Annotated in this window: 108 protein-coding genes and 1 tRNA gene (2 of these 109 running past the window's edge); 67 read left to right on the forward strand and 42 right to left on the reverse strand. The window is 71.6% G+C overall.

From position 1 onward, the window contains the following. A protein-coding gene (locus WMR31_RS05265) for a DEAD/DEAH box helicase (protein ID WP_340537729.1) crosses the window boundary here: on the forward strand, window positions 1-132 show its end. 2949 nt of this gene lie to the left of the window's left edge; 132 of the gene's 3081 nt are visible here — the last part of the coding sequence; its start codon lies beyond the left edge, outside the window; its stop codon occupies window positions 130-132. A gap of 35 nt (window positions 133-167) precedes the next feature. Here WMR31_RS05265 and WMR31_RS05270 read toward each other — a convergent pair whose 3' ends face one another. Genes WMR31_RS05270 through WMR31_RS05285 form a run of 4 tightly spaced genes read right to left on the reverse strand, consistent with a single transcriptional unit; the run spans window position 168 to window position 3193 of the window. Beyond that, on the reverse strand, window positions 168-470 hold the full coding sequence (locus WMR31_RS05270; protein ID WP_340537730.1) for a DUF202 domain-containing protein: 303 nt from the start codon (window positions 468-470) through the stop codon (window positions 168-170). A 10-nt stretch (window positions 471-480) separates the two neighbouring features. Next, window positions 481-834 (reverse strand): YidH family protein, encoded by a 354-nt coding sequence (locus WMR31_RS05275; RefSeq protein ID WP_340537731.1) that lies wholly within the window; start codon window positions 832-834, stop codon window positions 481-483. A 53-nt stretch (window positions 835-887) separates the two neighbouring features. Then, window positions 888-1808, reverse strand: coding sequence for a formylglycine-generating enzyme family protein (locus tag WMR31_RS05280; RefSeq protein WP_340537732.1), 921 nt, complete (start codon window positions 1806-1808; stop codon window positions 888-890). Next, window positions 1805-3193, reverse strand: a complete 1389-nt coding sequence (locus WMR31_RS05285) for an aminotransferase family protein (protein WP_340537733.1) — start codon at window positions 3191-3193, stop codon at window positions 1805-1807. Before WMR31_RS05285 ends, WMR31_RS05280 begins: the two co-directional genes overlap by 4 nt. 178 nt (window positions 3194-3371) lie before the next feature. Between WMR31_RS05285 and WMR31_RS05290 the strand changes: the two genes are divergently transcribed. The 10 genes from WMR31_RS05290 (at window position 3372) to WMR31_RS05335 (ending at window position 15862) form a co-directional block, all read left to right on the forward strand. Beyond that, a complete protein-coding gene (locus tag WMR31_RS05290) occupies window positions 3372-4790 on the forward strand; it encodes a sulfatase family protein (protein ID WP_340537734.1) in 1419 nt (472 codons plus the stop codon). A 68-nt stretch (window positions 4791-4858) separates the two neighbouring features. Next, window positions 4859-6295 (forward strand): aldehyde dehydrogenase family protein, encoded by a 1437-nt coding sequence (locus WMR31_RS05295; RefSeq protein ID WP_340537735.1) that lies wholly within the window; start codon window positions 4859-4861, stop codon window positions 6293-6295. Between the two features lie 171 nt (window positions 6296-6466). Continuing rightward, complete coding sequence (locus tag WMR31_RS05300) at window positions 6467-7258, forward strand: IclR family transcriptional regulator (protein WP_340537736.1); 792 nt, start codon at window positions 6467-6469, stop codon at window positions 7256-7258. Window positions 7259-7298: 40 nt separating this feature from the next. Further along, complete coding sequence (locus WMR31_RS05305) at window positions 7299-7979, forward strand: IclR family transcriptional regulator (protein WP_340537737.1); 681 nt, start codon at window positions 7299-7301, stop codon at window positions 7977-7979. A 106-nt stretch (window positions 7980-8085) separates the two neighbouring features. After that, entirely contained in the window at window positions 8086-10383 is a 2298-nt protein-coding gene (locus WMR31_RS05310; RefSeq protein ID WP_340537738.1) for a cytochrome P450/oxidoreductase, read from the forward strand. Between the two features lie 342 nt (window positions 10384-10725). Continuing rightward, complete coding sequence (locus tag WMR31_RS05315) at window positions 10726-11718, forward strand: ABC transporter substrate-binding protein (protein ID WP_340537739.1); 993 nt, start codon at window positions 10726-10728, stop codon at window positions 11716-11718. Then, window positions 11715-12542 carry an ABC transporter permease gene (locus WMR31_RS05320; RefSeq protein WP_340537740.1) on the forward strand — a complete coding sequence of 276 codons (828 nt, stop codon included), beginning with the start codon at window positions 11715-11717 and terminating at the stop codon, window positions 12540-12542. The genes WMR31_RS05315 and WMR31_RS05320 overlap by 4 nt, the downstream gene beginning before the upstream one ends. A 14-nt stretch (window positions 12543-12556) precedes the next feature. Beyond that, window positions 12557-13342, forward strand: coding sequence for an ABC transporter permease (locus WMR31_RS05325; protein ID WP_340537741.1), 786 nt, complete (start codon window positions 12557-12559; stop codon window positions 13340-13342). Beyond that, complete coding sequence (locus tag WMR31_RS05330; protein WP_340537742.1) at window positions 13339-14157, forward strand: ABC transporter ATP-binding protein; 819 nt, start codon at window positions 13339-13341, stop codon at window positions 14155-14157. The genes WMR31_RS05325 and WMR31_RS05330 overlap by 4 nt, the downstream gene beginning before the upstream one ends. Before the next feature lie 37 nt (window positions 14158-14194). After that, on the forward strand, window positions 14195-15862 hold the full coding sequence (locus WMR31_RS05335; RefSeq protein WP_340537743.1) for an amidohydrolase: 1668 nt from the start codon (window positions 14195-14197) through the stop codon (window positions 15860-15862). Window positions 15863-16029: 167 nt separating this feature from the next. Here the strand turns inward: WMR31_RS05335 and WMR31_RS05340 are convergent, their stop codons facing one another. From WMR31_RS05340 to WMR31_RS05360, 5 genes are all read right to left on the reverse strand, one after another. Continuing rightward, window positions 16030-16680, reverse strand: coding sequence for a hypothetical protein (locus WMR31_RS05340; protein ID WP_340537744.1), 651 nt, complete (start codon window positions 16678-16680; stop codon window positions 16030-16032). After that, window positions 16680-17201 carry a SigE family RNA polymerase sigma factor gene (locus WMR31_RS05345; RefSeq protein ID WP_340537745.1) on the reverse strand — a complete coding sequence of 174 codons (522 nt, stop codon included), beginning with the start codon at window positions 17199-17201 and terminating at the stop codon, window positions 16680-16682. Before WMR31_RS05345 ends, WMR31_RS05340 begins: the two co-directional genes overlap by 1 nt. A gap of 70 nt (window positions 17202-17271) precedes the next feature. Then, complete coding sequence (locus tag WMR31_RS05350) at window positions 17272-17709, reverse strand: SRPBCC domain-containing protein (RefSeq protein WP_340537746.1); 438 nt, start codon at window positions 17707-17709, stop codon at window positions 17272-17274. Window positions 17710-17721: 12 nt separating this feature from the next. Then, window positions 17722-18027: an ArsR/SmtB family transcription factor gene (locus tag WMR31_RS05355; protein WP_340537747.1), complete on the reverse strand. Its 306-nt coding sequence runs from the start codon at window positions 18025-18027 to the stop codon at window positions 17722-17724. 112 nt (window positions 18028-18139) lie between these two features. Beyond that, window positions 18140-18964, reverse strand: a complete 825-nt coding sequence (locus WMR31_RS05360) for an MBL fold metallo-hydrolase (protein WP_340537748.1) — start codon at window positions 18962-18964, stop codon at window positions 18140-18142. A 40-nt stretch (window positions 18965-19004) separates the two neighbouring features. On the opposite strand from WMR31_RS05360, the gene WMR31_RS05365 reads away from it, so the two are divergent. The 4 genes from WMR31_RS05365 to WMR31_RS05380 are packed head-to-tail and all read left to right on the forward strand — an operon-like array spanning window position 19005 to window position 21992. Further along, window positions 19005-19745, forward strand: a complete 741-nt coding sequence (locus WMR31_RS05365) for an SURF1 family protein (protein WP_340537749.1) — start codon at window positions 19005-19007, stop codon at window positions 19743-19745. Continuing rightward, window positions 19742-20107, forward strand: a complete 366-nt coding sequence (locus WMR31_RS05370; RefSeq protein ID WP_340537750.1) for a DUF3817 domain-containing protein — start codon at window positions 19742-19744, stop codon at window positions 20105-20107. The genes WMR31_RS05365 and WMR31_RS05370 overlap by 4 nt, the downstream gene beginning before the upstream one ends. 15 nt (window positions 20108-20122) lie before the next feature. Further along, window positions 20123-20959: a patatin-like phospholipase family protein gene (locus tag WMR31_RS05375; protein WP_340537751.1), complete on the forward strand. Its 837-nt coding sequence runs from the start codon at window positions 20123-20125 to the stop codon at window positions 20957-20959. Window positions 20960-20966: 7 nt separating this feature from the next. Then, the gene (locus tag WMR31_RS05380) at window positions 20967-21992 is read left to right on the forward strand and encodes a 1-acyl-sn-glycerol-3-phosphate acyltransferase (RefSeq protein WP_340537752.1); all 1026 of its coding nucleotides are present in this window, start codon (window positions 20967-20969) and stop codon (window positions 21990-21992) included. A 33-nt stretch (window positions 21993-22025) separates the two neighbouring features. On the opposite strand, the gene WMR31_RS05385 is transcribed toward WMR31_RS05380, so the two are convergent. Then, a complete protein-coding gene (locus WMR31_RS05385; RefSeq protein WP_340537753.1) occupies window positions 22026-22874 on the reverse strand; it encodes a DLW-39 family protein in 849 nt (282 codons plus the stop codon). Window positions 22875-23045: 171 nt separating this feature from the next. On the opposite strand from WMR31_RS05385, the gene WMR31_RS05390 reads away from it, so the two are divergent. Beyond that, on the forward strand, window positions 23046-23558 hold the full coding sequence (locus WMR31_RS05390; RefSeq protein WP_340537754.1) for a peptidylprolyl isomerase: 513 nt from the start codon (window positions 23046-23048) through the stop codon (window positions 23556-23558). A 7-nt stretch (window positions 23559-23565) separates the two neighbouring features. Next, window positions 23566-24546, forward strand: a complete 981-nt coding sequence (locus tag WMR31_RS05395; protein WP_340537755.1) for a rhomboid family intramembrane serine protease — start codon at window positions 23566-23568, stop codon at window positions 24544-24546. Between the two features lie 529 nt (window positions 24547-25075). Here the strand turns inward: WMR31_RS05395 and WMR31_RS05400 are convergent. Then, window positions 25076-25552 (reverse strand): cell division protein CrgA, encoded by a 477-nt coding sequence (locus WMR31_RS05400; RefSeq protein WP_340537756.1) that lies wholly within the window; start codon window positions 25550-25552, stop codon window positions 25076-25078. A 122-nt stretch (window positions 25553-25674) separates the two neighbouring features. Between WMR31_RS05400 and WMR31_RS05405 the strand changes: the two genes are divergently transcribed. Then, on the forward strand, window positions 25675-26478 hold the full coding sequence (locus tag WMR31_RS05405) for a DUF881 domain-containing protein (protein ID WP_340537757.1): 804 nt from the start codon (window positions 25675-25677) through the stop codon (window positions 26476-26478). A 66-nt stretch (window positions 26479-26544) separates the two neighbouring features. Here the strand turns inward: WMR31_RS05405 and pknB are convergent, their stop codons facing one another. Genes pknB through WMR31_RS05440 form a run of 7 tightly spaced genes read right to left on the reverse strand, consistent with a single transcriptional unit; the run spans window position 26545 to window position 35674 of the window. Continuing rightward, window positions 26545-28398, reverse strand: a complete 1854-nt coding sequence (gene pknB, locus WMR31_RS05410) for a Stk1 family PASTA domain-containing Ser/Thr kinase (protein ID WP_445321608.1) — start codon at window positions 28396-28398, stop codon at window positions 26545-26547. 17 nt (window positions 28399-28415) lie between these two features. Then, a complete protein-coding gene (locus WMR31_RS05415) occupies window positions 28416-29978 on the reverse strand; it encodes a protein kinase domain-containing protein (protein WP_340537759.1) in 1563 nt (520 codons plus the stop codon). Between the two features lie 10 nt (window positions 29979-29988). Then, on the reverse strand, window positions 29989-31449 hold the full coding sequence (locus tag WMR31_RS05420) for a peptidoglycan D,D-transpeptidase FtsI family protein (RefSeq protein ID WP_340537760.1): 1461 nt from the start codon (window positions 31447-31449) through the stop codon (window positions 29989-29991). Next, window positions 31446-32861 (reverse strand): FtsW/RodA/SpoVE family cell cycle protein, encoded by a 1416-nt coding sequence (locus WMR31_RS05425; protein WP_340537761.1) that lies wholly within the window; start codon window positions 32859-32861, stop codon window positions 31446-31448. The genes WMR31_RS05420 and WMR31_RS05425 overlap by 4 nt, the downstream gene beginning before the upstream one ends. 2 nt (window positions 32862-32863) lie before the next feature. Then, entirely contained in the window at window positions 32864-34441 is a 1578-nt protein-coding gene (locus WMR31_RS05430; protein ID WP_340537762.1) for a PP2C family protein-serine/threonine phosphatase, read from the reverse strand. Next, entirely contained in the window at window positions 34438-34908 is a 471-nt protein-coding gene (locus tag WMR31_RS05435) for an FHA domain-containing protein FhaB/FipA (protein WP_340537763.1), read from the reverse strand. Before WMR31_RS05435 ends, WMR31_RS05430 begins: the two co-directional genes overlap by 4 nt. After that, window positions 34901-35674 carry an FHA domain-containing protein gene (locus WMR31_RS05440; protein WP_340537764.1) on the reverse strand — a complete coding sequence of 258 codons (774 nt, stop codon included), beginning with the start codon at window positions 35672-35674 and terminating at the stop codon, window positions 34901-34903. Before WMR31_RS05440 ends, WMR31_RS05435 begins: the two co-directional genes overlap by 8 nt. 204 nt (window positions 35675-35878) lie before the next feature. On the opposite strand from WMR31_RS05440, the gene WMR31_RS05445 reads away from it, so the two are divergent. After that, a tRNA-Leu gene (locus WMR31_RS05445) sits at window positions 35879-35964 on the forward strand. A gap of 213 nt (window positions 35965-36177) precedes the next feature. Here the strand turns inward: WMR31_RS05445 and WMR31_RS05450 are convergent. Both WMR31_RS05450 and WMR31_RS05455 read right to left on the reverse strand, forming a co-directional pair. After that, window positions 36178-36393 (reverse strand): hypothetical protein, encoded by a 216-nt coding sequence (locus WMR31_RS05450; protein ID WP_340537765.1) that lies wholly within the window; start codon window positions 36391-36393, stop codon window positions 36178-36180. A gap of 573 nt (window positions 36394-36966) precedes the next feature. After that, window positions 36967-37773: a helix-turn-helix domain-containing protein gene (locus WMR31_RS05455; protein ID WP_340537766.1), complete on the reverse strand. Its 807-nt coding sequence runs from the start codon at window positions 37771-37773 to the stop codon at window positions 36967-36969. A 115-nt stretch (window positions 37774-37888) separates the two neighbouring features. On the opposite strand from WMR31_RS05455, the gene WMR31_RS05460 reads away from it, so the two are divergent. Next, a complete protein-coding gene (locus WMR31_RS05460) occupies window positions 37889-38242 on the forward strand; it encodes a nuclear transport factor 2 family protein (protein ID WP_340537767.1) in 354 nt (117 codons plus the stop codon). A 41-nt stretch (window positions 38243-38283) separates the two neighbouring features. On the opposite strand, the gene WMR31_RS05465 is transcribed toward WMR31_RS05460, so the two are convergent. Continuing rightward, a complete protein-coding gene (locus WMR31_RS05465) occupies window positions 38284-40221 on the reverse strand; it encodes an OPT family oligopeptide transporter (RefSeq protein WP_340537991.1) in 1938 nt (645 codons plus the stop codon). Between the two features lie 249 nt (window positions 40222-40470). Between WMR31_RS05465 and WMR31_RS05470 the strand changes: the two genes are divergently transcribed. The 3 genes from WMR31_RS05470 to WMR31_RS05480 are packed head-to-tail and all read left to right on the forward strand — an operon-like array spanning window position 40471 to window position 43941. Beyond that, the gene (locus WMR31_RS05470) at window positions 40471-42075 is read left to right on the forward strand and encodes a GMC family oxidoreductase (RefSeq protein ID WP_340537768.1); all 1605 of its coding nucleotides are present in this window, start codon (window positions 40471-40473) and stop codon (window positions 42073-42075) included. Then, window positions 42072-42536, forward strand: a complete 465-nt coding sequence (locus WMR31_RS05475) for a hypothetical protein (protein ID WP_340537769.1) — start codon at window positions 42072-42074, stop codon at window positions 42534-42536. The genes WMR31_RS05470 and WMR31_RS05475 overlap by 4 nt, the downstream gene beginning before the upstream one ends. Window positions 42537-42555: 19 nt before the next feature. Further along, window positions 42556-43941, forward strand: coding sequence for an NAD-dependent succinate-semialdehyde dehydrogenase (locus WMR31_RS05480; RefSeq protein WP_340537770.1), 1386 nt, complete (start codon window positions 42556-42558; stop codon window positions 43939-43941). A 21-nt stretch (window positions 43942-43962) separates the two neighbouring features. Here WMR31_RS05480 and WMR31_RS05485 read toward each other — a convergent pair whose 3' ends face one another. Then, the gene (locus WMR31_RS05485; protein ID WP_340537771.1) at window positions 43963-44985 is read right to left on the reverse strand and encodes a LacI family DNA-binding transcriptional regulator; all 1023 of its coding nucleotides are present in this window, start codon (window positions 44983-44985) and stop codon (window positions 43963-43965) included. Window positions 44986-45133: 148 nt separating this feature from the next. Here WMR31_RS05485 and WMR31_RS05490 point away from each other — a divergent pair, with 148 nt between their 5' ends. From WMR31_RS05490 to WMR31_RS05525, 8 genes are all read left to right on the forward strand, one after another. After that, window positions 45134-46291, forward strand: coding sequence for a Gfo/Idh/MocA family protein (locus WMR31_RS05490; RefSeq protein WP_340537772.1), 1158 nt, complete (start codon window positions 45134-45136; stop codon window positions 46289-46291). Continuing rightward, entirely contained in the window at window positions 46288-47463 is a 1176-nt protein-coding gene (locus WMR31_RS05495) for a dihydrodipicolinate synthase family protein (protein WP_340537773.1), read from the forward strand. The genes WMR31_RS05490 and WMR31_RS05495 overlap by 4 nt, the downstream gene beginning before the upstream one ends. Next, entirely contained in the window at window positions 47460-48332 is an 873-nt protein-coding gene (locus tag WMR31_RS05500; RefSeq protein WP_340537774.1) for a sugar phosphate isomerase/epimerase family protein, read from the forward strand. Before WMR31_RS05495 ends, WMR31_RS05500 begins: the two co-directional genes overlap by 4 nt. Continuing rightward, window positions 48329-49411 (forward strand): glycerate kinase family protein, encoded by a 1083-nt coding sequence (locus WMR31_RS05505; protein ID WP_340537775.1) that lies wholly within the window; start codon window positions 48329-48331, stop codon window positions 49409-49411. The genes WMR31_RS05500 and WMR31_RS05505 overlap by 4 nt, the downstream gene beginning before the upstream one ends. Before the next feature lie 77 nt (window positions 49412-49488). Then, window positions 49489-50985: a sugar ABC transporter ATP-binding protein gene (locus WMR31_RS05510; RefSeq protein ID WP_340537776.1), complete on the forward strand. Its 1497-nt coding sequence runs from the start codon at window positions 49489-49491 to the stop codon at window positions 50983-50985. After that, window positions 50982-52061 carry an ABC transporter permease gene (locus tag WMR31_RS05515; protein WP_340537777.1) on the forward strand — a complete coding sequence of 360 codons (1080 nt, stop codon included), beginning with the start codon at window positions 50982-50984 and terminating at the stop codon, window positions 52059-52061. The genes WMR31_RS05510 and WMR31_RS05515 overlap by 4 nt, the downstream gene beginning before the upstream one ends. Next, on the forward strand, window positions 52058-53161 hold the full coding sequence (locus WMR31_RS05520; RefSeq protein ID WP_340537778.1) for an ABC transporter permease: 1104 nt from the start codon (window positions 52058-52060) through the stop codon (window positions 53159-53161). The genes WMR31_RS05515 and WMR31_RS05520 overlap by 4 nt, the downstream gene beginning before the upstream one ends. Before the next feature lie 40 nt (window positions 53162-53201). Continuing rightward, window positions 53202-54410, forward strand: a complete 1209-nt coding sequence (locus WMR31_RS05525; protein ID WP_340537779.1) for a substrate-binding domain-containing protein — start codon at window positions 53202-53204, stop codon at window positions 54408-54410. 85 nt (window positions 54411-54495) lie between these two features. Here the strand turns inward: WMR31_RS05525 and WMR31_RS05530 are convergent, their stop codons facing one another. Next, complete coding sequence (locus tag WMR31_RS05530) at window positions 54496-55149, reverse strand: VTT domain-containing protein (RefSeq protein WP_340537780.1); 654 nt, start codon at window positions 55147-55149, stop codon at window positions 54496-54498. 94 nt (window positions 55150-55243) lie between these two features. Between WMR31_RS05530 and WMR31_RS05535 the strand changes: the two genes are divergently transcribed. Continuing rightward, on the forward strand, window positions 55244-56122 hold the full coding sequence (locus WMR31_RS05535) for a hypothetical protein (RefSeq protein ID WP_340537781.1): 879 nt from the start codon (window positions 55244-55246) through the stop codon (window positions 56120-56122). 54 nt (window positions 56123-56176) lie between these two features. Here the strand turns inward: WMR31_RS05535 and WMR31_RS05540 are convergent, their stop codons facing one another. Genes WMR31_RS05540 through WMR31_RS05560 form a run of 5 tightly spaced genes read right to left on the reverse strand, consistent with a single transcriptional unit; the run spans window position 56177 to window position 60216 of the window. After that, window positions 56177-56866: a RibD family protein gene (locus WMR31_RS05540; RefSeq protein WP_340537782.1), complete on the reverse strand. Its 690-nt coding sequence runs from the start codon at window positions 56864-56866 to the stop codon at window positions 56177-56179. Continuing rightward, complete coding sequence (locus tag WMR31_RS05545; protein ID WP_340537783.1) at window positions 56839-57783, reverse strand: lysylphosphatidylglycerol synthase transmembrane domain-containing protein; 945 nt, start codon at window positions 57781-57783, stop codon at window positions 56839-56841. Before WMR31_RS05545 ends, WMR31_RS05540 begins: the two co-directional genes overlap by 28 nt. Further along, a complete protein-coding gene (locus tag WMR31_RS05550) occupies window positions 57738-58811 on the reverse strand; it encodes a glycosyltransferase (RefSeq protein WP_340537784.1) in 1074 nt (357 codons plus the stop codon). The genes WMR31_RS05545 and WMR31_RS05550 overlap by 46 nt, the downstream gene beginning before the upstream one ends. Then, complete coding sequence (locus WMR31_RS05555; protein ID WP_340537785.1) at window positions 58808-59206, reverse strand: 6-pyruvoyl trahydropterin synthase family protein; 399 nt, start codon at window positions 59204-59206, stop codon at window positions 58808-58810. Before WMR31_RS05555 ends, WMR31_RS05550 begins: the two co-directional genes overlap by 4 nt. Continuing rightward, complete coding sequence (locus WMR31_RS05560; RefSeq protein WP_340537786.1) at window positions 59206-60216, reverse strand: zinc-dependent alcohol dehydrogenase; 1011 nt, start codon at window positions 60214-60216, stop codon at window positions 59206-59208. The genes WMR31_RS05555 and WMR31_RS05560 overlap by 1 nt, the downstream gene beginning before the upstream one ends. A gap of 135 nt (window positions 60217-60351) precedes the next feature. Here WMR31_RS05560 and WMR31_RS05565 point away from each other — a divergent pair, with 135 nt between their 5' ends. Together WMR31_RS05565 and WMR31_RS05570 are read left to right on the forward strand one after the other, a co-directional pair. After that, entirely contained in the window at window positions 60352-62532 is a 2181-nt protein-coding gene (locus WMR31_RS05565) for a CDP-alcohol phosphatidyltransferase family protein (protein WP_340537787.1), read from the forward strand. A gap of 96 nt (window positions 62533-62628) precedes the next feature. Next, on the forward strand, window positions 62629-63033 hold the full coding sequence (locus WMR31_RS05570; RefSeq protein WP_340537788.1) for a hypothetical protein: 405 nt from the start codon (window positions 62629-62631) through the stop codon (window positions 63031-63033). Here the strand turns inward: WMR31_RS05570 and WMR31_RS05575 are convergent. Genes WMR31_RS05575 through WMR31_RS05585 form a run of 3 tightly spaced genes read right to left on the reverse strand, consistent with a single transcriptional unit; the run spans window position 63006 to window position 64404 of the window. After that, a complete protein-coding gene (locus tag WMR31_RS05575; RefSeq protein ID WP_340537789.1) occupies window positions 63006-63671 on the reverse strand; it encodes an anti-sigma factor family protein in 666 nt (221 codons plus the stop codon). The genes WMR31_RS05570 and WMR31_RS05575 overlap by 28 nt on opposite strands. Beyond that, window positions 63668-64177 (reverse strand): sigma-70 family RNA polymerase sigma factor, encoded by a 510-nt coding sequence (locus WMR31_RS05580; RefSeq protein WP_445321604.1) that lies wholly within the window; start codon window positions 64175-64177, stop codon window positions 63668-63670. Before WMR31_RS05580 ends, WMR31_RS05575 begins: the two co-directional genes overlap by 4 nt. Continuing rightward, a complete protein-coding gene (locus WMR31_RS05585; RefSeq protein WP_340537790.1) occupies window positions 64174-64404 on the reverse strand; it encodes a hypothetical protein in 231 nt (76 codons plus the stop codon). The genes WMR31_RS05580 and WMR31_RS05585 overlap by 4 nt, the downstream gene beginning before the upstream one ends. A 176-nt stretch (window positions 64405-64580) precedes the next feature. Between WMR31_RS05585 and WMR31_RS05590 the strand changes: the two genes are divergently transcribed. Then, on the forward strand, window positions 64581-66308 hold the full coding sequence (locus WMR31_RS05590; protein WP_340537791.1) for a hypothetical protein: 1728 nt from the start codon (window positions 64581-64583) through the stop codon (window positions 66306-66308). A gap of 1 nt (window position 66309) precedes the next feature. Next, window positions 66310-67023 (forward strand): UPF0158 family protein, encoded by a 714-nt coding sequence (locus WMR31_RS05595; RefSeq protein WP_340537792.1) that lies wholly within the window; start codon window positions 66310-66312, stop codon window positions 67021-67023. On the opposite strand, the gene WMR31_RS05600 is transcribed toward WMR31_RS05595, so the two are convergent. Further along, on the reverse strand, window positions 67020-67958 hold the full coding sequence (locus WMR31_RS05600; RefSeq protein ID WP_340537793.1) for a hypothetical protein: 939 nt from the start codon (window positions 67956-67958) through the stop codon (window positions 67020-67022). The genes WMR31_RS05595 and WMR31_RS05600 overlap by 4 nt on opposite strands. A gap of 341 nt (window positions 67959-68299) precedes the next feature. After that, a complete protein-coding gene (locus WMR31_RS05605) occupies window positions 68300-68737 on the reverse strand; it encodes a universal stress protein (RefSeq protein ID WP_340537794.1) in 438 nt (145 codons plus the stop codon). A 259-nt stretch (window positions 68738-68996) separates the two neighbouring features. On the opposite strand from WMR31_RS05605, the gene WMR31_RS05610 reads away from it, so the two are divergent. The 5 genes from WMR31_RS05610 to WMR31_RS05630 all read left to right on the forward strand — a co-directional run bounded on the left by WMR31_RS05610 (window position 68997) and on the right by WMR31_RS05630 (window position 76419). Continuing rightward, window positions 68997-69518: an LppU/SCO3897 family protein gene (locus WMR31_RS05610; RefSeq protein WP_340537795.1), complete on the forward strand. Its 522-nt coding sequence runs from the start codon at window positions 68997-68999 to the stop codon at window positions 69516-69518. A gap of 122 nt (window positions 69519-69640) precedes the next feature. After that, on the forward strand, window positions 69641-70138 hold the full coding sequence (locus WMR31_RS05615; RefSeq protein WP_340537796.1) for an LppU/SCO3897 family protein: 498 nt from the start codon (window positions 69641-69643) through the stop codon (window positions 70136-70138). 93 nt (window positions 70139-70231) lie between these two features. After that, window positions 70232-75757 carry an ATP-binding protein gene (locus WMR31_RS05620; protein WP_340537797.1) on the forward strand — a complete coding sequence of 1842 codons (5526 nt, stop codon included), beginning with the start codon at window positions 70232-70234 and terminating at the stop codon, window positions 75755-75757. A gap of 3 nt (window positions 75758-75760) precedes the next feature. Next, window positions 75761-76105, forward strand: coding sequence for a DMT family transporter (locus tag WMR31_RS05625; protein ID WP_340537798.1), 345 nt, complete (start codon window positions 75761-75763; stop codon window positions 76103-76105). After that, window positions 76105-76419, forward strand: coding sequence for a DMT family transporter (locus tag WMR31_RS05630; protein WP_340537799.1), 315 nt, complete (start codon window positions 76105-76107; stop codon window positions 76417-76419). The genes WMR31_RS05625 and WMR31_RS05630 overlap by 1 nt, the downstream gene beginning before the upstream one ends. A 534-nt stretch (window positions 76420-76953) precedes the next feature. Here WMR31_RS05630 and WMR31_RS05635 read toward each other — a convergent pair. Beyond that, on the reverse strand, window positions 76954-77619 hold the full coding sequence (locus tag WMR31_RS05635; protein ID WP_340537800.1) for a GntR family transcriptional regulator: 666 nt from the start codon (window positions 77617-77619) through the stop codon (window positions 76954-76956). A gap of 165 nt (window positions 77620-77784) precedes the next feature. On the opposite strand from WMR31_RS05635, the gene WMR31_RS05640 reads away from it, so the two are divergent. From WMR31_RS05640 to WMR31_RS05705, 14 genes are all read left to right on the forward strand, one after another. Continuing rightward, complete coding sequence (locus WMR31_RS05640; protein WP_340537801.1) at window positions 77785-79044, forward strand: ABC transporter substrate-binding protein; 1260 nt, start codon at window positions 77785-77787, stop codon at window positions 79042-79044. 9 nt (window positions 79045-79053) lie between these two features. Then, the gene (locus WMR31_RS05645) at window positions 79054-79821 is read left to right on the forward strand and encodes an ABC transporter ATP-binding protein (protein WP_340537802.1); all 768 of its coding nucleotides are present in this window, start codon (window positions 79054-79056) and stop codon (window positions 79819-79821) included. After that, on the forward strand, window positions 79818-80603 hold the full coding sequence (locus tag WMR31_RS05650; protein WP_340537803.1) for an ABC transporter ATP-binding protein: 786 nt from the start codon (window positions 79818-79820) through the stop codon (window positions 80601-80603). Before WMR31_RS05645 ends, WMR31_RS05650 begins: the two co-directional genes overlap by 4 nt. Next, window positions 80600-81499 (forward strand): branched-chain amino acid ABC transporter permease, encoded by a 900-nt coding sequence (locus tag WMR31_RS05655; protein WP_340537804.1) that lies wholly within the window; start codon window positions 80600-80602, stop codon window positions 81497-81499. The genes WMR31_RS05650 and WMR31_RS05655 overlap by 4 nt, the downstream gene beginning before the upstream one ends. Further along, the gene (locus WMR31_RS05660) at window positions 81492-82661 is read left to right on the forward strand and encodes a branched-chain amino acid ABC transporter permease (RefSeq protein WP_340537805.1); all 1170 of its coding nucleotides are present in this window, start codon (window positions 81492-81494) and stop codon (window positions 82659-82661) included. The genes WMR31_RS05655 and WMR31_RS05660 overlap by 8 nt, the downstream gene beginning before the upstream one ends. After that, window positions 82658-84097, forward strand: a complete 1440-nt coding sequence (locus WMR31_RS05665) for a fumarylacetoacetate hydrolase family protein (protein WP_340537806.1) — start codon at window positions 82658-82660, stop codon at window positions 84095-84097. Before WMR31_RS05660 ends, WMR31_RS05665 begins: the two co-directional genes overlap by 4 nt. Further along, window positions 84094-85044, forward strand: a complete 951-nt coding sequence (dapA, locus tag WMR31_RS05670; RefSeq protein ID WP_340537807.1) for a 4-hydroxy-tetrahydrodipicolinate synthase — start codon at window positions 84094-84096, stop codon at window positions 85042-85044. The genes WMR31_RS05665 and dapA overlap by 4 nt, the downstream gene beginning before the upstream one ends. Beyond that, on the forward strand, window positions 85041-86588 hold the full coding sequence (gene hpaE, locus WMR31_RS05675; protein WP_340537808.1) for a 5-carboxymethyl-2-hydroxymuconate semialdehyde dehydrogenase: 1548 nt from the start codon (window positions 85041-85043) through the stop codon (window positions 86586-86588). Before dapA ends, hpaE begins: the two co-directional genes overlap by 4 nt. Next, window positions 86585-87649 (forward strand): 3,4-dihydroxyphenylacetate 2,3-dioxygenase, encoded by a 1065-nt coding sequence (gene hpaD, locus WMR31_RS05680; RefSeq protein ID WP_340537809.1) that lies wholly within the window; start codon window positions 86585-86587, stop codon window positions 87647-87649. The genes hpaE and hpaD overlap by 4 nt, the downstream gene beginning before the upstream one ends. Before the next feature lie 383 nt (window positions 87650-88032). Then, a complete protein-coding gene (locus tag WMR31_RS05685; protein WP_340537810.1) occupies window positions 88033-88482 on the forward strand; it encodes a hypothetical protein in 450 nt (149 codons plus the stop codon). Window positions 88483-88683: 201 nt separating this feature from the next. Next, window positions 88684-88815, forward strand: a complete 132-nt coding sequence (locus WMR31_RS05690; RefSeq protein ID WP_340537811.1) for a hypothetical protein — start codon at window positions 88684-88686, stop codon at window positions 88813-88815. Between the two features lie 34 nt (window positions 88816-88849). After that, window positions 88850-89422, forward strand: a complete 573-nt coding sequence (locus tag WMR31_RS05695) for a nitroreductase family protein (protein WP_340537812.1) — start codon at window positions 88850-88852, stop codon at window positions 89420-89422. A gap of 19 nt (window positions 89423-89441) precedes the next feature. Next, window positions 89442-89933 carry a glutathione peroxidase gene (locus tag WMR31_RS05700; RefSeq protein WP_340537813.1) on the forward strand — a complete coding sequence of 164 codons (492 nt, stop codon included), beginning with the start codon at window positions 89442-89444 and terminating at the stop codon, window positions 89931-89933. A gap of 691 nt (window positions 89934-90624) precedes the next feature. After that, the gene (locus tag WMR31_RS05705; RefSeq protein WP_340537814.1) at window positions 90625-92013 is read left to right on the forward strand and encodes an NAD-dependent malic enzyme; all 1389 of its coding nucleotides are present in this window, start codon (window positions 90625-90627) and stop codon (window positions 92011-92013) included. 9 nt (window positions 92014-92022) lie between these two features. On the opposite strand, the gene WMR31_RS05710 is transcribed toward WMR31_RS05705, so the two are convergent. Next, complete coding sequence (locus tag WMR31_RS05710) at window positions 92023-92640, reverse strand: hypothetical protein (RefSeq protein ID WP_340537815.1); 618 nt, start codon at window positions 92638-92640, stop codon at window positions 92023-92025. Between the two features lie 170 nt (window positions 92641-92810). On the opposite strand from WMR31_RS05710, the gene WMR31_RS05715 reads away from it, so the two are divergent. The 3 genes from WMR31_RS05715 to WMR31_RS05725 all read left to right on the forward strand — a co-directional run bounded on the left by WMR31_RS05715 (window position 92811) and on the right by WMR31_RS05725 (window position 97102). Further along, on the forward strand, window positions 92811-94388 hold the full coding sequence (locus tag WMR31_RS05715) for a vWA domain-containing protein (RefSeq protein WP_340537816.1): 1578 nt from the start codon (window positions 92811-92813) through the stop codon (window positions 94386-94388). 82 nt (window positions 94389-94470) lie between these two features. Continuing rightward, window positions 94471-95667 (forward strand): hypothetical protein, encoded by a 1197-nt coding sequence (locus tag WMR31_RS05720; protein WP_340537817.1) that lies wholly within the window; start codon window positions 94471-94473, stop codon window positions 95665-95667. Window positions 95668-95836: 169 nt separating this feature from the next. Then, window positions 95837-97102, forward strand: coding sequence for a M15 family metallopeptidase (locus WMR31_RS05725; RefSeq protein ID WP_340537818.1), 1266 nt, complete (start codon window positions 95837-95839; stop codon window positions 97100-97102). 8 nt (window positions 97103-97110) lie between these two features. Here the strand turns inward: WMR31_RS05725 and WMR31_RS05730 are convergent, their stop codons facing one another. Both WMR31_RS05730 and WMR31_RS05735 read right to left on the reverse strand, forming a co-directional pair. Further along, window positions 97111-97719 carry a TetR/AcrR family transcriptional regulator gene (locus tag WMR31_RS05730; protein ID WP_340537819.1) on the reverse strand — a complete coding sequence of 203 codons (609 nt, stop codon included), beginning with the start codon at window positions 97717-97719 and terminating at the stop codon, window positions 97111-97113. Between the two features lie 19 nt (window positions 97720-97738). Continuing rightward, complete coding sequence (locus WMR31_RS05735) at window positions 97739-99091, reverse strand: SGNH/GDSL hydrolase family protein (protein WP_340537820.1); 1353 nt, start codon at window positions 99089-99091, stop codon at window positions 97739-97741. Between the two features lie 363 nt (window positions 99092-99454). Between WMR31_RS05735 and WMR31_RS05740 the strand changes: the two genes are divergently transcribed. Genes WMR31_RS05740 through WMR31_RS05750 form a run of 3 tightly spaced genes read left to right on the forward strand, consistent with a single transcriptional unit; the run spans window position 99455 to window position 103171 of the window. Continuing rightward, window positions 99455-100420, forward strand: a complete 966-nt coding sequence (locus WMR31_RS05740; protein WP_340537821.1) for an NADPH:quinone oxidoreductase family protein — start codon at window positions 99455-99457, stop codon at window positions 100418-100420. Window position 100421: 1 nt separating this feature from the next. Next, window positions 100422-101198: a 2-phosphosulfolactate phosphatase gene (locus WMR31_RS05745; protein WP_340537822.1), complete on the forward strand. Its 777-nt coding sequence runs from the start codon at window positions 100422-100424 to the stop codon at window positions 101196-101198. 11 nt (window positions 101199-101209) lie between these two features. Next, a complete protein-coding gene (locus tag WMR31_RS05750; RefSeq protein WP_340537823.1) occupies window positions 101210-103171 on the forward strand; it encodes a M13 family metallopeptidase in 1962 nt (653 codons plus the stop codon). A 27-nt stretch (window positions 103172-103198) separates the two neighbouring features. Here the strand turns inward: WMR31_RS05750 and WMR31_RS05755 are convergent, their stop codons facing one another. Then, on the reverse strand, window positions 103199-103387 hold the full coding sequence (locus tag WMR31_RS05755; RefSeq protein WP_340537824.1) for a hypothetical protein: 189 nt from the start codon (window positions 103385-103387) through the stop codon (window positions 103199-103201). 80 nt (window positions 103388-103467) lie between these two features. Between WMR31_RS05755 and WMR31_RS05760 the strand changes: the two genes are divergently transcribed. The 3 genes from WMR31_RS05760 to WMR31_RS05770 all read left to right on the forward strand — a co-directional run bounded on the left by WMR31_RS05760 (window position 103468) and on the right by WMR31_RS05770 (window position 107740). Beyond that, on the forward strand, window positions 103468-105585 hold the full coding sequence (locus WMR31_RS05760; RefSeq protein WP_340537825.1) for a RecQ family ATP-dependent DNA helicase: 2118 nt from the start codon (window positions 103468-103470) through the stop codon (window positions 105583-105585). A 220-nt stretch (window positions 105586-105805) separates the two neighbouring features. Next, window positions 105806-106684 (forward strand): LLM class flavin-dependent oxidoreductase, encoded by an 879-nt coding sequence (locus tag WMR31_RS05765; protein ID WP_340537826.1) that lies wholly within the window; start codon window positions 105806-105808, stop codon window positions 106682-106684. A 27-nt stretch (window positions 106685-106711) separates the two neighbouring features. Further along, entirely contained in the window at window positions 106712-107740 is a 1029-nt protein-coding gene (locus WMR31_RS05770) for a hypothetical protein (RefSeq protein WP_340537827.1), read from the forward strand. A 179-nt stretch (window positions 107741-107919) separates the two neighbouring features. Here the strand turns inward: WMR31_RS05770 and dmpG are convergent, their stop codons facing one another. From dmpG to WMR31_RS05785, 3 genes are read right to left on the reverse strand one after another with little or no spacing between them, the layout of a single operon-like run. Then, complete coding sequence (gene dmpG / locus WMR31_RS05775) at window positions 107920-108969, reverse strand: 4-hydroxy-2-oxovalerate aldolase (protein WP_340537828.1); 1050 nt, start codon at window positions 108967-108969, stop codon at window positions 107920-107922. Next, window positions 108966-109997: an acetaldehyde dehydrogenase (acetylating) gene (locus WMR31_RS05780; protein ID WP_340537829.1), complete on the reverse strand. Its 1032-nt coding sequence runs from the start codon at window positions 109995-109997 to the stop codon at window positions 108966-108968. The genes dmpG and WMR31_RS05780 overlap by 4 nt, the downstream gene beginning before the upstream one ends. Continuing rightward, window positions 109994-110809: a 2-keto-4-pentenoate hydratase gene (locus WMR31_RS05785; RefSeq protein WP_340537830.1), complete on the reverse strand. Its 816-nt coding sequence runs from the start codon at window positions 110807-110809 to the stop codon at window positions 109994-109996. Before WMR31_RS05785 ends, WMR31_RS05780 begins: the two co-directional genes overlap by 4 nt. 69 nt (window positions 110810-110878) lie before the next feature. Between WMR31_RS05785 and WMR31_RS05790 the strand changes: the two genes are divergently transcribed. Beyond that, window positions 110879-111664 (forward strand): IclR family transcriptional regulator, encoded by a 786-nt coding sequence (locus WMR31_RS05790; RefSeq protein ID WP_340537831.1) that lies wholly within the window; start codon window positions 110879-110881, stop codon window positions 111662-111664. Window positions 111665-111677: 13 nt separating this feature from the next. Here the strand turns inward: WMR31_RS05790 and WMR31_RS05795 are convergent, their stop codons facing one another. Then, window positions 111678-112661: a LysR family transcriptional regulator gene (locus tag WMR31_RS05795; protein ID WP_340537832.1), complete on the reverse strand. Its 984-nt coding sequence runs from the start codon at window positions 112659-112661 to the stop codon at window positions 111678-111680. Between the two features lie 181 nt (window positions 112662-112842). Between WMR31_RS05795 and WMR31_RS05800 the strand changes: the two genes are divergently transcribed. Beyond that, window positions 112843-113622 (forward strand): cyclase family protein, encoded by a 780-nt coding sequence (locus WMR31_RS05800; RefSeq protein ID WP_340537833.1) that lies wholly within the window; start codon window positions 112843-112845, stop codon window positions 113620-113622. Beyond that, window positions 113622-114108, forward strand: partial view of a thiamine pyrophosphate-binding protein gene (locus WMR31_RS05805; protein ID WP_340537834.1) — the 5' portion only. Its footprint extends 1154 nt past the window's final position; the window shows 487 of its 1641 coding nt (coding positions 1-487); its start codon is at window positions 113622-113624; its stop codon lies beyond the right edge, outside the window. The genes WMR31_RS05800 and WMR31_RS05805 overlap by 1 nt, the downstream gene beginning before the upstream one ends.

Here is a 114108-nt window from a genome sequence, read left to right on the forward strand (position 1 = left end):
GCGCCCTACCTGTTCCTCGGCCCGGCGACCTACGTGAGTCATCAAGGAGAGCGACCCATCGCGATCACCTGGAAGCTGGAGTACCCGATGCCGATCGACTTCTACAACGCGGCCGCCGTGGCGGCGCAATAGCCGGCCTGGCCAACAAGCGGGGTCGGGCACTACGGCTACGACGCGGCGATGGCGATCAGTTCGACCGCCGCGATCAGGACCGTCGCCACGGCCAGGGCGAAGGGCGCGCGTCCACCCCGACGCACACCGGCCGCGGGGCGCCGGTAGCGGAACCGGCTCTCGGCGAACACCCAGAGCGCCAGCAGGCCGGCCACGCCGAGGGGGAGCAGGAGGAGCAGGCCGACGTCGTCGAAGGTCAGCCGGGCGACCACCGCGACTCCGGCAAGGAGCGAGAGCGCCGTGCGCTGCCAGGCGAGCGCGGTGCGCTCGTTGGAGAGACCGACGTCGGGCTCTCTCACGACGGGCCTTTCACCGTAGGCCGGCGAGGACGATCACGGCGGCGACGGCGACGACCAGCCCGATGAGGGTGGCGACGCCGAAGGAGGGGAGCGGGGCGCCGCGGCGCATCGCCCGCTCCGCGAGGGCCCAGCGCGCCCACGACACCAAGGCCGTGAGCAGGCCGCTGGCCACGAGGAGGACGGCGAGGGCGTGTTGCACCGAGTCCTGGAGGGTCAGGTCGATGACGTCGACCGCCACGCCGGCGGCGAGGAGCGCCAGGGCGGTGCGGATCCAAGCGAGGAACGTGCGCTCGTTGGCGAAGGAGAAGCGGTAGTCGGGCTCCTCGCCCTCGCGATACACGAAGGCCGGCCACCGCTTGTCCACGGATTGTTCTCCTCGATCGGATCCTCGCCGAAGGCCTCGGCGAAACAGGTCTATCAGAGCGCGTCGGCGGCGATCCGGAAGCCGTTGTTGCCGCCGCCGCTGCTCGGGTCGTTGCGGGTGCGGGCGGCGACCCGGTAGCGGTTGCAGTACGACGCGTGGCACAGGTAGGAGCCGCCGCGCATCACCCGGGTGCTCTCCGTGCGGTCCCACCGGTCCGAGCACCACTCCCAGACGTTGCCGACGATGTTGTAGAGGCCGAAGCCGTTCGGCTCGAAGGCATCGACTGGCGCGGTACCGAGGTACCCGTCCTCGCCGGTGTTGTAGTCGGGGAAGTCGCCCTGCCAGATGTTGCAGCGGTGCTCGCCGCCTGGGGTCAGCTCGTCGCCCCAGGGGTAGCGCGCCTGGTCGAGCCTTCCACGGGCGGCGCGCTCCCACTCCGCGTCGGTCGGGAGCCGGCCGCCGATCCAGGAGCAGTAGGCGATGGCGTCGTTCCACGAGATGTGGGTGACCGGATGGCTCCGGCGGGTGGCGACGTCGGTGCCCGGCCCCTCCGGTGCCCGCCAGCTCGCACCGGGCGTCATCCGCCACCACGGCGTGGCGATCGGCGCCGGGAGGATGTCGCGCAGCCGTGCCGGCAACAGGCCACCGAACACGAAGGACCAGCCGAAGCGCTCGGCCTCGGTCAGGTAGTGGGTCGCGTCGACGAAGCGTGCGAAGTCGTCGACCGAGACCGCGTGCGCGGCGATCCGGAAGGCCGGGATCGTCACCGTGCGGATGGGGCCCTCGCCGTCGCCGGGGTTGCAGTCGACGTCCTCCGAGCCCATCCGGAACGCGCCGGCGGGGATGTCGATCAGGCCGGCGTCGTCCAGCGGGCCGGGGTGGGCCGGTGGGGGAGTGCTGCGGTCCTCCGAGATGCCCGATTCGTCGTCGTGCGGGCGGTCGCCGTTGCGGGAGGGGCCGCAGCAGGTGGTCACCGACCTGCGCCCGCCTGGTGATCCGCGGCCAGCGCGGTGAGCGCTCGGGCGAGGCCGTCGGCGAGGCGGTCGGCCTCGTCGTGGCTCAGCACCAGGGGCGGGGAGAGGATGACGGTGTGGCCGGCGCCTCGGACCAGGATGCGCTCCTCGCGCGCCAGCCGGCGTTGGATCTCGACCGCCCCGTTGGTCAGCGGAGCCCGAGTGGCCGGGTCCCCGACGAGCTCGATCGCCAGCATCATGCCGACCGCGCGGATCTCGCCGACGATCGGGAGGTCCCCCAGGGGCGCCAGGCGCCGGGCGAGATGGCCGCCGACGTCGACGGCTCGGTCGAGGAGGCCCTCCTCCTCGACGATGGCGAGGTTGCGTAGCGCGACCGCGCAGGTAGTGGGGTGGCCGCAGTAGGTGTAGCCCACCGGGAATCCGGTGCCCGAGCGGAGAGTCTCGGCGATCGGGTCGCGCACCAGGACGGCGCCCAGCGGCAGGTAGCCGCTGGTGATGCCCTTGGCGGTGATGAGGATGTCGGGCACCACGCCGAACCTCTGGGCCGCGAACCAGTGCCCGGTCCGGCCGAACGCGGTGACGACCTCGTCGAAGATGAGCAGGATCCCGTGCCGGTCGAGGACCTCCTTGACCCGCGGCCAGTAGTCGTCGGGCGGGACGATCATCCCGGCGACGCCCATGATCGGCTCGCCGATGAACGCGGCGATGCGCTCCGCGCCGATCTCCTCGATGCGCTGCTCGAGCTCGGCGACGCAGAAGGCCACCGGGTCGACGTCGCCTGACGGGCCGCCGTAGAGCTCGTAGCGGAACGGGTAGGGCGGCGTCAGGTGGGCGACGTCGGGCAGCATCGGCCCGAGGTTCTCGCTGAACGCCGGGAAGCCGGTCGCGGAGCCGCCGCCGTAGGCCAGGCCGTGGTAGGCCATCCGGCGCGACAGGATCCAGGTACGGTCCGGCTCGCCCCTGCGGGCGTGGAACAGGCGCGCCATCTTCAACGCCGCGTCGTTCCCCTCCGAGCCACCGGAGGTGAAGAAGACCTGGTTCAGGTCGCCCGGCGCCAGGTCGGCCAGGCGCCGGCTCAGCTCGACGGCAGGTGGGTTGGTGTAGTGCCAGAACGACGCGTAGAACTCGAGGGTCGACATCTGGTCGAAGGCGGCGCGGGCCAGTTCCTCGCGGCCGTGCCCGACGTGCCCGACCCACAGACCGCCGGTGGCATCGAGGTAGTCGGTGCCCTCGGCGTCGGTCAGGGTGCAGCCGCTGCCGCGTACGAACACCAGGCGGTCGGTGACCGACTCGGGGAGGAGCGGGTGGATGACATGGCGCCGGTCCGTGGCGACGAGGACGTCGTTGTCGGCGCGCTCCAAGCTCTTGAAGGCCGTGGGGGGCATGACGACGAATTTCGCACAATGAATCCATCTTGTAAACCCCGCTCTCTGCGTTGAGGTCGCCATGCCGCTAGAAGCCCACGCGCACGGCGTCCGAGGCGGGATCACTTGCAGGTTCCCCGAACGGTGGTGTTTCATGTGATGAAATCACTGACGTCCCGAACCGAGAGTTGAGGTGGGCATGAGCGTGCGGCGGCCCAACATCTTGCTGGTGATGGCCGATGAACACGCCCCGATGTTCAGCGGCGCGTACGGCCACCACCTCGTCCAGACCCCGAACCTCGATCAGCTGGCCGAGGACGGCGTCACCTTCGACGCCGCCTACTGCAACTCTCCGATCTGTGCGCCCTCGCGGATGTCGTTGCTCACCGGGCGCCTCCCCCACGAGATCGGCGCGTTCGACCTCGCCTCCGAGCTGCCTGCCGACGAGGTCACCTACGCCCACGTCCTGCGCGCGGCCGGCTACGACGCCGTGCTGGCCGGCAAGCAGCACTTCGTGGGTGCCGACCAGCTGCACGGCTTCCGCGAGCAACTGTCCTTCGATGTGCACGAAGGCGAGCACCCCTTGCACGGCTGGCCCGACGACGTCGCCGAGGACGACTACGTCTGGCAGCACCCCCTGGACGCCGGTCCGGGGACGAGCAGGATCGTCGAGGCCGACGAGGCCACCGAGACGGCCGCCATCGAGTACCTGCACGAGCGTGCTGCCGAGGGCGGGCGACCGTGGATGCTGTGTGCCTCGTTCGTCGCGCCGCACTGGCCCTATCGGGCGCCCGAGCCCTGGTGGGGGATGTACGACCCGGACGACGTGGACGTGCCCGTCTTCACCGAGGAGGAGGCGCGCAAGCAGCACCCCGCCATCAGCCGCCTGCGCGAGCGTCTCGGCGTCGCGTCCTACGACGAGCGCGACGTGCGCCGGGCGCGCGCTGCGTACTTCGCGATGATCTCCCAGCTCGACGACCGGATCGGGAACCTGCGGCGCACCCTCGTCGAGACCGGTCAGGACCAGGACACGGTGGTGATCTACACCAGCGACCACGGCGGGATGCTCGGCGAACACGGCCTGTGGCGCAAGATGAACTTCTACGAGCACTCGGTCCGGGTCCCGCTGATCGTCGCGGGAGCCGGAGGTTCGCAGGCCGGCTCGCGGGTGGCCCGGAACGTGTCGCTGGTCGACGTCGCCGCCACGATCGCCGATCTCGCAGGCACCGCGTTCCCCTGCCCGATCGCCGGCACCTCCCTGCGCCCCCTGCTCCAGGCCGACGAGCCGGCGAGCGTGAAGTGGGACGACTGCGTCTTCTCCGAGTACCTCGCGCACGGCGTGGCCCGACCAGTGGCGATGCTCCGCGATGGGGACTACAAGCTCATCCACTACACCGGCGAGCCGAGCCAGCTCTTCGATGTTCGGGCCGACCCCGGCGAGCTGAACGATCTGGCCCGCTCGCCCGACCACCGCGACGTCCTGCGGCGGCTGCGACGTCGGCTGCTCCAGGCCTGGGACCCCGACGCCGTCGAGATGCGGGTGCTGCGCAGCCAGGTGCAGCGCCTGGTCATCCGCGAGGCCAACGGCTACCAATCGACCGGCGCTGAGCCGACCTAGCCGACCTAACCCCCAGCGAACCAGCCCCAGCAACCCCCGAAGCCCGCACGAGCCGTCGAAGGAACCCCATGTCCGAACACGTTGCACTGATCGAGCACCTGGTCGCGATGCACCGGCCCACGACCCGCTGCCTCGACGTCCTGGACTCTCGGGACGGCACTGTCTTCGCGAGGGTCGGAGACGTCGCCGTCGACGAGGTGGACCAGTACGTCCTGCGCGCCTCTCGGGCGATGTCGGAGTGGGGCGAGCTGACCGTCCACGCCCGCGCCAACGTCCTCCGCGCCGTCGGCGATTTCCTCGAGGAGCACGTCGAGGCCATCGCGCCCATCCTCACCCTGGAGAACGGCAAGGTGCTCGACCACGCGCGATGGGAGGTACTCAACGGCGCGGAGATCTTCCGCTGGATGGGCGAGCAGGCGCGGGCGGTCCGCGGGAGCGTGCGCCACGGCGCCGCCCCGGGGCAGCGGGTCGACGTCGATCGCCGCCCGGCGGGAGTCGTTCTCGCGGTGACGCCGTGGAACTTCTCGCTGAGCCTGGTGGCGCGCAAGGTGGCCACCGGGCTCGCCGCGGGGTGCGCCGTCGTGGTCAAGCCGTCCGAGATCACTCCGCTCGGGGCGCTGGTGATCGAGCATGCGCTGCTCGAGTGCGGTGCGCCGCGCGACCTGTGCGCTGTGGTGCCGACGTCGGAGCCCGCCGAGCTCGTCGAGCGGATGCTGGCGCACCCCGACGTGCCCATGCTCACCTTCACCGGCTCTACCGTCGTGGGCCGGCACCTGAGCGAGCTGGCCGCGCGCCACCTCAAGATCGCGCACCTGGAGCTCGGTGGGAATGCGCCTTTCATCGTCTTGGACGCCGATGCCGTCGACGCCGCGATCGACGGACTGATGTTCGCCAAGCTGCTCAACTCAGGTCAGACCTGCACCGCGCCGAACCGGGTGCTGGTGCACGAGTCGTGCGCCGATCTCTTCCTCGATCGGCTCGCCGGGCAGGTCACCCGGTTGCGGACCGGCGACGGGACCGACCCGCGAAGCGACCTGGGTCCCTTGATCAGCGGCGCCGCCGCCGAGCGCGCGCGGGCGCGCGTGCGGGAGGCCGAGGCCCAGGGCGCGCGTGTGGTCTGCCGCGGCGTCGCCGCTGACGGGGGCACCGACGCCTTCTTCGAGCCGGTGGTCCTCGACGGCGTCGAGCCGGGCATGGCGGTCTATGCCGAGGAGAACTTCGCGCCCATCTTCCCGGTCACGACCTTCAGCACCGTCGGCGAGTGCCTCGAGTTGGCCAACCGGACCCGTGCCGGTCTGGCGGCGTACGTGTACGGGAGCGTGCCGACGGAGTCCGCCGCCGTCGTGGACCGACTCGACTTCGGCCTGGTGGGTCACAACGACGTCCGCATCGTGCAGCCCTCCGTGCCGTTCAGCGGGTGGAAGGAGAGCGGTCACGGGATCGAACTCGGCGAGCTCGGCCTCGCCGAGTACACCGCGGTACGAAGCACAGTCCATCGCGTGTGACCCTCGCCGGAATCGGGCCCTCGGCCCTAGGGCACCACATCGATCAGCGATTCCCTAGACTGCCCCGATGGGGGCGCGATGCGGGGTGCGCGAGGTCGGCACGACGAGGGTCGTCGGCACCCTCCTGCGTGCTGCCGCGCCCGATCCGGGCGATCAGGTAGGTGAACTGGCATGACGCGAGCCGTACAACGGGCGATCGACCTGCTGGCGGTGCTCCGGACCGCGCCGGGGCCGATGAGTCTGAGCGAGCTGGCCATCGCCACCAGCCTGGACAACGCCACCGCGCTGCGACTCCTGCGCGACCTCGTCTCCAGAGACCTGGTCAGCTACAACCGTGAGCGGCGCAGCTACGTGCTGGGCCGCGGGGTCCTCGAGCTGGCCGGCGGGCTGCGCAACGAGCAGTCGCTGATCCGGGCGACCCTGCCGATCCTCGAGGGTCTGCACCGTCGTACCGGCGGGCGGGTGGCGCTGTCGTTCCGGGTCGGTCTGCACCACGTCGTCGGCGTCGAGCTGCAGCAGAAGTATCCGGTCAGCCTGTTCCACGGGGTGGGCGTGTCCGCACCCCTCAACGCCGGAGCGGTCGGCAAGGCGATCTTGGCCTTCTCGCTCCCCGAGGTGCTCGACGAGCTGTGCGCGCGGCCGCTGGCGCGGGTGGCGCCCAACACCATCGTCGATCCCGACGTGCTCCGCACCGAGGTCGCCGAGGTCGCCGAGCGGGGCTTCGCATTGAGCGAGCACGAGGTCTCCGACGCGGTTGCGGTGGCGGCCCCGTTGATGAGCGAGGACGGCTACGCCGACGGCGCCGTCCGGGTCGCCCTCGACGGCGGAGCGCTGTCCGACGTCGAGGGCGAGGCTCAGCTGCTGACCTCGGCGGCCCAACTGCTCAGTGAGCTGCGGACCACGCACGAGAACGTCCAGCCCGACGCGCTGATGGCGACGCTGGAGCGACGCAGCGAGCAGTGAGCGGCGCGACGGTGGCGAGAAGTGGTTCCATAATGGGCCGGTGCCGGCCCTCCAGACGCTCGACCGTGGCCTCCGGGCGCTCGAGTTCATCTCGACCCATCCGTCCGGAACGACGCTCAGTGCGGTGGCCGAGCACCTCGAGGTCCACCGGACGATCGCGCATCGGATCGTGCAGACCCTCGAGGCGCACGACCTGGTGGCCCGCGGCGACGGCGGACGGCTGCGCCTCGGCGCGGCGATCGGCCCGCTCTCGCGCCGTTTCGCCCCTCAGCTGATGGGTGCGGGGCGGCCGGTGCTGGCCGACCTCGCGAGCAGGGTGCAGGCCACGACCTATCTCTCGGTCGCCGAGGGCGAGGAGTGCGTGGTGGTGATGGCGCACGAGGCCGGCGACCAGGCGCTGCGCGTCACCTACCAGGAGGGCGGGCGTCACTCGCTCCACCGCGGCGCCGCGGGCCTGGCGATCCTCGCGGCGCGCCCGGCATCCCCGGACGACCCCGACGACGTCAGGGCCGCGCGGCGTCTCGGCTACAGCCTGACGCGGAACCAGCTGCAGCCCGGGGCGATCGGCGTCGGCGTCGGCCTGGGCGATCTGGCGGCCCTGCGGGACGCCGGCATCGAGGCCTCGATCGGTGTGGTGGCGCTCGGTGACCTCGACGTCGAGGCTGCCGCACTCGAGACCCTGGCGGCGGCCGAGCGTCTCCGGGGGGCGATCGGTCCGTGACCGCAGCAGCGAGAAATTTCACTCCTTGACATAGGAGGCCGCTAAATCGTAGAGTCTGTGCGAATACCGCACAGATGTGTGCGATTATAGCAACGGAGCAACCCTCGTGTCTCTCTTCGCGGACCCTCACGGTTGCCCGGTCTCGGGGCGGGCGCAGAGCTTCACCCCCTTCGGCAGCGAGTACCAGCTCGACCCTGGCGCGGCGCTCGCCTGGGCGCGTGAGGACGAGCCGGTCTTCTGGTCTCCCGAGCTGGGGTACTGGGTGATCACCCGCTACGAGGATGTGAAGGCGGTCTTCCGCGACAACCTGACCTTCTCGCCGGCGATCGCGTTGGAGAAGATCACCCCCTCCTCCGCCGAGGCGGAGGAGGTGCTGCGCAGCTACGACTACGACATCCGCCGCACCCTGGTGAACGAGGACGAGCCGGAGCACATGCCGCGCCGCCGCACGCTCCTGGAGCCGTTCACTCCACCCCATCTGGTCGAGCACGAGGAGATGATCCGACGGCTCACCCGCGAGGCCGTCGACGCCTTCGTCGCCGACGGTGAAGCCGACCTGGTCGGCCAGATGCTCTACTCCGTGCCGCTCACGGTGGCGATGAACTTCTTGGGCATTCCCGAGGAGGACCACGGACCGCTCAAGGAGTTCTCGGTCGCGCACACCGTCAACACCTGGGGCCGTCCGGCGCCCGAGGAGCAGCTCGCGGTCGCGCACGCCGTCGGGAGGTTCTGGCAGTACTCCGGCAAGGTGCTCGACCGGATCCGGCAGAGTCCCGACGGCCCCGGCTGGATGCCCTTCAGCGTGCGACAGCAGGCCGAGCACCCGGAGATCGTCACCGACTCCTACCTGCACTCGATGATGATGGCCGGCATCGTCGCGGCCCACGAGACCACCGCCCATGCCGGAGCGAACGCGTTCAAGCTGCTCCTCGAGCGGCCCGAACGGTGGGCGGAGCTGTGCGCCGAGCCGGATCTCATCCCGAACGCCGTGGAGGAGTGCCTGCGCTACTCCGGCTCGGTCGCGGCCTGGAGGCGTGTGGTCACCCGCGACACCGAGGTCGGCGGCGTCCGGCTCGAGGCGGGGGCCAAGCTCCTGATCGTGCAGGCGACCGCCAACCGGGACCCCCGCCACTTCGAGGACGCCGAGGAGTTCGACCCACGCCGGGAGAGCGCCGGCGATCACCTCACCTTCGGCTACGGCGCGCATCAGTGCATGGGCAAGAACCTGGCCCGGATGGAGCTGCAGATCTTCCTGCAGGAGCTGACCACCCGCCTGCCGCACCTGGCGCTCTCCGAGCAGGAGTTCGACTTCGTCCCGAACACGTCCTTCCGGGGGCCGACCAGGCTGCTCGTGCACTGGGACCCCGCGCGCAACCCCGAGCGATCCGACCCAGGCCTTCTGGACCGCCGGCTCCGGGTGAGCGTCGGCGAGCCGGCCAAGCATGCGATCTCGCGTCGGGTCCGGGTCGCCGAACGCGAGCTCGTCGCCGCCGACGTCGTACGGCTCCGGCTGGTACCCGCGGACCCTGGCGGGCACCTCCCGCGCTGGACCTCCGGTGCCCACATCGACGTGGACTGCATGATCGACGACCAGGCGGCGAGTCGGCAGTACTCGCTGTGCGGGGCCGTTCCGGGTGATGGCTACGAGATCGCGGTCAAGCTGGACCAGGACGGCAGAGGGGGGTCGTCCTGGGTCCACGAGCACGCCACCGAGGGCAGCTTGTTGCGGATGCGCGGACCGCGCAACCACTTCAAGCTGCCCGAGGAGGCGAGCGGCGTCGTGCTGCTGGCCGGCGGCATCGGCATCACGCCGATCCTGGCTCACGCCGACGAGGCCCGTCGCCGCGGGCTCCCCTACCGGGTGCACTACGCCGGTCGCGCTCGCGAGTCCATGGCCTACCTGGATCGACTGCTGGCCGACCACGGAGGTCACGTGGAGGTCCATGTCTCCTCCGAGGGGCGGCGCCTGGACCTCGAGCGCGTGTTCGCCGAACTGCGGCCGGGGGAGCTGGTCTACGCCTGCGGGCCGGACCGGCTCATCGAGGAGGTCGAGCGCCGCGGCGCCGATCTCCGGTCCGGTGCGGTGCGGGTCGAGCACTTCAGCTCGCAGCTCGCCGCGCTCGATCCCGAGCAGGAGCGGGCCTTCGACGTGGTGTGCCAGGACTCGGGCCTGACCCTGCGGGTGCCCGCCGACCGGACCGTGCTCCAAGTGCTGCGCGAGGCGAACATCGACGTGCAGTCGGACTGTGAGGAGGGCTTGTGCGGATCGTGTGAGGCGGTCGTGCTCGACGGCGAGATCGACCACCGCGACGTCGTACTCGGCCGCGCGGAACGCGCGGAGAACACCCGCATGATGACCTGTTGCTCCCGCGCGGAGGGCGAGCGCATCGTGCTCCGGCTCTGACTCCTTCTTGCTCACTGCCTGCGCGGCGCCCGGGTCGCCGCGCAGGCCGCTTCGGCGCGCCCGGACCCGCCGAGGTCGCGAAGAGCCGGACGGCTCGTTCCGATTTCATTGCTCGAAACCAATGACATGAGCCATGGTCGTGCGCAGGGGGATCGGCGATCCACATGGATAGCGGGAAAAACCTTTGCAAAGCGCGGCCCCCAGGCACTTGACAGGAGGCCTGGTCGCGTTGGTGAATAGGCCAAGTAATTTTGTTCTATGAAAGTCGGGCTCCTCGGCCCAGTCCAGTAGGACCCCTCTCGGGCTCCCGTTGCTGAGTGTGAAATGAAGGGATCGAACGAGATGAAGAACTCCACGAGGCGCGTGCGGCGCATCGTTGCCCTGACGGGCGCGGCGATCATCGCCGCGTCGGGGCTGGCCGCCTGCGCCGGGGACGGCGGCTCCGGCGGCGGTGGAGGATCCGCCGACGGCACGGTGACCGTCGTGACCCTCCCTGCGGCCTTCTCCGCGCCGGTGTGGCTCGGAGTCGAGCAGGGCTTCTTCGAGGACGAGGGGCTCACCGTGAAGACCACGATGGTGCCGAACGCGGCCGCCGGGGTGCCGCTGCTCTCCTCGGGGCAGGCCCAGTTCGGCTTCGGCAACATCATCCCGTTCGTCCTCGCGCGGACCAACGGTGTCCCGTTGAGCTTCGTCGCCGGGAGCACCGCGACCGTCGCGACCGACGGCGACGACACCGACTGCGCCGCCTCCAAGACCGGCGGCAGCATCAATACCGCGGCGGACCTCGAGGGCGGCTCGATCGCGGTGCCGGCGCTCAAGGCGGCGCCGGAGCTGGTGGTGCGGGCCTGGCTCAAGGCGGCCGGGGCGGACGGCGACAAGATCGACTTCGTCCAGCTGGCCCCCGACGCTGCACTGCAGGCGATCGACAAGGGTGACATCGACGCGAGCTACCTGTTCGAGCCCTGGTGCACGATGGCTGCCGCCCAGGGCTACCACATCTTCGACTACCCCGCCTCCAAGGCCGTGCCGGGTCTGCCCGACGGCACGGTCGCGGCCACCGAGGACTACCTCTCGAAGAATCCCGAGCAGGCCGCCGCCTTCCAGCGGGCCTTCAAGAAGTCGGTCGAGTACACCAAGGCGCATCCCGACGAGGCGCGAGCCATCGTCGGCGAGGAGCTCGACGTGCCGGCCGACGTCCTGGCCGACCTGCACCTGGGCGACTGGACCCCGGATGTGACCGCGGGCAACGTCGACCAGGCCGCGGCCCTGCTCATGGACTTCGGCTGGATCGATGAGGCCCCGAACGCCGACGACATGATCTTCAGCGGTTCATGACGCTCGAGGTCGCGCGGATCGACCCGGCGCAGGAGGGAGCCCCGTCGTGGGGCGCCCGGCTGAAGTGGCCGCTCATCCAGACCGGAGTCCTCCTCGGACTCCTGCTGGGATGGCAGGTGCTGTGGCAGTCAGGCGTGCTCGACCACCGGCACTTCCCCAGCGTCATGGAGACGATCCGCGCGACCTTCACCCTGCTCGGTGGCGCCCAGCTGTGGCACGACCTGGCATCGACCCTCGGGGCTTGGGGACTCGGACTCCTCCTGGCCGTCGCCATCGGAGTGCCGGTCGGGTTCGGGCTCGCCTCCAGCGATCTCGCCTACCGCTCGTGCCGGCTGATCATCGACTTCTGCCGGAGCATCCCGCCGGTCACGCTCCTCCCGGTCGCGCTGCTCCTCTACGGCACCACGCTCGACATGAAGGTGGTACTGATCCTCTTCGGCTGCGTGTGGGTGATCATCCTCCAGACGATGTACGGCGTACGCCACACCGATCCGGTGGCGCTGGAGACCGCGCGCGCCTATCGCGTACGCCGCCGCGACGTCGCGCTGCGGATCCTGCTCCCCTCGGCCGCGCCCTACATCTCCACCGGTCTGCGGATCTCGGCGGTCACCGCGCTGCTGATCGCGATCGGGGCCGAGATCATCACCTCCGCCGATGGCATCGGCCGCGAGATCCTGTTGGCCGGCAACGTCGGGGCGTTGAGCCGGATGTACGGACTCATCCTGATCGCCAGCGTGGTCGGTCTCCTCATCAATCTCGGCTTCACCGGCGTGGAGCGGGCCGCGATGCGCAGCCATCCCTCCCGAAGGCGGGGGCAGGCATGAGCTCGCTGAGACCGGTGACCATTCGAATCCGCACCCTGGCGCAGGAGCTCTGGCTCCCGGTCGCCCTGGTCACGGCGTGGTGGTTCGCCTCGAAGGACTCCACCTCGGTGTACTTCCCGCCGCTGTCACGGATCATGGAGTCCTTCCGGGATCTCTGGCTCTTCGAGCGGGTCGGCAGCGACGTGGTCCCCACCTTGCAGACGGTGTTCCTCGGACTCGGGCTCTCGGTGCTTATCGGGGTCGCGGTCGGCACGGTGCTGGCGTTCTGGCCCCCGGTGCACCGCGCGGTCGAGCCGATGCTGCAGTTCGGCTGGTCGATCCCCAAGCTGGCGATCCTGCCGGCGATCATGGCCATCTTCGGCATCGGGTCGGAGACCCGGCTGGTCTTCGTCGTCCTGGGCACGGTCTGGCCGATCCTGCTGAGCACGGTGGAGGGATTCCGGAGTCTCGACGCCGTCGTGGTGGAGACGGCTCGCTCCTACCGCGTCCGGACGGTCGACCGGTTCTTCCGCATCTACCTGCCCGGCGCCTCGCCGGCGATCATCGCCGGCATCCGCACCAGCCTGGAGATCGCGCTGGCCCTGACCGTGGTGAGCGAGATGGTCGCCTCGAGCAGCGGCGTCGGCTTCTTCGTGCTGCAGTCGCAACAGAGCTTCGCGATCCCCGACATGTGGGCCGGCGCCCTCCTGCTCGGGATCATCGGCTACGCGCTCAACCTCGGTTTCCGGCTGATCGAGCACCGGGTTCTCAGATGGCACACCGGCCGGATCGCGGCCGTATCAGGAGGCGAGCACTCATGACGTCCCTTTCCAAGACCGAGCCGGACCCGCCGGGGCGGGACGCGCGGGTGGTGTTGTCCGCTCGTGGCGTCCGCAAGGCATTCGGCTCGCGGGTGATCCTCGAAGACATCACCCTCGACGTCCCGCACGGGGAGTTCATCTGCATCGTCGGGCCCTCGGGGGCCGGGAAGACGACCCTGCTGCGCTGCATGGCCGGCCTCCTCAAGCCGACGGCAGGCACGGTCACCGTCGACGGCGCGCAGATCGACGGCCCGCCGGAGCCGATGGCCGTCGTCCTCCAGGACTACAGCCGATCGCTGCTGCCCTGGATGACGGTGCGCGCCAACGTCCTGCTGCCCTTGCGCCGGCGCCGTCTCAGCCGTAGCGAGAAGCACCAGCGCATCGACGAGGCGCTGGCCGCCGTCGGGCTGCCGGCCGCGGCGGACCAGTACCCCTGGCAGCTCTCGGGGGGCATGCAGCAGCGGGTCTCGATCGCGCGGGCGCTGGCCTACCGTCCCGAGATCCTGCTGATGGACGAGCCGTTCGCCTCCGTCGACGCCCAGACCCGCGCGGACCTCGAGGACCTGATGCTCGAGCTGCGCGCTCGCTACGACATGACGATCGCGCTGGTCACCCACGACATCGACGAGGCGGTCTACCTGGCCGACCGGGTCGTGGTGCTGTCCGGATCGCCGACCCGCGTCACCAAGTCGATCCCGGTGCCGCTGGGGGCCACCCGTGACCAGGTGGAGACCAAGGCGCGGACCGAGTTCGTGGAGCTGCGAGGGCACGTCATGACCCTGATCCGCAGCGCCAGTCGATCCACGAGGGTCTGAGGCGCCGATGTCCGAGAGGTGGATGTCGCAGGGTTCGATGTCTCAGGGGCCGATGGAGACCGTCCTGGTCGGGGGCCGGGTGACGACGATGGATCCCGACCGGCCGGCCGCGACCGCTGTCCGCGTCCTCGGGCGGCGCATCGTGGCGGTGGGCGGCGACGACGAGGTGTTGGCGGCCGCCGGACCTCACGCCGAGGTCGTCGACCTGGCCGGGCGGGGCGTGCTGCCCGGGCTGCACGACGCCCACCTGCACCTGGCGTTGTGGGCCGAGCTGGCGGCCGAGGATCGACTCGACCTGCTCTGGGACGAGCCGCGCGGGATCGCCGTCGTGGTGAAGGAGCTGCGGGCGAGGGCCCGGACGACGCCCCGCGAGGGCTGGATCGTCGGCTCCGGCTGGGAGCGCGGCGTGGTGCGCGAGCTGGCCGACCGGCATCCGGTCCGGTCCGACCTGGACGACGACGCCGTCCCGCAGGCCGTCGTCCTCCTGCACCGCTCCCAGCACGCGGCCTGGGTGAACACCGAGGCTCTGCGCCGCGCCGGGATCGACGCGAGCACCCCCGACCCGGACGGCGGCGTCGTCGTGCGCGACGAGCGCGGCGTCCCCACCGGCCTGCTGCTCGAGGCCGCGGCCGAGCTGGTGCTGCGGCACCTGCCGCAGGCGTCCGAGGCGCAGCGCCTGGAACGGCTACGGGTGCGGGCCGCCGAGCTGAGCCGCCTCGGCGTGACCAGCGTGACCGACCCCGCGGCGACTCCGCAGATGGTGCGCGACTACCACGCGCTCATCTCGGCCGGCGGCTTCCCGCTCCGCATGTCCTGCCTGCTGCACTGGGACTGGCCGTCGCTGGCCACCGACCTGGAGCGCACCGCCCGCGCGATGAGCGATCTCATCACGCCGTCCGGGTTCGGCGACGATCGGCTGCGGATCATCGGCGCCAAGCTGTTCGCCGACGGGGTGCCGTCCCTCGGCACCGCGCACCACGAGCCCGACGTCGTAGGCGGCGTCCCCGGCTGCCTGCTCACCGGCCACGGCGACCTCCCCACGCGGACCGAGGAGTTCGAAGCCATCGTGCGGCTCCTGCACGCGCACCGGCTCAGCGTGCAGATCCATGCCACCGGGCGAGCGGCCAACCGGCTCGCGGTCCGGACCCTCGCCCGGGTCCGGGGCGAGGACCCCTGGCCGGCCGCGCGGCACGCCGTCATCCACGGCACCTTCCTCGACGACGGCCTGGCCGCGCTCGCCGCGGAGGCGGACATCTCGGTGGTCACGAACGGGCTGGTCCTCTGGTACGCCGCCGACGCCTGGCGCGCCCGGATGTCGGCGGGCGACCTCGAGGCCTGCATGCCGGTCGGGTCGTTGGTCGCGGCCGGCGTCCGGGTCGCCGACGGCTCGGACGCGCCGGTCCAGTGGCCCGACTGGCGCCAGTCCGTGGCGACGCTGGTGACCCGCGAGGCCCGCGGCTCCGGCGCGGTGGTGGGCCCCGCCGAACGGGTGGACCTGACCGCCGCCCTGGCGGCCTGGACGATCCACCCCGCCTATCTGTCCGGGCAGGAGCACCAGCTCGGATCGATCCGCCCCGGGAACCTCGCCGACCTGGTGCTCCTGGAGGAGGACGTCGCGAGCATCGACCCGGGCCGGCTGCACACACTCACGCCTGTGGGCACGATGCTGGACGGGGGTTGGGTCTACGGGCCGGTGCCGAGATGAGCGCGCCGATAGATCTCGTCAGCAGATCGCCTACTCTTCGTTGAGGACGACCTGCTCGACTTGAATCCGGCGTTCGTAGCCCATCTCGATGCCGATGTCGTCGCAGGCGAGGTCATCCCCGACGAGAGCGAGGCCGCGCGGGTTTGGGTGCGTTCCGGCCTCCCCGGTCAGCGCTTCGCGGCCCCCTCGTGAACGCCCTTCTTGACTTCGACGTGGTGCAGGAAGTCCAGCACCTCACGTTCGGTCAGGCCCGCGTCGTCGGTGACCTGCAGCGTCACCCACCATCCGTCAGGGAGCTCGGTCGAGATTCCCCACATGTGATCCCTGATCGCGTCCGCGCCGACCTGACGGTAGAAGGTCCGCCCTTCGTACTCGACAGTGCCGCCGAACTTCTGTGGCTGGTTCGGAGTACTCATATAGAGCGTGGGCGAGTCGAGGAGGGAGCCGGCGGGCGCGCCGTTGCGGGTGAAGATGATCGACGCTCCTTCGTCGCGCGCCGCGGTGAATCCGTGGCCGAGGTCCGGGTAGTACATGAAGTCGCTCTCCAGGAGGCCGGCCGGGGGAGTCTGCTCCGGCGTCGCGGACGGCGTGGCGGGACCTTCGGTGGCGACCGGGGCGCCGTCGGGCCGCTGATCGGGCCGGTCACCGGGCCATGCGACGACCGCAGCAGTGGCCGCTGCACAGGCCGCGAGGGTGCCGCCGGCGAACCGGGCACGACGGCGGGTGAGGGCGCGGTGTCCGCGGCGGAGGTCGGCGGCGACGTCGGTGTCGCGGACCTCGCCTGCGTGATCGTGGAGGAGGTCGTGGAGCTCGGGCATCAGTTCTTCCCTTCGGTGATCATCGCGGCGCCCAGTGCGTCGCGCAGGTGGGCCAGTGCCCGGGAGTTCTGGGACTTCACGGTCCCTTCGGAGCAGCCGAGGAGCCGCGCGGTCGTGCCGACGTCGTACTGCAGGAAGTGACGTAGGACGACGACCGCACGCTGCCGTTCTCCGAGTCCGGCCAGTGCTCGATCGAGATCGACGCGCAGACCGCTGACCTCGGCCTCGGTGCCGCCGAGGCGGGCGAGGGCGTCGTGCGGGTCGGCCGTCACCTCCCGACGTCGATGGGCGCGTCGCGCCTCGTCGAGGAAGGTGTTGGTGAGCGAGCGGAACGCGTAGGCCACGGGATCATCCGCCGAGGCGACCCGGGGCCACTTGACGTAGAGCCGGGTCAGGACGCCCTGGACCAGGTCCTCTGCCGCGGCATGGTCACCGGTCAGGAGCCTCGCCGCGCGCACCATCGTGGCGCGCTGGGCGTGGACGAACTCGGTGAATGCGGCGTCGCGGGTGTCTCGATGCACGGTCCCTGCCTCTCGATCGGTGCTGCCGGGATAGAGACGGGAGTGGCCCTGCGAAGGGTTGCACGTGGATCTACGATCCGACGCCCGCCGCTTCGGCCCACCCGGGCATGGGGGAGTGGGTCAGGTCGGCCTCGAGGCGCACCAGGTGGGCGGTCCAGCCGCGGGCGTAGGCCTCGACCATCGACGTCGGGACGCCGGTCTCGGTGAGGACGACGAGCGTGCCGCCATCGTCGTCGGGGGTGAGGGTGGCGCGGACGACGGAGGTGTCATCGTCGACGGTCCACTCGGCCTCGAGCAGCTCGGCCGGCTCGCAGCGGGTGACGACGACGCGGACCTGCTCGCCGGTGCCGGTGATCGCGAGGTCGATCGGGGTGCCGGGGGAGAGATCGCCGTCGACGGTGCCCAGCCAGCGGGCCAGGCGCGCGGGGGTGGTGAGGGCGTCCCACACAGCGGCGGGGTCGGCGGCGTAGCGCCGCTCGACGGAGACGGTCTGGGTCGGGTCGGTCATGAGCGGGTCCTCTCAGGAGTTCCGGCGGAGCTCGGTGTCGAGCGCGTCGAGGCGTTGACGCCAGAAGCCGGCGCGGGCCGAGAGCCACTCGTCGGCCTCCCGCAGCGACTCGGGCACCAGGGTGTAGACGCGCTCCTGGGCATGGGCCTCGGCGGTGACGATGCCGGCCTCGCGCAGGACCCGCAGGTGCCGCGAGACCCCCGGCCGGGCGATCGGCAGTGCCGCCGCCAACGTCGTCACATTGCGCGGGCCGTCGCCGAGCAGCTCGATGATCGTGCGGCGGTGGGGGTCGGCGAGGGCGGCGAACACCGGGTCCATGGGCCGAATGTAGCCATTCGCGTACGTAACCACAAGGGTACATAGCGGCCCTGCCGCGCGGGACTGGGCGGCCCAAACCTGAACTTGTCGGGCGATATATCGGCCGCCAAGTTCATATTTCCCCGGTCGACCGGGGAAATCCCGCCCCGGTCCCCCCACCAGCCGGCCCACCGAACGCCTCGAACTCGGCACGGTCGTGGGCACAGAAGACGCGCAGGTCGGGGTGGTCGGCGGCGACGAGCTCGGCGAGGCGGTCGCGGTTGGCCAGGCGGACGGCGTCGTCCTGGGCGAGCAGCCGCTGGACGACGCGTACGGTGCGCGGGGCGGACGGCGGCGAGGTCAGGTCGCCTGGGTGGAAGTAGGCGTCGCCGGCGTGGGCGAGCCAGCCGTCGCCGTCGCGGACCGCGACCATCGAGTGGCCGCGGCTGTGGCCGGGCAGCGGCACGAGGAGGACGCCGTCGCCGATCTCGGTGACCGACTCGAACCCGAACCACGCGTCGCCACCGGCCGGCGGGGCGGCGTGCGGGACGAAGTCGGCCTCGGCCCACTGCTCGCGCACGTAGCGGCCGTGCTCGGCGCCGCGTGGGTGGCGGCCCGCCTCGAGCTCGGCGGCGTCGAGGTGCACCCGGGCGTGGGGGAAGTCGCCGACGCCGCCGGCGTGGTCGACGTCGAGGTGGGTGAGCACGATGTCGGTGACGTCGTCGGCGGTGTAGCCGAGCGCGGTCAGCTGCGCGATCGCGGTCTCCTCGGGCAGCATCTTGGGCCGCATCAGGGCGCGGACGGCGCGGCCGATCCGCTGGGGTGCGGCGACGTCGGCGGTGCCGAAGCCGGTGTCGACCAGCAGCAGTCCATCGGGCCGCTCGACCACCAGGACGTGCGCGACCATCGAGCCCACCAGCGGCGGGTGGAACGAGGCGCAGTTGAGGTGATGGATCACCCCCGCATCGTGGCAGACCGGCGCTCCGTACCCTGGATGCGTGCGTGCGCTGCTGACTCCGAGGATGCTCGGCGCGCATCTGATCGGGCTGGTGTGCGTCGTGGTGGCCGGCGGCCTGGGCCTGTGGCAGTACGACGCCTGGCAGCGGCACCGCGACAGCGAGCAGCGCGACCTCACCCAGGCCGAGCCGGTGCCCTTGGCCGCCGTCCTGGGCCCCGACGACCGGTTCCCCGCCGACAGCGTCGGCCAGCCGGTGCGGATCGAGGGCAGCTGGCTCCCCGAGGCCACCGTGTTCATCTCCGAGCGCCGTCACGAGGGCACCGACGGCTACTGGGTCGTGACGCCGATGACCACCGGCGACGGGGCCGATGAGGCCATCCCGGTCGTGCGCGGCTGGGTGCCGACACCGGCCGACGCCCCGGCGGCGCCGACCGGTCCCGGCGACGTCGTCGGCTGGCTCCAGCCGCCCGAGGGCACCGGCGCCGTCGACGACGACCTCACCGACGACATCTATCCCCAGCTGCGGGTCGCCGACCTCATCCAGCGCGTCGACGGCGACCTCTACGGCGCCTACGCGATCGCCGAGGACGGCGTCGGCGGACTTCCCGCCGGCGACCTGGAGGCACTGCCGAAGCCCAGCACGAGCACCGGCCTGCGCAATCTGCTCTACGCCATCGAGTGGTGGGTCTTCGGCGCGTTCGCCGGCTTCATCTGGTGGCGCTTCGTCCGCGACTCCCTCAAGGAGGAGCCCGCCGAGCACCCGGTACCGTCGTCGACGTGAGCCCGGAGATCAGCAAGCCCCTGTTCGCCTACAGGTTGATGGCGACGATCGTCGGGGTGCTGCTCGTCGTCCTGATCCTGATCGGCGTGCCGCTGAAGTACCTCCTCGAGGACGGCAGCGGCGGCCAGGAGCTCGGCGCCTGGATCACCACCAACCTGGGCATCCTGCACGGCTGGCTCTACATGATCTTCCTGTTCGCCGCCTTCCTGCTCTCGCGGCGAGCCGACTGGGACATCCCCTACACCGCCGTCACGCTGCTGTGCGGCACGATCCCGGTCGTGTCGTTCTGGGCCGAGCACCGCGCCACTCAACGAGTTCGCCGCGAGTTCGGCGTCGACCAGCCGGCCGACGCCGCCAGCTGAGCCGATGCTGAGCCGATGACCACCGCGTTCGTCCTCGGGGGCGGCGGCGTGCTCGGCGCCGTCGAGGTCGGCATGATCCGCGCGCTGTTCGAGCACGAGGTCTTCCCCGACCTGGTGCTCGGCACGAGCATCGGGGCGATGAACGGCGCCCTCGTGGCCCGCGAGCCCGGGCCCGCCGTCGTCGACCGGCTGCTCGAGCTGTGGAGCAGCGCCGCCTCGCCCGACAGCGACCTGCTCGGCGACGGGCCGCTGCGCACGGTGCGCCGCGCCGTCACCAGCCGGACCCACCTCTACAGCGCCGAGCCGCTGGCGGCCCGGCTGGCCGAGGAGCTCGGCGACGTCCGGTTCGAGGACCTGGCGGTCCGGCTCGAGGTGTGCGCGGCCAGCATCGAGCGGTCGGCGGAGCACTGGTTCACCAGCGGCCCGGTGGTGCCGGCGGTGATCGCCAGCGCCGCCGTGCCCGGACTGCTGCCACCTGCACTGGTCGACGGCGAGCACTACCTCGACGGCGGCATCGTGAACTCCGTGCCGCTGGGCCGGGCCGTCGCACTGGGCGCCACCGAGGTCTACGTGCTCCAGGTCGGACGGTTCGACCGGCCGCTCGAGGCGCCCCGCAAGCCGTGGGAGGTGGCGCGGGTCGCCTTCGAGATCGCCCGCCGGCACCGCTTCGTCCGCGAGCTCGAGGAACTCCCCGACGGCGTCACGTGTCACGTGCTGCCTGCCCGCGGCACCTCGGAGAAGGACGACTCGATGTTCGCCTACCGCGACTTCGGCAGCATCGAGCGACGCATCCAGCAGACCTACCTGGCCTGCATGGCCTACCTGGACGACCTTCGCAAGGGTGCGCGATGATGCCGCGATGAGACTGGCGCCGCTCCTGCTGCGTCGCTTGGTTCTCGCTCCGGCCGTGGTCGTCCTCGCGTTCCTGACCTGGGTCACCCTGCCCCTGTGGCTGGTCATCGCGGCCGCGCTCTCGCCGCTGGTGCCCGGCCGCTGGCGCGCGTTGCGGGTGCTGTGGCTCGCGGTGCTCTACCTCACCACCGAGGCGGTCGTGCTGGTGATCCTCTTCGGGTGGTGGCTGGCCTCCGGCTTCGGACGGTGGGTGCGCACGCCGTACTGGGAGGGCCTGCACTACGAGCTGGTCCAGGGCGTGATGTGGGTGTTCTTCAAGGAGGCCCGTCGGGTCCTCAAGCTCGAGATCACCACCGACGGCCCGACGCCGGACGCGCACCCCGGCGTGCCCATCCTGGTGGCCTGTCGGCACGCCGGACCCGGCGACTCCTTCATCCTCATCCACGCCCTGATGCACTGGTATGCCCGCGAGCCTCGCGTCGTGCTCAAGGAGACCCTCGCCTGGGACCCCGCCATCGACGTGCTGCTCCACCGCATCCCGGCGCGCTTCATCACCCCCAACCCGGGGCCGGACGCCGACCTGGAGTCACTGATCCGCGACCTGGCCACCGGCCTGGACGAGAACGACGCCTTCGTGATCTTCCCCGAGGGCGGCAACTTCACCGAGAAGCGCCGCGACAAGGCCATCACCCGACTGCGCCAGCTCGGCCTGGAGAAGATGGCGCAACGCGCCGAGCAGATGACCACCGTGCTCGCCCCGCGCCCCGGCGGCCTGCTGGCGGCGCTGGACGCCGCGCCGGACGCCGACGTCGTCCTGGTGGCGCACACCGGGCTGGACCACCTGCTCACCGTCGCCGACATCTGGCGCGAGCTGCCGATGGACAAGGAGATCGTGATGCGCTGGTGGCAGGTGCCCCGCGCGGAGATCCCCTCGGGCCGCGAGGAGCGCATCGAGTGGCTCTTCGACTGGTGGGAGCGCATCGACGCCTGGATCAAGGAGACCGAGGCAAAGCGAACCGCCCCGAGGACGTGAGTCCCCGGGGCGGTCGAAGTGGCTGCGACCCGACTACTTCTTCGGGTCGGTGTCGGTCTCGGTCTCCGTCGTGGTCTCGGTGAGGTCCACGACCTCGGCCGGGTGGTCCGGGGTGGTGGCCGGGGTCGGCTCCTCGACGGCGTCCGACAGCGCCTCGGCCGGGGTGGCGCCGGCGGCGTCGTCGGGGACCTCCTCGGCGGCGTGGCGAGCCTCGCGCACCTTGTCGGTGGCTGCGCCGGCCGACTTGTCGCCGAGGCCGCCGGCCGCGCCCGATGCCCCGGAGGTGGCCGAAGCAGCGGAGGTGGCGGAGGTGGCGGAGCCCGCCGAGGACGGCGTGCTCGAGGGCGAGGACGACGTGGTGGACGCCGGCTTCGGCGTCGAGGTGGGCTTCGGCGCCGGCGTCGGCTGGTAGGACGACTGCCAGTTGTCGCTGTCGTCGCGCCCCTGGAGCTTCTTGACCACGACGGCGACGACACCGGCGATCACCGCCAGCAGGGCGATCTTCTTCAGCTTGCCGCCCTTCTTCTTCGGCGGCTCGTCACCCTTGATCTTGGCGACCTGGATGTCGGCGAAGTCCTTGGCCTCGCTGGCCTTCTCGGAGGCGAGCGCGGCGCCGGATGCGACCAGGGGCGCGGCCTTCTCACGAGCCTCGTGCGCCTTCTCGACCGCGAGCGCGGCACCGCCGGCGATCACCGGGGCGGCCTTCTCCTTGGCGTCGGCGATGACCGGGGCGGCCTTCTCACGAGCCTCGTGGAGCGCCGGAAGCGCGGTGTCCTGGACGAAGTCCTTGGCCTGCTCGTAGGCGGCCTCGACATGCGGCCGGATCGAGTCGACGTAGTCGTTCGCCTGGTCGGCGAGTGACTTCTTCTTGCGGAGTCCCATTGCGAGCTCCCTTTCTGGGACGGGCGGCCTGACGAACCGTGACAACGACGTGGAACTCCACCCAACCATGCCCGCGCAAACAGCGACCACCCCAGGTCGGGTGAGCGCGACCGCGGCCCCCCGGGCGTGGCAGGATCGACACGAAATCACTCCACGACCAGAAGGGCAGTCATGGCTGACCAGCAGGCCATCCTCAAGACGAACAAGGGCGACATCACCATCGACCTGTTCCCGAACCACGCACCCGAGACGGTCGCCAACTTCGTCGGTCTCGCCACCGGCGAGAAGGACTACAAGACCCCCAACGGCCGCACCGGCAAGTTCTACGACGGTCTCGGCTTCCACCGCGTGATCTCCGGCTTCATGATCCAGGGCGGCTGCCCGCTCGGCACCGGCACCGGTGGCCCGGGCTACACGTTCAAGGACGAGATCCACCCCGAGCTGGTCTTCGACAAGCCCTACCTGCTGGCCATGGCCAACGCCGGTCCGGGCACCAACGGCTCGCAGTTCTTCATCACCGTGGGCGCCACCCCGTGGCTCAACACCAAGCACACGATCTTCGGCGAGGTGGCCGACCAGGCCTCGCGCGACGTCGTCGACGAGATCGCCGCCGTCGAGACCGCCGCCGGTGACCGCCCGGTCGACCCGGTGGTCATCGAGTCCGTCGAGATCGTCGGCGGCTGAGCCTGCCTTGAGCAGTTCCCCACCGGCCGGGTCCTCGGGGCCGCCGGCCGAACCCTCGGGGTCGTCCGGACCCGGCGTGCCGGTCTGCTACCGGCACGCCGGGCGGGAGACCCACATCACCTGCCAGCGCTGCAACCGCCCGATCTGCCCCGAGTGCATGCGCGATGCCGCGGTCGGCTTCCAGTGCCCCTCGTGCGTGAGCGAGGGCGCCCGCAGCACCCGCTCGGGCCAGGGGCCCTACGGCGGCGCCCGCTCGAACAATCCCGCGATCACCTCGCTGGTGCTCATCGGGATGAACGTCGCGGTGTGGATCGCGATCCTCGCGACCGGCTGGCACGAGAGCCGGCTGACCGCACGGCTCGCGCTCTCCCCGCGGGGCCTGTGTGAGTCGATCGCGGCTCCCGACAGTTACTACCCGGGCGTCGGGTCCGCGGCGGCCTGTGCCTTCCCCGACGGACGCTGGGTCCCGGGCGTCGCCGACGGCTCCTACTGGGAGCTGATCACCAGCATGTTCACCCATGTGGAGATCTGGCACATCGCGGCGAACATGCTCTCCCTCTACATCCTCGGCCCGCAGATCGAGGCGGTGCTCGGACGCACCCGGTTCCTGGCGCTCTACCTGCTCTCGGGCCTGGCCGGCTCGGCGACGGTGTACTGGCTGTCCAACCCCGACGGCTACACCCTCGGCGCGTCCGGCGCGATCTTCGGGCTCTTCGGCGCCTACGCGGTGCTGGTCCACAAGGTCGGCGGCGACCTGCGGGCGATCGGCGGTCTGTTGGTCGCCAACCTGGTGATCACCTTCCTGCCCGGGCTGAACATCTCCTGGCAGGGCCACCTCGGCGGCCTGGTGGGCGGCGTCGTGATCGCCGCGATCCTGGTCTACGCCCCCCGCGGCCCGCGCCGCTCGGTCGTCCAGTGGTGCCTGCTCTTCACGCTGCTGGCGCTGGTCGCGCTTGCCGTGATCGCGCGCTCGGCGCAGCTGGCCTGATCAGGCACGGTGCCGGCGACGTTCCGGATCCGCGCGACCGTGCGGATCCGGAACCTCGCGGACCGTCGGCGGCTAGGACCCATTCCGCGCAATTGCGCCGGACGGGTCGGTTACCCGCGCGTAGGGGTGCCCGAACCGCGCAATTGCGCCGTTTGGGCACCGAGCAGGAGCCGGGCACCGGGAGAGACCGGGGAGAGTCAGCACGCCCGGCCCACGAATAGCTTCAGCACCTCGCGGACCGTCTGCGGCCATTGACCCATTCCGCGCAATTGCGCCGGATGGGTCGGTTACCCACGCGTAGGGGTGCCCGAACCGCGCAATTGCGCCGCTTGGGCACCGAGAAGGGTCAGCCCGCACGGCGCCCCGGCAAGCGCGCCCGCACGGCCCCGGCACGCCCAGCCCAGCACACGCCGACGTCGTCCACACCTGTGCACAACCCGGTGGATAACTACACGCGTGTCATTCAACCCACAGCTGTGAAGAACCCTGTGGATAACCCGCCCACCCCGATCCGGGTGTGCCGGTCGGTCTACTCCCAGCGGGTGGCGAAGGCGAAGCCCACGGCCATGAACGCGACGCCGACGAACAGGTTCTTCTGACCCAGGTCGTTGAAGACCGGGAGGGAGGGGTCGGTCTGGTTGGCGATGGCGTAGAAGACGCAGATCCAGGCCAGGCCGAGCAGGAAGCAGCCGAGCATGCCGACCACGACGCCACGGCCGCGGCCCAGCGGGGTCGCCTTGTTGGCCGAGATGATCAGGCCGAGGAAGAACAGCCCGAACCCGATCAGGTAGTTCCAGTTCTTCAGGTCCTGCATGAACCCCGGGCCGGTCGCCTTGTGCGGCGCGCCTTCGGCGTTGAGGCCGTCGGGCGGGCGAACGCCGATGTAGTAGTAGGCGATCCACGCGATTCCGAGCGCCATCAGGGCGAGGGCGACCGCGAAGCGGGGAGTGATCAAGGGTCCCCGGTCGGGATCGAAGGTCTCTTGCTTCGCCTTGAGCTTGGCCACGGGTGGGATCCGATCTGAGGAAGGTGTCGGTCAAGACTCCGACCGACGAGTTGGGCTGCATGCTGGGACACCGGGCTACGCGCGTTGTGAGCGTGCCGCGGTCGCGGGCTACCTTAGTCGGCATGAGCCCCCCACACCCGATCGACCCCGAGGGCCCCGCGCCCGAGGAGTCGTCGCCTCGGGCCGACTGGCGGCGTCGTGCCTGGCGGATCGGGACCCCGGGCGTGGTGCTGTTGTCGGGGGTCTTGTTCGTCGCGAGCGCGACGACCAGTGGCGGGACCGACCTGCGGCCGGGCCGCTACACCGATCTGGCCTCGCTCACCCAGTCCGAGTCCGACAACTATGCGGCCCTGCAGCAGGAGGCCGCCGATCTGCGCGCCGAGGTCGAGGGGCTCAGCGCCAGCGTCGACGACGCTCAGGTCCGCAAGGAGCGGCACGAGGCCGAGGCGCTCCGGGGGCCGGCCGGCCTGGAGCCGGTGTCGGGGCCGGGTCTGCGGATCGTGATGTCGGATGCGCCGGAGAGCTCCTTCGAGAAGGCGCTGCGGGAGGCCGACCCCGAGTTCAACCTGCGGTGGCTGGTGGTGCACCAGCAAGACCTCCAGGCCGTCGTGAACGCGCTGTGGGCCGGCGGTGCGGAGGCCGTGACCATCCAGGGCCAGCGGATCGTCACCACCACCGGCATCCGCTGCAATGGCAGCGCCGTGCAGCTGCAGGGGGTCCCTTACCCCGAGCCGTATGTGATCGAGGCGGTCGGCGACCAGGACGCCCTGCTCCACGCGATCGACGCCAACCAGGACGTCACCGGCTTCCGGGCCGACGCCGCCAGCCCTGACATCGGGGTCGGCTGGGAGCTGGAGGAGGAGGACGACGTCGAGGCGCCGGCCTACGAGGGCCTGCTCGACCTCCAGGCCGCCAAGGTCCAGTAAGCGGTACCGAAAAAGCACACCGCCCGAGTCGTCATCGACTCGGGCGGTGTCTTGTCCCGCGGGTGGCTACCGGCCGCCCCGGCCGCCTGGGCCGCCTCGGCCCTCCCGGCCGGGCGGCTGGCCGGTCGTGGGTGGCCCGGTGGTGGTGGGCAGGTCGGTCGGCGGCGGGCTGGTCGTCGTCGGCTCGGTGCTCGGTGGGGGGCTGGTGGTGGTCGGCTCGACGTAGACCGACACGAAGATCACCACCACGCTGTCCTTCGGCAGGGTGGTGCCGGCGAGGGGCACCTGGTCGACGATGGTGCCCTTCTTCTCCTTGGACGTGGGATCCTCGCGGACGTCGGCCCGGAAGCCCGCCTGCTCGATCAGGTCGATGGCCTCCTTCTGCTTCTTGCCGACGACCATGGGCACTTCCTTGGGGCCCTGGGAGTACTGGATCGAGATCGTGATGCCCTTCTCGACCGTGGAGCCGGCCGGCGGGTTCTGGGAGAGCACCTCCCCGGCGGGTCGGTCGTTCTCCACCGACTCCTTGCGCACCTTGAACCCGTCGTTGCGCAGGGTCGAGACGGCGTCCTTGAGCGTCAAGGTGACGACGTTGGGCACCGTCACCTCCTCCTTGCCGGTGGAGACGGTGAGCGTGATCGCGTCGCCCGGGTCGACGTAGTCGTCGGCCGAGGGCCGCTGGTCGATGACCTCCTCGGCCGGGACGGTGTCGCTGCTCTCGTAGATCACCTGCGGGTTGACCGTCAGTCCGGCGTTGCCGATCTCGGCGCGAGCCTGGTCCTCGGTCATCCCGATCACCGCCGGCACCTTGGTGCGCTCGGGCGTCGGGGGGAACAGCGAGTCCTTCACCAGGAACCACCCGGCCACCAGCAAGGCGATCACGAGGAGGCCGAGGAGCACCCAGAGCCCGGTGCGGGGGGCCGGTTCGTTGGCCACCGGCAGCGGCGTGGGCTCCGGACGCCGCGGCGCGGTGCCCACCGGGTGGGTGCCGGTCGGCGGCGTGGGAGGCGGTGCGGCCGCCGCCACCGGGGCCGCGGGCGGCTCGGGGTCCTGGGGCGGAGGTACCGCGATCGCGGCCTCGACCGGTCGCCCCGCCAGGTAGCGCTCGATGTCGTTGCGCATCGCGCCGGCCGACTGGTAGCGGTCCTCGAGCCGCTTGGTCAGCGCCTTGAGGACGATCGCGTCCACGGCCGGGGGGAGCTCGGTGTCGTGGTCCGACGGCGGCGCCGGGTGCTCGCGCACGTGCTGGTAGGCCACCGCCACCGGGCTGTCGCCGACGAACGGCGGGCGGCCGGTGAGCAGCTCGTAGAGCAGGCAGCCGGCGGAGTAGACGTCGGAGCGTGAGTCGACCTGCTCGCCGCGCGCCTGCTCGGGGGAGAGGTACTGGGCGGTGCCCACGACCGCGGCGGTCTGGGTCATCGAGTTGGCGGCGTCGCTCATCGCGCGGGCGATGCCGAAGTCCATCACCTTCACCTCGCCCGAGGGGGTGAGCATCACGTTGCCGGGCTTGATGTCGCGGTGGATGATGCCCGCGCGGTGGCTGTAGTCGAGCGCGGACAGGACGCCGCTGGTGATCTCCAGGGCTCGTTCGGGCAGGATCTTGCGACCCTCGCGCAGGATGTCGCGCAGGGTCCGGCCGGCGACGTACTCCATCACGATGTAGGGCTGGGAGACCCCGGAGTCGTCGGCGGCGGGCTCCTCACCGGTGTCGTAGACCGCGACGATGGAGGGGTGGTTGAGCGAGGCCGAGGACTGCGCCTCGCGGCGGAACCGGGCCTGGAAGGTGGCGTCGCTGGCGAGGTCGGTGCGCAGGCGCTTGACCGCGACGATCCGGCCGAGCCGGGTGTCGGTGCCCTTGCGCACCTCGGCCATGCCGCCGCGGCCGAGCAGCTCGCCCAGCTCGTAGCGGCCACCGACCATGGGTGGGCCTGCGTCGTTCACGGTGCGCTCTCCTCAGTGGGGCTGGTGGGGGGCTCGGTGGTCGTCGGCTCCGAGGACGTCGGCTCGGTGGTGGGGGGCTCGGTCGTCGTGGGCTCCGTGGTGGGCGGCTCGGTCGTGGTCGGCTCCGAGCTCGGCGGCTCCGAGGTCTCCTCCGGCGCGTCGGCCCAGTAGGTGACGGTAATGGTTTCCCCCACCTCCACGTCGCCGTTCGGGTTGACTGCCGTCACTTCTCCGTCGCGGGAGGCGTCGGAGTTCTCACGAGACTCGCGGCGCACGTCGAATCCGAGCCCGCGTAGCGCGGACTCGACCTCGTCGACCTGCTTGCCGACGTAGGCGCTCTCGTTGACGCGCTTGGTCTGTGGGCCGTCGTCGGTGGAGGTCTCCGACTTCGACGGCGTCCGGGTGCGGGACTGGGAGGTGGTGGTGTCGCCGGCGGAGGGGTCTTCGTCGTCGTCGCCTCCGGTGAGGAGCATGGTGAGCACCACGGCCAGGGCCACCACGAGCACCACCGCGGCGATGATCGGCCAGGGGTTGCGGCGCTTGTCGGTCTCGTCCGGCCCGACCGGCCCGGCGGGGACCGCGGGCCCCGAGGTGCCGCCGAGCTGGGCGGTGGCCGGGGTGGGAGTGGGGTCGTAGGGAGTCGCCCCCAGCACCTGGGTGGCGGCCGTGTCGGCCACCGGGGGGACGACCGGTCCCCCGAGCGGCGGTGTGCTGGCGGCCGCGGCCGAGGGGTTGCGCAGGGCGGCCGCGAAGGCCGCGCCGTCGGCGTAGCGCTCGGCGGGATCCTTCGACAGCGCCCGCCGGACGACGACGGCCAGGTCGTCGGGCACGCTCGCGGGCAGCTCGGGGATCGGCTCGCGCAGGTGGGCCAGGGCCGTCGCCACGGGTGAGTCGGCCTCGAACGGACGCCGTCCGGCGAGGCACTCGAACGCGACGACCCCGAGCGAGTACACGTCGGAGGCCGAGGTGGCCTGCTTGCCCTCCGCCTGCTCGGGCGAGAGGTACTGCGGGGTGCCCATCACCGCGCCGGTGCGGGTGATCCCGACGCCGTCGGCGGCGCGGGCGATGCCGAAGTCGGTGACCTTGATCTTGCCGTCGGGGGTGACCAGCAGGTTCGCGGGCTTCACGTCGCGGTGCACGATGCCCGCGCGGTGGGCCGCGCCGAGCGCGTCGCCGACCTGGGCGAGCAGGTCGCGCACGGCGTCGGGGTCGAGTTCGCGACCTCCGGCGTGGGCGCCGATCAGGTTCGACAGCGGCTGGCCCTCGACCAGCTCCATCACCAGGTAGGGCCGCGGGTGCCCCGACCCGTCGGTGGGTGCCGACTCGCCGACGTCGTAGACCGCGGCGATGCCGGGGTGCTGGAGGGCGGCGGCGTGCTGGGCCTCGGTCTCGAACCGGGAGCGGAAGGTGGCGTCGTCGGCGTACTCGGTCTTGAGGAGCTTGATCGCGACCTGGCGCCCCAGCATCGTGTCGGTGGCGCGCCACACCTCGCCCATCCCGCCGGTGGCGATGCGGGACTCCAGCCGGTAGCGCCCGGCGCCGTCGGCGAACTCGCTCATCGGTTGCACCTCACTTCAAGATCGCCTCCATCACGGCCTTGGCGATGGGACCGCCGAGGGCGCCGCCGGCGATCTCGTGGCCGGGCGCCTCCTGGATCATCACGGCCACCGCGACCTTGGCGTCGTCCTGCGGCGCGAAGGACACGAACCAGCCGTAGGGCGGCTTGTTGGCAACGCCGCGCTGCGCGGTGCCGGTCTTGCCGCCCACCGAGACGTTCGGGATCGCCGCCGCGGACGCCGTGCCGTCGTCGACGGTGGACACCATCACCTCGCGCAGCGTGCGCGCGGTCTCCGAGCTGATCGCCCGGGAGAGCTCCTCGGGGTCGGTGGTCTGCGCGTCGTAGTCGGCCGACTGCACCTCGTCGACCAGGTAGGGCCGCATCACGACGCCGTCGTTGGCGATCGCGGCGGCGACCATCGCCATCTGCAGCGGGGTGGCCTGGACGTCGAACTGGCCGAAGCCGGTCTGCCCGACCTGCGGCGGGTTCAGCTCCTCGGGGAAGACCGAGCGGACCTGGCCGTTGAGGTCCTCGAGGTAGTCGCTGTTGAAGCCGAACTTCTCGGCCTGGCTGAGCATGCCCTCGGCGCCCACCTCGATCGCCAGCTGCGCGAACGTGGTGTTGCAGGACTGCTCCATCGCCATGCGCAGCGTGATCTCGCTGGTGCCGCAGGGGCGTCCCTCGTTGGTGACCAGGCCGCTCTCCCCGGAGGTCTGCGGGAGCTGGAAGCTCGATCCGCCCGGCACCCGCGCGTCGGCGCCCTGGTACTTACCCGACTCCAGCGCCGCAGCGGCGGTGACGAGCTTGAACGTCGACCCGGGGAAGAGCCGGGTCTGGATGGCCCGGTTGAGCAGCGGCTGGCTGGGGTCGTCGTTGAGCCGGGCGTAGGTGGCGTCGCGGGCGGCGAAGTCGTGGGTGGCCAGCTTGTTGGGGTCGAAGGTCGGCAGCGAGACCATCGCGAGGATCTTGCCGGTGTTGGGCTCGAGTGCCACCACCGAGCCTTGGACGCCGTCGCCGAGCGCGGAGAGACCGTCGAAGGCCGCCTTCTGCGCGGCGGGGTCGAGGGTCAGCTGGACGTTGCCGCCCTTGGGCGGCTTGTTGCTGAGCAGGTCGATGAGGCTGCCGATGAACAGTCGCGGGTCGTCGCCGGACAGCACCTGGTTCTGGGCGGCCTCGATGCCGGTGGCCGAGCCGTTGGTGAAGTAGCCGGTGACCGGCGCGTAGAGGAACGGCGAGGGGTAGGTGCGCAGGTAGTTGTACTTGTCGTCGACCGGCTCGCTCTCGGCGATCGGGGTGCGACCGACGAGGATCGCGCCCCGCTCGCTGGAGTAGGCGGCGTTGAGGACTCGCGCGTTCTCGGGACGCTCGTTGAGGTCGTTGGCCGCGAAGACCTGCAGGTAGGTGGCGTTGAGCATGAGCGCCAGGAACAGCAGCAGGCAGAAGATCGAGACGTTGCGGATCGGCTTGTTCATCCGCGACCTCCGGAGACCTTGATGACCTGGGTCGACTCCTCGTCGGGGGAGGACTCCTCCTGCGAGGCCAGGTCGGGGATCGGACGCCGCGCCTGGTCGGAGATCCGCAGCAGCAGGGCGATGATCACCCAGCTGGCCACCAGGGAGGAGCCTCCGTAGGAGAGGAAGGAGGTGGTGAGCCCGGTGAGCGGGATCAGCCGGGTGACGCCGCCGACGACGACGAAGAGCTGGAGGGCGAAGACGCCGGCCAGGCCGGTGGCCATCAGCTTGCCGAAGCTGTCGCGGGAGATCAGGGCGATGCGCAGGCCGCGCTCGACGATGACGCCGTAGAGCAGCAGCACCGCCAGGACGCCGGTGAGGCCGAGCTCCTCGCCGATGGCGGCCATGATGAAGTCGGACTCGGCGAACGGGATGCGGGTGGGATCGCCTTCGCCGAAGCCGCGCCCGATCAGCCCGCCCCAGCTGAAGCCGAACATCGACTCCACGAGCTGGTCGCTGTTCTGCCCGGCCGGGCCCCGGTAGTACTCGAAGGGGTGCAGCCAGGTGTCCACGCGCACCCGCACGTGGCCGAAGAGCCGGTAGGCGACCAACGCGCCGCCGGCGAACAGCAGGCCTCCGACGATCACCCAGCCGGGACGCTCGGTGGCGACGTAGAGCATGATCAGGAACAGCCCGAAGAACAGCAGGCTGGAGCCGAGGTCGCGCTGGAAGACCAGGATGCCGAGGCTGACCAGCCACATCGCCAGGATCGGGCCGAGGTCGCGGCCGCGCGGCAGGTCGATGAACAGCACCCGGCGTCCGGCCAGGGCCAGCGCGTCGCGGTGGAGCACGAGGTAGCCGGCGAAGGCGATGACCAGCAGCACCTTGGCGATCTCGCCGGGCTGGAAGGTGAAGGGCCCGACGTTGATCCAGATGCGCGCGCCGTAGACCTGGTGCCCGATGACCGGAGCCATCGGCAGGATCAGCAGCACGATGGCCAGCAGGCCGAAGGTGTAGGTGAACCGCGCCAGGATCCGATGGTCGCGCAGCAGCACGAGGGTTCCGATGAACAGCACCACGCCGACCGTCATCCAGGTCAGCTGCTTGGGCGCGAAGCTGTGGTCGGTGGCCAGGTCGAGGCGGTGGATGATGGCCAGGCCGAGGCCGTTGAGGGCGGCGACGACGGGGAGCAGCACCGGGTCGGCGTACGGCGCGACGAACCGCACCGCGATGTGGGCGGCCACCATGAGCGCGGCGAGCCAGCCGCCGTAGCCGACGATGTCGGCAGGCACCTTGCCCTCGACGCCGAGACCGACGGCGGCATAGCCGCCGACGCCGACCGCGAGGGCGAGCACGAGCAGGAAGAGCTCTGCCCCCCGCCGGCGGCGGTGGACGAACTCCATCAGAGCCCCGGTGCCCGGAGTGACGGCCATGCTCAGTTTCCGCTCCCGGACACGGCGACCCGTTTGCCGGCCAGCTCCTCGACGCGGTCGCGTGCCTCGGTGAGGTTGTCGACCGGGATGCCGTCGCGCACCGACTGGCGGTCGAACTCCTCGAGGTCGTCGACGTTGAGGGTGGTCACGACCACGACGTCGGAGAGGTCGATCCCGGGGAGCGAGGAGTTGACGCCGTGGTGGATCACCACGACGCCGTCCTCCTCGCCGATGTAGTACTGGTTCTGGACGTAGGACCACGCGGCCGCGGCGCCGATCCACAGCAGGCCGACGACGATGACCAGGCCCAGCACGCGGCGCAGCCAGGAGAACCGCGGCGGCGGCATCGGCGCGTAGCGCGCGGCCTCCGGGTCCGGCGGCAGGATCGGGTCGGACGGGATCGCGAACGGGACCTCGTCGGGGATCTCCGCCTCGATCGGCTCCAGCTCGCCGGTGTCGCCCGAGCGGTGGCCGCGGAACAGGCCGCGGGGGAGCTTGCGCTTGAGCTCGGACGCGGCGCCGACCAGCAGCGGCTCGAGGTCGGCGTACTCGGGGATCTCGGCGGCCTGCTCGGCGGTCAGGACGTCGGCGACGATGCAGGTGACGTTGTCGGAGCTGCCCGCCTCGAGGCTGGCGCGGACGAGCTCGACGGCGGCGAAGTCGGGCGTGCCCATGGAGAGGATGTCGGCGAGACGACCGTCGTCGAGGACGCCGCTCGCGCCGTCGCTGCACAGCAGGATGCGGTCGCCGGGGACGACCTCGAGCACGAACAGGTCGGGCTCGGCCTCGTGGATGCCGTCGAGCGCCTTGAGGATGAGGTTGCGGTGCGGGTGGACCCGCGCCTCCTCCTCGGTGATGCGGCCCTCGTCGATGAGGCTCTGCACGAAGGTGTGGTCGGTGGTGAGCTGGGAGAGCTCGTTGTCGCGGAACAGATAGGCGCGGCTGTCGCCGATGTGGCCGATGCCGAGCCGGCGCCCGTCGAAGAGGGCGACCGTCGCGGTGGTGCTGGTGCCGTTGATCGCCGGGTCGGCGTCGACGAGGCGGCCGATCTGGGTGTGGGCGGCGTGCATGGCGTCGGTGACGCGGTCGAGGACGTCGGGATCGCCCGGGTGGCCGTCTCCGGGCGGTACCGGGGCGGCGTCGAGGTTGCGCAGCTCGGAGATCGCCGTGCTGGAGGCGATGTCGCCCCGGGCGGCGCCGCCAACGCCGTCGCAGACGCTGAGCACCCACGGGCCGGCGTAGCCGGAGTCCTGGTTGTCCTTGCGGATGCGACCGACGTCGGAGATCGCGGAGTAGTTGAGCACCAGGGCGGGGCCGTCGTCGTGCGCGTTGGGCGGCGGCGTCGGGACGGTGTCGGGGCGGTCGCCCGGGCCGCTGGGGACGGTGCTCTGGAGCCCGGCGGTGTCCCGCTCGCCGCCCTTGACCGGACGGTCGGGGCCGGCGTCCCCGCTGGGTTCGTCGGCCGGCTCCTCGGACAGGTCGAGAGCCTCGGTGTCGGCGTCCGGCTCGGGAGCCGGAGCCCAGGCGGCGTCGGCGTCGTGGTGCGCGTCGTCGCGACGGCCGTTGGATGCGTCGGTCACTTCTTCAGCTCCAGGATGGTCTTGCCGATCCGCACCTGGGTGCCGAGCGTGATCGTGGTGGGCTGGGTGATCCGGACGTTGCCGATGTAGGTGCCATTGGTGGACCCGAGATCCTCGACGAACCACTGGTCGCCGCTGGCGGCGATCCGGGCATGCCGGGTGGACACGTAGTCGTCGTCGAGCCGGATGGCGGCGTCGCTGCCGCGGCCGATGAGGATCGGCGCGCGATCCAGCGGTGCGGTAGCGCCGGTGTTGCCGCCCTGGGTGACCGCGACGTGGGTGGGCGAGCCGCGGCGGCGCGGCGGCTTCTTCTGCTTCGGCGGCTGGTGGCCGGCGTTGCTGCGCACCACCTCGGGCACCCGGGCCCCGAACATGTCGGAGCGGATGACCGAGATCGCGGCGAGCACGAAGATCCACAGGATCGCCAGGTAGGCGATCCGGATCAGGAAGAACGTCAGCTCAGACACCGGCCGCTCCCGGATCGACGACGTCGTGGACGATGCGCACGGTCATCGTGGTGGTGCCGACCTTGACGTGCGAGCCCTCGTGCAGGGCCGCGCGCGGCACCTTGTGGCCGTCGACGGTGATGCCATTGGTGGAGCCGAGGTCGTGCACCTCGATCGTGGGCGGCTCCTGGCCGCGGCCCGCGGTGACCAGGAACTCCACGTGCCGCCGGCTGATGCCGGGGTCGTTGATCCGCAGGTCGGCGTCGGTGCCGCGTCCGACGACGAGGCCGGGCGGGTTGAGCGGGTGCCGGGTGCCGTTGACCTCGAGCATCGCGATCGCGCGGCGGACCTGGGTCTGGCTGGCGGTGCCGACCACCTTGGCCTGCGCCTCGCTGCGGATCCGGAAGCGCCCGGTGGTGAGGTCGTCCGACGGCTCGAACGCGATCCGGATCGGGCCCGGGAACACATAGCCCTGCTGCTCGGCGTGGGTCTGGAGCTGGTCGGACAGCTCGCGCGCCAGCGTGGAGTCGTAGGGCGCCAGCCGCGACAGGTCGGTGTCGGACAGCTCCACGTGGAAGTCGTTGGGCACCAGCCGCCGGTCGCGGGAGAGGATCTGGGTGTTCTGGTCGAGCTCGCGCTCCAGCGCGGCGGCGATCTCGACCGGCTGGACGGCGCTGCGGAAGGTGCGCGCGAAGGCGCCGGAGATCATCGACTCGAGGCGTCGCTCGAATCGCTGCAGGCCACCCATCCGCACCTCCTCCTGCTGCTCGGACCCTGCTCGTCTCATCCGCCTGCCCTTTGAAGGCATGCCGACCGCCGGTCGGTGGACCGGAGGCTCGGTCGATCGTAGCGAGCCGATGCCCGCGAACCACGCACCCCACACCTCCTCCAGCGCCCGCGCCGCGACCTGCCGCGCGATCGCCCCCACCCGACCGGCGCATGGCCGGTTTGGGCGGCGCCGAGCAGGTGGGCTAACCTTGCCCGGCTACTTGCGCGAGTGGCGGAACGGCAGACGCGCTGGCTTCAGGTGCCAGTGTCCGAAAGGGCGTGGGGGTTCAAATCCCCCCTCGCGCACCAAGGGTGGTTCACGAAACCATCCAACGTGAGTTCACGAAACCCCCGGCAGGCCTCGCCTGGCCGGGAGTTTCGCTGTTGTGAGGCGCCTTTGGGGACCGGAGGCTGGCGCGGCGGCTGCACTGGAAGTGGCTTCATGCTTAGTCTGTGGCCACTTGAGCGCGAGTCGGGGTTGGGTGGCAGCCGGAACCGAAGCTGGTCGGGATGAGCCGGTACTCAGTAGAGCGGGAGCCAGGTGATGGGCCGCCGGTCTGGTGGATCTCCGGTGGCGGAAACCCGGGTTCGCCGCTTGAACATGCGGGGGTGGAGCAGGATCTTCGTTCCCAGTGCGGTGAAGTAGCCGCGATCGGCTCGCCACTGCCCGGCTATCGCGTTGTCGACCGGGACCTCGGCGGTGACGTTCTCGACCGCAGCGTTGTTCGCTGAAGCCATCACCATCTCGAATCCGGTCAGCTCCGGTCGGAGCTGGGGAACCGTGCGTTTGTGACCTCCCTCCGCGTTCCACGTGTGCTTACCGACGAACGCGTCCCTCGGGCTGTCGAGCCTCGCGAGGCGCTCGGCGCGTTCGACAACGTTGCGGCGAGGATGTCGCGCAACGTCGTGGTCCTTCCCGTCCCTGGGAGCCGATTGACGCCCATGAGCCCGGCGCGGGATGTGGCTACCTCGTTGAGTGCCTGGTTGACGGCGAACTGCTGACTCGAGGCGAGTCCGTGGGCGGGGTTACTCGTCCACCGCCCCCAGGGAGCCGGGTGACCGACACCCGACGGCCCAAGGCGGACGAGAGCATCGACGCTTCCACAACGACGCGGCCATGGTGATCAATGACAAGCCCCGCGCAGGCGCTCAGACCGCCCGGACGCTCGTCATATGCGTCCTTGTCATCCGCGAAGGCACGGTGGAGAGTCTCGTAGACGCCCTCAAGCTCGTAGACACCGAGATACACGGTGTGTCGCCAGGCGATCTCGAACATCCCGAGGTGGGATCCGAACTCGCGGAACATGCGGGTCAGCCCCGCGAGGACGCACCGCGCGGAGCGGGCCCGAACGCCTCACGGGTCGCGTCATCGGCAGGAACGAAGGTCTCCAGGTGCAGCCCGCTCAGCGTGACGTCGTGGGGGGACTCGATCTGGCTGGCGATGCTGAACATGGAGAGGACGCCGGCGTCGGTCTCAAGCTCCAGCCTGACCACGGGGTCACGGGGCGGCGCGGACGGCGGTGGGCCGCCGAAGGGGTACTCCTCGACCTCCGCGCGCAGGCTCACCAGGGCGCTTCGGCGTCCGGTGCGCTCGACGCGCTGGTCGAGCTGGTGCAGCAGGTGGGATCGCCACGTCGGCAGGTTCCGGATCCGTGGGGCGAGTCCCTCGGGGTGCAGGCACAGGCGGATCACGTTGAGCGGCGGCTCGAGCAGGTGCGCGGCGACGCCGTCGAGCATCGCGTCGACCGCCCGGTTGGAGTCGACGACGTCCCACTCGTCGTCCAGGAGCAGGGCCGGGTACGGATCGTGGGCGTCGAGGAGGTTGCGCAGGCCGTCCATGATCGGCACCAGCTCGGCGTCGGTGGTGGACCGCTCGGGATACCTAGGCGCGTAACCACCGGCGAGCAGCAGCTCATTGCGCTCGGCCAACGGCACGTCGAGGGCGTCGGAGAACCGCAGGATCATCTCCGGCGTGGGTCGGGAGCGGCCGGTCTCGACGAAGCTGATGTGGCGGGAGCTGACGTCGGCGCGCGTGGCCAGCGCGAGCTGGCTCAACGAGCGCGTCTCGCGCCACCGTCGCAGCTCGGACCCGATGGCGGAGGGGCTGGTGGTCGGCACGCCGTCAACCTAATCGGCGCGATGTCGCGCGCTCGATGACCTCAGAGGTAATCGCGCCGGTCGGGAGAGGCGATCCATGGTGGTGCCTCGCCCACCACGAAAGGGAAAGACAACCATGAACGCAATCGCCGAGAACTACATCGCCACCTGGAACGAGCGTGACCCCCAGCGTCGTGCCGACCTGCTGTCGAAGCACTGGGCGCCGGACTGCCTCTACGTCGACCCACTCGCGGTCGGTGAGGGACGCGAGGGCATGTCGGGCACGATCGAGGCCGTGCACGGCCAGTTCCCGGACTTCGCTTTCACGCTTCTCGGGGACGCCGACGCCCACCACCGGCAGCTCCGCTTCCAGTGGGGTCTCGGCCCGGTCGGGGCGGAGCCGGTCGTGGTCGGGTTCGACGTCGTCGTGGTCGACGACGACGACCGCATCGCCGATGTGCGCGGCTTCCTCGACAAGGTGCCCGCCTGAGGGACCCCGGAGCGCGACGACGGCCTTGGGGGGCTCGACGCTCAGCGCCGAGCCTCCACGGAGGTCGCCGTGCGCTGGGTGAACCGGTAGAGCCAGGCGATGAGCAGCACGAACACGACCACGCCGAGTGCCTCGGCCCAGTGCACGAAGCCGTCTCCGACGATGCCGAGCGGCGACTCCTTGCCGGTGGCCGCGACGATGCCAGCGAAGGCCACGCCGAACAGGCTCTCGCCGACGATCAGCCCGGTCGCGAGCAGGATGCCCATTCGCTTGCGGCGTTCGGCATCGCCGCTGCGCTCGGCCCAGCGGTCGTAGGCGAGGCCGAGGAACGCGCCGATCGGGATCACCAGGGTGAGCGAGATCGGCAGGTACATGCCCATCCCCACCGCGAGCGGCGGCAGCCGGAACCGCTTGGTCGTCTTGCCGAGCACCTCGTCGATGATCACCACGACGACGCCGATGAGTGCCCCAAGGCCGATCAGCTTCCAGTTCAGGTCGCCGCCGAACACGCCCTTGGCGAGGGAGGAGATCAGTGCGGCCTGGGGCGCCGCCAGCGCGTCGCTCTTGGCGCCGGGCTCCCCCTGGAACCCGAACGCCGACCGGAGCAGCTCGAGGATCGGCGCGATGATCACCGACCCGAAGATGACGCCGATGATCAGCGCCACCTGCTGCTTCCATGGGGTCGAGCCGACCAGCTGACCGGTCTTGAGGTCCTGCAGGTTGTCGTTGGAGATCGTGGCGATCCCGAACACGACGGCGGTGGTGAACAGCGTGTACGCGATCAGCGCCGTGGTCTGGTCGCCGTTGTCGCCGGTCCCGTGGATCGCCTTGATCAGCAACGCGGCCGCCAGCACGACGAGGATGCCCACGCCGGAGATCGGGCTGTTGGAGGACCCGATCAGGCCGGCCATGTATCCGCACACCGCGGCCACGACGAGTCCGATCAGCAGCACGAACACGACGCTGATGAGCACCAGCGTCCCGAGGCTGCCACTGATCGCGGTGCCGTCGATGAAGCCCCACAGCAGGAGGGCGACCGGCACCATCGAGATCACCACGATGAGCCCGACCAGGTTGATCGGGATGTCCTGCTCGGTGAGGTCGACCCGGTCGCCCTCGCGACGCTGGCGAGCCGAGAGGGCGGCGGCGCGGATGCCGGAGATGATCGGCCCGAGGATCTTCAGCAGCGTCCAGACCGCCGCGACGGCGATGGCACCGGCACCGACGAACCGCACCTCGCTGCTGAACACGGCACCCACGACGTCGGCCACGGCAGCACCGCCACCGAAGTCGCCGGAGCTGCGCACGGGCAGCAGGACCCCGTAGGAGATCAGCAGCCCGACGAGCATCGCGATGCCGACGGTGACGCCGACCAGGTGACCGACGCCGATCAGGGCCAGCGAGAGACTGGCGCCGACCATCGACCCGCCCGAGCCGACCCGGAACGCCGCCGACAGGGAGTTGCTGATCACCTTCAGCGCCGCGACCAGGCTGAATCCCGCGGCGGCCAGCGCGCCGGCCAGGATCACCCGGAGCCCGGCGCGGTTGTCGTCGGCGGCCTCGTGCGAGTCGCCGACCTTGAGCACCTCGGCGCCGGCGACGCCCTCGGGGTAGGGAAGATCCGATCCGGTCACCAGCGCGCGGCGCAGCGGGATCGAGTACATGACGCCGAGGATCCCGCCGACCGCGCACACCGCGACCGTCGTCCAGTACGGGAAGCCCGACCACCAGCCGATCATGATCAGGCCGGGCAGCACGAAGATGATCGCCGACAGCGTGCCGGCCGCCGAGGCGATCGTCTGCACGATGTTGTTCTCGACGATCGAGTGGTCGGCGAAGCGCCGCAGGACGGTCATCGAGATGACGGCCGCCGGGATGGAGGTCGCGAACGTCAGCCCCACCTTGAGGCCCAGGTACACGTTGGCCGCGGTGAACACCAGCGTGATGAGGCCACCGAGGACCACCGCGCGGACGGTCAGCTCACGCACCGGCGATCGGGTGCTGGTCGAGGCCGAGGTTGCCATGAGCCCTCCCGTAAGACACGCGGACAGCAGGGATCTGTCCGGCCCACCACGCTAAGCCGTGCGCTCCCCTCCGCGAAAGTCCTCAGGGTCCGCGACCGTGGACCGTGCCGTCACGCCCCGTCGCACCATCCTCCGAACATATGGTTGTGAGCTCGGGCGCCCCTCACCTACACTCGGGAAATCGTATTCCCAGAGAGGCGGGGCATGCTCGAAACAGATGTTCTGATCATCGGTGCCGGGGCAGCCGGCGGGGTCGCGGCCGATGCACTGTCGAAGGCGGGCGTCGACGTCGTCTGCCTCGAGCAGGGTGAGTGGCAGGCGCCCGCGGACTATCCGGCACAGCGGTCGACCTACGAGCTGGAGGCTCGCAAGCAGTGGTCGGCGAGTCCCAACATCCGCGGCGGTCAGCGGGACTACCCGATCGACGAGTCCGACTCCGACATCGCGCCCCTCATGTTCGCCGGAGTGGGCGGCAGCACCATCATGTACGCCGCCGACTGGCCGCGGCTGCTGCCGTCGGACTTCCGCGTGAGGAGCCTCGACGGGTGCGCCGACGACTGGCCGATCCGCTACCAGGACCTGCAGCCGTTCTACGAGCGCACCGACCGGGACTTCGGCGTCTCCGGCGTCGCCGGCGACCCCGCCTACCCGGACGGGGAGGACCCGCCGCTCCCGCCGCTGCCGATCGGCCAGATCGGCATGAAGATGGCCCGCGCGCACGACAAGCTGGGCTGGCACTGGTGGCCGGCCGCGCAGTCGGTCTCCTCGGTGGCTCACAACGGGCGCCGGGCCTGTGTGCAGTGGGGCACCTGCATGCAGGGCTGCCCCGAGGGCGCCAAGGCCTCCACCGACGTGACGCACTGGCCCGCAGCGATCGCCCGCGGCGCGAAGCTGATCACCGGGGCACGCGTCTCCCGCATCCTGATGTCGCCGGCCGGCTTGGCCACCGGGGCCGAGTTCGTCTCCAGCGACGGCACGTGGGACGAGATCCGGGCCAACATCGTGATCCTGGCGGCGAACGCCGTCGGCACCCCGCGGATCCTGCTGAACTCCGCCACCTCGGGGCACGAGGCGGGACTGGCCAACTCCAGCGGACTGGTGGGCCGGCGCCTGATGGTGCACCCCTTCGCCAACGTGCTGGGCTACTTCGACGAGGACCTCGAGAGCTGGAACGGCCACGTCGGCGCGAAGATCGCGTGCTTCGAGTTCTACGAGACCGATCCGAGTCGCGGCTTCGTGCGCGGGGCCAAGTGGAGCCTGGCGCCCACCGGCGGACCGCTCGCCGCCGCGCTCCCACCGCGCGCCGGCAACGACGTCTGGGGCCCCGAGCACCACGCGCAGGTGCGCAAGCACCTGGGACGCACGATCAGCTGGGGCATCTTCGGAGAGGACCTTCCCGACCTCGACAACCGCGTCGAGATCGACGAGAGCCTCACCGACTCCGACGGCATCCCGGCGCCGAAGCTGACCTATCGGATGAGCGAGAACTCCCGCAAGCTGCTCGACTTCAACATCGACAAGGCGGTGGAGTCGCTGCGCGCGGCCGGTGCCTACGACATCGCGACCGAGTCGCTGATGCGCTACTCCGGCTGGCACCTGCTCGGCACCGCCCGCATGGGGGACGACCCCGCCGACTCGGTGGTCGACCAGTACGGTCGCGCCCACGACGTCCCCAACCTGTTCATCATCGACGGCAGCGTCTTCGTCACCAGCGGAGCCGTGAACCCGACGAGCACGATCGCCGCTCTGGCCCTGCGCTCGGTCGAGCATCTGATCGCCCACCGACGAGACCAGGCGGTGCCCGCATGAGCGACCCGACCACCGCACAGCCGATCGAGCTCACCACGTCGCCCGCACCGCAGGTCCGCACCTGGCTGGCCGCCGTCGCCGACGTGCTGATCCCGGCCTCCGACGACATGCCCAGCGCCAGCGAGGTCGACGTGCAGGGCCGCCAGCTCGACATCGTGCTCGGCGCCCGACCCGACCTGACCGCAGCGGTCGTGCGGGCCCACGAGCTCGCCGGCGACAGTACCCCCGAGGCGGTCCTGGACCTGCTGGCCGGATCCGACCCGGAGGCGCTCGACGCCGTCCGGATGGTCGTGGCCGGCGGCTACTACATCCACCCCGACGTGCGGTCGCGGCTCGGCTACACCGGCCAGGAGCCGCGCCAGGTGCGCGTCGACGTCGTCCCCGACTACATCGAGGACGGTCTGCTCGAGCGGGTCATGGAGCGTGGCCCGATCTTCCGCAACGACGAACCCACGAGCTGAGCCAGGTGAGGACCCCGCGATGACCGAAACGATCGAGACGACCAACCCGGCGACCGGGAAGGTGCTCGCCGAGTACCCCATCCAGTCGCTCAGCGACATCGACCGGGAGATCGAGCGGACCGGCGCCGCCCAGCGGACGTGGGCCGCCCTGCCCGTCGAGAGGCGCGCCGAGCTGATCGGCGCCCTGGGAGGCGTGCTCCGTGAACGCGCCGACGACCTCGCCGCGCTGGTCACCGCCGAGATGGGCAAGCCGCTGGGCGAGGCCCGCGCCGAGGTCGAGAAGTGTGCCTGGAACTGCGACTTCTACGCCGCCGAGGGCGCTGCCTTCCTCGAGCCCGAGGAGATCGCCACGGCCGCGGCGTCGAGCTATGTGACCTACGAGCCGCTCGGCGTGATCTTCGCGGTGATGCCGTGGAACTTCCCGCTGTGGCAGCTCTTCCGCTTCGCCGTGCCGGCGATGCTGGCCGGGAACGGCGTGCTGCTCAAGCACTCCCCGAACGTCACCGGAAGCGCGAAGGCAGCCGAGCAGGCGTGCGTGGACGCCGGGCTGCCGGCCGGGCTGCTCAACGTCGTCGTGGTCGACGAGTCGCGGATCGCCGAGGTCGCCGACCACATCATCGAGAACCCGGGCATCGCCGGCGTCACCCTCACCGGCAGCACGCGCGCCGGCGGGCACGTCGCCGCCACGGCGGGCCGGGCGCTGAAGAAGTCGGTGCTCGAGCTCGGCGGCTCGGACCCCTTCATCGTCCTCTCCGACGCCGACGTGGCGACCGCCGCCGTCCATGCGGCGAAGTCGCGCCTGATGTGCACCGGCCAGACCTGCATCGCCGCGAAGCGGATCATCGTCGAGGAGTCGGTGGCCGACGCCTTCCAGAAGGCCTTCCTCGAGACCATCGCCTCGATGCCGGTGGGCGATCCCACCGACCCGCAGACGCAGGTCGGGCCATTGGCGCGACCGGACCTGCTCGAGACGCTCGAGCGTCAGGTGGAGGAGTCGGTCGAGGGCGGCGCGACCCTGCTGTGCGGCGGCGGCCGGATCGACGGCGAGGGCAACTTCTTCGCGCCGACGGTCCTCACCGACGTCACCGACGACATGCCGGTCCTGCGCGAGGAGACCTTCGGCCCGGTGGCCGCGCTGGTCCGCGTGGTCGACGAGGACGAGGCGATCAAGGTCGCCAACGCGACCGAGTACGGGCTCGCCGCCAGCGTGTGGAGCCAGGATCCGGATCGCGCCCTGCGGGTCGGGCGGCAGGTGGAGAGCGGCGCTCTCTTCATCAACTCGTTCGTGTCGTCCGACCCCCGGTTGCCCTTCGGCGGCATCAAGCGCAGCGGCTTCGGCCGGGAGCTCGGCGCTGCCGGGCTGCGCGAGTTCACCAACCTGCGGACGGTGTTCGTCGCGAAGTAACGAACTCGCTGGACCCGGGGATCACGACCCCGGGTTCAGCGTGCTCTCCCGGAGCACCACGGTTGCGGGGGCTCGCTCGGACCGGGCCCCCGCACCCTCGGTCGCGAGCATCGCCGCGCGGTAGCCCATCTCCTCGAGCGGAAGGTGCACGGTGGTGAGACCCGGGGTGAAGTCGCGCAGGGTGACGATGTCGTCGAAGCCCGCGATCTGGACGTCCTCGGGGATGCGCAGGCCGGCGAGCCGGGCGGCCGCGGCCGCGCCGATGGCCATCACGTCGGTGACCGCGAACAGGCAGGGCGCGACGTCTCCGGAGGGCAGCTCGGCGAAGACCTGCTGAGCCGCCTCGAAACCGCCGTCCCGGGAGAGGTCGCCGGGTACTCGCCGGGCCGTGACTCCCCGCCTCTTCAGGGCGGCGGTGAAGCCCGCCGTGCGCTCGGCACCGGTCACCAGGCCGGGCGGACCGCTGAGCACGATGAAGTCGCGGGTGCCGGCGTCGAGGAGCGCGTTGGCCAGTGCGCCGGCGCCGCGCCGGTTCTCAGGCGTCACCGCGCTCAGCCCCTCCACTCGCGGACCGATCACGGCGGCCCCGTGCTTGTCGTCGACGAACCGCTCCAGGTTGTCGAGCAGGCGCCCGCGCACGTCGGTGGCCGCCTTGCCCGACCACTGCGACCCGGCCATGACGACGGCGTCGGCCCGGTGCGAGATGAAGGTCTGCACGGCGGCCAGCTCGCGCAGGGGGTCGCGGCCGGTGACGGCCAGCATCACCTGGAGCTGCCGCTCCTCGGCGGCGCGTTCGACTCCCGCTGCGATGGTGGAGAAGTAGGAGTCGGCGATGTCGTGCACGACCAGCCCGAGCAGTCGTGACGAGGAGCGGACCAGGGCCTGGGCCTGGGCGTTGGCGATGTAGCCGAGCTGGTCGGCAGCCTTGCGGACCGCCTCGACCACGTGGGGCGCCGGGGTGCGCGCCGAGCCGTTGAGCACGCGGGACGCCGTCGGCTGGGAGACGCCGGCCAACGAGGCCACCTGCGCCAGAGTCACTGCCACGAGACCACCACCAGTCCTTCAGGTCGAGCACACCGTACCGCCTCGGGTTTGCGCATTCCCATATCTGTTTCCACTCCGTGGGCATTGCTGCTTGACGTGAGCACTGCTCGGTGGGCAGCATACGGAATACGCATTCCGAGGAGGAACAGTGTCTTACGAAACCCGCGTGCTTCGCATCGCGATGAACGGCGTCACAGGCCGCATGGGCTACCGCCAGCACCTCGTCCGCTCGATCCTGGCGATCCGCGACCAAGGGGGGGTGACCCTGGAGGACGGCTCGACGGTCCAGGTGGAGCCGATCCTGGTCGGCCGCAACGAGGCGCGCCTTGAGGCGATGGCCGCCCGGCACGGCGTCGCGGAGTGGACCACCGAGGTGGAGAAGACACTCGAGGACGACTCGGTCGACATCTACTTCGACGCCCAGGTCACCTCGCGCCGGGTCGCGGCCATCCAGGCCGCCCTGGACGCCGGGAAGGCCGTCTACACCGAGAAGCCCACGGCCGAGACGCTGGAGGAGGCGGTCGCGCTCGCGGCACTCGCCGACCGCCTGGGCGCCACCGTCGGCGTCGTCCACGACAAGCTCTTCCTCCCCGGCCTGGTCAAGCTGCGCCGACTCGTCGACGAGGGCTTCTTCGGCCGGATCCTCTCCCTGCGCGGCGAGTTCGGGTACTGGGTCTTCGAGGGCGATCACCAGCCGGCGCAGCGGCCATCGTGGAACTACCGCGCCGAGGACGGCGGCGGCATGACCGTCGACATGTTCTGCCACTGGAACTACGTGCTCGAGGGGATCCTCGGCAAGGTCAACTCGGTCTACGCCCGCGCCGTCACCCACATCCCGCAGCGCTGGGACGAGCAGGGTCAGGAGTACAAGGCCACCGCCGACGACGCGGCCTACGCCATCTTCGAGCTCGAGGACGACGTCATCGCCCAGATCAACTCCTCGTGGGCCACCCGGGTCCACCGCAACGAGCTGGTCGAGTTCCAGGTCGACGGCACCGACGGCTCGGCGGTGGCCGGCCTGCACCGGTGTGTGGCCCAGCAGAAGGTGCACACTCCCAAGCCGGTGTGGAATCCCGACGTCGAGGAGCCGCAGAGCTTCCGCGACCAGTGGAGCGAGGTGCCCGCGAACGACGAGATCGACAACGGCTTCAAGGCTCAGTGGGAGCTGTTCATCGCCGACCTGTGCGCCGGCCGCCCCCACAAGTTCGACCTCCTGTCGGCGGCGCGGGGGGTCCAGTTGGCCGAGCTCGGCCTGAGGTCGTCGGAAGAAGGCCGCCGGATCGACATCCCGGAGATCCGGCTGTGAGCCACCTCGGGATCCGGCTTCCGGGGGAGCCGGGGCAGTTCACCCTGAGCGACCCGACCACGTGGTCGCGTCCGGAGCGTCCACTCACCTCCCGGACGGCCTTCGCCGCGGCCCACGTCGTCCCGGAGGTCCTCAGCGACACCGCACCGGGCGCCCCGGCCAGCCTCGACTGGGACGCCACGCTCGCCTACCGCCACGACATCTGGTCCTACGGCCTCGGCGTCGCGGACGCGATGGACACCGCGCAGCGCGGGATGGGCCTGGACTGGCCGGCGACCAGGGAGCTCGTCCAGCGCTCGGCCAAGGAGGCGGCCGGCGTCGGCGGCCTGATCGCCTGCGGCGCCGGCACCGACCAGCTGAGCGCCGCCGAGGTCGGATCGGGCCGCGCCGCGCTGGCGCGCATCGTCGATGCCTACAAGGAGCAGATCGACACCGTGGCCGGCGCCGGCGCGCAGGTCATCGTGATGGCCTCGCGCGACCTGTGCCGAGTCGCGGAGTCGGCCGCCGACTACGACGCGGTCTACGACGAGATCATCGGGTACGCACCCGACGGCGTGATCCTGCACTGGCTGGGAGACATGTTCGACCCGGCGCTCTCCGGGTACTGGGGCTCGACCGACGTCGGCGAGGCGACCCGGCGCTTCGAGGACCTCGTCGGACGCCATGCCGCGAAGGTCGACGGCGTCAAGATCTCCCTGCTGGACGCCGACCACGAGAAGGCCGTGCGCGCCGGCCTCCCGGAGTCGGTGCGTCTCTACACCGGCGACGACTACAACTACCCCGAGCTGATCCTCGGCGACGACGAGCATCACTCCGACGCGCTCCTGGGGATCTTCGCCGCGATCTATCCGGCCGCTTCCCAGGCCTTCCAGGCCCTCGACCGAGGCGACGCCGAGACCGCCCGGGCCATCCTCGACTCCACGGTGCCGCTGGCCAAGCACATCTTCGCCGCGCCCACCCGCTTCTACAAGACCGGCATCGCGTTCTTGTCCTACCTCAACGGCAAGCAGCCCGGGTTCGTCATGGTCGGAGGCCTCCAGAGCGGCCGGTCCCTGACGCACCTCGTCGAGACGTTCACCCTGGCCGACCGCGCCGGGCTGCTGGCGGATCCGGAGCTGGCGCGGGACCGGATGGAGCAGGTGCTCCAGACCAGCGGCTGGACGGCGTCGTGACCGGGTCCGAGGAGGCGGCGCTCCGGCGGCTGTCACTCAACACCGCCACGGTGAAGAACGCCGACCTGCCCACCGCGCTGCGGGTCGCCGCCCGGGCCGGCTTCGGCGCGGTCGGGCTGTGGCGTGACCGGGTCGCCGAGGTGGGTCTCCCGGCCGCCGTCGAGCTCGTGGGCGAGACCGGGCTGCCGGTCTCGAGCCTGTGCCGCGGTGGCTTCCTCACCGGCGCCGACGCCGAGGACGAGGCATTGCGTGACAACACCGCGGCGATCGCGGAGGCCCAGGCGCTGGGGACCCGCGAGCTGGTCATGGTCGTGGGCGGTCTCACGCTCCCGGATCGCGACCTCGTCGCTGCGCGTCGCCGGGTGGCGGAGCGCCTGGCCTCGCTCGTGCCCATCGCGCGCGAGCACGGCGTCCGGCTCGTCCTGGAGGCCCTGCATCCCATGTACTGCGCTGATCGCGCGGTGATCTCGACGCTCGAGCAGGCGCTGGACCTGGCCGCACCCTATGAGCCGGAGACGGTCGGGGTCGTCGTCGACACCTTCCACCAGTGGTGGGACCCGGACCTCGAGAGGCAGATCGAACGAGCGGGCAGCGAGCATCGCCTGGCCGGCTACCAGATCTGCGACTGGAACCTGCCCATCGCCCAGGACGCCCTGCTGTCACGCGGCCTGATGGGAGACGGCTACATCGACTTCGCCACGATCACGACCTGGATGGAGCGAGCCGGGTACGACGGGCCGATCGAGGTCGAGATCTTCAACGCCGACATCTGGGCCGCCGACCCGCAGTCGGTCGCCGAGGCGGTGCGCGATCGCTACCTCGAGCTGGTCGCCCCGTACCTGGGCCGGCCATCGACGTCGCAGCCGTGACCGGCCGCCGACTGCGGGTGCTCGCGGCACCGGACAAGTTCCGCGGCACGGCCGATGCGCACGAGATCGCGGTAGCTGTGCGGGACGCGGTCGAGGCGCTCGGCGGCAGCTGTCGGGTGCTGCCGCTGGCCGACGGCGGCGAGGGCACCCTCGAGGCGCTGGGTGGCGCCAATCGGGTCACGCGGGTGACCGGGCCGCTGGGCACGCCGGTGGACGCGCCGTGGCGCCTGGACCAGGACTCCGGCGTCGCGGTGGTCGAGATGGCGCGGGCCTCGGGGCTGCTGCTGGCCGGAGGTGCCGCCGGCAACGATCCGCTGCGCGCCACGACCTGGGGGACCGGCGAGCTCGTCGTGGCCGCCACCAGCCAGGGAGCGCGGGAGATCGTGATCTGCCTCGGTGGCTCGGCGACGACCGACGGTGGCTACGGCGCCCTCGAGGTGATCCTGAGCAGTCGCGAGTGGCAGGACCGCGCCGAGCGGGGGACCCCCCCGCGACTGACGGCCTGCTGCGACGTCGCGACGACCTTCGTGGACGCCGCCGCGGTGTTCGCCCCGCAGAAGGGGGCCTCTCCCGCTCAGGTGGCCCAGCTGACCGACCGACTCCGCGACCTCGCGGCCAGGTACTCGCGAGAGTTCGGCGTAGACGTGACGCAGGTCGCCGGCACCGGGGCGGCCGGTGGCCTGGCCGGAGCCCTGCTGGCACTCGGCGCGCGGCTGCGCCCGGGCTTCGACACCGTGGCGCGCCAGGTGGGCCTGCGCGAGGCGCTGGCGTGGTGCGACCTCGTGATCACCGGTGAGGGCCGGCTCGACTCCGAGTCGCTCAACGGCAAGGTCGTGGGCGGCGTCGTGGAGGAGGCCCGCGGCGCCGGGAAGCAGGTCGTGGCGATCGTGGGCGATCGGGCCGCCGACGTCGTCGTGCCGGACGACGTCACGGTCGTGAGTCTCAGCGAGCGATACGGGCGCACGCGCGCCCTGGCGGATCCCGCCGCCTTGACCTCGCAGGTGGTGACCGAGCACCTCACGGCTGGATCGGCGGGCGCGACGGAATGCGTTGTCCCCCCGCACCACAACGAGATCTGAAGGAAGTCGGCAGTGACGGTTGACACAGGTAGGAACCGCTCCTATCTTTTGGGAAAGCGTATTCCCTGGGAGGGTCGATGACGCTTCTGCAAGTCCAGGGACTGGAGAAGAGCTTCTTCGGTCAGCCCGTGCTCCGCGGGATCGACCTCGACCTGGAGGCCGGTGAGGTGCACGGTCTGGTCGGCGAGAACGGGGCCGGCAAGTCCACGGTCATGAAGATCCTGGCCGGGGTTCACCGAGCCGACGGCGGATCGGTCCGCATCGACGGCGAGCCGGTCGACTTCACCCATCCCTCGCAGGCCTACGCCGCCGGCATCTCGACGGTGTTCCAGGAGTTCACCTTGATCCCGCACCGCACGGTCGCGGAGAACATCTACCTGGGACGCGAGCCCCGACGCCTCGGCATCGTCTCCACCAAGAAGATGAACGCCGACGCGGCGGCTCTGCTCGGGTCGATCGGAGTCACGTCCATCTCGCCGCGGACCCGGGTGCGCAACCTCTCGGTCGCCGAGCAGCAGATCGTCGAGATCGCCAAGGCGCTGAGCTACGACGCGCGCGTGCTCTCGATGGACGAGCCCACGGCGGCACTCGCCGACCACGAGGTGGAGCTGCTCTACGGCATCATCGGCCGGCTGACCGAGCGCGGCGTCGCCATCCTCTACGTCTCCCACCGGTTGAAGGAGATCTTCGACCTGTGCACCACCGTGACGGTCCTCAAGGACGGCGCGCAGGTGGTCACCGCGAAGACCGCCGAGCTCGACGAGTCGTCGCTGGTCCGGCACATGGTCGGCCGCGAGATCGAGAGCTTCTTCCCACCCGCGGTCGAAGGCACCACCCCCGGCGAGGCGATGCTCGAGCTCGACGCCGCCGGCAACCGGGACGTCGACGACATCACCCTCGAGGTCAGGGCGGGCGAGATCGTCGCGGTGGCAGGGCTCCAGGGCTCCGGGCGCACCGAGCTCCTCGAGGCCATCGCGGGAGTGCGCCCGTTCACCCGCGGCGCGATGACCGCCAACGGCGTCGGCGCCGCCCCGACCCGTCCCCGCCGGGCGATCCGCAACGGCACTGCGTTCCTAACCGAGGACCGCAAGGCCTCCGGGCTGCTGCTCAACCAGTCGGTGAAGGACAACGCGGCCCTGGTCGCCCGAGCGGTCGCACCGCGTTCGTCCCACAGCCAGGCCAAGCGGACCGACCAGGTCCTCAAGGACCTGAACCTGAAGTCCCAGGGGACCTCCCAGGAGATCCGCTACCTGTCCGGCGGCAACCAGCAGAAGGTGCTCCTGGCCAAGTGGCTGGTGCTCGAACCCGCCGTGATCCTGCTCGACGAGCCGACCCGCGGCATCGACGTCGGCGCCAAGCGCTCGGTGTACGAGCTGATGCGGAAGCTGGCCCACTCCGGCGCGGCGATCCTGATGGTCTCCAGCGACCTGCCCGAGGTGGTCGGCATCGCCGACCGGATCCTCGTCATGCACGACGGCCGGCTCGTCGGCGAGCTCGCCGGCGGCTCGAGTGAGGAAGACATCATGCGCACGGCCACCCTGGTCGACCGGCTCGAGGGAGTCGGTGCTCCATGAGGCTCAAGTCGATCCCCGACACCGCGTCGGTGTACCTGATCCTGCTCGCCGTGGTCGCGGTCTGCGCGGGCCTGACGATGAGTCGCGGGCACAACCTGTTCTCGTCGGGCAACATCGACGTGATCCTGACCAGCATCACCGTGCTCGGCCTGGTGTGCATCGGCCAGACCCACGTGATCCTCATCGGCAGCCTCGACCTGTCGGTCGGCTACGTCATGAGCCTGGCGAGCGTCCTCGCGGCCGGGCTGATGGCCGGCAACAACAGCGCGGTCCCCTCGGCGCTGGCCATCTCGATCGGCGTCTGCGCCCTCGTCGGCCTGGCCAACGGACTACTGGTCGGGGTGCTCGGCCTCAACGGCTTCATCACGACGCTGAGCACCGGCCTGATCATCTCCGGCTACCTGACCACCAACTATCCCGGCAACGTCGGCGGCGTCCCGTCGGTCATGAAGGACCTCGGCTCCGCCTCGGTCGGCCCGATCCCGGTGACCACCCTCTTCATGCTGGCCGCGCTGGTCGCGGCGTCGCTGTGGTTGAGCCGCACCCGGCTGGGGTTCCACGTCTACGCGGTCGGCGGGAACGCCGAGGTCGCGAAGATGTCCGGGATCAAGAACGTCGTGCCGATCGTGTTCGCCCACGTGATCTCGTCGGTCTTCGCCGCCCTGGCGGGGCTGGTCGTGGTCGCCCGGCTCGGGGTCGGCAGCCCGGTCGTGGGCACCCAGGGCGCCTACGACCTGCTCTCCATCGCCGCGGTGGTGCTCGGCGGCTGCGCGCTGGCCGGTGGACGTGGCTCCCTGTGGGGGACCCTCGGCGGGATCCTCATCTTCGCGGTCCTCGACTCGACGCTGAGCATCCTCCAGGTCAACCCGTTCCTCAAGGACGTCGTGCGCGGCGCGGTGCTCGTGGCCGCGGTCGCCGTCTTCTCCCTGCGCGGGGACGGCTCCAAGTTCCGGCGCTTCACCGCGGCCGGCGACCCGGTGGCGCCGCCGTCGAGTCCGGCACCCGACCGGCCCGACCAGCCCGACCAGCCCGACCAGCCCGACCAGCCCGACCAGATCGTGAGGGCGGCCCAGTGAAGACCTCGACCACCTCTACCGGCTCCACCGGCCCGACCGACTCGGCCGCGAGCGCAGCCGAAGGACCCACGAAGACCTCGGCGACGCCATCCGCGGCGCCCCGCAAGAGCGTCCTCTCGCGACTCCTGAACACGTTCTTGGACCCGAGCACGGCGGTGTACCCGATCATGGTGGCGCTGTTCGTCGTCCTGATCCTGCTCAACCCCACCCTCGGCGAGCCCGACCAGTTCACCCGCCTGATCGGGCGGATGGCCCCGATCGTGATCGTCACCCTGGGCCAGTACTTCGTGCTGGTCTCCGGGGAGTTCGACCTCTCGCAGGGGGCGGTCATCGGGGTCCAGGTGGTGGTGGCCGGCAGCTTCATCGGCGACGACAACTCCCGCATCGTGCCCGGGCTCCTGCTGATGCTCGCGATCGGCGTCGGCGTCGGCGCCTTCAACGGCCTGGCGACCGCCTACCTCAAGATCCCCGGGTTCATGACGACGCTCGGCACGATGTTCATGCTCGGCGGCATGACGCGGTACCTCACCGGCGGCGCCGCCAGCGGCAACCCGTCCGAGCAGTTCCGCGAGGTCGGCCGAGGCGGGATCGACGTCCCGCTCCTGGGCTACCTGCCCTGGTCGGTGCTCGTGCTCGCCGGTTGCCTCGTGGTGGCGGCGGTGCTGGCGCGCCGTCCGGTCGGGCGACTCCTCGTCGCGCGGGGCGACAACCCCACCGCGGTCTCGCTCGCGGGCGCCAATCGGGGCTGGCTGATGGCTCGCGGCTTCATCGCCTCCTCCCTGTTCGCCACCGTCGCCGCGATCGTGCTGGTCGGCTTCGCCGGCACCCACCCCACCGTCGGACAGGGCTACCAGTACACGGCGATCGCGGCTGCGGTCGTGGGCGGCGTCGTCCTCGGCGGTGGGCGCGGGCTCGTGCTCTCGGCGGCCGCGGGGGCGTTCGTCCTCGAGACGCTGGTCGCGGTGCTCAACGCCTCGGGGATCGACACCAGTTGGCGGGCCACCGTCCAGGGCCTGCTGATCATCCTCGCCCTCACCCTCACCGCCGCGCGGACCAAGCTCGGCCCGCTCCTCACACTGCGACGTCGTTCGACGTCCTGAGCTCGGACCCACTCCCGTGGTCAACCTGAAGGGAAATGTCATGTCCAGTACCAACCTGCCGATGCGTCGGTTCGTGGCGCCTCTCCTCGCCGTGGCGGTCGTGCTTCTTGGCGCGTGCGCGGCACCCGGAGGGTCCGACTCGGGTTCCGACACCGACAAGGGCGACGCCTCCTCGCTCGACCAGGCCGCCTACGACAAGGAGGACGCCGACCGCACCGCCACCTTCGAGGGCGACCCGGCGCAGCCATACCTCCAGTACCTCCCTGGCGGCGAGATGGTCGACCCCAAGCCCTACGCCCGCACGACGCCGGGCAAGGTCTGCTTCTCCAACGCCTCGCTGAGCAACGTGTGGCGCCAGACCGGCTGGATCACGATGTACGAGCAGTACAAGGTCCTCAAGGACCAGGGCGTCATCTCCGATCTCGTCATGCGCGATGCCCAGGACGACGAGAACACCCAGGTCTCCGACATCGACTTCCTCATCAAGGAAGGCGACTGCGACGCGTTCATCATCGCCCCCGCCACCGTCGAGGCCACGGCGTCGGCCATCGGACGCGCCTGCGAGACCGGCAAGCCGGTGGTCGTGTTCGACCGCGGCACCACCGAGACCTGCATCACCAGCTTCGTGCACTCCATCGGCGGCTACGCCTGGGGCATCGACAGCGCCTCCTTCCTCGCCGACCAGCTGGAGGAGGGCGACACGGTCGTGGCGCTGCGCACCGCTCCGGGCGTCGACGTCTTCGAGCAGCGCTGGGCCGCGGCGACGAAGATCTTCAAGGACGCCGGCCTCAAGGTCACCGACCACATCACCGGCGCCGACCCGGCGGAGATCAAGTCCGTCATGGCCGATGAGCTGACCTCCGGTGAGGTCGACGGCGTGTGGGTCGACCTCGGCGACCAGGCGGTCCCGGCCATCGAGGCGTTCCAGGACGCCGGCATGGACATCCCCGCGATCACCGGCGAGGACAACATGGCCTACCTGCGGGCCTGGGACGAGCTGGGCTTCAACGGCTTCGCCCCGGTCTACTCCAACTTCCAGTGGCGCACCGCCCTGCTCGCGGTCGCCATGCTCTTCCAGGGCGAGGAGATCCCGAAGGACTGGACCGTCCCGCAGACCCCGATCACCAGCGACGAGCTGCCCGAGGTGATCAAGGCCAATGCCGAGATGCCCGACGTGCACTCCGCCCGCTGCGGCTGCGAGGACATGCCCAGCTTCCCCGGCCCCTGGGTCAGCCGGAAGACGCCGTAACCGACAGATCCCTCTCGACCCTCGGCCCCTGCTACAACCCCCCGTAGCGGGGGTCGAGGCCTTCGGGCGTGGCTGGCGCCGCGCCCTACCCCGACACCCCGGTCAGGCGGACCGGGGTGTCGGCGTCTCCGGCTGCGGGAGCGCGGCGCGAGCGCCGCAGCGCGAGCCCCGCTGGGATCAGCGAGAGGGCCACCACGGCAAGCGTCATCACCTCGACGTGGGCCGCGATGAACGGCACGCCCCCGAGGAGGTGGCCCGCGGTCAAGATGCCCAGCCCCCACAGCACGGCGCCGAGCAGGTTGAAGACGACGAAGCGCCGGTACGGCATCGCGGCCACGCCGGCGACCGGCGGGGTGAAGGTGCGCACGATCGGGACGAACCGGGCCAGCACGATCGACTGCGCGCCGTGCCGGACGAAAAAGTCGTGCGCCCGCTCGGCGTTCTTGCGGGAGAACAGGCGAGAGTCCGGACGCGTGAAGAGTCGCGGGCCGGCCCGGCGGCCGAGCGCGTACCCGAACTGGTCGCCGAGGAAGGCCGCCGCGATGACACCTGCCGCGACGAGCGCGAAGGGCACCTGGAGGGTGTTCGCCGCGAGGAGCACACCTGCGGTGAACAGCAGGGAGTCACCGGGCAGGAAGAAGCCCACGAGCAGGCCGGTCTCGGCGAAGACGATCGCCATCAGCACCAGGATCGCGAGCGGGCCGCCGAGGCCGGCCAGCGTTGCGGAGAGGTGGATCATGCTCCGACGCTAGGAGCTCCAACCTGCCAGCCACCTGACCGCCGTGGCCCGCATCGGTGTTGCGGGCGCCCGTGCGGTGCCGTTGGCTGGGGGCGTGCGCGGCTACCGGTACACCAACCTGACCAGTGCGCTGCGCGATCGCGACTCGCCGCTGCGACGCTATCTTGATGAGCGGTTCCCGAAGGTGCGGGTCCTGCAGGCCGACTATCGCGCCAAGTGTGGGCCGCTGCTGGTGGACGGTGGGAGCGCCGACCCGGCCACGCTCGGGGCGGCGTTCGACCTCGAGGTCCGCTTCCGGCTCGATCCGGCCGAGCCGCCCACGATCGCGGCGCTGGGTTTCGCCGACCGGCCCGAGCGCGTGCGCACCGTCGTGGAGGTGATGCGCACCGGCCGCGACGCCGTCGGTCGCGGCGACGGCGACCTGCTGGCGCGCGCGTGCTGGGCGCTCGCGCTGTGCACCGAGGTCTACCGGGTCGGGGTGCGTCGGGCCTCGCCGCTGTGGGGGCTGCTGGAGCGTGATCGGTTCACTGCCTCCGCGCTGCTCGCCCTCGCGCCGGCCGACGCCGTCCGGCAGCTCGCCGAGCTGCGCGATGTCGCCGCCGGCCGCCTGCTGCCGCACCTCTCGGCGCCCTACGCGCTCGGGCCGACCTTCGACGGCTCGAGGCTGTGCGCGGCCGACGCCGACCTGATCGCCGACGGACTGCTCCTGGACCTCAAGACCCGCCTGGGGGCGAAGAACCCGCGCACGGGCCGGCGCTCGGACGGCCTGCCCCGCCTCGACGTCTACCAGCTGCTCGGCTACACCTTCTTCGACCACTCCGACGACTACCGGATCGACGCGATCGGGATCTACTCGGCCCGCTACGGCGCACTGGTCACCTGGCCGCTGCAACACGCGCTCGACGTCCTGGCGGGCGAGCCGGTCGACGTCCGGGCCGCGCGCGAGCGGGTGTGGGAGCTGCTCGGCGAGTAGGGCGAGCACGTGCGAGCCGGGCGGCGCTGGCGCACCCCGGCATTGATCTGCGCGCTACCTCACACATCGCTCCGAGAGCGCGTACCGCAACAACGCGACGTCGCCGACCGGGCGGGTCTCGACGAGCTCCGCCCGAGCGCCCGGGCACCACGGGAAGGAGCCGTCGCTGACGAATCGCGGCGCGCGGGAGTCGCCGACGAAGAAGGGCGCGACGACGAGGTGGAGTTCGTCGGCGACGCCCGAGGACAGCACCTGGGTGAGGACGGTGCCACCGCCCTCGACCAGCAGCCGCCGGACGCCGCGCGAGCCGAGGTCGGCGACGAGATGGCACATCTCGACCGTGGTGCCCAGAGAGACGACCTTGGCCGAGCAGCCGACGAGGTTCTCGAGGTCACAGACCCGGACCTCGGGGCAGTAGACGAGCTTCTCGCCGTCGCCGCGGGTGAAGAACCGGGAGTCGGGGTCGAGGTCGCCGCGGGAGGTCAGGGTGACCTTGATCGGGTGAGGTGGGAGACCGCGGTCGAGTCGGCGACGGCGTCGCTCCGCGGAGCGGATGAGCAGCCGGGGGTCGTCGTTGCGGACCGTGGCCGCGCCCACCAGGATCGCGTCGCAGCCGGCGCGGACGTCGTCGACCCGGTCGAAGTCGGCGTCGTTGGACAGCAGCAGCCGGGTGTCGTCGGCGCTGTCGAGGTAGCCGTCGAGCGACATGCTGCAGCTCACGAGTAGGTAGGGCCGCTCGTCCATGTGGGCTCTCCCTTCGCCTGGATCCACCGATTCGCCGTCGGAGCCGAGGTGACCGGGTTGTTCGGGGCCGCACGCAAGATCAGCATCCCCGGAAGAGTCGCCACAAGCGACATGACGCCGTAAACGACCGCCACCTCGACACCGGCCGCCGCGCCGAGGCCGGCTGCGCCGAAGGCCCACGCGGCCGCGCCCTCACGCGGCCCCCAGCCGGCGACGCTGACCGGGATCGCGGAGGCCACCAGGACCAGCAGGGCCAGCGCGAGCAGGTGCGGTGCGGACGCGGTGACCCCGGCGGTCCGCGCGGCGACGAGGAACACCAGGACGTGACCGCCGGCCGCGAGCGCCGAGAGCACGGCCACCTCCGCCCAGGCCCCGGTGAGCGCAGCGGCGACCTCGCGGCGGGCGCGGCTCAGGCTCAGCAGCACGAGCCCGGCCACCATGAGCGCCCCCAGCACGGCGAGGACCCAGCCCCGCAGCGCCGTCGGCAGCAGGGGGACGGCGGCGACGGCCAGCGCCACCTGCGTGACCTGGCCACTCGCCCGGTCGATCGCCACCGACAGCAGGCCGCGGCCCACGGCGCCGGCGTCCTGCCCGTGCCGGTAGCCGCGGTGGACGTCGCCGAGCACGCCGCCGGGGAGGGTGGCATTGAGGAACTGGGACCGGTAGTAGGAGCGGTAGGCCGACCGGAACGACATACCGACCCCGAGCCCCGACGCGATCAGGCACCACCGGCGTGCGGAGCATCCCGTCGTCGCCGCGGTGACGACGAGCGCGAACGCGAGCGCCCGCGGATCGGTGTGCACCAGGCCGTCGAGGAACGGACGCGCGCCGAGCCGAAGCGCGAGGACGATCAGGATCGCGGCAGCCGCGATCAGCCGGATCCGCGCTCCGAGCGTGCGTGAGTCGATCGCCGACACCTCCCCTCGTCCGCTTCTACGGCGCCCGCGGCGATCCGGTTCAGTACGTCGTGGACGACCGTCGCGGTCGCGTCCCAGGTCCCCAGACTCCGTCGGCGCTCGGCCGCCGCTCGCCGCCAGCGCGCCCGGACGTCGGCTTCGCCGAGCCACGCCCGCAGCGCCCTCGCGAGCGCCGCCGGATCGCCGACCGGGACCAGGGTGCCCGGCAGCGAGCCGTTCTCGGTGCGGCCGAGCGCCTCTGCCTGGCCGCCGACGTCGGTCGCGATCGCCGGGAGCCCGCGGGCCAGGCCCTCGGCCAGCGCCATGCCGTACGACTCGCGGTGCGAGGCAGCGATCACCAGATCGCTCGCCGACCGCAGCCCCTCGAGAGCGGCCGGCGGGAGCGGGCCGAGCAGCCAGACCCGGTCGGCCAGGCCGAGCCGGCGCAGTCGGTGCCGCAGCGCGGCGACGTAGGCGGGTTCCAGGTCGAGCGCGCCGGCGCACCGACAGGTCCACGCGAGATCGCGGACGGCGTCGAGCGCACCGACCAGGTCGTCGTACCCCTTGGCCGGCGTGACCGGGCCGACGCACAGCAGGTCCGCGCCAGCGGCGGAGCCGGCAACCGGCGGGCCGGCGGCCACGCCGGGGACCGCCACGTGGACGCCGTCCGGGGGCACGCCGAGCGCGAGCACCGAGCCTCGGGCCCAGCCACTCGTGGTCACCACCGCCGCGACCGCTCGCAGCACCGCGGGCTCCGCGGGCCCCGAGCCAGGCATGTGGAGCAGCACCGCCGCGCGAAGGCGTCGACTCTCGGCGACCAGGACGTCGGTCGTCGAGGCGACCAGGCCGTCGACCAGGACCGTGGCGCCGTCGGGCAGCGACCCGACCACCGACCCGAGGGCGACCTCTCCGACCCGGTGCTCCCGCGTCGGCACGCCGCGCCGCGCGAGCTCATCGAGCACGCGCCGGTCGTAGACGTTGCCGCCGCTGGGTCGCTGAGCGTCGTCGATGCCGTCGGGCACGACGACGTGGAGGGTCGGCACGGTCACAGCGCCCGCTGGTAGCTCGCCCGCGCCACGTGCGACTCGTGCAGCGTCACCTCGATCCCCGCCAGGGCCTGGCCGCCCGGCCCGAGGTCGCCCCCGGCAGCGCGTTCGGCCAGCCGATCGGCCACCCAGCGGGCCAGGACCTCGGTCGTACTGTTCTGCCCGGCGACCAGGTCCTCGTTGTCGAGGTTGCGGTAGCGGAGCCGGTCGAGGACCTCGCGCACCACGTCGGTGGCCCGGCCGATGTCGACCAGGATGCCGTCGGCGTCGAGCTCGGGCCCGGCGAAGCCGGCATCGACGACGTAGGTCGCGCCGTGCAGGCGTTGCGCCGGTCCGAACACCTCGCCGCGCAGGCTGTGCGCGATCATCACGTGGTCGCGGATGGTGACGGTGAACATCAGTCCTCCCCGTGGGTGTCGGTGTCGGGGTACTCGACGACGTGGCACAGGCCCGGCAGGCCGCCCGAGGCGATCCGAGCCAGCACCGCGGGCAGCTCGTCGAACGGCGAGGAGCCGGTGAGCAGCGCGTCGAACGCTGGATCGTGGAGCAGGTCGAGGGCCAGCGTGAGCCGGTCGCGATGGCTGCGCGAGCCGCGGCGGGCCGGCGCGACCGACCCGACCTGGCTGCCGCGCAGGGTCAGCCGCCCGGAGTGGAACGCCTCGCCGAGTGGCAGGGCGACCTCCTGGTCGCCGTACCAGGACAGGTCGAGGACGGTGCCCTCCGGCTCGACCAGCTCCAGGCTGCGCCGGAGTCCGGCCGGCGTGGCGCTGGTGTGCACGACCAGGTCGCTGCGGCCAGGGCTCACGTCCGGCGCCGCGAATCCGACGCCGAGCGCCGACGCCACCTCGGCCCGGCTCGGATCGACGTCGAGGACCATCACCTGCACGCCGGGCACCCGCGCCGCCAGTCGCGCCACGCAACAGCCGACCAGCCCGGCGCCGACCACCGTGATCCGGTCTCCCAGCAGCGGCGGTATGTCCCACAAGGCGTTGAGCGCCGTCTCGACGGCGCCGGCCAGCACGGCCCGCGCCGCCGGCACGCCGTCGGGTACGGGAACGACCGCGCTCGCCGGTACGACGTACGCCGTCTGGTGCGGGTGCAGGCAGAAGACCGTGCGCCCGACGAGGCCGTCCGTCCCATCATCTGGCGCGCGCTCGACGACGCCGACGCTGAGGTAGCCGTACTTCACCGGGCCGGGGAACTCGCCGTCCTGGAAGGGCGCGCGCATGGTGGCGCGCTGGCTGGCCGGCACCCGGCCGTTGAAGACGAGCGACTCGGTGCCGCGGCTGATCCCGGAGTGCACGGTGCGCACCAGCACCTCGCCGGCGCCGGGCTCGGGCAGCGACACCGGCCGGATCTCGCCGCGTCCCGGCTCGACGATCCAGAACGCGCGCGCCCGACGAGCCACAGTGGTCTCCTTCGTGTCGGGTGGATCTGAACTGAACCCGCGCCCTGTCCCTTCCGTGTTGTCAGTAGTTGGCCAGTAGTTGGCCAGTAGTTGGTCGGTAGCAGGACACGCTACTGAGGTCGGTACGGAGGTGCGATGGGTTCGGTTCACGGCCACGTCCGCCTCGGGCCGGCCGACCGGGTGACGGCCGTGCGGGCGGGCCTCGCCTGCGTCGTCGCGATCCTCACCGTGCGCGGGCTGGTGGACCCGTTGTCGGCGAAGACGGCGGCGGTCCTGGTTGGGGTGAGCGCCGTGGCCCTCCTGCTCGACGCCGTCGACGGCTACGTCGCACGCCGTACCGGGACGGCGAGCGCGTTCGGCGCCCGGTTCGACATGGAGACCGACGCCTTCCTGATCGCGGTGCTCAGCGTCTACGTGGCGCCGAGCCTCGGCTGGTGGGTGCTGGCGATCGGGGCGATGCGTTACGCCTACGTCGCGCTGGGCCGCGCCCTTCCGTGGCTGCGGCGTCCGACGCCCCCGCGCTACTGGGCGAAGGTCGTCGCCGCGATCCAGGGCATCGCGCTCACCGTCGCGGCCTCCGGCGTGCTCCCGGAGCCGGCGGTCCGCCTCGCGCTCGTGGTGGCCCTGCTCCTGCTGCTCGAGTCGTTCGGACACGACGTGCTCTGGCAGTGGCGGCACCGGGCCGATCCCGCCGACACGCCACTGCCGGCGGGCACCACGGCCCCGTCGCCGCGACTGGTCACCGCGATCGCGATCGCCGTCGGGTGGATCGCGCTGGCGCCGCCGCACGTCGCCGACGGCCTCGCTCTCGGCGACTTCGCGCGGATCCCGGTCGAGGGGCTGGTGGCGGTCGCCGTCGCGGTGCTGCTCCCGGCGTGGGGCCGGCCGGTGCTGGCCGTGGTGCTCGGTCTCGCGGCCACGGCGTTGGTGGTGCTCCGCGGGCTTGGACTGGGCTTCGACGTCTACCTGGGCCGCTCGTTCCACGTGCTCGGGGACTGGCCCTCGCTGCCGAAGGGCTACCAGCTGGTCCGCGACACCCGGGGCGGGCTCGTGGCCGGGCTCGCGGTCGCCGCAGTGGCCGCCGTCGTGATCGCATTGGTCGTTCTCCTCACCTGGGCGGCGGGGCGCGTCGCTCGCGCCGGCGCCGAGCACCCGCGGGCGACGTGGCGCTCGCTCGCCGTGCTCGGCACCGTGTGGGTCGTGTGTGCCGCGTTCGGCGGGCCGCTGGACCGGGTCGCGGCCGCCGGATCCGCGGGGCTGGTCGTCGACACCGTCGACCAGGTGCGCGCCGACCGCCACGACACCGGCGTCTTCGACCGGCTGCTGGCCGCCGATGCGTTCGCCGCGACGCCGGGCGACGACCTGCTCCGGGGCCTGCGCGGCAAGGACGTCCTGCTGGTGTGGTTCGAGAGCTACGGCCGGGTCGCGCTCGAGGACAGCTGGTTCGCGCCGTCGGTGGTGCGGGTCCTCCGACAGGGGAACCGCGGGCTGGCCGCGGCCGGCTACCACTCGCGCAGCGCCTTCCTGACGTCACCGACGTTCGGTGGGAGCAGCTGGCTGGCCCACTCCACCTTCCAGTCCGGCGTCTGGACCGACAGCGAGCAGCGCTACGGGCAGCTCCTCGAGAGCCACCGGCTCAGCCTCACTCGCGCGTTCGGCGACGCCGGCTGGCGCACCGTCTTCTCGGTGCCGGCCAACACCACCGACTGGCCCGAGGGCGCCGCGTACTACGGCTTCGACCGGCTCTACGACTCCCGCGACGTCGGCTATCACGGCCCGCGCTTCGGCTACGCGACCATGCCCGACCAGTACACCCTCGACCACCTCCGCCGCACCGAGCTCACCGCCGGCGACCGGCCACCGGTGTTCGCCGAGGTCGACCTGCTCTCCAGCCACTATCCCTGGACGCCGCGGCCCCCGGAGATCCCGTGGGCCGATGTCGGCGACGGCTCGGTCTACGACGGCCTCACCGCGAGTGGCGGTGCCGCCGATGGCCGCGATGCGCAGACGGTCCAGGCCGATTACGCCGCGTCGGTGCGTTACACCTGGCGAACGCTCATCTCGTTCCTGACCACCTACCCCGACCCCGACCGGGTCGTGATCATCGCCGGCGATCACCAGCCGAACTCGTACGTGACCGGACCGAACGCCGGGCGCGACGTGCCGATCACGGTGCTGTCCCAGGACGCCGGGGTGATCCGGCGGATCAAGGCCTGGGGCTGGCAGCCCGGGATCCTGCCGTCGTCCGGTGCGCCGGTCTGGCCGATGGACGACGTCCGCGATCGCTGGCTCACCGCCTTCGGCACCGCCCGCTGATCGGCTCCAGCCCGACTGAACCACCCGGCCGTGCCGTCCGTGTTCCCTTCAAACAGGAGACGGGCCCACGAGATGGGCGAGAGATCGGAGTGTGCGATGGGCATGCGAGTCATCGGTGCGCTGGCCGCCGTGGTGACGGCGGCGGTGCACCTGTATCTGTGGTTCGACGGGGTGCGGGATCAGGGCACCGTCGGGCAGCTGTTCGTGGTGAACGTGGTGGCCGGCGTCGTGATCGCCGTCCTCCTGGTCACCTGGCGCAGCTGGATCCCGCTGTTCCTGCTGGCCGGCCTCGGGGCCACCACGTTCGCGGCGTTCGTCATCTCCGCGACGGTGGGCCTGTTCGGCATCCACACCGGATGGAGCTGGTACGCCTGGGTGGCGGCGATCGCGGAGATCGGCGCGGTTCTGATCGCGCTCGCGGCCGCCGCGGCGGAGGGCTGGCTGACGCCGTCCTCGGGTCACTCGCGGGCGGTTCACTCCTCGAGTCGGAGCACCGGGTAGCCGGACGCGGTCCGCACAACGGCGGAGGCGATGTCGTCGGGAGGGATCGACGTCGCCATGGTCACCTCGATCTCCCGGCCGGGTGCTGTGCGCCAGGTGCCGGCCTGCTCGGAGTGACCGTCGGTCGAGGTCACCACCAGCACATAGCTCGCAGCACCGGACACCGGGCCCTCGTAGGTGCAGGTGAGGTCGATCCGGGTACCCCACGGCCGCTCGGTGAACGACACCCAGCCGCTCGAGGCCGTCCCGGTGCTCTCCATCCGCTGGGCCGAGGTGAGCTCCGGCCCCGAGTCGCGCAGGGTGGTCCCGATCCCGACTCCGACCAGTGCGATGAGCACGGCCGCCGCCGCCACGATCGATGCGACCACGGTGCGGCGCCGGCCCTGCGAGCGCCGGGCCCGCGCGAGGACCGCCGGCAGCAGCGTGTCGGGCAGGGGCTCGACCGGCGGCAGCTGCTCGACGGCGTCCGGGTCGACCCGGCCGAGCAGTCCCGGGAGGCCGGCCAGGTCGCGCAGTCCCGCCGAGCACGCGGGGCAGTCGGGCAGGTGGCGTTCGTACTCGGCCCGCTCCCGGGCACCGAGCGCGCCGAGGACGTAGACACCGTCGAGGTAGGAGTACTCGCAGCCGGCCTGGGTCATGACGCCATCCCCATCTCCTCGAGGATCAGTCTGAGCGCGCGGAGCGCGTAGTGGGTGCGGGACTTCACGGTGCCCTCGGGAATGTCGAGACGAGCTGCGGCCTCGGCGACCGACCGGCCGCGGTAGTAGCACTCGACGAGCACGGCGCGGTGGTCGTCGGAGAGCTGCCGCAGCGCGTCGGCGACCACCCACGACAGCAGCAGCTCGTCGGTGCCGTCGGTGACCTCGACGAGGGGCGGGTCCGCGGTGGCGAACTCCCGCAGCCCGCGCCGCGAACGCCACTCATCGATCACGATGTTGCGGGCCACGGTGAACAGCCAGGACCGGACCGACCCCTTGGACTCCTGGAGGACGTCGGCATTGCGCCAGGCGCGCAACATCGTCTCCTGCGCGACGTCCTCGGCGCGTGCCCGATCGTGGCCGGTCAGATGCAGGCAGAAGCCCCACAGAGCACCCGCGTGCTCGTGGTAGAGGGCCTGCATCGTCGGCGCCGGGTCGTCGTTCATCCGTGCCTCACGGAAGGGGACACGTCGCCGGCGTCCGCATGGTTCAACGCGACCGCCGCGCCGCTCGCCGGGGCCAGATCGCTGCGCGGATCCGCGTCGCAGCCGAACCAGTAGACCTGTCGGTCGGCCAGACGATCGGCCGGCCCGACGACCACTCCGACGACGGGGGCGCCGGGGAGCACGCCGACGACGGACGCCGGCCCGGGCGCCCGTCGCGCGCGGTCCATCCGGTCAGCCTAGGGCCGTGACCCGCTGCGAGTGGTCCTTCAGCGATCGGCGTCCCTTGAGACCAAGGGGACCGGACGCCACCTCGACGTACCGGTCCAGCAAGGCAGGACCTGGCCGTTGGGTCCGTGACGGCCGCTGACGGCGATCGGTGGCAGCACTGGCCTAGGCTCGCTGCGTGGCGAAGAAGCGAAAGGGCTCCGATCGACGTCGCCAGCCCCAGACCCGTCGAAAGCCGACGACCGAACCCGCGACCGGCCCCGAGGACCTGGCGGTCTTCGACGCGCTCCGCACGGCCCTGCGCGCCGACGGACCGCTGGATCTGCTGGCGAACGCCAGCGCCTTCCTCGAGGTGACAGATCCGCAACGACGTGACCCTTTCGCGCCCGAGGCAGCCGGGACCAGCCTGAACGAGCTCGTCGACTCGTTCATCGGGACGCCGTACGCCGAGACCACGGCCGTGCTGACGGCGCTGCGGGTGCTGACGACCGACGAGCTTCTCGCCAAGCGCATCGCCGTCGCGCTCAGGACCCGTCGCCACCCGATGCCCGACTGGCTGACCGGCATCGAGGACGCTCGGCTCGAACCAGAGGTGTGGTCCCTGACCGAGGCGCTCGGTGATGGCGAGGACTACCTGCTCGGCGTCGCGCTCCCCTCGGGCCACGCCCTGGCCGCGCTGATCTACGTCGACCACAACCTCGGCACCGCGGTCAAGGACGCGTTCGTCGTCCCCGACAGCCTCGGCGTCATGGCCGAACGGATGCGTGAGCTGCTCGACCCCACCCAGACCCTGTCGCTCACCGACCCCGCCGCTGCGCGCGCCGCCATCGAGGACGCGATCACCACGAGCGCGATGCTCTACCCGCCACCCACCTCCGACAGCTGGCCGATGTGTCGACCGCTGATCGAGTGGATGGTCCGGATGCTTCCCGCCGGAGCGGGGGTGGCCAAGCGGCAGGAGTGGACCGAGGAGGAGACCCAGGCGATCGCCGACGACTTCTTCGACTCACGCTTCGGGGGCCCCGTCGACCACGACGACGGGCGCGATCTCCTCGACAGCCTGCTCTGGTTCGGCACCGACTACGGATCGGGCGATCCGTATCGGTGGAGTCCGGTGGTCGTGGAGATCGTCCTGACCGACTGGTTCCCACGTAAGGTCCAAGCCGACCGGGCGTACCTGGCCAAGATGCCCGACGTGCTGCGCGCCTTCGTCCGCTACTGCCATGACCGAGCCGGGCTGGCCGGCGACCTCACGACTCAGACCCTGGCCGCGATCGACCATCACGAGGTGCACTACCTGGAGCAGATCGGGAGCCGCCACCGAAGGACCGGAATGCCGGTGGCCATCGAGGCTCTCCTCGGCCAGGCGGGCTTCGCTGATCCCGGAACCCGACTCGACCGCCTCGCCGACCATGTCGGAGGGCGCGACGCGCTGGAGGCTCTCGATGACACGCCGTTGCCCGACGAGGACTTCGACTGGGGCGGTATCCGCGACGACATCCGCCCGGTGGTGGCCGAGATCCTCGTCCACGCCGACGAGGCGGCGACCTCGTTGTTCGACGTCGAGCACCGCACCGCCCTGCGACGCCTGCTGGCCCGAGTGGCGCGCGAGGATCCGACGGTACTGGCTCGCAAGGCCTCGACGGTGCGCAGCGCCGCAGCGCTGACGTGGGCGATCGCCGCGGGCAACCGGAGCATCGGTGAGACGACGCCGATGACGACGAAGAGCCTGCTGGCCCACTTCGGTGTCGGCCCTGTCGCCGATCGGGCTGGCACCCTGCTGCAGGCGGTCGGCATCCCGCGCCGGCACCAGCGCGACCTCTCACTCGGCGACCCTGCGCTCCTGGTCTCCCGGCGACGTGCCTCGCTGATCGAGTCTCGGAACGGCCTGGTGGACCCTGGCTGAGGTGAAGGCTCACGAGCGGCTACGGGTGATCGTATTGAGCGGCGCCGGCGAGGAACTGGTGAGTGTGCTGGGTTCCGACGGCTGGTCCGACTACCCGCTCCAGTTCGTCGGCGACGGGCTCCTGGCCGCCGTCCGAGACGAGGTTGCCGGCGCCCCCGATCTGGCCAGGGAGTGCCGGCGGCGGCTGGAGGATCGGATCTGGACCGGCGATCGGGAGCTCGCCGAGGCGTTGGCCGCCGCCGTCGGCGATGGCCCCGACCCCGACCTCCGCGAGCTCGCGGTGAGCCTGGAGGAGTTGGCCGAGGTGCTCGAGGGCGACCCGGTCCACGGCGGCGGGCGGATCGATCGGCAGACCGGCGAGGTGTGGCCTCAGTCGGCCACCGACGACCTCGAATTCCGAGGCGACGAGGAGGAGGACGAGGACGACGAGGACCGATGGCTCTACGTCGAGTCCGAGGGCTCGCGCGACGGCTACCGCGACATGGAGCTGTTCATCGCCGACGTCGAGGAGAGCGACCCCGCCTTCGCCGAGGAGCTGTCCCGCGCGCTCGGCGGCCGGCGCCCGTTCCGACGCTTCGGGGACGCCGTGTGGCGGCGCCCGGAGCAGCTCACCCGATGGCAGTGGTTCAGCAACGACCGCCACCGCGGCCGGGCCCGGCACTGGCTGGCCGTCGAGGGCATCACTCCGACGCCACCTTCATCAGTGATTGCCTAGCCTCCTTCGGGGACGTCCCCGTAGTCGTAGAGCTGCCCGGGAAGGATCGTGAGGTCGTCGTCGACGCCCTCGCGATAGTCGAGGAGGGGATGGACCGGCTCCAGGAAGTCGGGCTTGACGAGGACCAGGCCACGAGAGTCGACGCACGTGAGGTTCGAGGCCGGAGCGTCGACGTCGTCGGGTTCCACGTTCTCGTCGAGGGGTGACCCGGTCAGGTTGACCTGCTGTCCTTCGAGGGCGTCTCGGGCGGTGCCGTCGAGCACCGCACCGACGCAGTCGAGCTCGCCCGCGGGAGAGTCGACGGCGGATCGGAACAGGTGTGCCGGATCGGGTCCGGCCGCGGTGCCGCCGGACCCCGTCCAGGCGAACAGATCCGGCGACTGGGCGCGCAACAGCGTCATCGAGCCGTAGTACCAGCTGTCGACGAATGCGCCGAACAGGTGCGGAGATTCTAGATCGCGCTCGGCCGGGGGGAGACGCACACACCCTGGATCCTCGCGGGGTTCGAGCCGAACGCAGACGACGTGGGGATCGGTCCGCTCGCCCGTCGGGTCCGGGAGCTCGTCGAGGTGGACCTCCATGACCCACTGCTCGCCGCCGACCCGCACGCGCGTGTGCTCGGGCGTGTGCGCCACCTCGACCGGCGCGTGCAACGCCAGAGTGGACGCGAAGGTCGCGGTGTACTCGCGGTCAGCGGCACCCTCGACCCGCTCGGTCATCGCCTTGCCGTCCGACGCGGTCCACGCCCCGACGTCGCGCAGCGGCGGCGTCCACTCTGCATAGGCGTCGGCGTCGATCTCCAGCGGCGCGCTCGGATCCCCGATGGGATCGGCCCCGGCTTCGACGGTCCCTGGGTCGACACTCCCTGGGTCGACGGCCCGGTCGGGCCGCATGCCGTCGGTCTCGAACCCGTCGACCAGGCCGCAAGCGGACATGACTAGGACGGTGCACACCGCCGCGAGGGGACGCCATGGTGTCATGCGTGTGGGGGGCACCCCGCGAGAGAACCACGACGGCGCCGGCTCGCGCAGGACTTCGTACGGATCAGCCCGGTGAGCCTGAGCCTGGAGCCACCGATTCTCGCCTGCTGCGCGCCACCATATGGGCACGCTGGCGGCGTTGCGGCCGCTCGACGGTCAACCAGAACGCCCGCGCGACCGCGCCTTGCCATCGCGCCCGTCTGATGACGCGCAGCAAACGCCGACAATCGGTGGATCCAGGCTGAGTTCGCGGCGAGCCGGCGCTCCACGCGCCGACTCACCTCAGCAGGGGGCGGCTACTTCTTGGCGCGGGTGTTGGCGATGTAGACGTCGCACGAGGCGCGGACGGCGACGTCGCGCGCCACGCTGCCGAGCACGCGGGCGGGGCCCTGGACCCGCTTGTTGCCTACGACGATGAGGTCGGCCTTCACGCGCTCGGCCTCCTCGACCAGTGCCTCACCCGGCTTGCCGCTCGCCGCCGCGGCGACCATCTGCAGTCCGGGGAAGTCGGGCCGTAGCGCGGTGACGACGTCGGAGGCGACCGTCAGGGCGTCCTGCTCGGTGCTGAAGTAGAACTCCTCGCCACCGAGCTGGACCCGCTCGGCCTCGAACTTGCCGTAGGCCGAGATGACCCTCAGCTCGCCGCCGAGACTCACCGCCAGCTCGGCGGCCTTCCGGGCCGCCGCCAGGGCGGTGTCGCTGCCGTCGACGCCGGTCAGAATGCGCTTGGTCACGATGAGTCTCCTTCTGTGGCTCCATTGCCAGGGTCAGTGCCGGGGTCAGTCTGACACCGATCGGCTCCCGTGCGCCTCCCGACGCCACCGGGGAGGCGAGGTTCGCCCGTCACCAGGCCCCAAGACGACCGGCCACGGAGATTCCGCGACGGATCGGACCGATCGGCACTAGTCTTCGCGCGGGTCGACGGTCGCCGAGGCGGACGTCGGAGGTGTCTCGGGCGGCATGGACCAACGACCGGCACGACGGGGGAGACTGATGTTGCGAGCACTGACGAAGAGCGTGGCGGGGCGGGCCATCGGCCTGGCGGTCGTCGCGGTACTCCTGGCCGCGTGCAGCGGGTCCTCGGACGACGACAAGCAGGCCGGGCAGAACGACGCTGCCGAGGCTGCCGAGGTCGGGGACTGCCTGAACCTGTCCGGCGTCGCCGTCAACGCCGGCTCCGAGGCCATCTCGTGCGACGACCCGACCGCGACCTATGTCGTGACCGCCACGGACGGCACGTGCGACGAGTACGAGGTGGAGTACTCGATCAGCGCCGCCGGCGAGTCCAAGGAGGTCGCGGCCTGCCTGACCTACAACGCCAAGGTCGGAGACTGCTTCGTCGACAGCACTCTCGCCACGCCGGCGAAGAAGGTCGCCTGCCAGGGCGAGGGCGCCGACATCAAGGTCCTCGCGTTCGACGACAACTCCTCGAAGGCCAAGGAGTGCCCGAAGAAGACGACGTTCTCCCTGCCGAACAAGACCCGCAACCAGTTGCTCTGCTTCGGCAAGGTCTGATTCCTCCCGGCTTCGGTCGTTTCGCCGCGCAGCGGCGCCGAGCCACGTAGCGTTCCCGCCGGTCGGCAGTTCGCCGCCGCGAGACGAGGAACGAGATCGGGACCAAGACGATGCTGGGTGGAGTGCTGCGCAAGGGAGTCGGTGTGCTCGTCGCCGCCGGGATCGCCGGGGGTGGGTACTCCTACTTCGGCAAGGACGACGTGCCCGACGACGCCGCTCGAAGTGCCCAGATCGGCGACTGCCTCAACCTCACAGGGACCTCCTTCAATGCCGCTTCGGAGGCGATCTCCTGCGACGACCCGGGAGCGACCTATCTGGTGACCGCCACCGGCGGTACCTGTGACAAGCACGAGGACGAGTACACGGTCACCTACACCGGGGTCGGCGCTCCGAGCGACGTCAAGGTCTGCCTGACCGTCAACGCCAAGAAGGGGGACTGCTTCTTCGTCAACCCCACGATGCCCGGGCCGATGAAGAAGCTCCCGTGCAAGCGGTCCAACGTCAAGGTCGTCGCGGTCAAGCACAAGACCGCCAACCCGAAGGCGTGCCCCAAGAAGAAGGACGTCTACGGCGTGGGCAACAAGACGCGGGGCCAGTTGGTCTGCTTCACGCGCGTTTGACGCGGCCGCATCAGCCGGGGACGACCCGGCTGGCCGTCCGCGTCGACACGAGGTGACTCGTCCGTAGCCTCGAACAATGGCAGGGTCTGCTCCGTGCCCGGGTTGAAGCGTGTCGCCATCGTCAACCGTGGAGAGGCCGCCATGCGGCTCATCCACGCCGTCCGCGACCTCAACGCGCGGCCCGGCCCACAGCACGACGAGCCGATCCGGACCATCGCCCTCTACACCGATGTCGACGCCGGCGCCGCGTTCGTGCGCGAGGCCGACGAGGCCTACCTGCTCGGTCCGGCGTCCGCGCGGCCCTACCTAGACCTCCCGGTGCTGGAGAAGGCGCTGCTGGAGACCGAGGCGGACGCCGCGTGGGTCGGCTGGGGCTTCGTGGCCGAGGACCCCGCCTTCGCCGAGCTCTGCGACCGGATCGGGGTCACCTTCATCGGTCCGAGCGCGGAGGCGATGCGCCGGCTCGGCGACAAGATCGGCTCGAAGCTGATCGCCGAGGAGGTCGGGGTGCCGGTGGCGCCCTGGAGCGGCGGCGGCGTCGACAGCCTCGAGGACGCTCTCTCGGCGGCCGAGCGGATCGGCTACCCGCTGATGCTCAAGGCCACCGCGGGCGGCGGCGGCCGCGGCATCCGCAAGGTCACCACGGCCGAGGAGCTCACCGACGCCTACCAGCGCACTCGCGACGAGGCCGAGCGCGCCTTCGGCAGCGGCGTGGTGTTCCTCGAGAAGCTCGTCGACGGCGCCCGGCACGTCGAGGTCCAGCTCATCGCCGACGGCCAGGGCTCGGCGTGGGCGGTCGGCGTCCGCGACTGCTCGGTGCAGCGCCGCAACCAGAAGGTGATCGAGGAGTCGGCCTCGCCCCTGCTCAGCGAGGAGGCGACCGCCGAGCTCAAGGCAGCCGCCGAACGGCTCGCCATCACCGTCGGGTACGCCGGCGCCGGCACCGTGGAGTTCCTCTACCACCCCGGCGAGCGCACCTTCGCCTTCCTGGAGGTCAACACCCGGCTCCAGGTGGAGCACCCCATCACCGAGGCCGTCACCGGGCTCGATCTGGTCGCCCTCCAGCTGCACGTCGCCGGCGGCGGCCGCCTCGACGGCGAGCGCCCGCTCGAGCGCGGCCACGCCGTCGAGGCGCGCCTGAACGCCGAGGACCCCGACCGCGACTTCGCCCCGGCGCCCGGGCGGATCGCCCGGCTCGAGCTGCCCGCCGGCCCCGGCATCCGGGTCGACACCGGCGTCGGCGAGGGCGACACCATCCCGGCCGACTTCGACTCGATGATCGCCAAGATCATCGCCGTGGGCGCCGACCGCGACCAGGCGCTCGCCCGGCTGCGGCGCGCGATGGACGAGACCACCGTCGTCATCGAGGGGGGCGCCACCAACAAGAGCTTCGTGCTCGACCTGCTCGACCAGCCCGAGGTCGTCAGCGGCGAGCCCGACTGGGCCGACACCGGCTGGATCGACCGGGTCCGCGCCGAGGGCCGCCTGGTCTCCCAGCGCGGCTCGGGCATCGCCCTCGTCGCGGCCGCGATCGCCGCCTACGAGGAGGAGGAGCGCGCCGAGATCGCCCGTTTCCTCGACACCGCCCGTGGCGGCCGGCCCCAGGTACAGCACAAGCCCGGCCAGCAGATCGAGCTCAAGCTGCGCGGAGTCACCTACCCGGTCACCGTGTGGCAGACCGGGCCCGAGCGCTACCTGGTGCGCGTCGGGGACGGCGCGGACGCCGTCACCCTCCCGGTCACCCTCGACCGGCTCGACGAGGTGCACTCCCGCATCACCGTCGCCGGCCGCCGGCACCGCCTGGTCTCGGCCACCCACGGCCCCGTCCACCTGGTCGAGGTCGACGGCGTCACGCACCGGGTCAGCCGCGACGAGGGCGGCGTCGTCCGCTCTCCCGCGCCCGCGCTCGTGGTGGCCACGCCGGTCGCGGTCGGCGACGAGGTGGCGGCAGGCGCGCCGGTGCTGGTGCTGGAGTCGATGAAGATGGAGACCGTGATCGCCGCCCCGTTCGCGGGCCGGATCAAGGAGCTCCTGGTCCGCACCGGCGGCCAGGTCGAGACCGGTGCCCCGATGCTGCGCCTGGAGCCCACCGGCGACGGCGACGACGACGCCGCCGGGGGAGCCGTCGACATCGATGCGCTCGACCTGCCGAGGGCCGACGCCGAGAGCAGGACGGTCGCCCAACGCGGCGCCGAGGCGCTCGCAGAGCTGCGGGGCCTGGTGCTGGGCTACGACAGCCCCGACCCCGCCGCGCCGCTGGCCGACTACCTGGCCGTCCGCGACGAGCTGGCCCGCGACGGCGTCGAGGTGCGCCAGGCCGAGCTCGACCTGCTCGACCTGTTCGCCGACTTCGCCGAGCTCGGCCGCAACCGCCCCGCCGACGCCGACGAGCACACCGAGCTGCGCGTCCACTCCTCCCGCGAGCACTTCCACACCTACCTGCTCAGCCTCGACCCCGATCGCGGCGCCCTGCCCGACCACTTCCGCGACAAGCTCGCCACCGTGCTCGCCCGCTACGGCGTCGACGAGTTCGAGCGCACCTGCGACCTCGAGGAGGCGGTGTTCCGGATCTTCCTCGCCCAACGCCACACCGCCGACCTCGACAGCGCGCTCGGTCTCCTCCAGCGCTGGCTGGCCGAGCCGCCGCCCACCGGGGACGACGCCGTCCGCACCCGCGCCGTCCTGGAGCGGCTCGTGCGCGCGACCCAGCTGCGCTTCGCAGCGGTCGGTGACCTCGCCCGCTCGCTGCGGTTCCGCTGGTTCGACCAGCCGCTGGTCGACGCCGAGCGCACCACCGTGCTCGACGGCGTCGCCGACGAGGTCGAGGCGCTCACCGACCCTGACGCCCCCGACCGCGACGCCCGGATCCAGGCGCTGACCGCCATCCCCGAGCAGCTGGTCGCCTTCCTGCGCGCCCGGCTGCGAGACGGGCTGCCCGACACCGAGCCCTTGCTCGAGGTGCTGATCCAGCGGCACTACCTGGAGGCCGACCTGCACGACCTCAAGGTGACCGACGTCGACGGGCGGCCCCTGGTGTGCGGCGAGTACACCGCCGACAAGGGCCCCACCCGCGTGGTCTCGACCATCGCCGACGTCACCGAGCTCGAGAGCGGCGCTCTCGACGCGCTGCTCACCGAAGCCCTCTCGCCCGAGCACGACACGGTGCTCGAGCTCTACGTCCGTTGGCCCGACCCGCCCGCCGACCCGGCTGTGCTCACCGCCCGGATCGAGGAGCTTCTCGACGGGCGTCCCTTCGTGCGCGACTCGGTGCGCCGGCTCTCGGTCGCCGTCTGCCCCGTGGCCCCCGGAGGCGGTGACGAGCTGCCGGTCGACTACGTGACCTTCCGGCCCGTCGACGAGTCGGGCGGCGACGGGACCGTCCGGCTCGCCGAGGACACCCTGCTGCGCGGCATGCACCCGATGGTCGGACGACGACTCAACCTGTGGCGGCTGCGCGAGTTCGACGTCACCCGGCTCGAGGCGCCCGAGGACGTGCTGCTCTACGAGTGCGTAGCCCGCACCAACCCCGCCGACCGGCGCCTGGTCGCGCTCGCCCAGGTGCGCCAGCTCGCCGTCATCCGCGACGAGGAGGGCCGCGTCGTCGGCCTGCCGCACGCCGAGCGCGCGGTCGAGAACTGCCTGGAGGCGATCCGCCGCGTGCGCACCGCCCGCGGGCGCGGCGGCGCCCGACTCGACCTGAACCACGTGTGGGTGACGGTCTGGCCGGTCATCGACGCCGACCTCGACCAGCTCACCGCGCTCCAGGGCAAGATCACCCCACTCAGCGAGGGCGCGGGCCTGGAGGAGGTGCTCGCGGTCGGCCGCGTGTCCGGGCCCGACGGCACCCCTGAGCCGCTCGCGATCCGGTTCCACGCCCGGCCCGGCGCCGGCGTCGTGGCCGACATCGTCGAGCCGCCGACCGAGCCGCTGGCACCGATCGACGAGTACACCGGCAAGGTCCTGCGCGCCCGCCGCCGCGGCCTGGTCTATCCCTACGAGCTCGAGTCGGCCTTCGCAGGCGGCGGCTCGGTGGTCGAGCACGACCTGAACGACGAGGGTGAGCTGGTTCCGGTCGACCGCCCGCGCGGCGGCAACCGCGCCGGGATCATCGTCGCCGTCGTCAGCACCCCGACGCCGCTGCACCCCGAGGGCGTCACCCGCGTGGTCCTGTGCGGCGACCCCACCAAGGCGCTCGGCGCGCTCGGCGAGGCCGAGTGCACCCGGGTGATCGCCGCGATCGACCTCGCCGAGCGGATGGGCGTGCCGGTGGAGTGGTTCGCCGTCTCGGCCGGCGCCCGGATCTCGATGGAGAGCGGCACCGAGAACATGGACTGGGTGGCGGCCGCGCTCAAGCGGATCGTCGAGTTCACCCAGACCGGCGGCGAGATCAACATCGTCGTCGCCGGGATCAACGTCGGCGCCCAGCCGTACTGGAACGCCGAGGCCACGATGCTCATGCATACCCGCGGCATCCTGGTGATGACCCCCGACAGCGCGATGGTGCTCACCGGCAAGCAGTCGCTGGACTTCTCCGGCGGCGTCTCGGCCGAGGACAACTTCGGCATCGGCGGCTACGACCGCGTCATGGGCCCCAACGGGCAGGCGCAGTACTGGGTGCCCGACCTGGCCGGAGCCTTCGGCGTCTTGATGTCGCACTACGAGCACACCTATGTCGCACCGGGCGAGTCCGGGCCGCGCCGGGCGCCCACCAGCGACCCGAGCGACCGCGACATCACCTCCTACCCTCACGGCGGCGACTTCGCGACGGTCGGCCAGATCTTCTCCGCCGAGCACAACCCCGACCGCAAGAAGCCCTTCGACATCCGCACGGTCATGCGGGCCGTCGCAGACTCCGACCACGAGGTGCTCGAACGCTGGGCCGGCATGGCCGACGCCGACACCGCCGTGGTCACCGACGCCCATCTGGGCGGGCACCCGGTCTGCCTGATCGGCATCGAGTCCCAGCCGGTCTCGCGCCGCGGCTTCCCCCCGACCGACGGCCCCGACACCTACACCGCCGGCACCCTGTTCCCGCGCTCGTCGAAGAAGGTGGCCCACGGGATCAACGCGGCCTCGGGCAACCGGCCGGTCGTCGTCCTGGCCAACCTGTCGGGCTTCGACGGCTCGCCGGAGTCGATGCGCAACCTCCAGCTCGAGTACGGCGCCGAGATCGGCCGGGCGATCGTGAACTTCGACGGACCGATCGTCTTCTGCGTCATCTCGCGCTACCACGGCGGCGCGTTCGTCGTCTTCTCCAAGCGGCTCAACCCGCGGATGACCGTGCTCGCGCTCGAGGGCTCCTTCGCCTCGGTGCTCGGCGGCGCCCCGGCAGCCGCGGTGGTGTTCTCCGGCGAGGTCGACAAGCGGGTCGCCGCCGACCCGGCCGTCACCGAGCTCGAGCAGCGCATCGCGGCCGCCTCGGACGCCGAGCGCGGCGCCCTCGTCGTCGAACTCGCCGACCTGCGCGCCACGCTGCGAGCCGACAAGATCGCCGAGGTCGCCGGTGAGTTCGACGGCGTCCACGACATCCACCGGGCGGTGGAGGTGGGCTCGGTCGACGAGGTCATCGCCGCGGCCGACCTGCGTCCCAAGATCATCGAGGCCCTCGACCGCGGCTGACCCATGACGAGGTGGCTCCTGCTGGCGGCTGCCATCGCCTGCGAGGTGACGGCATCGCTCTCACTCAAGGGCGCGCTGGACCGGCCGGCCCTGTACCCGGTGGTCGTCGTGGGCTACCTGGCCTCCTTCGCCCTGCTGGCCCTGGTGCTGCGTCGCGGGATGGGCCTGGGCGTCGCCTACGGCATCTGGGGTGCGGTCGGGGTGGCGGCGACGGCGATCATGTCGGCGGTGCTGTTCGGCGAGTCGCTCAACGCCGTCATGGCCGTGGGCATCGCCCTGATCGTCGCCGGCGTCCTGCTCGTCGAGCTCGGCGCCCAGCAGGCCCAACGGGCTCGTGAGGTCCCCTGATGGCGTGGCTGTTCCTCGCGGCCGCGATCGCGGCCGAGGTCAGCGGCACCCTGTCGCTGCGCATGGCCGCCCTGGGACACCGCGCCTACTACGCGGTCGTCGTGGCCGGGTACGCGGCCGCGTTCGTCCTCCTCGCGCTGACGCTGGACCGGGGCCTGGCCCTCGGCGTCGCCTACGGCATCTGGGCCGCCTCGGGCGTCGCCCTCACCGCGATCGCCTCCAAGGTGCTGTTCGGCGAGCCCCTCACCCCGGTGATGCTCGCCGGCATCGCCCTCATCATGACCGGCGTCCTCGTCGTCGAGCTGGGCGCGTAGTTCCGCCTGCGCCGGAGGTTGAGCAAGGGAGCGCCCCGCCGCCGGAGCAAGCGAGCGTCAGCGAGCGCTGACGAAATCTTGGCGACCCTCGCTGCCAGCGTCTCCGAGTCGGTTGCGAGGTTTCGTCGGCGCTGTCGGGCTCGTTCCTCGCCCGCCAGCTTGCTCAACCTCCGAGAGCCTCCGACACCAGCCCGCTGCCGGAGGTTGAGCAAGCGAGCGCCAGCGAGCGCCGACGAAACCCCGGCAACCCCCTGCCAAGGTTCCCAGGGAGGCTTACGAGGTTTCGTCGGCGCCGGTCGGGCTCGTTCCTCGCCCTCCCGGCTTGCTCAACCTCCGAGGAGTCGCCCGCGGCCGGAGGTCGAGCACGTGAGCGCAAGCGAGCGAACGTCCCGGAATCGGGCCAACCTTGAGGAAAAGTTGTGGTTGGACACTTGGCCAGAGAACGAGTTCCCTCGCTAGCCTGTCTTCGCCGTCCCCTGCTCGACCGTGGGGGGAGAGCGGGGGACGGCCCGAGCGCGCTCTGAGTCGGCTCGATCAGCGGTCCAGGTAGCTGGTGAGGGTCGCCAGCCGGTGGGCGCGGACCGCCCGCTCGACCTCGTCGACCTCGGCTCCCTTCTCCAGGAGCTCGAGGATCTGGTCGTGCTCACGCACCGACTGGGTCGCGCGTCCCGGGATGAAGGTGAAGGTGGTCTCGCGCATCCGGTCCAGGCTCGTCCAGCACTCGTCGACGACGCGGCGCAGGTAGTCGTTGGGACAGGGCGCGAACAGCACCGAGTGGAAGTCCTGGTTGAGCCGGGTGAACTCCGGGGGGTCGAAGGAGTCGATCGAGTCCAGCATCGCGCGCATCCGGTCGTTGATCGCGCGTCCCCGGGCGAGGTCGGCCGGCCGAAGGTGCGCCGCCGCGAGGGCGGTGGCGGCTCCCTCGAAGACGGCCAGGGACTCCATGAGATCGCGGTAGGCGTGCTCGTCGGGGATGGCGACCGTGGCGCCGACGTTGCGACTGAAGGTGACCTGTCCCTCGGCCTCGAGCCGGCGGATCGCCTCCCGCACCGGCGCGACCGACACCCCCAGCTCGTCGGCCAGCTGCTGCAGGACCAGGCGGTGACCGGGCCCGAACCGGCGGGTGGCGATCTGCTCGTGGATCCAGGCGTAGGCGATCTGTGCCTTGCTCTGGGCCTGCGTCGGCTCGGTGCTTCCCACGTCCATTCCCCTCGGATGTCCAGTCCCCTAGATTTCGTCTATCAAATCGTATACGATCACTCGTGCCTGAGCCAGACGAAAGCCGACTTCTTTGCTGCGTGGCCCTCGCCGCCGCAGCACCCACCGCCACTTTGAAGCAAGTCTGTTCGCAAAGGGGGAAGCGACATGCTTCGCCGATCCGGACGCTGGGTGGCCGCTCTCGCGGCCCTGATGATCGCCAGTACGGCCCTGGCGGGCTGTAGTTCCAAGGCCGATGAGAAGTCGGGCGGAGGCGAGGGTGCGACCCCCGGGGTGAGCGCCGACACCATCACCCTGGGGGCGCTCAGCGCACTCACCGGCACCTTCGCCGCCGGCGCCAAGCGACAGCTCGCCGGTGCGGAGCTGTACTGGAAGGAGGTCAACGACGCCGGCGGGGTGTGTGGCGGCCGCACGGTCACGATCGAGGCCCGCGACAACGCCTATGACCCCCAGCGCACCGTGAGTGCGTACGGCGACATCTCCCCGGACGTGTTGGCGTTGCAGCTGATCACCGGCACCGCGATGACCCAGGCGATCGCCGACAGCATGGAGCGCGACGACATGAGCTCGATCCCGATGAGCTGGTCGCCCGACCTCCTCGGCAAGCCGTCGATCCTCATCCCGGGCACAACCTACGACGTCGACATGATGAACGCCGTCGACTTCCTCCTCGACCAGGGCAAGCTCGCCCAGGGCGACACCATCGGCTACATCTACTTCCCCGGCGACTTCGGCGGCGCCGGGTTCGCCGGCGCCGAGAAGGCCGGCCAGGCGCACGGCATCACCGTCGATGCCTACGAGGTCGATCCCACGGCGACCGATCTCTCCTCGCAGATCTCCACGATGGCCAAGAACGGCACCAAGGCGGTCTTCCTCAGCGTCAGCCCGCCGCTGCTCGCCAATGCCGCGGCGGTCGCGGCCACCGAGCACCTCGACGTGCCGTTCGTGGTGCCCACCCCGACCTTCGTGCCCGACCTCCTCCAGAGCGACGCCGCCACCCAGGTGGCCCGCGAGACCTACGTCGTGAGTCCCTACGACGCCTGGACCGGCTCGGCACCGGGGATGGCCGACCTGCGCAAGGCCTTCGCCGCCGACGGGGACGGTGGCACCCCCCAGCAGTTCTTCATCGCCGGATACGCCGCTGCACAGGTGATGCACAACGCCCTGGAGCGCACCTGCGCCGCCGGCGACCTCACCCGCGAGAACCTCGCGAAGAGCTTCGCCGACTCCAAGGCCTTCGCGATGCACGGTCTCTCGGTCGACCTCGACTTCTCCGACCGCGCCGTGCCACCGGCACTCCAGGACTACATCCTCCGCGTGGACGCCTCGGCTGCCGGGGGCCTCACGCCGGTCCAGGCCGAGCCCTACCAGGGCGCGGATGCGGCCCCACTCCTCAGCGGGAAGTAGGCGACCGCAGTGACACCCGAGCGGGCCGGCGCCGGGATGCTCGAGGTCCGTGACCTCACGGTGCGCTACGGCGACCGGGCACCGGCCTTGGACGACGTCACGCTCTCGGTCTCCACGGGACTGATCACCGGAGTCCTCGGCGGCAATGGCGCGGGGAAGACCACGCTGCTCCGTGCGATCGGCGGCACGCTGTACCGGCACGGCGGCTCGATATCCCACGGCCGGGTCGTCCTGGAGCGGATCGACGTCCTCGGCCTGCGGGCCGAGCAGCGCGTCCTGCGCGGGATCGCCCAGGTCCCGGAGGGGCGCCACGTCTTCGCACGACTCAGCGTCGAGGAGAACCTCCGCGTCGGCGCCACCCGACGTCAAGCCGGCGCGACCGGGACCGAGCTGGCTCGGGTCTTCGACCTCTTCCCCCGCCTTGCCGACCGGCGCGCCCAGCGGGCCGCGCTCCTCTCGGGCGGGGAGCAGCAGATGCTCGCGATCGGTCGCGCCCTCATGGCCGCGCCGCGGCTCCTGCTCCTCGACGAGCCGACCCTCGGGCTCGCGCCTCGAGTGATCGAGCAGGTCGCCGACCTGCTGAGCCACCTGCGACAGGAGGGGCTCACGATCGTCCTGGTCGAGCAGAACGCCGCCGTGGCCCTCGACGTCGCCGATCGCGCCTATGTCCTGGCGGCCGGGCGCGTGGCCCTGTCCGGGCCGGTCGCCGCCTTGCGGGAGGACCCGCGGGTGCGGGGCCTGTACGTCGGCGACGCGGCCGCCGGAGCCGCCCCATGAACGGCGCGAAGCTCGAGATCCAGGACGTCGTGGTGCGGTTCCTCGGCGCCCGCGTCCTCGACGGTGTCTCGCTCGACGTCGCGCCCGGGTCGGTGCACGGAGTCATCGGGCCCAATGGCGCGGGCAAGTCCAGCCTGTTCAACGTCGTGTGCGGCGTCTACCGCCCGGCGTCCGGTCGCGTGCTGCTCGACGGACGCCGGCTCGTCGGCCTCTCACCCCACCGGATCGCGGCCCTCGGCGTGGGGCGGGCCTTCCAGAACGCCTCGATGGTCACCTCCTTGAGCGTCGAGGAGAACCTTCTGCTCGGTCAGCACCGTCACCAGCGCAGTGGGGTGCTCGCCGACGGGCTGCGCCTGCCGCGCAGCCGGCGGTCGGAGCGGCAGGCTCGCGAGGCGGTGCGCACGGCCGCTGCGCTGCTCGGGATCGAAGAACTGCTCGATCGGCGCGCTGAGGAGCTGCCCTATGGCGCGGCCAAACGGGTCGACGTCGCCCGGGCGCTGGCCTCCGAGCCGCGCCTGCTGCTGCTCGACGAGCCGGCTGCCGGGATGCATGCCGGGGAGAAGGACCAGATGAGCCGCAGCATCCGGCGGGTCGCGGACGAGCTCGGGACCACGGTGCTGCTCGTGGAGCACGACATGCCCTTGGTGATGGGGGTCTGCGACGAGGTCACCGTCCTCAACTTCGGGACGGTGGTGACCACCGGCTCTCCGAGCCGGGTACGCGCCGACCCCGAGGTCGTGTGCGCCTACCTCGGCGGCACCGCGCGGGAGGTGCCGCGGTGAGCCACGTCGTCTCGCTCCTCCTCAACGGACTGTCGGTCGGCAGCGTCTATGCGTTGATCGCCCTCGGCATGGTCCTGGTCTACAAGGCCACCGAGATCATCAACTTCGCCCATCCCGGGATCCTGGTGCTCGGGACCTTCGTCGCCACCGCCACGCGGGTGCACCTGCACTGGCCCTTCGCCCTCGCGGTGCTGGCCGGCATCGCCACGGGTGCGCTGGCCGGCGCGGTGGTCCTCGAGGTGCTCGTTCGCCCGTTCCTCCGGCGCGACGCCGTCCTCGCCGCCGGGATCATGACGATCGGCCTCTCGATCCTGCTCAACTCGCTCACCAACACCTGGATCGGCTCGCAGGTCCTCTCCCTCCGCGCGCCGTTCGGCTCCTCCACCCTGCGCCTGCTCGGGGTCTCGGTCCCCGTGTCACGGGTGGCGGCCTTCTGCTGTGCTGCGCTGCTGCTGCTCGCCCTGCACCTGTGGTTGCACCGGACGCCGTTCGGCCTGGAGATGCGGGCGGCGGCCGAGGACGCCGAGACAGCGGAGATGGTGGGCATCCGACTGTCGCGGGTCGCACTGGTCGCGTGGAGCCTGGCCGGCGCGGTCGCCGTCGTCGCCGGGATCTTCCTGGTGTCGTACCCCACCGCCGGGCTCGACGTCACCGCCACCGTGGTCGCGCTGCAGGCGATCCCGGCAGTGGTCATCGGCGGGATCGACTCCACCACGGGTGCGGTCGTGGGTGGCCTGGCGGTCGGACTGGTGCAGACCTTCGCCCTGGGCTACCAGGCCGAGCTCGACTTCCTCGGTCGCAACTTCGCCACGGCCGCGCCGTACCTGCTGATGCTGCTGGTCCTGCTGGTGCGTCCCGCCGGGCTCTTCGGACAGCAGGAGGCCGCCCGTGTCTGACGTCGCCACGACGCGTCGAGCCGGTCGCGTGACGCGGGCGCTGGGCTGGGCGGCGATCCCGGCGGTGGTGCTGCTGCCGCCGTACTGGATCGCCGAGTACTGGCTGGGTCAGGGCAGCCTGGTGTTCGCCGCCGCGATCGGCGCGGTCGGGCTCACTCTCCTCTTCGGCCGCGTCGGCCAGCTCTCGTTGGGGCATCCGTTCTTCCTCGCGCTGGGGGCCTATACCTACACGGGGCTGGCGAGCGAGCCGACCGCCGGACTGTGGGGGCAGGGCCTGCCGAGCCCGCTCGCGGCGATGCTGGCGGCGCTGCTCGCTGGACTCGTCGGCCTGCTGCTCAGTCCGATCGCGGCCCGGCTGAAGGGCCTGAGCCTCGGGCTCGCGACCCTCTCGCTGGTGTTCATCGGCCAGTGGCTGCTCTCGGCCTGCGTCGGTCTCACCGGCGGCTTCAACGGCCGGCCTACCCCGCCCCTGCAGATCGGCTCGCTCAGCTCCCTCGGCTCCGACCTCGCCGTCCTCGGCGTCCCGATCGGAGGCGCCGAGTTCATGTGGGCGGTCACCTCGGCCGTGTTCTTCGCGGTCGCGATCTTCACCGCCAACCTGCTGCGCGGGCGCACCGGGCGCGCGTTCACCGCGATCAAGGAGGCCGAGCTGCACGCCGACATCCTCGGCATCGAGGTGGCCCGCTATCGCGCCGTCGCCTTCGCGATCTCGAGCGCCTTCGCCGGCCTCGGCGGCGCGCTGCTCGCGGTGCTCTTGGGCTACATCGTCCCCGAGTACTGGGGACTCAGCCTGGCGGTCGGGTATCTGGCGATGACGGTCATCGGGGGGCTCGGGTCGATCACCGGGGCCTTCCTCGGCGCCGCGTTCGTCACCCTGCTTCCCGCGATCCTGCAGCGCTATGGCGACTCGCTGCCCGGCCTCGCCGCCCACGGCGGAGGGGGCATCACCCCGGCGACCGCCGCCGAGCTGCTCTACGCCGTAGCCCTGATCGGCGTTCTGCTCGTGGAGCCGCGCGGCCTGGTCGCAATCGGACGCCGCCTCCTGGGCCGCTGGTCCTCCGCACGTCGAGCGCGAGCCCGGGACGTGGCCGGCGCCGCGGGAGCCGAGGAGTCGTCGGTCCTGTCCAGCACACCCACTTCCCCTTCGGAGGCCCGTCGATGACCGATCGATCCGACATCGGCAACCCGTTCGCGACATGGACCTGGCCCTGGCCCGCGGGAAAGGTGGCCGCGGTGCACCTCAACTACGGCAGCCGGATCCGGGAGCGCGGAGTCCCCGCGCCCCTGCAGCCCTCGTTCTTCCTCAAGCCCGGGACGTCGCTGAGCGGCCCCGGCGAGGTCGTCCGCCCGGACGGCCTCGAGCAGCTCACCTTCGAGGGCGAGATCGCCGTGGTGATCGGTCGGCGCGCTCGCGGCCTCGGCCCGGACGACGCATGGTCGGCGGTCGCCGCCGTGACCGCGGCCAACGATCTGGGACTGGCCGACCTGCGCCCCATCGACCGCGGCTCCAACCTGCGCAGCAAGGGCGGTGACGGATTCACGCCGATCGGCCCCCGGCTGCTCGACGCCGACGACATCGACCCGGGTTGCCTGGCGCTGCGGACCTGGCACAACGGCCGGCTGGTGCAGGACGCCGAGGCCGACGACCTGCTCTTCTCGATCCCGGACGTGCTCGCGGCACTGTGCGAGCTGATCACCCTCGAGCCCGGCGACGTCGTCCTCACCGGTACCCCGGCCGGGGCGGGCCTCGCCGAGCCGGGCGACGTCGTCGAGGTGGAGGTGCGAGACGGCGGAACCGAGCGCAGCACGGGCCGGCTGGTCACCGTGGTGAAGGCGGGCCCCCCGATGCGGACGGTCCGGGTGCAGCGGCCCGAGCAACCGGTCCCCGCCGTCGCCGACCCGCTGCCCGACGGACTCGACCGGGTCGCGGCCGCCACGCTGGCCGCGCAGCTCCAGCGCCGCGGCATCTCCTCGACCATCGACGGCGTGACGCCGCTGCGCCCCGGCACCCGGCTGGCGGGCCGTGCGCGGACGCTGCGGTTCGTCGCCCTGCGTGAGGATCTGGTCGCCGAGCACGGCACCGGTTTCACCACCCACAAGCAGGCCTTCGCCGACCTCGGGCCCGGAGAGGTGCTCGTGATCGATGCACGAGGCGAGCCGGGAGCAGGCACCCTCGGCGACCTGCTGGCGCTCTGCGCACGCTCGCGCGGGGCAGCCGGCGTCGTCACCGACGGCGCGGTCCGCGATGCCGCGGCGGTCGCCGAGGTCGGGGTGCCCGTCTTCGCCGGGGCCCGCCATCCGGCCACCCTCGGGCGGCGCCACGTGCCGTGGGACCGCGACGTGATGGTCAGCTGCGGAGGCACCGCCGTGGAGCCGGGTGATCTCGTGGTGGGAGACGACGACGGTGTCGTGGTGGTCCCCCGCAGGCTCGCCGCCGAGGTGGTCGCCGACGCCGTCGCGCAGGAGCGCGAGGAGGCGTTCATCGCCGAGCAGCTGGCCCGTGGCGAGAGCCCGGAGGGGCTGTACCCGCTCGGTGCGGCCTGGCGCGAACGCTATGCCGCCTGGACCGGACCGGACGATGTGGAGGAGCAGCGATGAGGTTCCGCTCCGATCCCGCGGCGATCGCCGGCTCGCTGGCGGCGTTGGTGACGCCGTTCGACGACGCCGGCGCGCTGGACCTGCCCGGCGTCGAGCGACTGGTCGAGTGGCAGCTCGACCAGGGCAGCCACGGCGTCACCATCGGCGGCTCGACGAGCGAGCCGAGCGCGCAGACCGTCGAGGAGCGCGCCGCCGTGATCGACGCCGTCGCACGCGTGGTCGCCGACCGGGCGCCGTTCGTCGCCGGCACCGGCTGCTCGCGTCTGGAGGACACCCTCGCGCTGACCGCGCACGCCCGCGACGCCGGCGCGGACGCCGTGATGGTCGTGACGCCTCCCTACGCCCGCCCAACCCAGCAGGCGCTGGAGGCGTGGTACCTCACCGTCGCCCGCGAGTTCCCCGACCTGCCGGTGATCGCCTACAACGTGCCGTCGCGCACCGCCGTCGATCTCGCGCCGGAGACCGTCGAACGCGTCTTCCGGGCGGCCGAGAACTTCGTGGGCGTCAAGGAGACGACCCGCGAGTTCGAGCACTTCTCCCGGATCCTGCACCGGTGCGGCCCCGAGCTGCGCGTCTGGTCGGGCATCGAGCTGCTGTGCCTGCCGCTGCTGGCGATCGGCGGCGCGGGGTTCATCAGCGCCACCGCGAACCTCGCGCCCGCGGCGTCGGCGCGGATGTATGAGCTGTGGGAGCTCGGCGACCTGGCCGGCGCGAGACGGATCCACTACGGACTGCACCCGTTGGTCGACCTGCTGTTCGTCGAGACGAACCCGGCCCCGGCCAAGCACCTGATGGCCGAGCGCGGGTTGCTCGGCTCCGGGCAGGTGCGCCCACCGCTGACCCCGCCGACGCCGTCCGGTCTGGCGCGGATCGCCGCGCTTGCGGCGGAGGGCGCCGAGTACCTCTCACCCGTTCCGGCGCGCCCGCACAGGCAGGAGGAGCCATGACCAATCTCGGCCCGAGTGCCACCGTCGATGCCCGGGTCCCACACGACCTGCCGGCCCAGGTACGGCACCTGATCGACGGCCGGCTGCTCGACAGCTCCGACGGCGCCACCTTCGAGGTGCTCGACCCGGTCACCAACGAGGTCTACCTCCACGCGGCAGCGGGGGGAGGCACTGAGATCGAGCTCGCCGTCGCGGCCGCCAACCGGGCGCTCGACCGCCCCGAGTGGGCCGATCTCACCGCGCGCCGAAGGGCCGGGATCCTCACCCGGATGGCCGACGAGATCGAAGCGCGCGGGCGGCGGATCGCAGCTCTGGAGACCTACGACACCGGTCTGCCGATCACCCAGACCGCCGGGCAGGCCGCGCGGGCGGCCGAGAACTTCCGCTTCTTCGCCGATCTCATCGTCGGCCGGCACGAGGAGGCCTACCGAGTGCCGGGGCAGCAGCTCAACTACGTCCGCCGGCATCCCCTGGGCGTCGCCGGTCTGATCACCCCGTGGAACACCCCGTTCATGCTGGAGAGCTGGAAGTTGGCCCCCGCCCTGGCCGCGGGATGCGCCGTGGTGCTCAAGCCGGCCGAGTTCACCCCGCTCACCGCGAGCCTCTGGGCCGACATCGGCGACGCCGCAGGGCTCCCACCCGGCGTGCTCAACGTCGTCCACGGTCTCGGCGAGAGCGCCGGGGAGGCGCTGGTCCGACACCCTGCGGTCCCCGCGATCTCGTTCACGGGTGAGAGCGCGACCGGGGCTCACATCTTCGCGGCCGCCGCGCCGGAGCTGAAGGCGCTCTCGATGGAGCTCGGCGGCAAGTCGCCGGTCGTGGTGTTCGCCGACGCCGACCTGCCGGCCGCACTCGACGCCGTCGTGTTCGGCGTGTTCTCCCTCAACGGCGAGCGCTGCACCGCCGGCAGCCGGGTGCTCGTCGAGCGGGCCGTCTACGCGGAGTTCTGTCAGCGGCTGGCCGAGCGGGCGGCAGCGATCCGGGTCGGTGAGCCGTCCGATCCGGAGACCGAGGTCGGAGCGCTGGTGCATCCCGAGCACCTCGCCAAGGTGCTGGGCTACATCGAGATCGGCCGGTCGGAGGGGCGCCTGGTCGCGGGCGGCGGACGCCCCGAGCACCTGCCGGAGGGGAACTTCGTGGCGCCGACGGTGTTCGTCGACGTCGAACCCCGGGCTCGGATCTTCCAGGAGGAGATCTTCGGCCCGGTCGTCGCGGTGAGCCCCTTCGACGACGTCGACGAGGCCCTGCGGCTGGCCAACGACACCCGCTACGGGCTCGCGGCCTACCTGTGGACCCGCGACCTCGACCGCGCGCACCGGATCGCGGGGTCGCTCGAGGCCGGGATGGTGTGGGTCAACTCCCACAACGTGCGCGACCTGCGCACCCCGTTCGGAGGGATCAAGGCCTCGGGCGTCGGCCGCGAGGGCGGGGCGCGCTCGCTGGACTTCTACAGCGAGGAGCAGGCGATCCACGTCGCCCTCGGCGGCACCCCGGCACCTGTCCTCGGTCGCCCTAGGCACGGCATCGAAGGAGGAGGATCATGAACCGAATGAGCGCGGACCGCTCCGCGGCTCCCGACGTCCTGCGAGCCGCCTACGTCGACCTCGTCGTCACCGACCTCGCCCGCGCGCGCGACTTCTACGTCGACGTGCTCGGCCTGGTGGTGACGCGGGAGGACGAGTCGGGCATCTACCTGCGCACGCTCGAGGAGTTCATCCACCACAACCTGGTCCTGCGACAGGGGCCGGTCGCGGCGTGCGCGGCGGTCGCCTACCGGGTGCGGACTCCCGACGACGTCGACCGGGCCGAGGCCTTCCACGCCGCCCTGGGCTGTCGCACCGAACGGCGCCGCGGTGGCTTCGCCAGCGGGATCGGCGATGCGGTGCGGGTGGAGGACCCGATGGGCTTCACCTGCGAGTACTTCCACGACGTGGCCCTGGTCGACCGGCTCACCTGGCGCTACGACCTGCATCGCGGCACCCCGCTGGCCCGTCTCGACCACTTCAACCTCGTGACGCCCGACGTCGCCCGCGGCTGTGCCCACCTGCGCAGTCTCGGCTTCCGGCTCACCGAGGACATCCAGGACGGCGACGGCGTCACCTATGCGGCCTGGCTGGGTCGTAAGCAGACCGTCCACGACACCGCCCTCACCGGCGGCGACGGCCCGCGCCTGCACCACCTGGCGTTCTCGACCTACGAGTCGCACCACGTGCTGGCCCTGTGCGACCTGCTCGGCGCGCTCGGTCGGCACGACCTCATCGAGCGCGGGCCGGGCCGGCACGGCGTCTCCAACGCCTTCTACCTCTACCTGCGCGATCCGGACGGACACCGTATCGAGATCTACACCCACGACTACTACACCGGCGACCCCGACAACCCCGTCGTCACCTGGGACGTCGGCGACGAGCAACGCCGCGACTGGTGGGGCAACCCGGTGGTGCCGCGCTGGTACGCCGAGGCCAGCCTCGTGCTCGACCTCGACGGCAACCCCCGTGAGGTCGTGCCCCGCACCGAGCCCCGCGAGGGCGGCGTCCGCGTCGGAGCCGACGGCTTCACCTTCCGCACCGACACCGGGGAGGAGACCAAGCTGGGCACTCAGCTCTAGGCACTCCGGCTCGGGTCGGGCGTCGCTCACCCGAGAACGGCGACCCGCCGCGCGGTCTCCCCAACGCACGATGTGTCGGTGACCGACTCCGGACGCGGGCGACTCCTCGGAGGTTGAGCAAGCCGGGAGGGCGAGGAACGAGCCCGACCGGCGCCGACGAAACCTCGCTAGCCTCCCTCAGAAACGTTGGCCGGGACGGTTGCCGGGGTTTCGTCGGCGCTCGCTGGCGCTCGCTTGCTCAACCTCCGGCGAGGGCGGCCGCGGGGCGACGGGACGGTCGCCGGGTTTCGTCAGTAGTTCCCTAGGCACACCGGCTCGGGTCGGGCGTCGCTCACCCGAGAACGGCGACCCGCCGGGTGGTCTCCCCGACGCACGATGTGTCCGTGACCGACTCCGGCCGCCACGCGCAGGGTCTCCCGCGGGGCCCGGTGCGGCGCCTGGTACGAACGCGACCTGCCGACGTGGTCGACGTGTTCGTCTACGTCGTGGTGCTCAATCTCGCGATCGAGTTCGTCCCGGCGATCGTGAGCGAGGGGTTCACGCTCTCGTTGCTCACCGCGGTGCTGCTCAAGCTGGCTCTCGAGGTGGTGATCGCGCTCAAGGACTGGATGAAGCGCCGTTTCCACGCCGCCGAGACCTGGTGGACGCAAGTGGCCGCCGGCGCTGCGCTGTGGGGTCTGGCCGCCGGGAGCAAGCTCGCCGTGCTCGAGCTGGTGGCCCTCGTCTTCGGTGACCTGGTAAGCCTCGGCGGGTTCGCATCCGTCACGGCGCTGATCCTCGTGCTGCTCGCAGCCCGTGCCGGCGTGCGCCGGCTGCTCGTGGCTGCGGCGTAGGAGGTGTGCGGCCTCGCCCGATTCGGGCGAGTCGGAGGCAGCCGACTGGTGGAAGTCCGCGCTGCGTGCGTTGGACCGGCGCACGGGAGGCGGAGAAGCCCGTCTTGCACGCGCTGTTGTCCGCCAGGCGGGTGCGGCGGGCGCGCAACAAGTCGGTGAAGAACTATCGACGCCAGGCGGCAATCACCGTCGGCGACCACCGTGGTCGCGGCGTCCCCCCGTCCGGCCACCACAGACGCCCGTGACCGGACCGAGGTCTTCGAGGACGCTCTGGCCCGGGTCAGCTTCCGGGTCGAGGTGCTGGCGCGGGGCGCGGCCGATGCGCTCCGATAGCTCGCCGCCCGCGGCGGCTCGCGATACTGACCGCGTGACCCACGCCCCGATGCCCGGTGCCGAGCGCCTTGCCGAGCCACTGCGCTCGCGTTGGAGCCCCAGCATCTTCGATCCGGCCCACGACCTCTCGGCCGAGGAGATCCGGACGCTCCTGGAGGCGGCCCGCTGGGCGCCGAGCCTCGGCAACTCCCAGCCCTGGCGCTTCGTCGTCGCGCCGCGCGGCAGTGCCGCCCACGCCGCTTTCGTGCCACACCTCTCGCGCGGCAACTCCGGTTGGGTGCCTCGCGCCTCGCTGGTGCTGGTGGCCGGCTGCGAGGTCGTCGAGGTGAAGAGCCCCGACTACGCCCGCTACGACCTCGGCCAGGCCGCCGCCCACGTCACGCTCCAGGCTCGGGCGATGGGTCTGCACGCCCACCAGTTCGCCGGCTTCGACCACGAGGCGGCCGCGGTCGCGCTCGGCGTCCCCGACCATGTGCGGCTGATGAGCGGCATCGCCGTCGGCGCCCGCGGCCCCGCCGACGACGTCCCCGAACGAGACCGCGAGCGCGAGCAGCGCCCCCGCGAACGACGTCCGCTGGCAGAGCTCACCGACCCGGCGCGCTGGTGAGTCCTGGCAGGATCGCAGCATGACGACGCTCCAGGACTTCAGCACCACCTCGCTCGACGGCCGGACCGTCGACCTGACCGAGTACGCCGGCAAGGTCGTCCTGGTGGTCAACACCGCCTCGGAGTGCGGCCTGACCCCGCAGTACGAGGGGCTCCAGGAGCTCTACGACCGCTACGCCGACCAGGGCCTGGTCGTGCTCGGCTTCCCCTGCGACCAGTTCGGTCACCAGGAGCCGGGCGACGAGGCCCAGATCGGGGCGTTCTGCCAGAAGAACTACGGCGTCACCTTCCCGATGATGAGCAAGATCGAGGTCAACGGCGACGACGCCGACCCGATCTACCGGTGGCTGAAGTCGGAGAAGGGCGGCCTGTTCGGCGGCGCCATCAAGTGGAACTTCACCAAGTACCTCGTCGGCCGCGACGGCCACGTGATCGACCGCTACGCGCCCACCACCAAGCCCGAGGCGCTGACCGACGACATCGAACAGGCCCTCGCCGCCGACGCAGGCTGAGCAACCGAGCGCCGACGAAACCCCGGCGACCGTCCTGGCAGCGCTTCCGAGGTCGGTTGCGAGGTTTCGTCGGCGGCCGACTGTCAGGCGGGCTCGTTCCTCGCCCTCCCGGCTTGCTCAACCTCCGAGATCAGCCACCGCGCCGGAGGTTGAGCAAGCGAGCGCCAGCGAGCGCTGACGAAACCCCGGCAACCGTTCCCGCCAACGCTCCGGCGAGGCTTACGCCCTCCCGGCTTGCTCAACCTCCGGCAGACCGGGACAGCCACCACCCACCACATCCACCCAACCCGAGGGCGAGGAGGGCCAGTGGCCCGCGGCGTCCGGCCGGGCGAGCAACCCCTCGGTGGGTCGTCGTCGCCAGGGGTCCGGGCCGGCGGAGCGTCGTGCGGGCAAGCGCTCAAGGATGGCGTGGCGCGCAAACAACGACGCGACCACACACCAGAAGTAAGGCGCGACACGGCATCCCCGCTGCCGCACGATGCTCTGTCCGGACCGGACCCCTCACCAGCCACGACGACCCACCACCACGACGACCCACCACCCAGCGAGCCCGACCGGACCAAGCGACCCACCCCGACGAGCACCCACCGGACTACCACCCCGCCGCAGGCGGAACCAGGCTTGAACAGTCAGCCCGCGCCCCGGCACCGCGTACTTGCTCGTAACCGGGCGAACGCGACAGGCTGACGCAATGCCGCGGAACGCCACCACGTCGTCCTACTCGATCACCATGCGTCTGCACACCGCGCCGGACCACGCGGTGGTCGGCGCGGTCGCTACCTCGATCGCCGAGGCCGGCGGGATCGTCACCGCGATCGACGTCGCGGAGTCGAGCAACACCCGGCTGGTGCTCGACGTCACCTGCTCGGCCGCCGACGCCGATCACGCCCACGAGCTCGAGCAGGCGGTCGACGCGATCGACGGCGTCGAGGTCTACAAGGTCAGCGACCGGACCTTCCTGCTCCACATCGGGGGCAAGATCGAGGTGGCCTCCAAGGTGCCGCTGCGCAACCGCGACGATCTCTCGATGGCCTACACGCCCGGCGTCGGGCGGGTCAGCATGGCGCTGGCGGAGAACCCCGACGACGTCAGCCGGCTCACGATCAAGGGTAACTCGGTGGCCGTGGTCACCGACGGGTCGGCAGTGCTCGGGCTCGGCAACATCGGCCCCGGCGCGGCGCTGCCGGTGATGGAGGGCAAGGCGGCGCTGTTCAAGCGGTTCGCCGACATCGACGCCTGGCCGATCTGCCTGGCCAGCCAGGACACCGACGAGATCGTGCGCGCCGTCGAGCTGATCGCCCCGGGCTTCGGCGGCATCAACCTCGAGGACATCGCCGCCCCGCGCTGCTTCGAGATCGAGCGCCGGCTGCGCGAGAGCCTCGACATCCCGGTCTTCCACGACGACCAGCACGGCACCGCCATCGTCGTCCTCGCCGCCTTGATGAACGCGCTGCGCGTCGTGGGCAAGGACCTCGAGTCGGCCCGCGTCGTGGTGGCCGGAGCCGGCGCGGCGGGCACCGCGATCGTCACCTTGCTGCTGGCGGCCGGCGTCACCGACGTCGTGGTCTACGACCGGGTCGGCTGCCTGGTGCCCGGCATGAAGGGGCTCTCGCCGGCCCAGGAGGAGCTGGCCGCCGCCACCAACCCCCGCGGCATCACCGGCGACCTGCACGACGCGCTCTCGGCCGACGGCGGAGCCGACGTGTTCGTGGGCGTGAGCGCGCCCGGCATCCTCGACCCCGAGTGGATCAAGGACATGGCCACCGACCCGGTGGTCTTCGCCCTGGCCAACCCCGACCCCGAGGTCGACCCCGGCGAGGCCGGCAAGTACGCCGCGGTGGTGGCCTCGGGCCGATCGGACTATCCCAACCAGATCAACAACGTGCTCGCCTTCCCCGGCGTCTTCCGCGGCCTGCTCGACGCACGCGCCTCGGAGATCACCGTCGAGATGCTGCTGCGGGCGGCGCAGGCGATCGCCGGGGTGGTGAAGGACGACGAGCTCAACCCGAGCTTCATCATCCCCACGGTCTTCCACCCCGACGTGCCGAAGGCGGTAGCCGCCGCCGTCCGCGGCAGCTGAGCAGTTCGCCTACTCGCCGGGCCGGACCCGGATCTCCTCGGGCGAGCGGGTGACCAGCTCGGCCAGGGCGAGATTGCGCAGCTTGGCGGTCGAGGCCTCGACCGACACCGAGAACGGGTGGTCGAGGTAGACCGAGGTGAGGTGCCACCGGCCCTTGTGGGGCTTTCGGTCGCGGTAGATCTCGCGTCCGTCCTGCTCCTCGGGCGGCATGTTGTGGTGCTTCTTCGACGCCGCGTGCTGGGCATCCTCGGGGGAGGGGTAGCGGGTGTAGACGATCCGCACCTCGTCGCCGGCGAGCGGGACGTCGCAGGCGAACGCCAGTGACTCCTGCTTGTCCGAGCCGCGGGGCATCCGCAGCGCCTTGCAGTCCGAGGACTTCGGGGTGAGCTCGGGATAGACCCAGCGCAGTCCGGCGACGCCGGTCGGCTCGGTGCAGTCGGCCTCAGGACCCTCCTTGCCGTCCCAGCAGGTGACGTCGGACTGGGCGTCGCGATCGGGCTTGCTGGCCCAGAGCAGGCCGGCGCCGACGACGGCAGCAACCGCCAGCGCACCGATGAGCACCACGAGCACCACGGTGGTCCGCACCTTCCTGGTGCCCCGAGGCGACGCTTCCGGTGTGGTGCTCATGCGCCCCATTGTCACCTCCGCTGCGGTGGAAGCGCACCCGGTGTCCAGTCCAGCGTCATCGCTCGACCACGTGGGTTCATCACGATCCGGCAACGACGCCCTGAGCACCGGAACCGGGTCCGCTAGGTCGTCGTCGGACCGGCATGACTACGCGAGGACCGATCACGATCGTGAGCAGACTGGCCGGCCTGGGGTTGGTGTCGACTCTGGCCTTGGCCGGGTGCAGCGGCACCGACGACACCGAAGGCGCACCCCCGGGCGGCTCCGCCGGCGGCGAGGCGCCCAGCGCGTACTACGACGACTACGTGGAGGGCAGCGGCGACGCCGGCGCGGGCGCGGTCGCGCCCAGTCAGGCCGACGACGGCGGGGGACGTCCACCGGAGGTAGGACCCACCGACGACAACACCTTCCGTGAGGAGGGTGTCAACGACTTCGTCGACACCGCCGAGGACGCGCGCTCGACGTTCGGCCTCGACGTCGACAACGGCTCCTTCCGGGTGGCGCGCAGCTTCCTGACCCAGGGGGAGGACGTCCCGCCGGAGTCGGTACGCCCCGAGGAGTGGATCAACGCGCTTCCCTACGGTGACGCCGCGCCCACCGAGCAGGACCTCGGCCTGAGCGCCGAGACCGGCATCGCGCCGACCCTCGACGACGGCACCCAGGTGGTCCGCGTCGGCGTCGCCGCCCGCGAGGTCGACCCTGCCGAGCGGCCCCGGGTCAACGTCACCTTGGTGGTCGACCGCTCGGGCAGCATGGACATGCAGAACCGCCTGGGGCTGGTGCAGTCCTCGCTCGCCGTCCTCGCCGACGAGCTGAACGACGACGACAAGGTCGCCGTCGTCTCCTTCCAGGACGACGCCGAGACCCTTCTCGAGCCGACGCCGGTGAGCGAGCGCGACGCGATCATCGACACGATCGGGGAGCTGACGCCCGACGGGGGCACGAACTTCGAGGCCGGACTGGCCCGCGGCTACGACGTCGCCCGCGAGGCCTTCGACCCCGAGGCCGTCAACGTGGTCGTCATCTGCTCCGACGGCGTCGCCAACATCGGAGAGACCGGACCCGGCTCGCTGGTCGAGCGGATCCAGCAGGAGGGAGCCGACGGCATCCACCTGGTCACCGCCGGCTTCGGCCTCGGCAACTACAACGACCTCCTGATGGAGCAGGTCGCCGACCTCGGCGACGGCTTCTACTCCTATGTCGACACCTTCGAGGAGGCCGAGCGGCTCTTCGGCACCGATCTGACCACCACACTCGTCCCGGTCGCGGCCGAGGCCCGCGCTCAGGTCAGCTTCGACCCCGCGCTGGTCGAGTCCTACCGCCTGATCGGCTACGAGAACCGCGACATCGCTGACGACGACTTCGAGGACCTGAACGTCGACGCCGGCGAGCTCGGCTCCGGCCACCACGCGACGGCGCTCTACGAGGTGCGACTGGCTGACGGCGTCGCGCCCGACACCGTGATCGGCGAGGCGGCGGTGCGGTGGCGCTCGGTCGAGTCCGAGGAGCCCGAGGACGCCACGATCGAGCTGCGCAGCGCTGCGGCCGACGCCGACCCCTCCGACGACCTCGTGCTCGCCACGATCGCGGCCGACCTCGCGCAGGCCGTCAAGGGCGCCAAGCCGTTCGCGCAGCGGCAGGTGAGCCTGGACGAGCTGCGGGAGCGGTTGCGGCCGCTGGTCGCCGGCGAGGTGCCCGGCGCCGCCGAGCTGGACGAGATGATCGAGCTGGCCGCCAGGAGACGGTGATTTCCGGACCGACGTAGGGTGCGGGGCAGGGCGGGCGCTCGCCGCCGCCGACCCGCACGGCTGAGACCTGAGGAGTCACCCCATGCGTCACATGCGTCGTCTTGCCATCGTCCTCACGCTGCTGATGGGGTCAGCACTGCTCGCGCAGGCGGTCCCCGCGCCGGCCGGAGCCGATCCGGCGGGGGTCGACCACCGTCGCGCGGGGCAGCCGAACGAGTACTACGCGGAGCTTTGGGACTCCTACAACCCGAGGATCGCGCTGGGTCGCGACATCGAGTGGGGCGACCTCACCCTCGACCACAAGCGCAAGCAGGCGCGGGTCTACATCACCCTGCGCAGCAAGCCCGGGCCGCGGGCGATCTCCGACGTGTGGGTGGTGTTCGGCAAGAAGGCGCGTGGTCGGTGTGAGCCGCGGCACCGTGGCCTGCGGGCCAGCACGGCCAAGGCGGACGGGCGCGGCGTCGTCTTCCTCAAGGGCCCGATCAAGGCCGGTCGTTCGCTGAACTGCGTGCGCGTCTACACCATGCCCACCGGGTCGCGGGCGCCGAGCGAGAAGCGCGCCTACGACGTCGCGAAGTCGGGCATCCCCACCGACGGCGACCGTTTCCCCCTCTATCTCGAGCAGGCCGACATGCGTCGCGACGGCCGTATCGACGTCGTGTACCGCGGACGGTGGAGCCCGCTGCGGATCAAGGTGGTCAACACGCGGAGCAGCCCGATGCGCCGGGTCACGGTCCGCGTCGACGACCCGCGGGTCGAGGGCCGTCGGGCCGTGCGCATTCCCTACCTGGCCGGACACGCCGCCAAGACCGTGACCGTCCAGGTGAAGGTCTCGGAGACGACGCCGTCCGACGGCGACGAGTTCCCGTTCGGAGAGGCTCGCGTGGTGGCGTCCGGCTTCAACCCCGACCGCACCCGGGTCTCGCGCGAGTGGCCGGCCTTCGACGTCCTGGAGCCGGGCACCGATGCGGAGGCGGGCACCTACGCCGCCGACGAGCCCGGCGGCCCGGCCTTCACTGTTGCCGACGGCACCGTCTCCGGATTCTCCGTGCGCCTCCCGGTCAGCTGCTCGGGAGGCGAGACGGTCAAGACGGTCCGGCTCCCGACGACCGCCATCAACAAGTACGGCTGGATCGTGCACACCTATCGACCTACCAAGAATCGTGATGTGGACGTGATGCTCCGGTTCGAGGGCGACCGGGTGACCTACGGGACCCTCAGCCTGGAGGACCCCGTTTGCTACGGCAGCGTCGACTTCACCGCGACCCGGACCGAGTAAGCCCGGCCGCGCCGATCGATCGGTCGGCGTCGGTGGAGTGACGCACCACCCTTCCCCGAGCCCGAAAGTGGGACCTCTCGCGTGCCGAGACTCCCCGTATCGTGGAGATGCTGTGAAGGCACGCATCCAGAATGCTCACCGCACCAGGGCCGGTGGGAGAGGGGGGACGGTGTCACTGCACGCTGCGCTGCGCGCACGTCCGTCCTTGCGCGCCCTCCTGGCCGGGCTGACTGCCGCCGTCCTGATGTCACTGGCCGCGTGCGGAGGGTCGTCCGACGGCGCGGCCGCCGGCGCCCCGGACCAGGAGACGTCCTCGGACAGCGCGACCCCGACGTCTCCGGCCTCCGAATCGCCCACGGCCGAGCCCGATCCGGCCGCCGCGTTCGCGGTCGAGGCTCCCGGCAAGCGCACCGAGCAGGTGGCGGTCGGCGACATCCTGATCTCTGCGGAGAAGCCGATCGCGCGCTCGGTGATCAAGAAGATCGCGAAGCTCGACGGCGTCGTGGCGGTCGCCGACATCTCCTTGGCCGACGTGTCGGTCGAGAACACCGTCTACCGGGTCGCCGCGGTCGACCCGGCCGACTACCGCCGCTTCACCAGCGGCGAGAGCCCCGACTTCCAAGCCCAGTGGAACCGGGTCGCCGCCGGCGAGGCCGCAGTGGCCTCCGACCTCGAGGACACCTTCCCGACCGACTCCACCGGCTCGGTACGCCTCGGCACCACCGACGACGACGCCGCCGACCTCGTGCACGTCGGCGCCTACGCCCCGCAGGTCGAGCAGATCGACGTCGTCGTCAACCGCAAGCGCGGGAAGGCCCTGGGGATGGAGCCGCGCAACGCGCTGATCGTCAGCACCGGGCTCACCGCTCCGGAGACCCTGCGTCAACCGATCCGCAAGATCGTCGGCGCCGACCCGGCGATCCAGAACCTCGACGCCGCCGCCCGCTACGGGCTGGACCCCTCGGCGTTCCAGTCGGTGATGTTCTACGGCTCCTTCGCCGAGGCCGTCGGCACCTACACCTACACCCCGACCGCCGACGGCAAGGTGATCCCCGAGCCGTCCTGGGTCTCCAGCCACATCAGCACCGAGACCATGCCGATCCTCGGCGCCATGACCTGCAACAGCGCGATGATGCCGCAGCTGCGGGCGGCGCTGGAGGAGATCGAGGCGCTCGGCCTCGCCGACGAGATCCACCCCGACGAGTACGCCGGCTGCTACTACCCCCGCTTCATCGCCAACTCCACCACGCTCTCCAACCACTCCTTCGGCCTCGCCTTCGACATCAACGTGCCCGGCAACGAGCGCGGCACCGTCGGCGCCATCGACCGCGGCGTCGTCGCCGTCTTCAAGCGCTGGGGCTTCGCGTGGGGCGGCGACTGGAAGTGGACCGACCCGATGCACTTCGAGCTGCAGCGGATCGTCCGGCCTGGCTGAAGTCTCGGTTAGCGCGCCAGCCGCTCGCGCAGGTAGGCGCTCACCATCGTGGTGAGCTCCTCGACCGTCGCCTCACGGCGCTCGCCGACCGGTGCGCGCACCAGCGTGTGCCGCACGGTCTCGACGCAGAGCCCGACGACGCGGCGCAGGTCGGCGTCGTCCATCGAGTCCTCGACGACATCGGCCCGGCGCAGGGCGCCGGTGAACAGGTCCAGGACCTGCTCGCGCACCTGATGGGCGGGGGAGTCGCCCCATTCGGGGGGCAGCTCCTCGGTGAGGCGGTAGTAACCGGGGTGGGTCAGCTGCAGGTCGGCGGCCTGCCGGACCAGCACTCCCACGACCGCGTCGCGATCCGAGTCCGGACCGAGGCCGGCGATCGCCGCGGCATAGGGCGGCATCAGGTCGGCCAGGTAACGGCGGGCGAGCGCATCGGCGATCGCGGCCTTGTCGGGGAAGAACCGGTAGAGCGCACCGACGCTCAGCCCGGCCCGGGTCGCGATCCCGCGGGTGCCGGCTCCGGCCAGCCCCAGGGCACCGATCTCGGCCTCCGCGGCGTCGAGGATGCGCTCGACGGTGGCGCGGGAGCGGTGCTGCTGGGGCCTACGGGTGCTGCTCATCGCCGGGTCAGAGGGGGGTTCATCCGGTGGTGAGCGACCCGTCGGGCTGGCGCGCGCAGGTCAGCTGCGGCGCCGTCGAGGCCCAGGCGTTCGTGAGGCACTGGCCGAGTACCCGGTGGCCGGCGGCGCTGGGGTGCCAGGACTCCTGGCAGGTCTGGTAGTAGTCCGAGCAGGTGTCGGTGACGCGCTTGATGTCGAGCTTGTCGAAGGGCGTGAAGCTCTCCACCTTCACCCCGGACGGGCCGTCCATCACGCGCAACGGCGTGGCGAGTGCGCTGCCAGGGCTGCCGGGCTGCTCGCAGAGGCGGGCGCCGTCGAAGGCGTGCTGGACGTCGAGATAGGTGAGGTCGAGTCCGGGCCGCTCGGCTCGGAGGGTCGCGGCTGCGCCGCCGACGATCCCGCCGAGGGCCTGGCTGAAGCGGTGGGCGGGCGCGAGGCTGGCGACGTCGGCGGGGCAGCCGGCGGCGTACCGCTCGTCGACCAGGCGCCGGTACTTGTCGCGCTCGTCGTTGCGGCCGTCCTCGGTGAGGTACTGCTCGGCGTAGGCCTCGGGCAGCGGGTTGGTGTAGTCCTGCAGCACGATCTTGTGCTGCCCGTCGGCGTCGACCTCGGCGAGGACGTCGAGCACCTGGCGCAGCGCCGCGGTGGTGTCGGCCTGCGCCGCGGTGAACTGGGCGGGGCTGCCGAGGTCGGCGTCGGTGCACGGCTCCTCGTTGAGCTCGGTGCCGGTGATCCAGTTGACCAGGTGGATCCACACCTCCCACCAGCCGGTGTAGCCGTCGCCGACGAACCTGCCGGCGCACTCGGCCGCGACGCCGCCGAAGGTGAACTGGGAGTTGTTGGAGCCGAGCCCGATCAGCACCAGGTCGATGTCGCCGGTCTGCGCGACCTGGCGGAGCTGGGCGATCTGGCTGGCGACACCGCGCCCGCCCTCGCGAGCGCTGGAGGCGTTGGCCATGTCGTGGGGCTGGGCGCCGCTGCAGGCGATGTTGACCCGCTGCTCGATCCCCGGCAGCGCGGCCACCGCGATGCTCGCGTTCGGTGAGCGGTGGCAGAAGTAGGGGTTGGAGTTGGGTGCCGACCATCCCGGGAACCCCTGGCTGACGCCGTCCTGGTCGGTGACCGCCAGGTAGTCGCCGGCCCCCTCGCCGCTGATGAACGAGTCACCCATCGCCACCGCGGTGGCCGGCAGGGCGGCCTCCTGCTCGACCTCCTGCTCCACATCCGGTGCGGCGAGCAAGCCGGGGCGAGGGTCGTCGGCGTGGGCTGGAGCGCCGAGTCCCGAGACCACGGCGGGCGAGGCGAGAGCGAGCGCCGCGGCCACGGCGATCGTCGTCCGAGAGAGGAGTGAGGTACGGCGGGAGTGCGACATCTGGGACCTTCCGAGAGGTGGAGCAGAACGCGAACCGTTGTTCGCATCTTTCGCCTACTGGTCGGTCACGTCAAGGGTGGCGGGTGGTCCGGCGGTCGGGAAGGTTCCGCTCGCGGCGTCCAGGCGGCGACTGACCCGGACGGCGCAATTGCGCGGAATGGTGCAGTCCGAGCGGCGGCGACCGACCCGGACGGCGCAATTGCGCGGGATGGTGCAGTGCGAGGGGCGTCGACTGACCCGGACGGCGCAATTGCGCGGGACGGTGCAGTGCGAGCGGCGGCGACCGACCCGAACGGCGCAATTGCGCGGAACGGCACCCGGACGCCACGCCGTCGGCACCGACATCACTGCTTGGATGGGTCCATGCGCGCACTCCAGGTCGTCAGCCTCACCGGACCCGCGGATCTCGTCGTCAACGACATCCCCGAGCCCACGCCCGGGCCGGAGGAGGTGCTGATCGAGGTGCATCGGGTCGGGGTCGCGTTCCCCGACCTGCTGCAGAGCCGCGGGGAGTACCAGCTCAAGCCCGACCTGCCGTTCTCCCTCGGCGTCGACGTCGCCGGCACCGTCGTGAGCGGCCCGGGGTTCGAGCCCGGCCAGCGGGTCGCGGCCGTGATCTCGCACGGTGGCGCTCAGGAGCTCGCGGTGGCGCCGGCGTCCTCCACCTTCGCGTTGCCGGACTCGATGTCCTACGACGAGGCGGTCGCGCTCCCGATGAACTACCTGACCGCCGAGTTCGCCCTCCACCAGCGCGGCGGCCTCCAGCCCGGCGAGACCGTGCTCGTGCACGGGGCGGCCGGCGGCCTCGGCACCGCGGTGATCCAGGTCGCCAAGGGCATGGGCGCTCGGGTGATCGCCGTGGTCAGCACCGACGCGAAGGCCGAGATCGCGCGCCAGGCCGGTGCCGACGACGTCGTGCTCCTCGAGGGCTTCAAGGACGCCGTCATCGAGCTCACCGGCGGGGCCGGAGTCGACCTGGTCGCCGACATCGTCGGCGGGCCGGCCTTCCTCGACTCGCTGCGCTGCCTGCACCCGCTCGGTCGGCTCATCGTGCTCGGATTCGCCTCCGGGCTGGGCATCCCCGAGGTGAAGGTGAACCGGCTGCTGCTCACCAACACCGACGTGCGCGGTGCCGGCTGGGGGGCCTACGCGATGGCGACGCCGGGCTACATGCAGGAGCAGTGGGCGCGGCTGGTGCCGATGATCGACAGCGGAGTCATCAAGCCGCTGGTCGGTCAGGTCTACGACCTGGAGGACTTCGGTCAGGCGCTGGTCGACCTCGACGAGCGGCGCGCGGTGGGCAAGCTGGTCGTGCGGGTGCGCGACTGAGGTGGTCGACCCCGCTCACACCCAGGGCCGCTTCCGGGTCCGGCTCGAGTGGGGGGCGTCCGGCGCCGCGACGCTGGCGTCGGGCAGCGACCTGGCGGTCGTCGTCGACGTCCTCTCCTTCACCACCACGCTCAGCGTCGCGCTCGAGCGCGGCATGACGGTCTACCCCTATCGGTGGCGCGACGACGGCGCCGCCGCGTACGCCGCCGAGCGGGACGCCGTGCTCGCCGTCGGCCGGCTGGAGGCGCGCCACGGGCAGGCCGGGGTGTCGCTCTCTCCGGCCGCGCTGGCCGAGGCCCCGAGCGAGGAGCTGCCCGCGCGATTGGTGCTCCCCTCGCCCAACGGCTCGGCGATCTCGTTCGCGCTGGCGGACTCCGGCGCGACCGTGGTCGGCGCCTGCCTGCGCAACGCCGCCGCGGTCGCCGCGTGGCTCTCGCCCCGGCTGGCGTCCGGCGCGAGCGTGGCCGTCATCCCCGCCGGCGAGCGGTGGCCCGACGGCACGCTGCGGCCGGCCGTGGAGGACCTCTGGGGCGCCGGCGCCGTCCTGGCCCGCCTCACCGACGCCGTGGGGGCCGACGGGTTCAGCCCCGAGGCCCGGTTCGCGGCGTCCGCGTTCGAGCAGGTGGCGCCGGACCTGGCCACCGCGCTGCTCGACTGCGCCTCGGGGCGCGAGCTGGTCGAGAAGGACTTCGCCGCCGACGTCGCGGCCGCCTCCAGGCTCGATCACGGCCGGGCGGTGCCCGTCCTCGCCGGGGAGGCGTTCGAGCCGGCCGGATAGTCTGCGATCTCGTGAGCATCCTCGACGACGCCCGCGAGGGCATGGACCTCGACACCCGCCCGCAGGACGACCTCTTCGGCCACGTCAACGGCCGTTGGCTGGAGACCGTGGAGATCCCCAGCGACCGGTCCAGCTGGGGACCCTTCGTGCAGCTGGCCGACGCCGCCGAGGAGCAGGTCCGCGAGATCATCGAGTCTCTCGCGAGCCAGACCCCCGACGCACTCGACGACGAGGGCGGCGAAGGACGCAAGATCGGCGACCTCTACGCCTCCTTCATGGACACCGAGGCGATCAACGCCCGCGGCATCGAGCCGATCCAGCCACTGCTCGACGCCGTCGAGGCGATCCGCGACGTCCGCGACCTCGCGGCCTTCCTCGGCGAGTTCGAGCGGATCGGCGGGCACGGCCTGTTCGGGTCCTACATCGACAACGACGACAAGAACTCCGACCGCTACATCTTCAACCTCTACCAGGGCGGCCTCGGCCTGCCCGACGAGTCCTACTACCGCGACGAGAAGTTCGCCCCGCAGCGCGAGGCGTACCTGGCCTACCTCACCAGGCTCCTGACGCTCGGTGGCTACGACGACGCCGAGGCCGCCGCGCGCACCATCCTCGACATCGACGCCCGGCTCGCCGCCGGTCACTGGGAGCGCGCGGAGACCCGCGACGTCCAGAAGACCTACAACCTGATGACCCGCGAGCAGCTGGTCGAGCTCTGCCCGGGATTCGACTGGGACGCCTACATCACCAACCTCGGCGGCAACCCGGCCACCATCGCCGAGGTGTGCGTGCGCCAGCCGTCGTACTTCTCGCACCTCTCGACCGTCCTGGACGAGATCCCGGTCGAGTCGTGGCGGGCCTGGCTGGTCAGCCACGTGCTGCGTGCCTGCGCCGCCTATCTCACCGACGACTTCGTGGAGACGAACTTCGACTTCTACGGCCGCACCCTCAACGGCACCCCCGAGCTGCGCGCGCGTTGGAAGCGCGGGGTCGCGTTCGTCGAGGGAGCCATGGGCGAGGCAGTGGGCAAGAAGTACGTCGCCCGCCACTTCCCGCCGACCTCGAAGGCGCTGATGGACGAGCTGGTCGCCGACCTGCTGGAGGCCTACCGCCAGTCGATCTCCCAGCTCGACTGGATGACCGAGGCCACCAAGGAGCGCGCCTACGAGAAGCTCGCCACGTTCCGTCCGAAGATCGGCTACCCCGAGAGGTTCCGCGACTACTCCGACCTCACGGTCCGCCGCGACGACCTGCTCGGCAACGTGCAGGCGGCCTCGGCCTTCGAGACCGCCCGCCAGCTCGCCAAGATCGGTGCGCCGGTCGACCGCGACGAGTGGTTCATGCTGCCGCAGACCGTCAACGCCTACTACAACCCCGGCACCAACGAGATCTGCTTCCCGGCCGGCATCCTCCAGAAGCCGTTCTTCAGCCCCGACGCCGACCCGGCCGAGAACTATGGCGGGATCGGCGCCGTCATCGGCCACGAGGTCGGCCACGGCTTCGACGACCAGGGCGCCCAGTACGACGGCCAGGGCAACCTCAACGACTGGTGGACTCCCGACGACAAGGCCGCCTTCGAGCTGAAGTCGAAGGCCCTCATCGAGCAGTACGACGGCTTCGAGCCGCGGGCGCTGCCCGGCGAGCGGGTCAACGGCGCGCTCACCGTGGGCGAGAACATCGGCGACCTCGGCGGTCTCACGATCGCGCTGAAGGCCTACGCCATCAACCGGGCCCGGCACGGTGAGCCGGTCACCGACGACGGTCGCACCACGCTGTTCTTGAACTGGGCCTTCGTGTGGCGCACCAAGCGCCGCCCGGAGCAGGAGCAGCAGTACCTCACCATCGACCCGCACAGCCCGCCGGAGTTCCGCGCCAACATCGTGCGCAACCTCGACGAGTTCCACGAGGTGTTCGGCACCGTCGAGGGCGACGGCCTGTGGCTCGACCCGTCCGAGCGCGTGCGGATCTGGTAGCGGGCTCGCCTCGTCCGGCGGACGCCGTCAGCGGATCACCACCGCCAGCACCGGCCGGTGGCTCTCCGCGCGGGTGCGCAGGCCCCCGCGCCGGCGTACGGCATTGGTGACGAACACGACCTGCTCGCGCTCGGCGTCCTGGCGCTCCGCCTGGGCGAGCTCCTGGAGGAGGACCGAGGTGGTGGACGGGGCAGGCCGCGACGCGTTCCGGTGCATGCCACCACTGTCCGCGCGATCCTTTCGGAATCCTTGCGGAACCCTGTGGGGCTGTCGGCGGCGCCTGATACACACGAGTCATGAGCGCGGAGCCGGCGGTGAGTGAGTCGATGCGCGAGCGCGCCGAGGCGCACCTGCGCGCGCTGGTCGGGCGCGACGACGCCGCGCTGCGCGACGACCAGTGGAGCGCCATCGAGGCGCTGGCCGCCGACCGGCGCCGGGCGCTGGTGGTCCAGCGCACCGGCTGGGGCAAGTCGGCGGTCTACTTCGTCGCCACCCTGCTGCTGCGCGCCGAGGGCGCGGGTCCGACCGTCATCGTCTCCCCGCTGCTGGCGCTGATGCGCAACCAGATCGCTGCGGCCGAGCGGGCCGGGATCCGCGCGGTCACGATCAACTCCACCAACCTCGAGCAGTGGGAGGAGACCCGCGCCGCGATCGCGGCCGGCCAGGTCGACGTCCTGCTGGTCAGCCCCGAGCGGCTCAACAACCCCGGCTTCCGCGACGAGGTGCTGCCCCGGCTGGCCGCCACCTGCGGCCTGTTGGTGGTCGACGAGGCGCACTGCATCAGCGACTGGGGCCACGACTTCCGCCCCGACTACCGGCGCATCCGGACCCTGCTCGACGACCTGCCCGACGGCATCCCGGTGCTGGCCACCACCGCCACCGCCAACGAGCGGGTCACCGCCGACGTCGCCGAGCAGCTCGGCGAGGACGCCCTGGTGCTGCGCGGCAGCCTCGACCGGGCCTCGCTCCGCCTCGGTGTCGTCCGGCTCAAGACCGCCCAGCAGCGCCTGGCCTGGCTCGCCGACCACCTCGCCGAGCAGCCCGGCTCCGGCATCGTCTACTGCCTCACCGTCGCCGCCACCCAGGAGGTCGCCGACTATCTGCGCTCGCGCGGCCACGACGTCGCTGCCTACTCCGGGCAGACCGAGCAGACCGAGCGCCTCGCGCTCGAGGAGGCGCTGGCCGGCGGCCGGATCAAGGCCCTGATCGCCACCAGCGCCCTCGGCATGGGCTTCGACGCCGCGCTCGGGTTCGTCGTCAACCTCGGCGCGCCGCAGTCGCCGGTGGCCTACTACCAGCAGGTCGGCCGCGCCGGGCGCGGCCTGGGCCCCGACCAGAGCGCCACGGTCGTCCTGCTCCCGGCTCTCGAGGACCGCGACATCTGGGCCTACTTCGGCTCGCTGGCCTTCCCGCCCGAGCCGGTCGTGCGCCAGACCCTCGACGTCCTGGCCGAGGAGGGGCGGCCGCTGTCGACGGCCGCGCTGGAGACCCGCGTCGAGCTCAGCCGCACCCGGCTGGAGCAGATGCTCAAGGTGCTCGACGTCGACGGCGCGGTCCGGCGGGTGCGCGGAGGCTGGGAGGCCACCGGTCGCGACTGGACCTACGACGAGGAGCGCTACCGCCGGGTGCGCGAGGCCCGCGAACGCGAGCAGCGGGCCATGCTCGACTACCTCACCACCGACGAGTGCCGGATGCGCTACCTGCGCGAGCAGCTCGACGACCCCGAGGCCACCGACTGCGGCCGCTGCGACAACTGCGGCGGCCTCGCCCTCGACCTCGAGGTGTCCGAGACCGCGGTCGCCGAGGCGGAGGAGCGGCTGAGCCGTCCCGGCGTCCCCATCGAGCCGCGGCGGATGTGGCCCACGGGCCTCCCCTCGATGGGCGTGTCAGGGTCGGAGGGGCTGAAGGGCAAGATCGCCGAGGGCGCCGACGAGGGTCGCGCGATCGCCCGCCTCACCGACCTCGGCCACGGCCAGGTGCTGCGCAGCCTGTTCGCCGAAGGGTCGGGCGAGGGCCCGGTGCCCGACGGTCTCGCCCGCGCGATGGTCGAGGTCCTCATGGACTGGCGCCCGCAGGTCGACGGCCTGGTGTTCGTGGAGTCGGTGCGCCGGCCCACGCTGACCGCCGACCTGGCTCGCAACCTGTCGCGGTTCCTCAAGAAGCCGGTGCTCGGCCGCTACGCCGTCGTCGACCCCGACGTCGAGCCCGGCCGCGGCGCCATGAACTCCGCCCAGCGCGTCGCCGCGGTCGGCCGCCGCTTCGCCCTCGAGCTCGACGAGCCGGTCGAGGGCCGCGCCGTCCTCCTCGTCGACGACCTCGTCGTCACCGGCTGGACCCTCACCCGCGCCGCCGCCGCCCTCCGCGCCCGGGACGCCACCGCCGTCCTCCCGCTCACCCTGGCCGTCGAGCGCTGACCGGGCGCGCCCCCACGTCCGCTCGACCTGGCCCTCGCCGCCCCGTCCATCTGCGGCTGCGGCTGCGGCACGGCTTGTTACTGACCGTTGCGACTTGTTACTGACCGTTGTGACCTCTGACCTGCTCTTACAAGAGCAGGTCAGAGGTCACAACGGTCAGTAACATGCCGGCCCGCCCGGCCGCGGAGAGCCGGAGCGCGCCCCCGCCTACGCTCTCGGTATGCGTTTCGGGATCACCCTGCTCACCGACCTGCCGTGGGCCGAGGCGGCGCCGCGATGGCGAGCGGCGGAGGAGATGGGCTTCGACCACGCCTGGACCTACGACCACCTCGTGTGGGGCGGCCTCCCCGACGCCCCCTGGACCACGCCGACGCCGGTGCTCGGCGCCGCATCGCAGGTCACCTCGCGGATCGGTCTGGGGACCCTCGTCTCCTCGCCGAACTTCCGGCACCCCTACCTCCTCTTCCGCGACGCCCAGGCACTGGAGGACCTCAGCGCCGGCCGGTTCCTGCTGGGGGTCGGCACCGGCGGCAACCGGGACTCCGAGGTGCTGGGGGCCGAGGCCCTCTCCGTCGGCGAGCGCGTGGACCGGTTCCAGGAGTTCGTGCGACTCCTCGTCGCGCTGCGCGACGGCGACCACGTCACCACGACCGGGCGCTGGTTCTCCCTCGACGACGCCCGCACCCTTCCGGCCCAGCGCCGCACGCCGTTCCTCGTGGCCGGCAACGGGCCGCGCTCGGTCCGTTTCGCTGCCGAGGTCGGCGACGGCTGGATCACCACCGGACCGTCCGCCGAGACCGTCGACGACTGGCTCGACGGTCTCGCGACGGCGTCCGCCCGGTTCGAGGACGGCATCGCCGCGGCCGGCCGCGAGAACCTGCCGCGCTACCTGCTCACCGACGCCGCGCCCCTGCTCTCCGGCACCGGCCGGTTCGCCCTGACCAGCGTCGCGCTCTTCGAGGAGATCGCCGGCCGCGCCGCCGAGCTCGGCTTCACCGACCTCATCACGCACTGGCCGCGCCCTGATGAGCCGTACGCCGGCTCGGTCGACGTGCTCGAGACGGTCGCCCGCGACGTCCTTCCGCGTTTGCGAGACTGAGCCGCTCCCAGCGGGGAGGATGCGCCGGTGAGCCATCTCCCCCCACCCCCGACCGAACCCTCGATGGACGACGGGTCCGGTCCACCGCTCGGCATCGCGATCCCGAGGGGCGAGGGCGATGCGAGCCCCTTGGACCGGCGCTTCGACGCCGTGCTCGTGGCACTCGCCGTCGGGCTGCTCTCGGCGGCGGTGCTCATCTCCTGGGCCTTCTCTGAACCGCGCGCCGCGTCCACCGGACTGCGCCTGTCCGGCGTCGTGGCGACGCTGGCCCTCCTGGGTGGCGGAGTCGCCCTGTGGTGGCGGAACCACGCGGCCGGCGTGCGCGCGGACCTGGCCGCCTGGCCGCTGGCCTTCGGTGCCGTCGGGACCGGTCTGATGGCCGGCGAGTTCCTCGACGCCGGCACCAGCGACGTCGCGTACCTGATCGCGTTCCTCACTATCGCCCTCGGCGTCGGCGGCACGATCCTCACCGGCCACGGCGCGCCTGCGGTCGCCGCGCTGTACGGCCTCGGCCGGTTCTACCTGTACTTCCTGGAGGACGCCGGGATCGACGACTCGCTCGACGGCGAGGTCGGGGCGGCGGTGGTCGTTGCGGTCTTCGTCGTGATGGCCACGCTGCTCGGCTCGTTCCTCCCGGGTGCCCGGGTGGTCGTCGGCGTGTCCGCGGCCGTCATCGGGGTCGTGGGACTGCTCGCCCTGCTCGCCTCGCTGGGCTTCGCGGGTTGGTGGGGCTTCAGCCTCGGCGAGCCTCTGAGGTCGGAGAGCTCCGGCTTCGACGACTGGACACCACCGGACCACCGGGCCGAGGTCCTCGGAGTCCTCGCCGTCGCCGCGGCGCTGGTCGTGTTCTGGCTGGCCTACTCCTATGTCACCGACGCCCCCGGCTTCCGGCTCGCCGCTGTCGCCATGCTCGCCTCGGCGCCGCCGATCGCGATGACGGCCCTGTTCGTCGACGAGCCCGCGCGGTGGGCGCTGGTCACCTGCGCCATCGGCGCGGTCTTCGTGGTCGCGGTCTGGCTCCGCGCTCCCCGCGTCGCCGGGTCGGCGCAGCGATAGGCCGCCGGCCTGGCTGGCAGGATTCATTCATGGCTGCGGTGGTGGAACGGCAGCACGCACTGGCCCCGCCCCGAGGAGCCCTACGCCGGCTCGGTCGAGGTGCTCGAGACGGTGGCCCGCGACGTCCTTCCGCGGCTGCAGCTAGCGATCCGGCACGTCCCGATCGGCGCTCGTCGCGGTCAGGCGCTCTGCGGGGTCCCGGCGGCGGCGAGGGTGAGGGCGATGTCGATGATCATGTCCTCCTGGCCGCCGACCAGGCGGCGTCGGCCGCACTCCATCAGGATGTCGCGGACGTCGACCCCGTACCGCTCGGCAGCCGCCTCGGCGTGGCGCAGGAAGCTTGAGTAGACCCCGGCGTAGCCGAGGGTGAGGGTCTCCCGGTCCACCCGGACGGGGCGGTCCTGCAGTGGGCGGACGAGGTCGTCGGCGGCGTCTTGGAGGGCGAAGAGGTCGCAGCGGTGCTCGAAGCCGGACAGGTCGGCGACGGCGATGAACGCCTCGATCGGGCAGTTGCCGGCGCCGGCGCCGTGGCCGGCGAGGGAGGCGTCGACGCGGTAGACGCCGTTCTCGACGGCGACCACCGAGTTCGCCACCGACAGCGACAGGTTCTCGTGGGCGTGGATGCCGATCTCCGTGGCCGGATCGAGGACGTCGCGGTAGGCGCGCACCCGGTCGCGGACATCGTTCATGGTCAGGCGTCCACCGGAGTCGGTGACGTAGACGCAGTGGGCACCGTAGGACTCCATGAGGCGAGCCTGGCGGGCGAGCTCCTCGGGCGGGGCCATGTGGGAGAGCATGAGGAAGCCGGAGACGTCCATCCCGATCTCGCGTGCCGCGGCGATGTGCTGGGCCGAGATGTCGGCCTCGGTGCAGTGGGTCGCCACGCGCACCGAGCGCACCCCGAGGGAGTAGGCGGTCCGGAGCTCCTCGATGGTGCCGACGCCGGGAAGGAGGAGGGTGGTGAGCCGGGCGGTGTCGATCGCCTCGGCGGCGGCCTCGATCCACGCCCAGTCGGTGTGCGAGCCGGGGCCGTAGTTCAGTGAGCCGCCGGCGAGACCGTCGCCGTGGGCGACCTCGATGGCGTCGACCCCGGCGGCCTCCAGCGCGGTGACGATGGCGCGCACGTCGTCGAGCTCGATGCGGTGCCGGACGGCGTGCATGCCGTCGCGCAGGGTGACGTCCTGGACGAAGATCGGCGTCGTCGCCTCGGTCGTGGTGTCCTCGGTCATCGGGTCTCCTGGTGGGGCTGGACGGCCATCTGCTCGGCGACCCGGAGTGCGGCCGAGGTCATGATGTCGAGGTTTCCGGCGTAGGCGGGGAGATAGTGGGCCGCGCCCTCGACCTCCAAGAACACCGAGACCTGGTGGGTAGGACGGGGGGCGCCGGGTGCGATCAGGGTGTCGACCGGTTGGTCGGCCGGCACCTCGGTGATCTGGACCTCCTGCTTGAGGCGGTAGCCGGGGACGTACTCCGCGACGTCGGCGACCATCGAGGTCACCGACTCGCCGATCGCGTCCCGCTCGCTCTGCGACGGCGCGTGGACTAGGCACAGGACGGTGTCGCGCATGATCAGCGGCGGCTCGGCGGGGTTGAGGATGATGATGGCCTTGCCCCGCTCGGCGCCGCCGACCTCGGTGATGGCCGCGGACGTGGTCTCGGTGAACTCGTCGATGTTGGCGCGGGTGCCCGGGCCGGCCGACTTCGAGGCGATCGAGGCGACGATCTCGGCGTACCGGACGGGGACGACGCGGGCGATCGCCGCGACGATCGGGATGGTCGCCTGCCCACCGCAGGTCACCATGTTCACGTTTGGCGCCTCGAGGTGCTGGTCGAGGTTGACCGCCGGGATCACGTACGGTCCGATCGCGGCGGGCGTCAGGTCGATCAGCCGGGTGCCGTGGGGGGAGAGCAGGCCGGCGTTGTGCTCATGGGCCTTGGCGGAGGTGGCGTCGAAGACGATGTCGATCTCGGCGAAGCCGGGCAGGGCGAGGAGGCCCTCGACGCCGGTGGCGACGGTCGGCACTCCGAGGCGATCGGCGCGGGCCAGGCCGTCGGAGTCGGGGTCGATCCCGACCATGGCGGCCATCTCGAGGTGCTCGGCGGTGCGCAGGACCTTGATCATCAGGTCGGTGCCGATGTTGCCCGAGCCGATGATCGCGACCTTCGCGCGGTCCCGGCCGAGCGCCGGCTCGGCGCCGGCGTCGGGGACCTGGGCGTCTGGCGTCGCCGGCGTCGCTGCGGGGGTGGTCGTGCTCATGAGGCCTCCTCCTGGCCGAGACGGGTCGTGACCTCTCCGAGTCCGTCGATGACGGCGTGCGCGGACGCACCGGGGAGCAGCGGTCGCATCGGGCTGAGGGCGCCGGACAGGATCACCTCTCCGGCCCGCAGCGGCTGGCCGAACGCGGTGCTCTGGCGCGCGAGCCACAGCACCGCCTGCAGAGGGTCTCCCAGGCAGGCCGCGCCGGTGCCCGTCGAGGTCTCCTGGCCGGTGACCGACATCGTCATCGTCACCTCCCGGGGCTCGACCCGATCGAGGGGGAGCCTGGCCTCGCCGAGCACGAACAGCCCCGCGGAGGCGTTGTCGGCGACGGTGTCGCCGAAGCTGATGTCCCACTCTCGGATCCGGCTGTCGCAGATCTCGAGCGCGGGGGCGGCCCAGCCGATCGCGGCGCGGACCCGGTCGAGGTCGAGATCGTCCCCGTCGAGGTCCTCGCTCAGCCCGAAGGCGATCTCCGCCTCGACTCGGGGCTGCAGCAGTCGGCGTACCGGCAGGGTGGCGCCGTCGTCGAAGGCCATGTCCTCGTAGAGCACGCCGAAGTCGGGCTGGTCCACACCGAGCTGCTGTTGGACCGCCGGCGAGGTCAGGCCGATCTTGCGGCCCACGACCGAGGCGCCGGCCGCGGTCCGACGAGCGTGGAGACGGCGTTGGACTGCGTAGGCGGCGTCGAGGTCGGTGGCACCGATCAGGTCACGCACCGGCGCGCAGGGAACCGCGGTCTCCGCCGCCGCCTGGAGTCGCTCGGCCGCCGCGGTCACCGCCGTCTCGACCGAGGTCGGGGAACTGGTCATGGCGAGATCGTGCGGGACCGAGCTGCGTCGGCGAAAGGGATGTGTTCCACTCACCGGTACGCTCCGGTCATGTCCGCCGACGGGCGCGAGGGCGCCCCCGCGCCTGCTCTCGACACCGTCCTGGGGAAGGCGGTCGCGCTCCTGCGCGCGTTCACCGACGACCCGGTGCTCCCGCTCGCCGAGCTCGTCCGCCGCACCGGGATCGCCAAGGGCAGCGCCCACCGCGTGGCCGCCGACCTGGTCGCGCACGGCCTGCTGGACAAGACGCCCGACGGGTACCGGCTCTCCTCGGGGATGTTCGAGCTGGGCCTGCGGGCCGCGGTGGAGCGGAGCCTGCACGAGATCGCCATGCCCTTCCTCCAGGACCTCTACGAGCGCACCCACGAGACCGTCCACCTCGGCGTCGCCGACGGCTCGGACGTCATCTACGTCGCGAAGATCGGCGGCCACCGTCAGGCGCGCAGCCCCTCCCGGCTCGGTGGCCGGATGCCGTTGCACTGCACCGCCCTGGGCAAGGTGCTGCTCGCCCACGCCGCCCCCGACCTGCGGCAGCGCGTGCTGGAGGCGCCGCTGGAGCGGCGGACGCCTCGCACGGTCGTCGCTCCGGGCCTCCTGGTCCGACAGCTGGACGCGGTGGTCGAGACCGGACTCGCCTACGAGCACGAGGAGTCCCGCCTCGGCCTGTGCTGCGTCGCCTCGCCGATCCTGGACGCCCACGGCCACGACGCGCTCGCCGCGATCAGCGTCACGGGACCGATCGGCCGGTTCCGGCCCGAGTCTCACGCCACCGCGGTCCGGGCGGCCGCCACCGGCATCTCGACGACGCTGGCGCGGGTCGCAGGCGAGGCGACCTGATCGTCTCGGCCGGTCAGGCGAACGTCCACGGACTCGGGGTCTGCGCCGGCTCGCTCGCGGAGGCGGTGAGGGCCTCGGTGAGGGTCTGGGCGACCTCGCCGAGGATGTCGACGAAGCGACGCGTGTGCACCCCGACGGAGCGATCGGCCGGAAGCGTCACCCCGATCGCTCGCGGCACCGTGTCGATGTTCGCCGGCAGCAGCGCCAGTCGTTCGTCGCGAAGGGCCACGAGCTTCGGCAGAGGCGCGATGGCGTCCGTCGCGAGCAGGATCGGCTGAAGCGTGAGCAGGGTCGAGCACTCGACGACGTTCACGGGCAGAGGGAGTCCCTGGTCGGCGAACACCTCGTCGATCTCCATCCGCAACTGGCTGGGCCGTAGCGGCAGGATCCATGGGTAGTCGAGCAGGTCGGCGAGCTCGGGAGCCTGCGCCTCGAGCGCCGGATGCCCGCGCCGGACGACCAGCCGCACCGCCTCGTCGTAGAGGCGGATGTGGTGGAGCGCTCCTCGGTAGGTACCGGGATCCAGACGCCCCACGAACAGGTCGAGATCGCTGCGCAGCAGGCTGGTGCTCAGCTGCTCCGCGGTGCCCTCCACGACGCTCACGGTGATCTCCGGTCGCGCCTGCTTGAGGGCGACGACCGCGCGGGGGAGCAGGGAATGGGCACCGGCCAGGTTGGTCCCGACCCGTACCGGCCGCACTCCCGAACGACGGATCTCCCGGATCTCCTCCGCGGCACGGCGCAGGTTGCCCAGGGCCGATCGCGCATGGTCGATGAGGATCTCGCCGAACTGGGTCGGGGTGACTCCGCGGGGCCCCCGTGAGAACAGCTCGACGCCGACCAGCGACTCCACCTCGCGCACCGACCGGGTGACGGCGGGCTGACTGCTGTAGAGGGCCTGCGCCGCCCCGACGAACGAGCCCTCGTCGGCGATCGTCGTGAGCAGCACCAGGTGCCGCATCGTGAGCCTGCCTCCGAAGATCTGCTCGGTGCTCATCGGTGGTCTCCAGGGTGGTCGATCGATGCCGGACCGGATATGGCGGAAGCCGTCAATATATCGAAATGGGTATACCTGGGGCCTGTTTGGCATTGGTGGTGTGTCCCAGATCTCTCCCAGGATGTCCGTCATGTCTCAGTCAGCCACCCGGACAGACCCCCTCGTCCACCTTGTCGAGGCCATGTCATCCGGGTCATCCGGCGGGTCCTCCGGCGGGGTCGAGGTGCTCGATCTGACCGCCCCCCTCTCCTCCGCGACCCCGGTCCTGCCCCTTCCCGACCACATGGCACCGATCCCGCGATTCGAGTTGGAGGAGCTGGCCCGCTACGACCACCGCGGCGAGACGTCGTTCCAGAACGGGATCCACACCGGCGAGCACGTCGGCACCCATCTCGACGCGCCCTGTCACTGGATCACCGGCGCCGAGCACGGCGACGTGTCGCAGATCCCGCCGTCCCGACTCGTCGCGCCCGCCGTCGTGATCGATCGGACCGCCGAGGTGGCCGCCGACCCCGACTACCTCCTCGACGTGTCCGACCTGCAGGAGTGGGAGCGCGAGCACGGCCCGCTCCCCGCCGGCTGGTTGCTCTACCGCACCGGATGGTCCGCACACTCGGGCGACCAGGCGTCCTTCCTCAACGCCGACGACGAGGGTCCGCACACACCCGGCGTGACACCCGAGTGCGCGCAATGGCTGTCCGAGGAGACGCCGATCATCGGCCTGGGCGTCGAGACCGTCGGAACCGACGCCGGCCAGGCATTCCGGTTCGATCCGGAGTTCCCGGTCCACTCCCACCTGCTCGGCGCCGGCAAGTACGGCTTGACCCAGTTGCAGCAACTCGACCGACTCCCGACCGCCGGGAGCGTCCTGATCGTCGCACCCCTGCCGATCGTCGGCGGGTCCGGCAGTCCAGCCCGTGTCCTGGCCCTCGTGCCGTCCCGTGAGAAGGGTGTTCTCTGATGTTGATCCGTGACGCGATCGGCGAGCTGCTCGTCGATCTCGGCGTGCGCAAGGTCTTCGGTGTCGTCGGCAGCGGCAACTTCCACTTCACCAATGCCATGGTCGCCCGCGGCGCCGAGTTCGTCGCGGCCCGTCACGAGGGCGGCGGCGCCACGATGGCCGACGCCTATGCCCGCATGTCCGACGAGGTGGCCGTGCTCTCGCTCCACCAAGGGTGTGGATACACCAACGCGCTCACCGGAATCGCCGAGGCGGCCAAGAGCCGCACGCCGTTGCTGGTGGTGACCGCCGAGGCCACCGAGCCGACCTCGAACTTCTTCGTCGACCAGGAGGGGATGGCGACCGGAACCGGCGCGGTCGCCATGCGAGTGCGCTCGCCGGAGAGCGCGCTGAGCGATGTGGCCCGCGCCTACTCGACGTGTCGGCGACAACGGCGCACCGTCGTGCTCAACGTGCCCATCGACGTGCAGGACCTGGAGCTTCCGG

It is taken from the genome of Nocardioides epinepheli, assembly GCF_037936805.1.
Lineage (GTDB): Bacteria > Actinomycetota > Actinomycetes > Propionibacteriales > Nocardioidaceae > Nocardioides.

Excerpts from the sequence above, each read along its gene's own strand:
- WMR31_RS05285 (WP_340537733.1), bottom strand. The coding sequence starts at position 3,193 with ATGCCCCCCACGGCCTTCAAGAGCTTGGAGCGCGCCGACAACGACGTC.
- WMR31_RS05290 (WP_340537734.1), top strand. The coding sequence starts at position 3,372 with ATGAGCGTGCGGCGGCCCAACATCTTGCTGGTGATGGCCGATGAACAC.
- WMR31_RS05295 (WP_340537735.1), top strand. The coding sequence starts at position 4,859 with ATGTCCGAACACGTTGCACTGATCGAGCACCTGGTCGCGATGCACCGG.
- WMR31_RS05300 (WP_340537736.1), top strand. The coding sequence starts at position 6,467 with ATGACGCGAGCCGTACAACGGGCGATCGACCTGCTGGCGGTGCTCCGG.
- WMR31_RS05315 (WP_340537739.1), top strand. The coding sequence starts at position 10,726 with ATGAAGAACTCCACGAGGCGCGTGCGGCGCATCGTTGCCCTGACGGGC.
- WMR31_RS05320 (WP_340537740.1), top strand. The coding sequence starts at position 11,715 with ATGACGCTCGAGGTCGCGCGGATCGACCCGGCGCAGGAGGGAGCCCCG.
- WMR31_RS05330 (WP_340537742.1), top strand. The coding sequence starts at position 13,339 with ATGACGTCCCTTTCCAAGACCGAGCCGGACCCGCCGGGGCGGGACGCG.
- WMR31_RS05335 (WP_340537743.1), top strand. The coding sequence starts at position 14,195 with ATGTCTCAGGGGCCGATGGAGACCGTCCTGGTCGGGGGCCGGGTGACG.
- WMR31_RS05340 (WP_340537744.1), bottom strand. The coding sequence starts at position 16,680 with ATGCCCGAGCTCCACGACCTCCTCCACGATCACGCAGGCGAGGTCCGC.
- WMR31_RS05350 (WP_340537746.1), bottom strand. The coding sequence starts at position 17,709 with ATGACCGACCCGACCCAGACCGTCTCCGTCGAGCGGCGCTACGCCGCC.
- WMR31_RS05355 (WP_340537747.1), bottom strand. The coding sequence starts at position 18,027 with ATGGACCCGGTGTTCGCCGCCCTCGCCGACCCCCACCGCCGCACGATC.
- WMR31_RS05375 (WP_340537751.1), top strand. The coding sequence starts at position 20,123 with ATGACCACCGCGTTCGTCCTCGGGGGCGGCGGCGTGCTCGGCGCCGTC.
- WMR31_RS05380 (WP_340537752.1), top strand. The coding sequence starts at position 20,967 with ATGAGACTGGCGCCGCTCCTGCTGCGTCGCTTGGTTCTCGCTCCGGCC.
- WMR31_RS05385 (WP_340537753.1), bottom strand. The coding sequence starts at position 22,874 with ATGGGACTCCGCAAGAAGAAGTCACTCGCCGACCAGGCGAACGACTAC.
- WMR31_RS05390 (WP_340537754.1), top strand. The coding sequence starts at position 23,046 with ATGGCTGACCAGCAGGCCATCCTCAAGACGAACAAGGGCGACATCACC.
- WMR31_RS05405 (WP_340537757.1), top strand. The coding sequence starts at position 25,675 with ATGAGCCCCCCACACCCGATCGACCCCGAGGGCCCCGCGCCCGAGGAG.
- pknB (WP_445321608.1), bottom strand. The coding sequence starts at position 28,398 with ATGGTCGGTGGCCGCTACGAGCTGGGCGAGCTGCTCGGCCGCGGCGGC.
- WMR31_RS05415 (WP_340537759.1), bottom strand. The coding sequence starts at position 29,978 with ATGAGCGAGTTCGCCGACGGCGCCGGGCGCTACCGGCTGGAGTCCCGC.
- WMR31_RS05420 (WP_340537760.1), bottom strand. The coding sequence starts at position 31,449 with ATGAACAAGCCGATCCGCAACGTCTCGATCTTCTGCCTGCTGCTGTTC.
- WMR31_RS05425 (WP_340537761.1), bottom strand. The coding sequence starts at position 32,861 with ATGGCCGTCACTCCGGGCACCGGGGCTCTGATGGAGTTCGTCCACCGC.
- WMR31_RS05440 (WP_340537764.1), bottom strand. The coding sequence starts at position 35,674 with ATGAGACGAGCAGGGTCCGAGCAGCAGGAGGAGGTGCGGATGGGTGGC.
- WMR31_RS05450 (WP_340537765.1), bottom strand. The coding sequence starts at position 36,393 with ATGGCTTCAGCGAACAACGCTGCGGTCGAGAACGTCACCGCCGAGGTC.
- WMR31_RS05460 (WP_340537767.1), top strand. The coding sequence starts at position 37,889 with ATGAACGCAATCGCCGAGAACTACATCGCCACCTGGAACGAGCGTGAC.
- WMR31_RS05470 (WP_340537768.1), top strand. The coding sequence starts at position 40,471 with ATGCTCGAAACAGATGTTCTGATCATCGGTGCCGGGGCAGCCGGCGGG.
- WMR31_RS05475 (WP_340537769.1), top strand. The coding sequence starts at position 42,072 with ATGAGCGACCCGACCACCGCACAGCCGATCGAGCTCACCACGTCGCCC.
- WMR31_RS05480 (WP_340537770.1), top strand. The coding sequence starts at position 42,556 with ATGACCGAAACGATCGAGACGACCAACCCGGCGACCGGGAAGGTGCTC.
- WMR31_RS05510 (WP_340537776.1), top strand. The coding sequence starts at position 49,489 with ATGACGCTTCTGCAAGTCCAGGGACTGGAGAAGAGCTTCTTCGGTCAG.
- WMR31_RS05515 (WP_340537777.1), top strand. The coding sequence starts at position 50,982 with ATGAGGCTCAAGTCGATCCCCGACACCGCGTCGGTGTACCTGATCCTG.
- WMR31_RS05525 (WP_340537779.1), top strand. The coding sequence starts at position 53,202 with ATGTCCAGTACCAACCTGCCGATGCGTCGGTTCGTGGCGCCTCTCCTC.
- WMR31_RS05530 (WP_340537780.1), bottom strand. The coding sequence starts at position 55,149 with ATGATCCACCTCTCCGCAACGCTGGCCGGCCTCGGCGGCCCGCTCGCG.
- WMR31_RS05540 (WP_340537782.1), bottom strand. The coding sequence starts at position 56,866 with ATGGACGAGCGGCCCTACCTACTCGTGAGCTGCAGCATGTCGCTCGAC.
- WMR31_RS05555 (WP_340537785.1), bottom strand. The coding sequence starts at position 59,206 with ATGTTCACCGTCACCATCCGCGACCACGTGATGATCGCGCACAGCCTG.
- WMR31_RS05565 (WP_340537787.1), top strand. The coding sequence starts at position 60,352 with ATGGGTTCGGTTCACGGCCACGTCCGCCTCGGGCCGGCCGACCGGGTG.
- WMR31_RS05570 (WP_340537788.1), top strand. The coding sequence starts at position 62,629 with ATGGGCATGCGAGTCATCGGTGCGCTGGCCGCCGTGGTGACGGCGGCG.
- WMR31_RS05575 (WP_340537789.1), bottom strand. The coding sequence starts at position 63,671 with ATGACCCAGGCCGGCTGCGAGTACTCCTACCTCGACGGTGTCTACGTC.
- WMR31_RS05580 (WP_445321604.1), bottom strand. The coding sequence starts at position 64,177 with ATGAACGACGACCCGGCGCCGACGATGCAGGCCCTCTACCACGAGCAC.
- WMR31_RS05585 (WP_340537790.1), bottom strand. The coding sequence starts at position 64,404 with ATGGACCGCGCGCGACGGGCGCCCGGGCCGGCGTCCGTCGTCGGCGTG.
- WMR31_RS05600 (WP_340537793.1), bottom strand. The coding sequence starts at position 67,958 with ATGTCCGCTTGCGGCCTGGTCGACGGGTTCGAGACCGACGGCATGCGG.
- WMR31_RS05610 (WP_340537795.1), top strand. The coding sequence starts at position 68,997 with ATGTTGCGAGCACTGACGAAGAGCGTGGCGGGGCGGGCCATCGGCCTG.
- WMR31_RS05625 (WP_340537798.1), top strand. The coding sequence starts at position 75,761 with ATGACGAGGTGGCTCCTGCTGGCGGCTGCCATCGCCTGCGAGGTGACG.
- WMR31_RS05630 (WP_340537799.1), top strand. The coding sequence starts at position 76,105 with ATGGCGTGGCTGTTCCTCGCGGCCGCGATCGCGGCCGAGGTCAGCGGC.
- WMR31_RS05640 (WP_340537801.1), top strand. The coding sequence starts at position 77,785 with ATGCTTCGCCGATCCGGACGCTGGGTGGCCGCTCTCGCGGCCCTGATG.
- WMR31_RS05650 (WP_340537803.1), top strand. The coding sequence starts at position 79,818 with ATGAACGGCGCGAAGCTCGAGATCCAGGACGTCGTGGTGCGGTTCCTC.
- WMR31_RS05665 (WP_340537806.1), top strand. The coding sequence starts at position 82,658 with ATGACCGATCGATCCGACATCGGCAACCCGTTCGCGACATGGACCTGG.
- dapA (WP_340537807.1), top strand. The coding sequence starts at position 84,094 with ATGAGGTTCCGCTCCGATCCCGCGGCGATCGCCGGCTCGCTGGCGGCG.
- hpaE (WP_340537808.1), top strand. The coding sequence starts at position 85,041 with ATGACCAATCTCGGCCCGAGTGCCACCGTCGATGCCCGGGTCCCACAC.
- hpaD (WP_340537809.1), top strand. The coding sequence starts at position 86,585 with ATGAACCGAATGAGCGCGGACCGCTCCGCGGCTCCCGACGTCCTGCGA.
- WMR31_RS05700 (WP_340537813.1), top strand. The coding sequence starts at position 89,442 with ATGACGACGCTCCAGGACTTCAGCACCACCTCGCTCGACGGCCGGACC.
- WMR31_RS05705 (WP_340537814.1), top strand. The coding sequence starts at position 90,625 with ATGCCGCGGAACGCCACCACGTCGTCCTACTCGATCACCATGCGTCTG.
- WMR31_RS05710 (WP_340537815.1), bottom strand. The coding sequence starts at position 92,640 with ATGAGCACCACACCGGAAGCGTCGCCTCGGGGCACCAGGAAGGTGCGG.
- WMR31_RS05720 (WP_340537817.1), top strand. The coding sequence starts at position 94,471 with ATGCGTCACATGCGTCGTCTTGCCATCGTCCTCACGCTGCTGATGGGG.
- WMR31_RS05730 (WP_340537819.1), bottom strand. The coding sequence starts at position 97,719 with ATGAGCAGCACCCGTAGGCCCCAGCAGCACCGCTCCCGCGCCACCGTC.
- WMR31_RS05735 (WP_340537820.1), bottom strand. The coding sequence starts at position 99,091 with ATGTCGCACTCCCGCCGTACCTCACTCCTCTCTCGGACGACGATCGCC.
- WMR31_RS05740 (WP_340537821.1), top strand. The coding sequence starts at position 99,455 with ATGCGCGCACTCCAGGTCGTCAGCCTCACCGGACCCGCGGATCTCGTC.
- WMR31_RS05755 (WP_340537824.1), bottom strand. The coding sequence starts at position 103,387 with ATGCACCGGAACGCGTCGCGGCCTGCCCCGTCCACCACCTCGGTCCTC.
- WMR31_RS05760 (WP_340537825.1), top strand. The coding sequence starts at position 103,468 with ATGAGCGCGGAGCCGGCGGTGAGTGAGTCGATGCGCGAGCGCGCCGAG.
- WMR31_RS05765 (WP_340537826.1), top strand. The coding sequence starts at position 105,806 with ATGCGTTTCGGGATCACCCTGCTCACCGACCTGCCGTGGGCCGAGGCG.
- dmpG (WP_340537828.1), bottom strand. The coding sequence starts at position 108,969 with ATGACCGAGGACACCACGACCGAGGCGACGACGCCGATCTTCGTCCAG.
- WMR31_RS05780 (WP_340537829.1), bottom strand. The coding sequence starts at position 109,997 with ATGAGCACGACCACCCCCGCAGCGACGCCGGCGACGCCAGACGCCCAG.
- WMR31_RS05785 (WP_340537830.1), bottom strand. The coding sequence starts at position 110,809 with ATGACCAGTTCCCCGACCTCGGTCGAGACGGCGGTGACCGCGGCGGCC.
- WMR31_RS05790 (WP_340537831.1), top strand. The coding sequence starts at position 110,879 with ATGTCCGCCGACGGGCGCGAGGGCGCCCCCGCGCCTGCTCTCGACACC.
- WMR31_RS05795 (WP_340537832.1), bottom strand. The coding sequence starts at position 112,661 with ATGAGCACCGAGCAGATCTTCGGAGGCAGGCTCACGATGCGGCACCTG.
- WMR31_RS05800 (WP_340537833.1), top strand. The coding sequence starts at position 112,843 with ATGTCATCCGGGTCATCCGGCGGGTCCTCCGGCGGGGTCGAGGTGCTC.